The sequence below is a fragment of the Paraburkholderia fungorum genome (assembly GCF_046026025.1).
GTDB lineage: Bacteria > Pseudomonadota > Gammaproteobacteria > Burkholderiales > Burkholderiaceae > Paraburkholderia > Paraburkholderia fungorum_E.
On the sequence record NZ_JAQQFL010000009.1, the window covers coordinates 1 to 115,343 of the forward strand.

The following is a 115,343-nucleotide window of genomic DNA, read 5'->3' on the forward strand; positions in this document are numbered from 1 at the left end:
GGTCGAGGAAGATGGCAGCGTGCGCTGGCATCCGGTCGGCTGCGACAAGTGCGGACAGTCGGGTTATGCAGGGCGACGCGGTGTCTACGAACTCCTGTTGATCGACGACGAGATCCGCTCGCTGGTTCACCGCAATGCATCCGATGCGGAAATTCTGGCGTCGGGCCGTGCACAGGGCATGCGTACGCTGCGCGAGGACTCGGACCGCTGGCTGGCGTCGGGGCTGACGTCGCTCGAAGAAGTTGTACGAGTCACCGGAGGAAGCTGATCATGACCGCGTTCCGTTTCGAAGCGATCGACGCCGCAGGCAAGTCGAAGAAAGGCGTGCTGGACGGCGACAGCGCGCGCTCAGTGCGCAGCCAGTTGCGCGCCCAGGGTCTCGTGCCCATGACGGTGGCTACCGCCGCGAGCCATGCAGGCGGCGCCTCCGCGAAAGGCGCGACGGCTTCGGGCGGCTTCGGCCGCAAACTCTCGCAGCGCGAGCAGGCTTTGCTCACGCGGCAACTGGCGAGTCTGCTGGTCGCCGGCTTGCCGCTCGACGAGGCGCTTTCCGTACTGACCGATCAGGCCGAGCGCGATTACCTGCGCAGCCTGCTCGCGGCGATTCGCGGCGAGGTGCTCGGCGGCCACTCGTTTGCGAATGCGCTCGCGCAGCATCCCAAAGACTTTCCGGATATCTATCGCGCGCTGGTGTCGGCGGGTGAGCACACCGGCAAGCTCGGCCTCGTGCTGTCGCGCCTCGCCGATTACATCGAGCAGCGCAATGCGCTCAAGCAGAAGATCGTGCTGGCCTTCACGTATCCCGCGGTTGTCACCGTGGTGGCGTTCGGCATTGTCACGTTCCTGTTGAGCTACGTGGTGCCGCAAGTGGTGAACGTGTTCGCCAGCACCAAGCAGCAGTTGCCGTTTCTCACGGTGCTGATGATGGCGCTGTCCGGTTTCGTGCGGCAATGGTGGTGGGCGGCGTTGATCGCGATTGGCGTGGTGGTGTACCTGGTGCGCTCGATCCTGAAGCAACCGGGTCCGCGCCTCGCGTTCGATCAGTGGATTCTGACCGCGCCGCTCGCGGGCAAACTGGTGCGCGGCTACAACACGGTGCGTTTTGCGAGCACGCTCGGCATTCTGATCGCCGCGGGCGTGCCGATCCTGCGCGCATTGCAGGCAGCCGGTGAAACGCTCAGCAATCGCGCGATGCGCACGCTGGTGGACGACGCGATCGTGCGGGTCCGCGAAGGCACGGCGCTCTCCCGCGCGCTTGGCAATACAAAGACCTTCCCGCCGGTGCTGGTGCATCTGATCCGCTCGGGCGAAGCGACCGGCGACGTGACCACGATGCTCGATCGTGCCGCCGCGGGCGAAGCGTCGGAACTCGAACGCCGCACGATGTTCCTCACCAGCCTGATGGAGCCGTTGCTGATTCTGGCGATGGGCGGCACCGTGCTGGTGATCGTGCTGGCGGTGATGCTGCCGATCATCGAACTGAACAATCTGGTGCATTGATGCATGCCGCTGCTTTGACGCTGATGGGTTGCGATTGCGGGCATGCTTGCGATTGTCGTTGCGGTTGCGGTTGCCGCTACGAGCACAGCGACAACGGCCGTTGTGAACGCGACGACGGCTGCATCCGCAGTATGTGGGACCTAGCGGACAAATGCGCTAGGCGAGTCCACAGCCGGCAGTGCGATCTCACGTCGAACGCCGTTGTGTTCGACGACGATCGAACGGCCATGGACTTCTGCGAGCGTCGCCGACGTACCGATCGCGCCATTCACGCGCACCGCGTGGGCGGCCTCTCCACCCACGCTCACGATAGCCGCGGCGTGATGCGGATCGAACGCGAGAACGCCGAGCAGTTGCACGTCGTCGCGGCGTCCCTGGTCGGGTGCGGCGCCGAACAGCGCGGCGCCGCCGGTGGCGTCGATTGCCGCGCCGGGCTGCGCCTGGGGGGTGGCATGCGGCAGCGGCGTGAGCAGGACATGCGCGGACCATGCGCTGACAGCGGCGAGCAGCGCTGCGCTAGCAACCGTGGCAAGGAGCGTGGGACGGAACGGAAGGCGCATGGTGTCGGCAGCTTGGTGAGTTGGAAGTCCGCATTCCAGCGGGAGCGAACGGCGCGCCACATCGAGAGCACGCGCCTGAGAACCTCATTCTTGAACGCAAAGGTGAATCAATGATGACCGATTCGACAGTGGCGCATACGTACCGCAATATCGAACGCGTGGTGTGCGCAAGGAGCAGCCCCAGAACACGACGCACCCAACGCACCCAGCGCGGTTTCACACTCATCGAAATCATGGTGGTGATTGCGATCCTCGGCATTCTCGCCGCGCTGATCGTGCCGAAGATCATGAGCCGCCCGGACGAAGCACGGCGCGTAGCGGCGAAACAGGATATCGGCGCGGTCATGCAGGCACTCAATCTCTACAAGCTCGACAACGGCCGCTATCCGGCGAACGACCAGGGCCTGCGCGCATTGGTGGAAAAACCCACGACGGATCCGGTGCCGAACAACTGGAAAGCGGGCGGTTATCTCGAACGTCTGCCGAACGATCCGTGGGGCAACCCGTACCAGTACCTGAACCCCGGCGTGCATGGCGACATCGATATATTCAGCTACGGCGCCGACGGTAAAGCAGGAGGAGAGGGCAATGATGCGGATATCGGCTCCTGGCAATGACACGCTGGTCGCGCGGCGTGGCTCGCGGCAACGGGGCTTCACGCTGCTCGAAATGCTGGTGGTGTTGCTGATCGCGGGTCTGCTGCTCGCGGTGGTTGGTCTTGCGCCGACCCGTAATCGCAACACCGATCTGACCGAGGAAGCGCAACGTCTCGCCTCGATGTTCGAGTCGGCACTCGACGAAGCGCAGGTGCGTTCCTCGCCGATTGCGTGGCAACCGGTCGGTGGGGGTTATCGCTTCCTGCGCCGTGCCGCGAACGGCACGTGGCAACCACTCGCGGACAGCGTGCTCGGCGCGCACCGCTGGGAGACCGAGGTCACGGCGGTGACGATCCGCTATGCGGACGGCGCGGCGGTGCAACGCATTGTCTTCGGCGAGGAAAGCATCGACGCGCCGGTGACCGTCACGCTTTATTCAGGCGCGGTACACGTGCGGGTCATCAGTACGGGAATCGGCAGTTTCGGCGTGCGTCGTCCGTGATCCGCGAGCTAATTTTGCAAGGACATATGAAGGTGATGGCCCCAATCACACGAGCCGAATCGAAGAGGCCTGAATGTCGACCGTGATCGTTCTGCTGCCCGCGCGCGACGTGTTCGCCACGCGCGACTGGGACACTTACGCCTTTCCCTTTGCACTGGTGCCACGCAACGGCTATCGCGAGATCGAAACCGGCTTTGCGACGTTGAAGACACTGCCGGGCGCGACCTCGACGATCCTGATCGTTGCGGCGCGCGATACGCTGATGCTCGCTGCGGTGTTGCCGCCCGTGCAAGGTGTGCGCTTGCGGCGGATGTTGCCCAATGTGGTCGAAGAACATCTGATGCAGGATGCGCAGCAGTGCCATTTCGCGATTGCACCGGCGGCGCGTGGCGAAGCGATACGTTGCATCGCGGTGGTGGACCGCGAATGGTTCGGCCTGGTGCTCGACCGGTTCGCTGAAGCGGGGCATCGGCGAGTGCGTGCGGTGCCGCTTGCGCAGTGCCTGCCGGTCCAGCAAGTGGGCGACGGGACAGCACTGATCGACGCGGTGAGCGAACCAGAGGACGAACTGAGTGCCGAACCGGTGGCCGATGCGGAACCGAACGCGATTCCGGCGACGGAAACAGTGCGGGACAACGCGCAAGACGAAGCACTCAAACGCATCACAGCGTTAATCGTGCCGGTCGCGCAGGGCATTCCGGTCGCCGCGGGCGATATCGCGCTGCCGTATGCAGCGGCGCCCGAAACCGAAACCGAAGACAAACGGTTCGAACTCGCGTGGCGACGCGGTGCGTTGGGATTTGGCTTTAGCGTAGGCGCGACCCAACTGGACACAACGTTAAAACACCTCTCGCACGACGCGAAGCTGACCGTCTATCAGCTTCAGTACGACAACGCACCTGTCACGCCCGATGCCGATGCCTCAACGTTAAAAACGCTGTCATGGCAGACGCTGGCGCGCTCGGCAATCGCATGTCGTTTCGATCTGTGCCAGTTCGAATTCGGTTCTTCAGGACGAGGCGGGGCCGCGGCGCGGATACGCCGCTGGCGCATGCCGCTAGCGATCGTCGCCGCCTCAGTGGTCGTGGCGCTCGCGACCGTCAATGTGCAGTGGCTGCGCCTGCGCCACCAACGCGACGCGCTGACCGAAACCATGGCGCAACTGGCTCAAGAGGCGTTGCCGCCGACAACGGTGATGCTCGATCCGCACGCGCAAATGGCTTCGCAACTCGCACGAATGAGGGCTGCGGCAGGTGAATTGCGTGCGGACGATTTTCTGACGCTCAGCGCCGGCGTCGCCCATGCATTGGGGCCGATTCCGGCTGCCTCGATGGTTTCGCTGAATTACAGCGGCGGGGCGCTGGAGGTGTCGTTCAAAACCGGGACCGACGTGGACCGCGATGCCTTCGTGCGCCGTCTCGCGGCGCAAGGTATCGCCGCGCATCTCGAGGAGGGAAAATGGACGCTAAAGCCGTCGCCATCCGGCACGCGCTGACGCAGTGGTGGGAAGCACGCGCCACGCGCGAGAAACAGTTGCTCGGCGCGGGCGCATTGCTTGCCGGCGTTGCCGTGATCTATGGCGTGCTGTGGTCACCCGCATTCGACGGCAGCAAGCGGATGCTCGCGAGCCTGCCGGGTCTCGAAACCGAGGTGGCCGAGGTCGGCATTCAGGCTGACGAAGCGCGCCGTTTGCGGGCGGCCGCCTCTATCGCCGCGCCTTCGGGCGCCGCGCTGCGCGATGCGTTGTCGGCGTCGCTCGACACGGCGGCGTTCGGTCAGGTTCAGCTTGCGGTCCTCGACAAGGCGGTGCAGATCGACGCGAAAGATGTGCCGTTCGGCGCATGGATCGCATGGCTCGACGAAGCGCGAAAGCGTTTTCATGTCCGCGTGGCCAGCGCGCGTGTGACGGGCAACGACAAACCCGGACATGCCGCGGTGTCGGTCACACTCCAGCCGGCCGGTGAACAGTGAAAGATACCGATGCCGCCCACTTTGCGAATGCAATAACGTCGTTATTTCCGATAATAAAAAATGCACCCCTAAGACGATTATTCGTAGGCCGTCGAATATGAACATCCGGTGTTAAAAAGTACGTACTTTTTTAGAGACGATTTTGTTTAAGACCAATAAGGTACGTACCATTTGTCGCTCAACCATAATATTTCGGGGCGCGAAATAAATGTTTTGTTGAAATCGCAAGGATAGGTTGTTAAACATAATCGCCGTCGCTAGAATAGGTCAGACAAATAAATCAAAGGTCTTGACGTGCCGCTGTTCGCGGGCAGGTGCATCTGGCGGTCGCAGAGGGTGCCGGTCAGAAGACCCTCTATAAGGAACCACAGGTGGAGCAATTCTTCTGGCAACAGGCGGTTAGCATGGCCACGCGAGATTTCAGCAGAAATCCATCGCATGCATTGAGAGAGGCGCAAAGCCACCCGGTTATGGTGACCAAATACGGTCAACCGGTTGCCTGCCTCGTTCCGATCGACTACTGGAACGCATTGGTCGATACCCTGCGCGATCGGGATATGTCGGAACGCATTGAACGGCACGTCACCTGAATACTGCCTACTGTCGGGCGGCAAGAATGCGGCCTGCGTCAGCTCGTTAAACGGTGCACCCACACTACCGCGGTCCAACTGAAATCGCCAATGCCATAGCGAGCGATCAGCGTGTCCACGCGTGTGTCGATCCGGTCCGAAACGATCCGGCAATGAACGATGAAATAGCCGCTGTTCACACCCACTAGTGAGCCAGCCGGCAATTGGCCATTCGTGGTGCCCGCGGCCAGCACGGTGGCGATTTCGCCGGTGCTCACGAAATAGGCCGTATTGCGCCGCTCGATCAGCGTCTGCGCCTGGCCTGCCGAGAGGGTCGGAATCGCCGCGGTGAGAACCGGTGCAGTGGCGGTATTTGCATTGACCATGGTGAAGTCGGGCAGCACCGTTACGAGCGGCATTAGCGTTTGCACGGTCCGTGCGTCATAACCTGGAATACGGATCAGATCGTCCACTGTGACAAGCTGCAGCGGCCAGCCATTCGCGCCCGCGCCGTCACCTAACGATTGCAACATGTGCGCGGCGGTCAGTTGCGCGAGACCCGGATTCAAGCCGAGACTGCTGAGTAGGCGCCGGTAGCCTGCTAAACCATCCGCGTTGATCTGGAACGGTGCGCTCGGCCCCGCGCGCGACACCAGGTTCATCAGATTGAATTTCGCCTGTGCGTCTTCCATCTCGCCGGAGATTTTCGCGTGCGCGAGTTCGCCGTTCACAGACAGCACGTTGCGCGGCAGGAAGTCCGCGAGCGCGAGATCCCTCACCGGCAGCGACCAGCGCTGTCCCGCGTACACCACATTCGAAGCGGCAGCCTGTTCGCGCAAGACCTGCCTTGACCACTGCACGGCGGCGCGTTCCACCCACATGGTTTGCGCGGCTACGCGCTGGTTTTCCACGTCGCGCACGGCAACCAGTTCGCGCCATACGAGACCTGCCGCGAGTGTCGCCACCAGGGCCACGATGAGCAGCACGGTGATGATGGCCACGCCGCGTTGTCGCGCCGTGCCGAACCTGTCTGCGCCCCCCGCATTCTTCATGTCGTCCTCGCACGTCCGCGTAGTGCAGATGGTAGGGCGGCGAACGGCGTCTTCGCGTGACAGATGGTGAGTACATTTTTTTCGGCGCGGCCTTACGGAAGCGGGGTATCTGCGAGACGGTCTTCCGGACGCTGAGTGTCCAGTCGCCGGATTTCATCCGATTAGATTCGTTGTACGTATAACCGGTCATAACGTGGACTTTCGACCTTTGTATTGTTCGTGACTTGAAAAATGAGCCGGTCTAGCAAACCCGAATTCAGCCGGCATATCGAATCACGAAGGAGTGGCGCAATGACGCCAAAGATGTACGGGGAAGCACGCATTCGTCGGCGCAGCTGGGTCGGCGTTCTGATGATGGGGGGCATGACGCTGACGGGACCGGCTCACGCACAGTCGGGCGCCGCGTCGGGCGCGCCGCCGGCCGTTGCCGGTACGCAGGCGCCACAGAGCGGGCAGGCCGCGCAGGCCGTGCCATCTGCCGGCGCAGTGCCGAAAACGTTCGACGTGAACGAGTTCATTGTGCGCGGCAACACGACGCTACCGGGTCTGGAAATCGAGAAGGCGGTTTATCCGTTTGAAGGTCCGGGCCGTACGCTCGCTGATGTCAACGCGGCGCGCGATGCATTGCAGAAGGTGTATCAGGACAAGGGCTATCAATCGGTGGTGGTCGAATTGCCGCCGCAGCAGGTGAAGAACGGTGTGATCGTTTTGCAGGTAGTGGAAGCGAAGGTGGGCCGCTTGCGCGTAGACGGCGCGAAGTATTACTCGCCGCTCGAAATACGCGATGCGGTGCCCGCGCTAGCCGAAGGCAGCGTGCCCGATTTCAATCAGGCGCAGCAGCAGTTGACCGATCTGAATCGTTCCGCCGACCGGCAGGTGATCCCCGTTCTCAAACCGGGCGCGCTGCCGCAGACAGTGGACGTGGACCTGAAAGTGGACGATCACAGCCCGTGGCACGGCACGGTCGATCTGAACAACGACAACAGTCCGAACACCTCGTCGCTGCGTACAAGCGTTTCGCTTAGCTATTCGAATCTGTGGCAACTGGGTCATGTGCTGTCGGGCACGTACCTGATCGCGCCGCAGCATCCGCAGGATGCCCGGGTCTACTCGTTCTCCTACCTCGCGCCGATCAAGGATTCGCACTGGAGTTTCCTCGCCACGGTCATCCACTCCGACAGCAATGTCGCGGCGCTCGGCGGCACCAACGTGCTCGGCAAGGGCACCACCTTCGGTTTCACCGCGAGCTACGCACTGCCGTCCAGCGAGACGTACGCGCATACGGTGAGCATCGAGATCGACCGCAAGCATTACGACGAAAACGACACGATCGTCGGCCAGGGCACCAGCTCCGTGCCGCTCACTTACGTGCCGGTCACGTTCTCGTACAACGGCCAGATGAATCTGAAGAATTCACAGACCTCGTTCGCGGTGGCGCTGACAACCAATATCCGCGGTATCGGCAGCGACTGGAACTCATACGACAACAAACGCTACAACGCGACGCCCGACTTCGTGTACGGCAAGTTCGACCTCAACCATACGCAGAATTTCGATCACGACATTCAGGCCAACGCGCACGTGAGCGCGCAACTGGCGAATTCGCCGCTGGTGTCGAGCGAACAGTTCGCGGCAGGCGGCATGAATAGCGTGCGCGGCTACATGCAGGCGGAAGACACGGCTGACAGCGGGGTGATCGGTTCGCTCGAGTTGAGAAGCCCGTCGATCTCGAAGTACTTGGGCGGTGTGTTGTCGAGCAACGTGAATGAATGGCGCTTCCACATGTTCGTCGATGCCGCGCATCTGTGGCTGCTGAGTCCGCTGCCGGAGCAGACGGCGCGTTTCAACCTGCTGTCGGTCGGCGTCGGTACGCGCGTGCAGTTGCTCAAGTATGCGAGCGCCGATTTCGAAGCCGGTTGGCCGTTGAAGGCGGGCATCTACACGAAGCAGTACAGCCCGCGCTTCGATTTCTACGTGCGGGTGGGCTTCTGATGCATCACGCGCGCCACCTTGACCCAATTTCAAATCTCTTGTGCCGGCTGTTGCAGTCGGTTTTTCGGGGAGTATGACTGTGAAGCGAGCCTTGTTCCTTTTAATTTCGGCCATGACGGTGCTGCTCGGCTGCGTGCCGGGCGTCGCCAACGCGTGGTGGCAGAACGACTGGTCGTATCGCAAGGCGATCACGATCGACACCAGCCCGAAGGGCGCGAACCTGACGGAATCGGCCGGCCGCGTGCCGCTGCTGATTCGCCTGCATTCGGGTAACTTCCAGTTCGACGGCTTGCAGGATAACGGCGCGGATATCCGCTTCGTGGCCGCCGACGACAAGACCCCGCTCAACTACCAGATCGAGCAGTACGACGCCGTGCTCGGCGTCGCGCTGGTATGGATCGACATCACGCAGATGCCGGCCGGTGCTGCACAGAGCATCTGGATGTACTACGGCAACAAGAAAGCGCCCGACGGCAGCAAGCCGGCGGAGACCTTCGACGCCGACTACACGCTGGTGTATCACTTCAACGGCGCGGCAGGCACGCCGCCGAAGGATTCGACCGCGTACGGCAACAACGCGCAAAACGCACCGGCACGGATTGCCGAGGACGGCATCATCGGCCGTGCGGCGCAATTCAACGGGGCGAGTCCGCTGAACCTGCCGGCGAGCCCGTCGCTGAATCTGGGCGCGGGCGGCAGCTTTACTTTCAGTGCCTGGGTGAAACCTGCAGCGCTTGCGGCGAACACGCTGGTGTATAGCCGCCGCGACGGCGCCAATGCATTGCTGATCGGTCTGGACAACGGTGTGCCGTTCGTCGAAGTGGACGGTGGCGCAGCGCCGCTGCGTACGCCCGCCGTGCCCGCGGTCGCGGCGAATCAGTGGAGCGAACTCGCGGTCACTGCCGACGGCAAGAACGTCACGCTCTACGTTGGCGGCAAGCAGGTCGCGCAGATCGCCGCTGCGTTGCCCGCGCTTACCAGCGCCGCGGCGATTGGCGGCGAGGTGGTGAACGCGCCTGCCGGTTTTGCCGGCTTCAACGGCGAGATGGATGAACTGCGTCTGTCCAAGGTTGCGCGCCCGGCAAACCTGATCGCGCTCGACGTGCTCTCGCAAGGCGCCGAATCGAAACTCTTTACCTACGGTGCGGATGAAAAGCAGTCGGGCTTCGGCTTTGGCTACTTCGGCGTGATCGTCAAGTCCGTCACGGTGGACGCGTGGGTGGTGATCGGCATTCTGATGCTGATGGCCGTGACCTCGTGGGTAGTGATGTGGACCAAGGCGTCATACGTCGGCACGGTCGACAAAGCCAACGGATTTTTTGTGCAGCGCTTCCGCGAAGTGGCGGGGCGCCACCTGGTCGGTCTCGCGCATACCGACGAGCGCAGTGAGGAAGGTCAGCGCCTGCGCAACTCGTCGCTGTACCGGCTGTATCGCGCGGGCGTCGCCGAAATTCACAGCCGTGTGGACGGTCATGGCCGCACGCTGATTACGGCCGAGTCGATCGAGGCGATTCGCGCCTCGATGGATGCCACGCTCGTGCGCGAGAACCAACGGCTGTCGAAGTCGATGGTGCTGCTCACCATCGCCATTTCCGGTGGTCCTTTCCTCGGGCTGCTCGGCACGGTGGTCGGCGTGATGATTACGTTCGCCGCCATCGCGGCGGCCGGCGACGTCAACGTGAACGCAATCGCGCCGGGTATCGCGGCCGCGCTGCTGGCCACCGTCACCGGCCTGTTCGTCGCGATTCCCGCGCTGTTTGGCTACAACTACCTGCTGATCCGCAACAAGAACGTCACGGCCAACATGCAGGTGTTCGTCGACGAATTCGTGACCCGTCTCGCGGAAGCCCATCGCAGCGCCGACCATTCGCTGGCCGCCGAGTAACCCGCAGCGTAGCCCGCAAAACAGGAGAAACGCGCCATGCAGGTTCAGGACGACGACAAGCCCTACGACGACATCAACATCACGCCGATGCTCGATCTCGCGTACGTACTGCTGATCATTTTCATCATCATGACCACGGCGTCGGTGCAGGGCATCAAGGTGGATTTGCCGAAGGCGAGCTCCGCGGCGAGTCTCGCGAAACCGAAGACCAAGGCCATCACGGTATCGGACACGGGGCAGATTTATCTGGACGCGTATCCGGTCTCGATGAGCGAACTGGAAGACCGTTTGCGCACGCAGAAAGCGCTGACGCCGGAGTTTCCGATCGTCCTCAAGGGCGACTCGGCGGTCGCCTACCAGAAGGTGATGGATGTGCTCGACCTGTTGCGCCGTCTCGATCTCTCGCAGGTGGGACTGGTGACCGGCAAAGCTCACCAGGGCGGGTAGAGGCCGGCCATGGAAACAACCTATACCAACGGGCCCGGCGGCTCCGGCAACGGACCGGGGCGCTTCGTCAAGCCGGTGCTGCTCGTGCTGATCGCGGCGGGGCTGGTGGCGCTCATCTGGCATTTCGCGAGCGATACCGCGGGTGTCAAACGGGCGGAGGCGCCGCAGGTGACGACCGTGATTCCGTTGCCGCCGCCTCCGCCACCGCCGCCCAAGGAGAAACCGCCGCCTGAGAAGGTGCAGGAAGACGTCAAGACGCCGGTGGAGAAACCCACCGAAGCGCCGAAGCCGGCGGAAGCGCCCAAGCCTTCGGACAACCAGCCGAAGCAGATGACGATGGACGCACCGGCCCAGGCCGGCACGGACAACTTCGGCATCAGCGCCGGCGACGGCAGCGGCATGGCGGGCAGCGGCGGAGGCGGCAGCTTCGGTAACGCCACTTACCGGCAATACATCGGCTACCTGCTGCAAGGCGCGGTGGAACGGGACAAACAGGTGCAGGCGTCGGGCGGGGGCTCGCGCTTCAACGTGAACCTGAACATCTGGATGGACCCGGATGGACGCATTACGAAGGTAGCGATTGCCCAGTCGACCGGCGACAGCAAGCTCGACGACGCGGTGGTCGGCGCGGTCCAGACGCTCGGCAAGGTGGACCAGGCACCGCCGCCGCGAAGCGCTTATCCGGTCCTGGTGAAGTTGCACGGACGCTCGCCGGGTTGAAACGAATACGAAGGTAGACGACAACAGCAGGCAACGAACGCAACGAACGCAACACCTGACACGAGATCACAAAGCCGGTTCGCCCACGGGGGTGGGGCGGACTGTGCTGCAAAAACGCACGTTATGTGGAGAACGGGAATGTCTATTCAGACGGCACGAAGCGGCCGCGGTCGGCGCGCGAGCATGGATCAGTTGCGCCGCTCGCGCATGAGTTTGGCGGTATTGGCGTCATTGGGCCTTGGCCTTGCCATCAGCACGGGGGCCCACGCACAGTCGCTCGAAACGCAGGCAGCGACCGCCAAAGCCGCGCCGACAGAAAGCACGGTGATCAACCTGATCAATCTGCTGGTGAAGCGCGGCGTGCTCACGCAGGCCAACGCGAACGAGCTGATCAACCAGGCGCAGAGCGAAGCGTCCCAGGCGAGAGCCGCGAATGCAGCGAACGCGAGCGGGGCGCGCGGCGGCGTAGCAGTGGTGAACGCGCCGACCCAGCCAGGCGACGTTGCCGTACCCTACGTGCCGCAAGTGGTGCGAGATCAGATTCGCGATCAGGTCAAGCAGGAGGTCATCGCGCAGGCGAAGTCGGAGAACTGGGCGCAGCCCAACACGTTCCCCGACTGGGTGTCGCGAATCAAGATCGACGGCGACGTGCGGGTGCGCGACGAGTACCACTTCTACTCGCCGAACAACGCGACGGGGCAGACCAACTTCGCGCAGATCAACCAGAACGGCGGGTACGACATCAACCCGAACACCAATACCGCGCTGCCGCCATCGCTGAACACCACGCAGAACCGCAATAATCTCGAGCGCTACCGTGCACGCCTTGGCGTGACAGCGCTGCTGTCGGACCAGTTCACCGCCGGCATCCAGCTCGCAAGCGGCAACGACAGCGGGCCGGTGTCGACCACCGCGACCGCGGGCGGCGGCTTCGCGAAGAAGGACATCTGGCTGAACAAGGTCTACATCAACTATCAGCCGACCGCGTGGCTCAACGTCACCGCGGGCCGTTTCGACAATCCGTTCTTCACGTCCGACCTGCTGTTCTCGAACGACCTCGAGATGGACGGTCTGGCCGCGAGCTTCCGGCGTGCGTTGCCGGCCAACCAGGACGTGACGCTGTTTGGCACGTTGGGCGTGTTCCCGATCCAGTACACGAGCGAGAGCTTCCCGTCGAATAGTCTCTCCAAATCGGGCACGGACATGAAATGGATGTTCGGCGCGCAGGTGGGCGCCGAATGGAAGATCAATACGCAGAACCGCGTGAAGGGCGCACTGGCGTATTACGACTACCAGAACATGCGCGGCACGCTGTCCACGCCGTGCGCGCTGTATCTGGGCCAGACGAGCTGCAGCACGGACAACGAGGCACCGGCCTTCATTCAGGGCGGCAATACGCTGGTCGCGCTGCGTAACATCGCGCAGAACCCCAACGTTGCGCCGGGTTTCACGGCTGATCCGCAGTTGTTTGGCCTCGCGTTCAATTACCGCCTGTTCGACGTGAAAGCGCAGTGGGATACCGTGGTGGCGAACCGCGTGAAGCTGCGCCTGGATGGCGAATACGTACGCAACCTGGCGTACAACGAGAACAAGGCGTTCACTGCGGCGACCCTGCCGGTGAACAACTACAACTCGAATTCGGTGAATGTGTCGCAGTCGGATTTCAGAAGCGGTCCGAACGGCTTCCTGGCGAAGGCGACCGTCGGCGAGCCAGAGCCGAAGAACAAGGGCGACTGGAACTTCTCGATCGCCTACAAGTACCTGCAACCCGACGCGACGCTCGACGCCTTCACCGATCCGGATTTTCATCTGGGCGGCACCAATGCGAAGGGCTACATTCTTGCGACCTCCTATGCGGTGGCACGCGATACGTGGCTGTCGGCGCGTTATCTGAGCGCGCGTGAAGTGTACGGGCCGCCGGTGTCGATCGACGTGCTGCAAATCGAACTCAACGCGCGCTTCTGAGGCTGCATATGAAAAAGCCCAATGCTCTGAGCGCGCGCCGGCTGACGGTGCTGCGCGAACCGGTTATCGCTGTATCGGCGTTGCTGTGCGTGTTGTTGAGCGCGCCGGGTCCGGCCTGTGCGCAAAGTATCGAAGACAAGTTGCGCACCCAGTTGCGTTCGACCACGCAGGATCTGCGGCAGTTGCAGGACACACAGGCGCAGTTGCAAGCCGACAAGACCACTGCCGAGCAACAGCGCGACAAGGCCCTCGCCGATCTGAAACAGGCGCAGACCGAACTCGCCGCCGCGAAGGGCAAGTCGGGCGCCGATGTAGCGGCCGAGCGGGCCTTGTCGGCCGAGAAAACCAGTCATGCGCAGGACGCGCAGCAACTCCAGAAGTCGCGCACCGAGTATCAGAATCTGCTTGCCACCACACGCTCGCATGATGCAGACCGTACGCAGATGCAGGCCGAGCTCAAAGCCCGCGAGGCGCAGCTTCAGCGTTGCGAGGCGCAAAACGCGGAGTTGGATCAGGTCGGTCATGACATTCTCGATGCCTATGAGCATGTCGGTTTCGGCACGATCTTCAAATCGCGTGAGCCGTTCGCACAGAGCACACGCGTGAAATACGACGACATTGCGCAGCGTTACGGCGATGCACTGCATGCCGGCCGTTTCAATCCCGCCGCCATGCCGGCGAGGGCTTCGTCCGATCCTGCAGCGGCACCTCCCGCTGCCGCTGCGAAGCAAGCAAATTAAGAATCCTGAATAACCGATACGGATGACATGATGAGCACACTAGACAAATCCAGCGAAGTGAACGTCAATCAACACGCCGCACAGGGAGTCACGCCGGACCTGATCGATTCGATTGGCGTCGAGCAACTCGCCGACGTGCTCAAGTCGGCGGGCTATCGCGTCACGGCCGCCGAACAGAACGGTGTCATGCAACTGATGAGCGCGAGCCAGGGCGTGGGCTTTGTGGTGCGCTTCGGCAATGGTGTGCAGCCGGGTGTTGCGCTGGCGGCTGACGGCACGCCGGTGTACATCGACTACACACTGAGTTGCGCGATGCAGGTGCAAGGTGACCTGCCGGCGGATCTGGTCGCCAGTTGGAACCGCACCAAGCGCTTTGCGCGGCTCGCGGCACATGGACAATTTCTGCTGCTCGAAATGGACGTGGTGGTGGCGGGCGGCGTGAGCATGCGTCATCTGCTGTCGACTATCGAGTTGTGGGACCGGCTGATTCAGGAATTCTTGCTGCATCTGCGCAACCGGCCGGCAATGGCCGCCGCCGAAGATGCGGCGCGCGCCCAGGCAGCGGGCGAATCCAGCGGACGCGACGCGTCGGGTGGGCTCCAGGGCGTGCAATCCGAGCAATCGCCGAGCGTTTCGGCCGACGGCAAGGCGACGCTGCAGTGACGCGCGAACACCGCAAGCGCCACGGGTTGCGCGCGCTCGGTGCGGCGCTGCTCGCTCTGTTCGGTGCGGGGGCGCATGCCCAGTCGCAGCAGCCGGTGCCGGCCGCGCAGGCACCGCAGGCATGGGTCGCGTACGCTCACCAGGTGTCGCAACAGTTTCAGCACGCGCTTGAAGGGGAGAGCCCCGAGGCCCAGCGGTTTCATGCGTTCTTCGAACAACGCGCCGCGTCCGACGGCCACGTCGCCGATATGCCACCCGTGCTGAGCGTCAAGGCGTGGTTCGATGCAGGCGGGCACGTCGTACGGGTGGTGTTCACGCCGCTCGGCAACGAGCAGGCTGACGCCGACCTGCGCACCTTGCTGCTCGAACAAAGCGCCGGGATACCGCCGCGTGGAATGCGGCAACCGCTGGTGGTGTGTCTTCATCTCTCGGACACGTCGGCAGGAGAAGTGCTGAACGGACGCCCCGGACGCCCCGGACAGCAGGAACAACTGGAACAACCCGGTCACGGCGCGGTGGCGCTTGCCGCGCGCCGGCCCGATTCGCAGGAGTAGCACATGAAACGATTCCTGATGCTCGCGGGCGCGTGCGCGCTCAGCGCGCCTTTGCTTGTGTCCGCACAGAGCGCGGTCGTCGCGAGCGCCGGTCAGACTTCGGTCACGCAGGCGCAAATGACCACCTTGCTCAAGTCGCTCGATGCCGCGACCCGGGAGCGTCTCGCCGCCGATCCGGCGAGCCTCGATCAGCTCGTGCGCGCGCGGCTCGCGCAATCGGTGGTGGTTGCCGAAGTCAAGGCCAAGGGTTGGGACCAGCAGCCGGAAGTCAGGCAGATGGTCGAGCAGGCCGAGCGTGATACGTTGATGCGAAGCTATCTGGCTTCGGTTGCGACGCCGCCCGCCGATTATCCTTCGGATGCCGAAATTCAGACCGCGTACGATCAGAATCGCGCCGTTTTTGGCACACCGCGCGCGCTTCATTTTGCGCAGATCTATATTGCGGTTCCACCCGGTGCCGATGCCGCAACGCGTACCAAGGCACGTAAGCAGGCCGACATGCTCGCGCGCCAGGCTCATGCGAGCGGGGCCGATTTCGCCGCGCTGGCGGCGGCGAATTCGCAGGACAAGCCCAGCGCGAGTCAGGGAGGCGACATGGGTTTCGTACCGGAGAGTGTGCTCCTGCCGGAAATCCGCAAGGCGGCCGAGTCGATGAAACCGGGAGACGTCTCCGCACCGATCGAAACGACGGCCGGCTTTCACGTGGTGAAGCTCGTCGACACCCGGGCCGCCGGCGTGCGTCCGCTGGCCGATGTCAAGGATCAACTGCGCGCGATGCTGCGCCGGCAGCGCACTCAGCAGAACATCCAGGCGTATCTGGCGAAGCAGGTCGGTCCGGACACGGTCGCCATCAATGAAGATGCGTTGAAAAAAGCGCTCACCGCCGCGCAATAAGCGCGACCGGCATAGGACGGAGACCGTGGATAAAGGCTGGCATCCGCTCGATGAGCGCTACGTCGAAGCTTACGGCGCTCACGCGCGGACCACAGAGGCGGAGGCGGTGGCGGTGCAGCCGGCCGCGACGCCCAATCCGCGCTGCCCGCTGTGTCTTGCCGAGCTGGTGTTTACGCATCGGCGGCGTGGTGGATATCGGTACTACCGGCATCTCGAGAGCGCCGACGATGCGCGATGTCCGCTCTCCACGCCGAGTTACGATCCGGCCGGGCTGGCGGTGAACGCGAGCGTAGGCGTTGACGTGAACGCAAGCGCGAACCCAGGCGCGAACCCAAGCGGCTCAGCACAGGGAGCAGCCGGCGCGCTCCATCGCGAGCGCTTTCTGCAGCATTGGCAGCGTCATTACCGGATCGCACGGCACGCGGCGCCGTCCTTGACGCTGGAGCGCTTCGCCCGCCTGATCGAATACGCCGACGTGGTGGATCTGTGGCGCTATCCGGCATTCGATGAACGCGATGCGCCTTATGTGCTGCTGGCATTGGCGGGCTTCATCAGCGTCCACGACCGCGACGAGCGGGCGCGTATCCGCATCTGGTTCGACGGCAGCGTCCGCGATGTAGGCGATCTTTGGCATGAGGAACGGCGCGTGCCGCCGGGGCTGTTCAGAGTGACGTATCGGGAGCCGCTGCACACGCCGTTTCCGACCTCGGCGGATATTCTGTTCTGGGAGCCGGTGGAACGCATTGAACGACTCGCGGATTGCGTCGCGCCCCGCTTGCGGCAGACGCAGATCAGAATGTTCAACCGGTTTATCGACGGCTATGAGCGTGAGCGGAGCAGGCGCGGCGAACAGACCCCCGGAGCGGAGGAATGATGCGCGAGGCGAGCGGCATACACAGTGAAATGCGCAGTGAAATACACAGTGAAGCGTACGGTGAAATGCGCGCGAGGTTCGTGATGATGGCGGCGGCCTGTCTGCTGCCCTGCGGGCTCGCCTTCGCGCAGGTGTCGCCGGCTTCGCCGTCAGCGGGGTTGGCTTCGAAACGCGTGTGTGTCGATGTGGAGGTCGGGGGCGAGCGGACTCTCTCATACGATTGCCTGAGCCAGCAGCTTACGCCCACCACGCCGCCCGATGCACCCGCTTCGCAGAGCGCGGCGCAGGCGCTGGCTAATGGCCCCTCCAACCGGGTCGGCACGTTCAACCTGTCGGCCGAGCGCAACCGGTTTGGTGCGAACTGGGGCAAGTCGATCACGCCGCAACGGCCGCAACCGCTGCCGGCAGTGCCGGTCGGACGCTAGGGCGGGAGCGAATGTGAAGTGGTGCAGCAAGTCTTATCTGGAACTGCGGCTGTAGGCCGTGCCGGCAGCGCGCAGTAACTGACACAACGATCGACTATCGCCGGACTTCATATGACGGACAGCTTACGCAACGCGCGGCGGGTGATCCGATGGGCTTTACCTCTGTTCGGGTTGGCGCTGGCGGGTGCCGCGACGGTGAGCTTCGCCGGTTCGCAGGAGACATTCACGGCCGGCGAGCCGGGCGCGACGCAACTGGCGGTGCCGAATTTCGCCGTGCTCGTGCGGCGCTATGGACCGGCGGTGGTCAACATCAGCGTGACGCGCGAAGTGACGCAGATGGGCGTGCAACTTCCGCCAGGTATCGCGCCGGGCAATCCGCTCGCGCCATTCCTTGCGCGCCGCGTGATTGGCAATCGGGAAGAGGTGAGTCTGGGATCAGGATTCATTGTCAGCGCGGACGGCTATATCCTGACCAACCGCCATGTGATCGGCGATGCCAGTGTGGTCGACGTGAAGCTGACCGACAAGCGCGAATTCAAGGGCAAGGTGATCGGCAGCGATGCGCTATCGGACGTAGCACTCCTGAAGGTCGACGCCGACAACCTGCCGGTTGTGGTAACCGGCCATCCGGAGCGCACCAGCGTGGGCGACTGGGTGATGGCGATCGGCTCGCCGTACGGGTTCGCGAATACGGTTACCGCCGGCATCGTCAGCGCGAAATCCCGTTCACTGCCGGGCGAGGCATACATTCCGTTTATTCAGACCGATGTGCCGATCAACCCGGGCAACTCGGGCGGCCCGCTCTTCGACCTCGATGGACGGGTGATCGCAATCAATTCGCTGATCTACTCGAAGACGGGGAGCTACCAGGGGCTGTCGTTCGCGATTCCGATCGACGTCGCGCTGAACGTCAAGGAGCAATTGCTGAAGACCGGCCGCGTCAGCCGTGGCCGTCTAGGGGTGGCCGTGCAGGAAGTCAGCCAGTCGCTCGCGCAGTCATTTGGGCTCGCGAGGCCGGATGGCGCGCTGATCAGTATGGTCGAGGCGGGTGGTCCGGCCGAGTTGGCGGGGCTCCGTGCGGGCGATGTGGTGCAGGCTGTCAACGGCGTGGAGATCGGCGACTCGGCGGATCTGCTGACAACGGTGGCGAAGATCCGGCCTGGCCAGAAAGTGAACCTGCTGGTGTGGCGTTCGCGGGCCACGGTGCCGGTCGAGGTCACGGTGGGCGAACTCGACAGCAACGGTTCGCCCGTCATCGCACCCAGGCCCGCGCGGCTCGGGGTGACGGTGCGCCCGCTGACGCCGCAGGAGCAACAGAGTCTCGGCGTCGATCATGGCTTGCTGGTTCAGCAGGTGAGCAGCACGGGGACGCGTACCGGTTTAAAGGCCGGCGACATCGTGCTGTCAGTCAACGAGACACCGGTGACGACCATCGACGAAATGGCCGAGCAGATCCGTCAGGCGCGCGGCAGCGTTGCATTGCTGATCCAGCGCGGTGCGTCGCGGCTTTATCTGCCGGTCAGTTTGAGCTAGGCGGCCGCGACGCTGCGAGCAGGCCTGGTTTAGCCCTTGATGTGTTCCGTCGAGAGCCACCCACCGCTGACACCGATCTGCGCCACCTGTTTGGCCACGGCGTCGGCCAGACGCGTGGCGTCGGCTGAAACAGCGGTCTTCTTCGTTTCAGATACGCCGTGCAGGGCGCCGCTCACCGCCGCGGAGGTCGCGATGCTGCCAACCGCCGCGCCTACGCCCGCGGTTTCGGCCATGCCGGGTGCCTTACCGCTGTCACCCGTGGCAGTGAAGCTCTGCACCAGCCGCGCGGTGCCGCCGGCCGGTTTGTACAGAATCTGCACGGAACTGCTCACCTCGCTCTTGCCGGCGCCGAGGCCGATCAGCACGCGGCGGCGGCGATTGCCTGCGTCGATCGTCTCGAAGCTGCCTTGCACGAGCAGGACGTTCTGGTCGGCGGGCGCGGGAATGTCCGAGCGAATCGCGCGCAGCCCCATCGATTGCAATTGATGCACGATTTCGTTGGCGACCTGCTCACGCACGGCGATCGCGTCGGCGGATTGTTTTTGCGCGGTGGACGAGCCGTCGAATTGCGATTTCAATTTTTTCAGAATGCCGCCGTTGTCCAGTTTCACCTGATCCGGATTGCTGTCGAAGGTATAGACATAAATATTGTCCGGGCGCACTTGCGGCTCTGCGCTGTTCTGGGTGGCGTTGTTGATGCTGCCGCCGGCGCAGCCGGTCAGGAGCGCGCTGCCGCAGACCATGGCAACGCATGCAAAACGAGCGGCATTCTTTTTGAGGAAACTCACTGAAGTCAACATGTTCATCCTGTCGTCGGCACCCGGTGCCGTTGTGTTCGAACGCCTCTTTCGATGATCGGGCAACCGTGTGATCGTTGATCATCGGGAGCGCATTCGCACATAAAACACCCTTGATCTCATGCGTCTTTTTTCGTACGCACCGGCAGCGAAACGAAGTATGGGCGAGTCACTTCCCGAACTCCATTCAACAATTATTTCGCGCGATGTCACCGCGAAATACAGTGAATCACGGCGAAACATGCAGCCGTGATGCGGGTTCAGGAGGGGGTGAAAGCGACGGTGGCGAGGGCTTCAGTTCAAGGCGAGCTTGATGATGCAAAACAGGACGAAGACGAGCAGAGCGGCGGCGACGGCCATATTCAGCGGGTAGCGCATTGTTCACCAGACACGAGCGTTGCGGTGCTCTAATCCTAATCACCTGACGGAAGATGAGAAGTGGGCAGAGTGGCGGCTATGTGCGAAAGCCAACGCAGCGCATCGAACGGCTGCGCGGGTTTCTGGCGGAAGCGTTTCCAGCTGATTTTGTGTCAGGACGAATGGCACGGGACGCGCGGCATGCATGCTGTCCCGTGCGGCGTTCGAACGTGTGATGCTTCGGCGGCGTGGTGTGCCGCGCTTTATTGCACCGCCGGCGGGGTGCCCGCCGGTATGCCGCGCGGCGACTTGTTCGCCGCGACGAGGTCTTCCGACAGACTGGTGCGCAGCGTTGCAATGGCCTGGTCGGGATTGGCGGGTTTCAACTGCTCACGGGCCAGCGAGTCGTACACGTAGTGGCGCAGCATCGGATCCTGCGTCTTGGTCAACACCTCGTGATACACGGCTACGATCTCGCCTTCGTGCCCGCTCATTGCATAGAGGCGGCGCAACTGTTCCAGATCGTTGATCACCGCGAAACCGGGGTGCATGGGTCCGTGTTGCTGCCAGTGCGGTCCACCCGGTCCACCCCGGCCGCCCGGTCCGGGAGGGCCGTCGCCGCGCTGCGGTTCTCCCTGCGCGAGAGCCGGTGGCGGCAGCGCGCCCGCTTCCTGTGCCAGCGCGCCAGTCGCGGCCACGGTTAACACGGCGGCCAGTGCCGCGCTGATCCATTCTTTTGTCATGATCTCGCTCCCATCGAGACAGTGCCGGCACGGCAGTGCGCCAGCACATCGGCAACGATAGTCGAGATGGCGTTTCGTAGGGTTACCGAGGCCGCGTCGTAACTTACGGGGCCTTGCATGTCTTGTGACCTTGTTGTGACCGAACCGTGAAACGGTCCGCCCGTGGGACGTGTGACGCCAGGGTGTGCCCGCTGGCGCAATGCGGCCGGATAGCGCATGATTGACCCAATGTGCCGTCCGACCCCAGATGCAGCTAGCCTGAGCGGGAAGTGCGGCGCACACGACGCCACGGGTGCATAGCCGGAACAACCCATCGCGGTGATGCACCGCGGGCGAGTATTCAATCGTTAAGGAGGATTTCGCATGGACCGACCTGACGCCGCCAATCCGTTTGGCGATTTCACCAAAATGCTGGAGCAGTTCAAGCTTCCCGGCTTCGACGTACCCGCCATCATGGAAGCGCGACGCAAGGACGTGGAAGCGCTGGTTCAGGCGAATCAGACTGCTTTCCAGGGCATGCAGTCGCTCGCGCAAAAACAGACCGAGATGCTGCGCACCACGCTGGGCGAACTGCAGTCGCTCACGGGCCAGTTGTCGGCCGGCGGCGCCGCGCCTCCGGCGAAGGCGGCCGAGTTGATCCAGCAAAGCCTGCATAAGTCGCTCGCCGACATGCAGCAGTTGGCGCAAGCCGCGTATCAGACGCAAGCTGAGTCGTATGCGGTGATCGCAAAACGCGTGGAAGAAAACGTGCAGGAGCTCAAGTCGCTCTTGCAGCAGCAGAAAAAGTAACGGACGCGCTCGCGTCGAATCGCTCGATCCGGATTTAGCGCGACGCGTAGATGTCGACATGAAGCACCCGGTGCCGTGGATGACCTTCAGGTTATCCACGGCATTTTTTTTGCCGCCTTGAATCCTGCGGATGCCGATGCGCATATCCGCTCACGCAACGTGCTCGCCCCGCGTTTTTTTCGTCACACAAAAGCAGCCGGCACGCGCCTCAATGATCAGATGAAACAGGCCGCTCGACGCGAATTATTCAGCGTTCGCTTACATTGATCGCCTCATGCGACACGCATTGATATTTTTCTTCTGTGGCCCTGTTATTTTTTGCGTGTGTTCGCTTTAAACGGGCTGCCCCGGAAAAATAGGCGTCTGAGCGCCGTCCCTTGGCGATCCCGTCTTCACAGATCAAACAGATTCGACCGGAAGGTCGCCAGCAGAAGGTTTAAATCATCGCGCAAACGATTGCCGCGCCGCTTCGCGGTGCCTAAAGTTTCGCGCCGCCACTCCGTAGACGCATTCACGCAACCCAACCGGTGTGAATGCAATACCGGCACCGCCGGTCTGGAGTGCGCCCCTGAATTTCCGTTCGGGATCGGCTCACCTGCCGCTCGCGAGCGTTTCACCTCGAAGGAAATCTCTTGAAACCGATGCTCTCTACCAGCATTGCTCGCGCAATGCTCGGGGCCGGCTGCGTGCTGTCGTTTGCCGCGCACGCTACGCTCGGCCAGAACGTCAGCACTGTCGACAGCGATCAGATGCGCCTTCGCGCAGTGGCTCATACGGCGACTACACAAAGCGCGTATTCGGTACACCTGATTACGATGCCGTCCGGCACGCAGGTGCGCGAGTACGTTGCGCCCAACGGCATCGTCTTCGGTGTCGCGTGGGAAGGGCCGACGCTGCCGGATCTGAAGTCCATGCTGGGCGCGTCGTTCGACCAGTACGTCGCCGCCACCGCAACCCGCCGCGGCACGCCGCTCGCGGTGTCCAGCAACGACCTGGTCGTCTACTCCGGCGGTCATCTGCGCGCGTTCGCCGGCCATGCCTATCTGCCGCAAGCGGTGCCCGCGGGCGTCGATGTCGGCGTCATTCAATAACGGAGCGGATCATGCGTCATACGTCTTCGTTTGTGACCTTGTTGTGCGCGGCACTGCTCGCGTTGCTCGTCAGTGCCTGCGGCGGCGGAGGCGGCGGCTCCAGCGGTTCTGGCGCGTCCGCGAATTCGAGCGGCACGACGAGCCTTGCGGCCGGTCCCACCGTTACCAATACTTCGCCGGCGCCGCAAGTGATTGCCGCCAATGCCGTGCGCGTGACGGTCGACTCCGGCGTGAGCAACGTGCCGAACATGCCGTTCGTCAGCATCACGATTTGCGCGCCCGGCACCAGCCAGTGCCAGACCATCGATCACGTTCTGGTGGATACCGGGTCGTGGGGCGTGCGTGTGTTCGCCTCGCAATTGCCCGCTTCGATGGCGCTGCCGCAACAGAAGGACGGCTCGGGCAATCTGGTTGCCGAATGCATGCAGTTCTTCGACGGCTACACGTGGGGTTCGGTGAAGCTCGCCGACCTGCAGATCGCCGGCGAAAAAGCGGCCTCGTTGCCGATCCAGGTGATCGATCCGAACTACGCGTCCTTGCCCTCGGATTGCGCGACGTTCGGTGCGTCGCGCAACACGCCGGGCGCGTTGCAGGCCAACGGCATTCTGGGGATCGGCGTGTTCAAGCATGACTGCGGCGCGAACTGTGTGCAGCAGGCGGTGACCGGTACGTATTACGGTTGCAACAGCACGCCCTGCCAGGCGATTCCGCTCGCCGAAGCGCTGCAGGTCGCCAACCCGATTCCGTATTTCGCGACCGACAATAACGGCTCGATGTTGAGCCTGCCCATGGTGTCGGGCGGCGCGCAGACGGTGAGCGGGCAACTGGTGTTCGGCATCGGCACGCAGAGCAACAATTCGCTAGGCAGCGCACAGGTGATCGGCGTGAGTCCGTCGAACGGCACGTTCACGACGGCGCAGAACGGCACGACGTATTCGAGCAGTATTCTGGATAGCGGCTCGACGGGCCTGTTCTTCCAGACCAGTGCCATGCCGGCCTGCGCGAGCCCCAACAACGCGTACTACTGCCCGGTGTCGACCCAGGCGTTGAGCGCGATGATTCAGGGGGTGAACGGCACGACCAGCACGGTGAACTTCAGCGTCGGCAATGCCAACACGATTTCGCAGACGTACAGCGGCGATTCGGCGTTGCCGCTGCTGGCGGGTCCGGCCTTTGTGAAGTCGCCGGTTTTCGACTGGGGCCTGCCATTCTTCTACGGCCGTAATGTGTATGCCGCCGTCGAGCAACAGACGACGCCTGGCGGGGCGGGGCCTTATGTTGCTTATTGAGGTTGCCTGCTGAGGTTACGTACCGAGGTTGCCCACCGAGGTCACCCACTGAGGTTGCCTACGGAACTCGCGTATTGAGCGACGGGCGACAGCCAGGTTTGGCGCCGTTGGGAACAAGCCCGCTGCCGGTTTATTCGGCGGCGGGCTTTTTTGTGGCTTGCCGAAGCGGCGTTTTATCGCCGGCCGCGGCAATCACCCGATGGACGAAGCGCAGCTTGTCCACCACCGGCGAGGCCAGCGTGAACGGATAACCGTCGGGCATGCCGAGACTGCGGTTCAGACTGTTCAACGCATACGTGAGCGGGAACCAGCGCTTCATCAGATTCTCGAAGCTCGCGTCTTCCACGGGCGTGCGGTCGGTCAGCGTCGGCTCGCTCGGGTCGTCGGGCAACAGGGCGAGGCCGTACGAGGTCGACGTATCCAGCACGTCGACGATCAGCAGGTAGTGCGCCCACGTCTCGGCCCAATCTTCCCAGGGATGCATCGTTGCATAGGCGCTGATGTACGAGGCCTGCCATTCCGCCGGTGCGCCATCGCGGTAGTAGGCCGTCAGCGCCTCGCTGTAATCGGCGCGTTCGTCGCCGAACAGCTTGCGGTAGGGCGCGAGCCGGCGCGGATCGTTTTCCACCAGCTGGCTGAAGTAGTAGTGGCCTGTCTCGTGGCGGAAGTGGCCGAGCAGCGTACGATAGGGCTCGCCCATCGCGCTGCGCACCTTTTCGCGGTAGGCGTCGTCGGCTTCGGCGATGTTCAGGGTGATGAGACCGTTGTCGTGGCCGGTCATGACCGGCGAACCGTCGTCGCCGTCCTCGAGGAATTCGAACGCCAGGCCATGCTCCGGGTCGGTCTGATCGGACCGGACTTCGAGGCCGAGCGCGGCGAGTGTGTACAGCAGACGTCGCTTCGCCATCTCCAGCCGGTACCAGTAGAGCCGGTTGTCCGGCACGCTCAGATTCGGAATCGTGCGCGTGAGCTGGCAGGCACGGCACAGCGTGTCGGGCGAGTCGGCGGGGATCATCCAGTTGCAGACGTTTTCGACCGCGTAGTTGTGGCACTGCCGGAACAGCGCGCCCTCGGCACGGGGATGCAGACTACGCCAGAGCCCTTCACCGGCTTCTTCGAAGCTGCTGATTTCAGCCAGTTCAGGCACATATCCGAGCAAGGACTCGCACCGTTCGCATCGGACGTTCTCGTAGAACACGAGGTGCGTGCAGCGATTGCAGTGGAAGGTTCTCATCGATCGGGCCAGGTGGTGGGTGACGGTGAAGGCGTGAGGTCCATTCGCAATCTTCATGCCGCAATTGCCAGACGTCACCGGTTTAACGCACATTACGTACATGATCGTGCATCGGCGCTGCGCCGCTTTGGTGCGCGGCAGCCGAAAAGGCGGTGGAAAGGCGCGCTGATCGATCGACCGGACGATCGAGCGACGCGGCAAACTTCGTAGCAGGCGGTAGTCCGGGCGGTACGGGCAGTTCACGCGGTTTTTCGCGCTTGTTCTATAAACGGCATGAAGCTTGCTTTTTGGCGGGCTGCCATCCTTTGTCCAGGAGTCTCGTGTGTCCATACGCGTCGCGTTGAATCATGTCACACATTACCGCTACGACCGGCTGGTCGCGCTGTCGCCCCAGGTCGTGCGTCTGCGGCCTGCGCCGCATTGCCGGACGCCGATTCTGTCTTATTCGATGCGGGTCGAACCGGCCGAGCACTTCATCAACTGGCAGCAGGACGCGTTCGCCAACTATCAGGCGCGTCTGGTGTTTCCCGAGAAGACGCGCGAATTCAAGGTGACCGTGGATCTGGTCGCCGAGATGGCCGTCTATAACCCGTTCGACTTCTTTCTCGAGCCGTCGGCGGAACAGTTTCCGTTCGAGTATGCGCCCGGCCTCGCGCTGGAACTCGCGCCGTACCTGATCAAGCGGCCCATGACGCCGCGCTTTGCCGAGTTCGTCGCGAGTATCGACCGCACGCCGATGGTCACCGCGGACTTCCTCGTTGCGCTGAATCAGCGGCTGCAACGCGAGATTCGCTACCTGATCCGTATGGAGCCCGGCGTGCAGACGCCCGAGGAAACGCTCGTGAGCGCCGCGGGCTCGTGCCGCGATTCGGGTTGGCTGCTGGTCGAGACGCTGCGGCAACTGGGGCTGGCGGCGCGCTTTGTCTCCGGCTATCTGCTGCAACTCGCACCGGACGTCAAATCCATCGACGGCCCGAGCGGCACCGAAGTCGACTTCACCGACCTGCACGCATGGTGCGAGGTGTACCTGCCGGGCGCGGGCTGGGTCGGCCTCGATCCGACCTCCGGCCTGCTTGCCGGGGAGGGCCATATTCCGGTCGCCTGCACACCTGAACCCGGCAGCGCGGCGCCGATTTCCGGCGCGGTGGACGAATCCGAAGTCGAGTTCGAACACACCATGTCGATTGAACGGGTGCTGGAGACGCCGCGCGTCACCCGGCCGTTCAGCGAAGAAGTGTGGAACGACGTGCTGAACATGGGCGCGCAGGTCGACCGGCGGCTGACCGACATGGACGTGCGCCTGACGATGGGTGGCGAGCCGACCTTCGTGTCGGTGCGCGATCGCGACGCCGCCGAATGGAACACCGACGCGCTCGGCCCGACCAAACGCGGCTACGCGGTCGCGCTGATGGACAAACTGCGCTCGCGCTACGGCGCAAACGGCTTTCTGCACATCGGCCAGGGTAAGTGGTATCCGGGCGAACAGTTGCCGCGCTGGGCAATGTCGCTTTACTGGCGCGCCGACGATGAGCCGTGCTGGCACGACCCCGATCTGTTCGCCGACGAACGGGAGCCCGGCACCTACACGGCCGCCGACGCCCAACGTTTCCTCTCCCATCTGGCAACCAGGCTGGCGCTCGACCACGACAACATCCAGCCCGGTTTCGAAGACGTCTGGTACTACCTGTGGCGCGAGCGCCGTCTGCCGGTCAACGTCGATCCGCTCGACGCGCGCCTCGACGACGAACTGGAGCGCGTGCGCTTGCGGCGCGTGTTCGATTCGGGGCTGGGCGGCGCAACCGGCTATGTCCTGCCGCTCGCGCGCGAACGCGACGTGCCGAACGAGGCGCCGAAGTGGGTCAGCGGCCGCTGGTTCTTCCGCGACGAACGCATGTTCCTGATTCCTGGCGATTCGCCGATGGGTTATCGCCTGCCGCTCGATTCGCTGCCGTGGGTGTCGAAGACCGACTATCCGTATCAGCACGCGCACGATCCGTTTGCGCCGCCGGTGCCGTTGCGCCCGGCGGCACAACTGCGCATGCAATACGAGGGCGACGGTGAGGGTGAATCTCTCCGCGGCCTGAGCGCCGCCGATGCGCGGCGTGCGGCGGCGTTGTCGTCGTCAGCGGCGGATTTGCTGAGCGGCATGCCGGGCAGCGGCGTGCTGGCGTTTGCCCCGCAACCGGGCGACGGCCAGGCGCCGGCGCGCGGGCAGTCGTCGAAGGAAACCTTGCGCACGGCGATCTGCGTCGAAGCGCGTGACCCGAAACGCGCCGCCGGTCCGAAGGCGGAAACCGCGGCGTTCGGCAGTGGCCGCTCGCTGCTGCATGTGTTCATGCCGCCGCTCACCGAACTCGACGACTATCTCGACCTGCTCGCGGCGATTGAAGCGACGGCGGCCGAATTGCGGATGAAGGTGGTGCTCGAAGGCTATCCGCCGCCGCGCGATGCGCGCCTGAACGTCCTGCAGGTGACGCCCGACCCGGGTGTGATCGAGGTGAACATTCATCCGGCTTCGAGCTGGGCGCAACTGGTGGACAACACGGAGTATCTGTATCAGTCCGCGGCCGAGAGCTATCTGAGCAGCGAGAAGTTCATGACCGACGGCCGGCATACCGGAACCGGCGGCGGCAATCACTTCGTGCTCGGCGGAGCGACGCCCGCCGATAGTCCGTTCCTGCGCCGTCCCGATCTGCTGGCCAGCCTGATCGCGTATTGGCACAACCATCCCTCGCTGTCGTATCTGTTTTCCGGACTGTTCATTGGGCCGACGAGCCAGGCGCCGCGTGTCGACGAAGCGCGCAACGATCAGGTGTACGAGCTCGAAGTGGCGTTCCGCGAGTTGCAGCGGCAGATCGATCTGCTCGGCGGCCGCGACAGCGCGAATCTGCCCGCATGGATGATCGACCGCTCGTTGCGCAACATCCTGATCGACGTGACGGGCAATACGCACCGCGCCGAGTTCTGCATCGACAAACTCTATTCGCCCGATGGTCCGACTGGCCGCCTCGGCCTGCTCGAATTGCGCGGTTTCGAAATGCCGCCGCATGCGCGGATGAGCCTCGTGCAGCAGTTGCTGCTGCGCGCGCTGGTGGCGCGCTTCTGGGACACGCCGTACACGCAGCGGCTTACGCGCTGGGGCACGGAACTGCACGACCGTTTCCTGCTCGGCACCTTCGCGAAGATGGATTTCGACGACGTGCTCGGCGAACTCAACCAGGCGGGCTTCGCCTTCGAGAGCAGCTGGTTCGCGCCGCACTTCGAATTCCGCTTCCCGCTGGTCGGCGAGACCACGGTGAACGGCGTCTCGCTGACCATCCGCAATGCGCTCGAACCCTGGCACGTGATGGGCGAGGAGGGCTCGCCGGGCGGCACGGTGCGCTTCGTGGATTCGTCGGTGGAAAGGCTCGAGGTGCACGCGCTCGGTTTGAACGACAACCGTCACGTGCTGACTGTGAACGGTGTGCCGGTGCCCTTGCAGCCGACCGGCCGCGTCAGCGAATATGTGGCCGGCGTGCGCTTTCGCGCCTGGTCGCAACCCTCGGCCCTGCATCCGACCATCGGCGTGGATGCGCCGCTCACCTTCGATCTGGTCGATACATGGACCGGCCGCTCGGTGGGCGGATGCCAGTATCATGTCGCTCATCCGGGCGGGCGCAGCTATGAGACCTTCCCGGTCAACGCTTACGAGGCGGAAAGCCGGCGGCGCTCGCGCTTCTTCGCATCTGGTCATACGCCGGGGCCGCTCACGGTCGGCACACCGCAGCGCAGCCTCGAGTTTCCGTTTACGTTGGACCTGCGCTACTGGTAACCTGGTAGACTGAAAAGCGACGGCACACTTTTAAGAACGACACGACCTTGGCCTTTCAATCGACTTTTCCCTTCGAAGCGTCCGCGGCGCGTGCGGACGCTTCGTCCTTATTGCGGCTGTTGCCGGGCTACGAAGGACACTGGGACGAGTTGCGCGATGCCTCAGGCGCGTTGCGCGAACCGTGGCGGCAATTCTTCGAGCGGCTCGGCGAAGACGGCATTACGCGACTGGAGGATCACCGCGCGTCGATCGCGCAGCAGATCCGCGACAACGACATCAGCTACAACGTCTACGCGGATAACGGCGAGCCGCGGCCGTGGGCGCTCGACCTGCTGCCGTTCCTGATCAGCGAGGCCGAGTGGGCGCATATCGAGCGTGGCGTGACGCAGCGCGCGCATCTGCTCAATGCGATCGTCGGCGATATTTATGGGCCGCAGAGCTTGCTCGAGCGGGGGCAGTTGCCGCCCGCGCTGGTGTTCGGACATCCCGGTTATCTGCGCTCCGTGAAGGGCTTCACGCCGCCAGGCGGCCAGTATCTGCAGGTGGTCGCCGTCGATCTGGCGCGTACGCCCGGCGGTCAGTGGACCGTCATGGCGCATCGCACCGAGGCGCCATCGGGTCTCGGTTATGCGCTGGAAAACCGGCTGATCGTCTCGACGCTGTTCGCCGATCCGTTCCGCGCGATGCATGTGAGCCGCCTTGCGCCGACCTATTCGCAACTGATCGCAACGCTCGTGCAAGCCGCGCAGGCCACCATGCAGCCCGACAGTTCGGGGGCCGACGGTTCGCCGCATATCGCGTTGCTCACGCCCGGGCCGTTTAGCGAGACTTACTTCGAGCACGTGTTTCTCGCGCGTTATCTCGGCGTTACGCTGGTGGAAGGCAAGGACCTGACCGTGCGCGACGACATGCTGTATCTGAAGACGCTTGCCGGTCTCGAACGCGTGCACGTCGTGCTGCGCCGTCTGGACGATGCGTTCTGCGACCCGGTCGAATTGCGGGCGGATTCGAGCATCGGCGTGCCGGGCCTGTTGCAGGTAATGCGCGCGGGCAATGTGATCGTCTCGAACGTGCCGGGGTCGGGCTTTGTCGAATCGCCGGCCTTGCATGGTTTTTTGCCGGGCATCGCCGAGGTCCTGCTCGACGAGGACCTGGTGCTGCCGAGCGTGGCGACCTGGTGGTGCGGCGAAAAGGCGGCGCGCGAGCATGCGTTCACGCGTCTGGACGAAGCGTTCATTGTGCCGACCTGGCCGGTCGCGCCACGCGATGCGCCGCCCGGGATCGAACAGGGCCGCCAGCGGCTCTCGACGTGGCGTGAGCGCATCGAGGCGATGCCCGACACCTATACGATCCAGCAGCCGCAGCGCTTTTCCTGCACCCCGCGTTACGAGGACGGCACGATTGGCCGCCGTCCGTCGGTGCTGCGCGTCTATGCGATTGCCGACGTGAACGGAGGCTGGCACGTGATGCCCGGCGGCTTCACGCGCATGGCCGCCGAGCGTCAGGCCACGGTGTCGATGCAGTACGGCGGCAGCAGCGTCGATACGTGGGTGTTGTCGAGTCAGCCAACCTCGACCTTCACGCTGCTGCCTTCGCCGATGCAACCCGCCGACCTCGCGCGCAAGCATCGCACCGTGTCGAGCCGCGCGGCGGAAAATCTGTTCTGGGCCGGACGTTACGGCGAACGCGCCGAAAACAATGTGCGACTGTTGCGCCTGATTCTCGGCTCGCTGGAAGGCAACGACGCCGACGCGATGTTCCCCACGCTGGTCGAGCTCGCCACGCATTGCGGTCTCGTGCAATCCGGCGACCTGTCCTCGCCGCATTCGCCGCAAGCGTTCGAGCGCGCGCTGGTTGCGAATCTGAGCGAGAGCACGGGCGCGGCGAGCATTGGTCAGAACCTCAACTATCAGGCGCGTGCGAACGGTGAAGTGCGGGGGCGTTTGTCGAACGATCATTGGCGCACGATTCTTGCGGCGCGCAATGACTTTCGCGATGCGTTGCAGACCTTGATGCCGGCTGCGGGTTCTAACGGCAACGGTAGCGGCAACGGAAATGGTAGCGGTAGTAGTAGTGGTTCATCGCAGGGCGGCGCGAGTGGCAACGGCCGTGCTGAGCGCACTGAGCGCTACGACCGTTATGACCGCGTGACGCTGATGAACGCGCTCGAACGCTTGTCGGTGCAATTGTCGGCGATCAGCGGTGCCCAGGGCGACCGCATGACACGCGACGAAGCGTGGCGTCTGCTATTCGCCGGCCGTCACATCGAACGCGTGTCCGCGATGACGTCGTTCCTGCGCGTGGTTGCCGACAAAGGCCAGCTCGCGACGCCGGCCGGGTTCGATCTGCTGCTGCAATTGTTCGACAGCACGCTGACGTATCGCTCGCTCTATCCGGGCCGCTTCGAGGTGCCGGCCTTGCTCGACCTGCTGGTGATCGAACCCACCAATCCGCGCGGCGTCTACGGTGTCTATGAACGTCTGCGCAAAAAGCTCGACGAGATCGCCGTGGCCGCAGGCAGCATGCGGCATCGTCCGTTTGCGGAATTGATGCCGCCGGCCGCTTCGTTGCCGACGCTCGAATCGCTGTGCGCAATCGACGAAGATGATGCATACGCCGACCTGATTGCGCTGTGCGATCAGATCGGGGGCTATGCCGGCGCGGCGGCGCATGAGATCAGCGCGCGCTATTTCAGTCATGCCAGTACCGTGGCATCGCAGGTCTGGTCATGAAGAACACGCCAACCGTGTTGTCCGTGTCGCATCGCACGACCTACCACTACTCCACGTATGTGGAGACCGCGCAGCATCTCGCGACAATCCGGCCGATTGCCTGTGAATGGCAGCGTGTGGTCTCGCACAGCGAAAAGATCGAACCGGAACCGTCGTATCAGACCAGCCGTATCGATGCATTCGGTAACGACGTGCTGTACTTCGCGCTGGACGCCCCGCACGAGCGCTTGCAACTCGTTAGCGAAACCACGGTGGCGCTCCTGCCGCGCTGGACCGACCTCGACCCCGAAGAAACACCGGAATGGGACGAGGTGGCGAGCGCGCTGCGTTTTTGTGTGGGCGGTGAGTTCCGGCCCGAGGTGGAGTTCTGCTTTGCGTCGCCGAACATTGTGCCGCGGCCGTCGCTGCGCGCGTATGCGCTGCCGAGCTTTCCTGCTGGCATGCCGATCGTGGCGGGGGCGATCGATCTGATGCACCGGATTCACGAAGATTTCGCCTACAAGCCTTCGGCGACGATGTTCGACACGCCTGCCGAGCGTGCCTTCGAATTGAAGAGCGGGGTGTGCCAGGACTTTGCACAGGTGATGATCGGCTGTTTGCGCTCGCTGGGTTTGCCGGCGCGCTACGTGAGCGGTTATCTGCGCAACGATCCGCCGCCTGGGCAACCCCGTCTGATCGGCGCGGATGCCTCGCATGCGTGGGTGTCGGTGTATTGCCCGGAGAGTGGCTGGATCGATCTCGACCCAACCAATGACGTGCTCGCCGATATGGACCACGTGACGCTTGCAATCGGGCGCGACTACAGCGACGTGTCGTTGCTGCGCGGGATGATCCTGGGGGGCGGGGCGCATCGGGTTGAGGTGGGGGTGACGGTGTTGGCGCTTTAACCCTTCCAGCAAGCCGCTTTCTGATCACACGAATTCGTTCGACACGCCGCGCGCGTGCTTCGGCACACTCTTTTATCCCACTTTCGGGGAAAACCCTCTCCCGTCATTCCCATCCAGCGGGAATCCATTTTTTGAAATCCGAGAATGTTCTGGCATTCTGATCCCATTATTCATTGTGGGTAGTTTTCATCGTGAACGCGGAACAGGGTGTGACAGGGGCCGAACGCGTGCTGCTAGTGCTGGCGGCACTCGCCAGTCATGGCAAGGCCATGTCCGTCAAGGATCTGCTCGCCGTCACCGGTCTCGCGCAAAGCACGCTGTACCGGCAGATCGCCTTGCTCAAACGCTGGGGTTTCGTCGCGGAAAACGCGGGTCACTATGCACCGGGTCCGATCAGCCTGCAGCTTGCACTCGGCTTCGATGTGAATTCCCTGCTCGTCGAAGCGAGCCGCAGCGAAATGCAACAACTGGCGCGCGCGTCGCAAGAAAGCATCGGCCTTGTGGTCGCGGTCAAGCATCAGGTGATGTGCCTGGAGATGGTCGACAGTCAGCACTCGTTGCGCTGCTCGTTCGAAAAAGGCCGAGCCGTGCCGCTGAAAGCCGGCGCTTCGGCGAAATCGCTGCTGGCGTTCATGGCCGACAAGGCACGCACTGAAGTGCTCGATAGCGAGTTCCACAACGACCCGGCCGGCCGTGCCGCGATCGAAGCCGAACTCGAACAGATTCGCGCTCAAGGCTACGCCGTTAGCGACAGCGAGGTCGATCCGGGCGTGTGGGGCGTGAGCGCCCCGATCTTTCATCGCAGCGGACGCGGCGCGGGCAGCAGCGCGTCGATCACGCTGATGGCGCCGTCCACGCGCGCCGTCGGCCGCGAAAGCCAATTCATCGACGGGACGCTACGCACGGCCCGCGCTATTTCCGGGCATATGCAAACCGATTGATCGGGCAAGACCGCTACGGCCAGAATTCGATCTGGATACCGAACGAACTGAACGAAGCGAAAGAAACAAACGAAGCGAACGAAACGAACGAGTTGAACGAACCACCAGGAGCCCTCCCATGAAACTGAATCGACTGTTGTCCCTCGCATGCGTCACCATTGCGGTGACTTTTGCCGGCTTTTCCGGTGCGGCGTCCGCCCAAACGGCGGACGTGCTGAATGTCGCCACCGACGCGACCTTCCCGCCGATGGAATACACCGAAAACGGCGCACGCACCGGCTTCGACGTCGACGTGATGAATGCACTCGCGAAAGCCATGGGCAAACGCGTGCAATGGATCGATATCGACTTCAAAGGTCTGGTTCCGGGTCTGATCGCGCATCGTTTCGACGCGGCGATTTCCGGCATCTATATCACCGACGAACGGGCGAAGGTGATCGACTTCACTGATTCGTACTATGCGGGCGGCCTCGTCGTGCTGGTGAAAGACGGTTCGCCGATAAAATCTGTGGCCGATCTGAACGGCAAGAAAGTGTCGGTCCAGGTGGGTACGAAATCGGTCAATTTCCTGCGCGACAACTTCCCGCAAATCAACCGCGTCGAAGTCGAGAAGAATCAGGAAATGTTCGACCTGGTCGGCATTGGCCGCGCCGATGCGGCCGTGACCGGCAAACCCGCTGCCTATCAGTTCGCGAAGACGCGCGGTGGTTTCCACGTGCTCGACAAGCAGCTGACGACTGAAGCCTATGGCATCGCCGTGCGCAAGGACGAACCGCAACTGAAGACCGCATTCAACACGGCGCTGGCGAAGATCAAGGCCGACGGCACGTATGCGGCGATCGTCAAGAAGTGGTTCGGCGCCAGCGCGCAATAACCGGCTGAGCAGAGAAAATGGAACTCGATTTTTCGCCGGTGATTGCCGGCTGGCCGGACATCATGCATGGCGCACTGGTGACGGTCGAGGTGACGGCCGCCGCGCTCGCGTTGAGCTGCGTGCTGGGTCTGCTGATCGGTATCGGCCGGCTCACGCCGCAGCGGCGCGTCGTGTACGGCTTGTGCACCGCGTACCTCACGTTTTTCCGCGGCACGCCGCTGCTCGTGCAGCTTTTCCTGCTGTTCTTCGGTTTGCCGCAATTCGGCATTCTGTTGCCGGCTTTCGTGTGCGGGATGCTTGGGCTCGGTTTGTATTCTGCAGCCTATGTATCGGAGATCGTGCGCGGTGCGATTCAGTCGGTGGATCGCGGGCAGATGGAGGCGGCACGCTCGATCGGCATGTCGTCAGGGCAGGCCATGCGCGCGATCATTCTGCCGCAGGCGATCGTGCGGATGATCCCGCCGCTTGGCAACGAGTTCATCGCTCTGATCAAGAATTCGGCGCTGGTGTCGCTGCTGACAATCGACGATCTGATGCACGAAGGCCAGAAGATCATCAGCGTGTCGTACCGTTCACTCGAGGTGTATCTGGCTATCGCGCTGGTGTATCTGGTGTTGACGCAGGCGACCAATTACGCGCTGCATCGTGTGGAGCGCCGTTTGCGTGCAGGAGGAATGGTGCAATGAATACCGTGGCCAAAGTGGATGAACCTATCGTCAGCATTCGTGGGCTGACCAAATCGTTCGGCTCGCACACCGTGCTTAACGGCATCGATTTCGACATTCAGCCGCAGCAGGTGGTGGTGGTGATCGGACCGAGCGGCTCGGGCAAGAGTACCTTCCTGCGTTGCTGCAACGGGCTTGAAGAGGCGGAAGGCGGCACGATCGATATCTGCGGGCATCGTCTGGTGGATCATGGCGCCATGCTCAAGGAGCGTTCGCTGAATGCGCTGCGCACCGAAGTGGGTATGGTGTTTCAGTCGTTCAATCTGTTTCCGCATCTGTCGGTGCTGCATAACATCACGGTCGGTCCGCGGATGTTGCGTGGCGCGAGCAAGGCCGAAGCCGAAGCAACTGCCACGGCGTTGCTGGAAAAAGTCGGACTCGCCCATAAGGCACATGTGATGCCGGCGAGTCTGTCGGGCGGTCAGAAGCAACGCGTTGCCATTGCTCGCGCATTGGCGATGCAACCGCGCGTCATGTTGTTCGACGAGCCGACTTCCGCGCTCGATCCCGAGCTGGTCGGCGAAGTGCTGCAAGTGATGAAGCTGCTCGCGAGCGAAGGTATGACGATGGTGGTCGTCACGCACGAAATGGGTTTCGCGAAGGAAGTGGCCGACGTGGTGGTGGTCATGGACGGTGGCGTGATCGTCGAAGCCGGACCGCCGGCTGAGATTTTTTCGGCGCCTTCGCAGCCGCGCACGCGGGCTTTCCTGCAGGCAGTGTTATCACGCGCATGAGAGTTCCATTCGACGACAAGGTGTGGACCGGCCGTTCCGACGATGGCGAACCCGGCGACACCCGGCGCATTTTCAATCAGGTCGTGCCGTTCGGCGGCGCGCCAGCGCATAAAGAGGGTTCTCATGGCGCGCCGCACAGTGCAAGCGGCGTGCCGGTGATTATCGGCTTCGGTTCCGACGAAGGCGTGCGGCGCAATCAGGGACGTACTGGCGCGGCACATGCGCCGAAGGAACTGCGTCGGGCGCTGGCGGGCCTGCCGGCGAAGATGTCTATGGCGACGCTTGCCGATGCGGGCGACGTGGTGTGCGACGACAGTGACCTCGAAGGCGCGCAGACGGAGCTCGCGAGTGTGGTGAGCGACGTGCTCGCGAGCGGTGGCCGCCCTTTGGTGTTCGGCGGCGGTCATGAGGTTGCGTGGGGCACGTATAGCGGTTTGCGCTTGCATCAAGATCGCGCGGCTTCGGCAGCGGCCACTTCAGTGGCGGCCCGCAAGCTGCTCATCATCAATTTCGACGCGCACTTCGATCTGCGCCAGAAGCGGCCCGCTAATTCGGGCACGCCGTTCGATCAGATCGCGAACGACTGCGCCGAGCGGGGCGTATCGTTCAACTATGCGTGCTTCGGCATTAGCGATCTGGGCAACACCGCTTCGCTGTTCGCGCATGCAGAGGCGCTCGGTGTGCGCTACGTGCTCGACATCGACATGCAGGAGCCGCAATTGCCGCGGCGTCTGGACGATTTCCAGCAGTTGCTGGATTCGGCGGACGATGTCTACCTGACTATCGATCTCGACGTGCTGCCCGCCGCCACCGCGCCGGGTGTATCGGCACCTGCTGCGTTGGGCGTGCCCTTGTCGGTAGTCGAAGCGATGGTGCAGCGCGTGCGGGCATCGGGCAAGCTGCGCGCGGCGGATATTGCGGAGTACAACCCCTCGCTCGATCAGGACAAGCGCACGGCGAGGGCGGCGGCGCGCCTGGCGTATCGGTTGCTATAACGCATACAAAACGCATCGCGCGGTCGTTGACCGGGTTCGCGTCGGAAAGGCTAGTTGACCAGATTTCGCAACAGAGTGATCAACGCAAGACAACTTGACTCTGTGCGTATGCACATATAGACTGCCCTTCATGAACCGTCCTCTCTCGTACGACGAATGCAATTGTTTCGCGCTGCGCCAGGCGGCGCGGCACGTCACACAGATCTACGAACGCCATCTCGGCGAGGTTGGGCTCACCGCTGCGCAGTTCACGATTCTCGCCAAGCTCGCACGCACGCCGAATCTCGCGATGCTGGATCTCGCCGACACCATGGTCATGGAGCGCACTACGCTGGTGCGCGCCATGAAGCCGTTGCAGCGCGACGGGCTGGTGGTCGCCGAAGCGGCGGAGCATGACGGCCGCACGTTTCTGTTCAGTCTCACGAAGCAGGGCGAAACGACCTTCGATCAGGCGGCTATCGCATGGCGTGCCGCGCAGGACGAGTTCGAGCAAAAGTTCGGCCACGCGCGGGCCAAGGCGCTGCGCGCCGAACTCTTCAGCATCACCGGATAGACACAATGGATCAGCTCGTTTCGGCGAGCTTCTTTTTGTTTGATTATGTGCATACGCACTTTCGAAAGGGAAGCGCAGCAATGGACGGGCTTTTCGACGACGACTGCTTTGCGATCCGCCAGGCCGCACGCTATGTGTCGCAAATATACGACCGGCACCTGGCGAATGTCGGCTTGACCATCACGCAGTTTTCGCTGCTGGGGCGGCTCAAACGCACCGGCCCCATGACGATGAAACAAATGGCGGAAGCCATGCGCATGGAACGCACCACGCTGGTCCGTACGATCCAGCCGCTGCGCCGCAATGGTCTGGTGTCGAGCGAGGCGTCGGGTGCCGACGCGCGGGCGCTGACGATTGCGCTGACTGCCGCGGGTGAGCAGCGTCTTACGGCAGGACGTGAGCATTGGTATGCCGCCCAGGCCGAATTCGAACACCGTTTCGGCGAGCGGCGCGCGGCGGCATTGCGAGGCGAATTGTTCGCCATCACACGGGATTCAATCTAACGGTCGCGAGTAGGGCGACTCACGGGCGGTGCCATCTCACGTGCCGTTTTCTCAACGCAACGAGTGCATACACACATACGAACATCATGTCCACTACACCTTCGACTATTGCGCCGCCCAGCGTGGCAAACGCCGCCAGACCGGCTCGGCGCATTCCGTGGATGCTGCTTTCGATCATCACGGTGCTCGCCGTGCTGGCGCTTGCCGCGTCGTACTGGTTCTTCGTCGGCCGCTTTGTTGAAACCACGGACGACGCTTACGTCGGCGGCGACGTGACCGTGATGTCGCCGAAGGTCAATGGCTTCGTGACGGACGTGCTGGTGCGCGACAACCAGTTCGTCCACGCGAATCAGGTCTTGATCCGGCTCGATGCGCGCGATTACGACGCCCGCCTCGCGCAAGCCAGCGCGGAAGTCGAGAGCGCGCAGGCCGCTGTCACCGAGTTGCAGGCGAAGAAATCCTTGCAGCTTGCCACCATCAATGAGCAAGCCGCCGAGGTTCGCGCGTCCGGCGCCGAGTTGACGCGCAGCGCCGCCGATCAGACGCGTTATCGCGAACTGGTGAAGGACGATGCGGTATCGAATCAGGTCGTGGAACGCGCGGATGCCGATCTGTCCAAGGCGCATGCCGCCGTCGACCGCAGCGGTGCGGCATTGATCGCCGCGCAACGGCAGATCGCCGTGCTCGACGCGCAGATCGGCGACGCCCTGGCGCGCATTGCCACCGCGCAGGCGGCGCAACGGGTCGCAGCCTTGAATGTGGAGTACACCACGATCCGCTCACCGATCGACGGTTACGTCGGCAACCGCACCGCGCGCGTCGGCCTGCTGGCGAACACGGGCGTGTCGCTGCTGACCGTGGTGCCGTCGAGCGGACTGTGGATCGACGCCAACTTCAAGGAAGACCAGTTGAAGAAAATGCACGTGGGCGACGGTGTGGATGTCGATCTGGATGCATCGAGCAACCGGATTCACGGCGTGGTCGAGAGTCTCGCGCCCGCGACCGGCGCGACCTTCAGCGTGTTGCCCGCGGAGAACGCCACCGGCAACTTTACGAAGATCGTGCAGCGCATACCCGTGCGTGTGCGTCTCGACGTGCCGAAAGACATGCAAGGCGTGCTGCGGCCCGGTCTTTCGGCGACGGTGAAGGTGCATGTCGACGCCGGCAACGCTAACAACGCGCCGGCGCGTGGCTGAGCCGATCATGACTCAAGTTCTCGCCAACCCCGCCGAGCTGCCGACGCGAACCAAAGTCCTGGCGTTCACGTTGATGTGCATCGGGTTTTTCATGGCGACGCTCGATATTCAGATCGTTGCGTCGTCACTCAAGGATATCGGCGGCGGTTTGTCCGCGAGCCAGGACGAACTCTCGTGGGTGCAGACCGCGTATCTGATCGCTGAAATTCTGGTGATTCCGATGTCCGGCTGGCTCACCCGCGTATTTTCGACGCGTTGGGTGTTCGCGTTTTCCGCGCTCGGTTTCACAATCACCAGCATGTTGTGCGGTCTCGCGTGGGACATCAATTCCATGATCCTGTTCCGCGGTTTGCAGGGCGCGCTCGGCGCCGCGATGATCCCGACGGTATTCACCACGGCGTTCGTGCTGTTTCCCGGCAAGCAGCGCCTGATTGCGTCCACCACCATCAGCGCGCTTGCCACGCTCGCGCCGACCATCGGTCCGGTGATCGGCGGCTGGATCACGTCGCAATGGTCATGGCACTGGCTGTTCTATCTGAACCTGGTGCCGGGCGTGGCCGTCACGCTGATGGTGCCGAAGTACGTGCACTTCGACAACGTCGATCTGTCTCTGCTGAAGAAGGGCGATTACCTGGGCATCCTTCTGATGTCCGGCTTTCTCGGCTGCCTTGAATACGTGCTGGAGGAAGGGCCGCGCAAGAACTGGTTCGGCGACGATGTGATCGTGACATGCACCTGGATCGCGGCGATCTGCGGGTTCCTGTTCCTCGTGCATGCGTTCACCGCGAAAGAGCCAATTGTCGATTTGCGCGCGTTGGCGATCCGCAACTTTGGCATTGGCAGCCTGCTGTCGTTCATCACCGGGATCGGGATTTTCTGCGCGGTGTTCCTGACGCCCGTGTTTTTGTCGCGTGTGCGCGGGTTCGATTCGTTGCAGATCGGCGTGGCGTTGCTGTCGGTCGGCTGTTTTCAACTGGTCGCGATGGTTGTTTATTCGATGGTCGCGCGTTTTGTCGACATGCGAATCCTGCTGGTGTTCGGCCTCGTACTGTTCGGCGCCGGTTGTTATCTGTATGTGCCGCTGACCAATCAATGGGGCTGGCAGGAGTTGCTGATTCCGCAGGCGTTGCGCGGCATCGGCCAGCAGTTCTGCATACCGCCCATCGTCACGATGGCGCTGGGTTCGTTGCCGATGTCGAGGCTTCGTTCCGCCAGTGGGCTATTCAACCTGATGCGCAATCTGGGCGGCGCCATTGGCATTGCCGTAAGCAGCACGATGCTCAACGATCGCCTGAATCTCCATTACGAACGGCTCGATGAACATCTGAGCGCGGGCCGTCCGGTGGTCGAGTCGATTTTGCAGCAGCAAAGCGCGCACTTCGCGCAAGTCGGCGGCGATGCGCTGAATGCGGCCAATGCGGGGCTCGGCCAGTTGCATGCGCTGCTGATGCGCGAAGCACTCGTGCTCACGTTCTCCGACACGTTCTTTGTACTGTCGCTCTGTTTTGTCGCCGGTTTGCTGAGCGTGCTGTTCTCGCGGCCGTTTGGCAATACCGCGCCGCCACCCGACGCTCATTGAGGAATTCGGCATGAAACCCATCGTTATCAAAGTACTCGCGAGCGCGGCGCTGCTCACTCTCGCGGCATGCGCGGTGCAACCGGAAACGCATGCTGACCTGAAGCAGTCGGTTCAAACCGTTGCACCGGCCGCGTGGAATGTCGATGCGCCTCAAGACAGCATCAGTGCCGACACATGGTGGGGGCAATTCGGCGACCCCGTCATGCATCAACTGGTGGAATCGGTACTGACGGGCAATCTCGACGTGCAGGCTGCAGTGGAGCGCGTCAAGCAGGCTCAGGATATCGCGACGCAAAATCGCGCGGCATTGCTGCCCGAACTGGACGCGAGTGCGAGCGCAGCGGACTCCCGCCAGAACACGCCACCACCGCTCGGCTATGTGCGTCAGGCAGGCATCGGCGTGACGGCGAGCTGGACGCCAGACGTGTTCGGCGGCGAACGTCTCGCCGTTCTTGCGGCGCAAGCGCAAGTGTCCGGTCGGCAGGCAGCGTTGAATCAGCTGCGTCTGGCACTCGCGGCGAATACGGCAGCCGCGTATATCGATCTGCGCTGGGCGCAAGCGCAACTGCAGATTCTCAGCGACAACGAACAGATTCGCGCCCGCGCGTTGACCCTCACGCAACGGCGTTTGCATTACGGACTGTCGACGCAACTCGACGTCGCGCGTGCGCAGAATCAGTTACAGGATTTGCAGGCGCAGATTCCGCGCGTGCAGTCGGCCGTGCAGCATCAACTGAGTCTGATCGCGGTGTATTCGGGGCGCACGCCGGAGAGCGTCGACAGTTTGCTGCTGGCCGATCCGCATCAGGTTCGCGACATTCCAGTGCCCGCGCAAAGCGTGCCGCAGACCTTGCCGTCCGAGGCGCTGTTGCAGCGGCCCGACGTGCGCAATGCCTACGCCACGGTAGAACAGCGCGCGGCGGAAGTGGGCGTATCAAGAGCGCAGCGCTATCCGCAGTTCAGGCTCAATCTCGCGGACGGCCTGCTGGCCTCGTCCTACCTCGGCTTGCCGACGCTGACCGACAACCTCTTCAGCGCCGCGTTGAACGCGACGAGTCCGATTTTCAATGCCGGACGCATCACCGCAAACATCGACGCGAGCGAGAGCCGGATGCGCGAGTCGCAACTCGGCCTGCAGCAGACCATGCTGCAAGCGCTCAAGGAGATCGAGGACAACCGCAGCGACCTGGTAAACGGCGCGGTGCAGGTGCAACGCCTGGGCGGCGCGCTCGACGCGTCGAACCAGGCGCTGCACTTGTCGAGTGAGCTTTACAAGGGCGGTGCGTCGAGTTTCCTCGATGTGCTCGCGGCGCAGGAGGCGTATCTGCGCGATGCGGAGTCTTTGAATCAGGCCAAACGCGAGCATGCGCTCGCAGCCGTCGGGCTGTACCGCTCGCTCGGTGGCGGCTGGGATGTGCCTGAAACGGTCACAGCCGCATCGGCGAATTGATGTGAGCGGACGGAGCGATGCAACGAGTGAAATGGGTAGTCCAACTGGAGATGAACGATGAGTACGCGAGAAGTAGTGATCTGCAATCCGGTGAGAACGCCGATTGGCGCATTCGGCGGATCGCTGAAAGAGGTGCCTGCAACCGGACTTGGCGCGATCGCGGTGCGTGAGACGCTGCGGCGCAGCGGGCTGGATCCGGCCGCGTTGGCCTCGGTGGTGATGGGCAACGTGATTCAGGCCGGCAACAGGATGAATCCGGCGCGTCAGGCATCGATTGGCGGCGGCGTACCGGTGGCCGTGCCTGCATTAACGGTCAATCGTGTATGCGGTTCGGGCGCGCAGGCGATTGCGTCCGCGGCGCAGGAAGTCTGGCTGGGCCTCGGCGATGCAGCAGTGGCCGGCGGCATGGAAAACATGGACCGCGCGCCGTATCTGCTCGATGGCAGCCGCTGGGGCTACCGGATGGGCAATGCCCAAGTCCACGACAGCCTCCTGCGCGACGGTCTGAACGACGCGTTTTCCGGCGAGCATTCCGGCTGGCATACCGAAGACCTCGTCACGCAGTTCGACCTCACGCGCGAAACGCAGGACCGTTGGGCCGCGCGGTCTCAACAGCGCTTTGCCGAAGCGCAGGCGCGCGGCGATTTCGACGCTGAACTGGTTGCCGTCGAGATCCCTGGGCGCAAAGGTCCGCAGCTTTTTACGAGCGATGAACAGCCGCGCCCGGATACCACCGTCGAAACGCTCGCCAGACTGCGTCCGGCATTCCGCCCGGACGGCACGATTACGGCGGGCAACGCGCCAGGCTTGAATAGCGGCGCAGCAGCGATGCTGGTCGCTGAGCGTGGCTTTGCCGAGGCGCGCGGCATCGAGCCATTCGCGCGTCTGGTGGCGTATGGCGTCGCGGCCGTCGAGCCGGGCCTGTTCGGCCTCGGTCCGGTGCCGGCCGTGCAAATGGCTCTCGCCCGCGCTGGTTGGCAACTCGAGGACGTCGAGCGCTTCGAGATCAATGAAGCCTTTGCGGCCGTGCCGATCGCGGTGGCGCGCAGACTCGGCATCGCGGATGAACTGATCAACGTGCAGGGCGGCGCGATTGCCCATGGCCATCCGATCGGCGCGACGGGGGCGGTATTGACGACGCGTCTGCTGCATTCGATGCGCCGTGACGGCTTGAAACGCGGCATCGTCACGTTATGCATCGGCGGCGGCCAGGGGATCGCGCTGGCATTGGAAGTGATCTGAGGTCGGCGGCGGCGCGTTGCCGTGTCGCGGACCGCAACGTGCCGCCGCAACCTCCGCTCCTGTTAAGCCGTGGTGAGCGATTCATCGATATTTAGAGTTCTTTCCGGCATCAGTTTCGTTTAGCATCATTGCCACTTTCACAAGAACATCATGAGACATGGCACTGATCGCACGAAACGTTCTCGGAATTGCCGTACTGCTACTTATCGCGTTCATCTTTTCGACCAACCGGCGCGCCATCCGCTTGCGGACTGTCGTCCCGGCGCTGCTGGCGCAGGTTGGTATCGGCGCCTTCATTCTGTTCGTGCCGGTGGGCAAGACGGTCCTCTCCGCCGCTGCCTCAGGCGTCAATCACGTACTCGGCTATGGCAATGCGGGCATCGAGTTCCTGTTCGGCGGCCTCGTGCAAGCGAAAATGTTCCAGATCTTCGGTGACGGCGGCTTTGTGTTCGCCGTGCGGGTGTTGCCGGCCATCATCTTCGTTACCGCGCTCATTTCGGTGCTGTACTACATCGGCGTGATGCGCTGGATCGTGATCGTACTCGGCACGATCTTCCAGAAGTTGCTCGGCGTATCGAAGCTCGAATCTTTCTCGGCCGTGACCACGATCTTCCTCGGGCAGAGCGAAATGCCTGCCGTGGTCAAACCGTTCACGCGTGACATGACTGGCGCCGAACTGTTCGCGGTGATGTCGAGCGGCATGGCGGCGATTGCCGGATCGGTGCTGGCGGGTTATGCGGGCCTCGGCGTGCGGGTCGACTATCTGCTGGCCGCGTCGTTCATGGCGGTGCCCGGCGGCTTGCTGTTCGCCAAGATCATTCACCCGACCACCGAACCGAGCCGCGTGCATCTCGAGAACCTCAGCTTCGACGAAAAACGTCCGGCGAATGTGATTGAAGCCGCGAGTTCCGGCGCGACCGTGGGCCTCAAAATCGCGGTGATGGTCGGCGCCATGCTGATTGCGTTCGTCAGCCTGATTGCATTGCTCAACGGCATTGTGGGCGGGATCGGCGGCTGGTTCGGCCATCCGCAACTGTCGATGCAGTCGGTGCTCGGCACGGTGTTCGCGCCGCTTGCGTATCTGATCGGTGTGCCGTGGAGCGAGGCCGGCATCGCCGGCAATTTCCTTGGCCAGAAGATTATTCTGAACGAATTCGTCGCGTATGCATCGTTGTCGCCCTATCTGAAAGACGCCGCGAGCGTGAGCGCGGCCGGCCTGCAGGCACTCGATCCGCGGACCCTTGCTATTCTGTCGTTTGCGCTGTGCGGCTTCGCAAACTTTGCGTCGATCGCGGTGCTGACGGGGGGCTTTAGTGCCGTCGCACCGGAACGCCGCGCCGAAGTCGCGCGCTATGGCTTGCGTGTGGTGCTCGCCGCGACGCTCTCGAACCTGATGAGCGCCACGATTGCGGGTATCTTCCTGACGCTGAATTGAATCGAGGATGGTTGCATGAACATGGAACAACTGCTGGAACGCGCGGGTGCCGCGCGAGAAAAGGCCTATGCGCCTTATTCGAAGTTCAAGGTTGGTGCGGCGCTGCTGACCCGGGACGGCGTCGTATTCGACGGTTGCAACGTCGAGAACGCCTCGTACGGCCTGTGCAATTGCGCTGAACGTACGGCGTTTTTCAGCGCGATTGCCGCGGGCTATCAGCGCGATCAGTTCGCCGCGCTTGCCGTGATCGGCGATACGGATGGACCGATCGCACCGTGCGGCGCATGCCGCCAGGTGATCATCGAACTGGGCGGCCCCGACTTGCCGATCCGCCTCGGCAATCTGCATGGCGCGACCCGCGATACCACCGCGCGTGAACAATTGCCGGACGCGTTCTATCTATGAGCCAGCACAAGGTTATCTACGACACCGATCCCGGTGTGGACGATGCAATGGCGCTCGTTTTCCAGGCGCTGCATCCGGACATCGAATTGCTTGGTCTGACGAGCGTATTCGGCAATACCACGATCGAGACCACCACGCGTAATGCGCGTTTCCTGGCCGGACGGTTCGCGCCGGGCGTGCCGGTTGCGCAAGGCGCCGCTGCGCCGCTCAGGCGCGCGGCGCCCGAGCCGGTCGCATGGATTCATGGCGATAACGGGTTGGGCAACATTGTCCTCGAAAGCGGCCCTGAAGCCGCGCTCGACCCACGCCCCGCACATCGCTTCATTATCGACACCGTGCGTGCGCATCCGGGCGAAGTCACGCTGATCGCCGTGGGCCCGCTCACGAACCTGGCATTGGCGCTGGCCGACGATCCGCTGATCGCATCGCTCGTCAAGCAGGTGGTCATCATGGGCGGCGCGTTCGGCACGCACGGCGTGCTCGGCAACGTGTCGCCGGCTGCCGAAGCCAACATTGCGGGCGACCCCGATGCCGCCGACGCGGTGTTCGGCGCGCCGTGGCCGGTTGCGATCGTCGGGCTCGACGTCACCCAACGCACTATCATGAGCGAGGAGTATCTGGCGTCGCTGCGCGATCGCGGCGGCGCGGCGGGGCAGTTCGTGTGGGACGTGTCGCGGCACTATCAGGCCTTTCACGAGCAGAGCGCGCAACTCAAGGGTATCTACGTACATGACTCGTCGGCGGTCGCCTATGTGCTGGCGCCGCATCTTTATACGACTCGCAGTGGACCGGTGCGAGTGCTGACGGAAGGTATCGCGGTGGGCCAAACCATCCAGAAACCTTCCACCATGCCGGTGCCCGCGCCGGACTGGGACAGCCGGCCCGAGAGCGTGGTCTGCGTGGACGTGGATGTTCCGGGCATGCTCGCGCTGTACGAGCGCACCGTATGCGGCACACGGTAGAACGATCTTGCAAGGCCGCGACCGCTTGTTCAGAGACGTCGCTTGCCACGGCGCCTCCTTTATGCCCGCCGGGGCAGGGTGAGCGGCCGGCGGCGCGGCGATTGATCTGACGTAAGAAGCCGCCTCGGCACCGTGCGGCCGCAGTGCATTGCAGCAAACCGGCCGGGCAGGCTGGCCGATGCGCATCGTCAATCTTTGCTACATTTCTGCAGGCATGCTGCGTGCGCGGTTCTCAAGGCCCTGGCTGATCGATCCGATGCGCGTGACCCAAATCTATCAAGAGGCAAAAGATGCGAATTCTAGTAGTAGGGGCGGGCGCCTTGGGTGGCTATTTCGGCGGACGTCTCGCAGAGGCGGGCCAGGACGTGACCTTCCTCGTGCGCCCCGGCCGGGCGGAAAAACTCGCGCGTGACGGTCTCGTCGTCAACAGCCCGCGCGGCAATCTCACGCTGCATGACGTCAAGACGATTCTCGCCGGCGTCGGCGCGGAGCCGTTCGATCTGGTGCTGCTCAGTTGCAAAGCCTACAGTCTCGACGACGCGATCGATTCGTTCGCCCCGCTGGTCGGCGAATCGACGCTGATTCTGCCGATGCTCAACGGCATGCGCCATATCGAGGTGCTCAAGGAAAAGTTCGGCGCGTCGCGCGTACTGGGCGGTCAATGCGTGATCGCGGCGACGCTCAGCCCGGAGCAGCACATCCTGCATCTGAACGACATGCACGCGATCACCTTCGGTGAACTGGAAGGCGGCACGTCCGAGCGCGTTCAGGCGATTGCGGACGCAATGGCCGGCGCCAATTTCGACACGGTGGTCAGCGACAACATCCTGCTGCGCATGTGGGAAAAGTGGGTGTTCCTGGCCACACTGGCGGCCAGTACGTGCTTGATGCGCGGGTCGGTCGGCGATATTCTGGCTGCGCCGGACGGCAAGCGCATTGTCGAGAATCTGCTTGGCGAGTGTCGTGGCGTGGCGGAGCACAACGGTTTTACGATGGGCACGGACTTCGACGCCCGGGCCACGCAGACGCTCTTTACGCCTTCACCGCTGACGGCTTCGATGTTGCGCGACGTCGAGAACCACTCGCACACCGAGGCGGATCACATTCTCGGTGATCTGATTTCGCGCGGCGGCGACGCGCAGAAGGGCGAGCACGGCCTGTCGCTGCTGCGAATCGCCTATAGTCATCTGAAGACGTATGAAGCGAGGCAGACCCGTACGTCCTGAGTGACGCAGACGCAGACGCAGACGCAGACGCAGACGCAGACGCAGACGCAGACGCAGACGCAGACGCAGACGCAGACGCGAGCGATGCGGATGGCCACAGCAGCCTAACGTTTCGGAGGTGAAGCAATGCCGAGTCCAACCGGATCCGTACCCGCGCTCAGTTCAGCCGCGGCGACGATCTTCTCGATCGGCATTGTCTTTCTCGGCTACTGGGGCGTGCACGAGTCGGCGAAATGGCGTTTCTCCGACGTGACCGTAGTGGTGTTTGCGCTGGTCGGCTTTGCCTGCCTCGGGCTCGTGCCGTGGATGGCGACGCGCCCCGTCCCAACCGAATCTGGCGACGCCGGCATCCGCGTCGCACGGCGTCTGTTTCTCGCCGGCGTGGTGGCGACATGGCTCGCGGTGGTGCTATCGGTCGTCGGATAACACACGGCGCATCCATTGGAACGCGCGCGCCTTGCAACAAACAAGGCGCGCACATCACCGCAGCAAGTCGGCCTCAACGCTCGATCTGCCTGTTCCAGCGCGTATCCCACTGCGCGCGGTGTGCGTTGATCGTGTCCCAGTCCACCACGGTCACCTTCTTCACCAGATCGTCCACGTTGCCGAGGCTTTGCTGCATCGGCGGGGTCATTTTCGCGAGACGGTTGGTGGGAATCTGCTTGCCGGCCTCGGCGGCTCTGGTCTGAGCCGGCGCGGACAGCAGGAACTGCGCGAGCTTCTGCGCCAGTTGCGGATCGGGGTTGTTGTTGATCACGCACAGATCGACCAGCAGCAGCACCGGACCTTCTTTCGGATTCACATAGCCGACCGGAATGCCCTTGTCCTGCAGATCGCTCACGGCAGTCGGCGTCAACGGAAACAGGCCCGCTTCACCGGTCTGGACCATTTCGGAAATCTTCGCCGAGTTCGGCACGTACTCCACCACGTTCGGGCCGACCGTGCTCGCCCATTTCGTGAAACCGGGTTCGACGTTCTGCTCGCTGCCGCCCATCAGCCGGTTGATGGCCAGAAAGCCGTGCAGGCCGAAGGTACTGCTCGAAGCCGACTGGAACACCACTTTGCCCTTGTACTTCGGATCGGCAAAGTCCATCCACGAAGTCGGCGGTGCCCAGCCTTTTTCAGCGAACAGCTTCTTGTTGTACGCGATGCCGGTCATGCCGAGCTGCACGCCCGCGCCCATGTCGTCCTTCATGCGCGCGAATGGGTAGAGTTCCTTGAGCACGGGCGAGTCGTCGAGTTTCTTGCACACGCCCATGCTGACCGCGCGCGCCATCACGCCGTCGTCGAGAAACACCACGTGGATTTGCGGATTGGCCTTGTTGGCGAGCAGCTTGGCAAGAATATCCGACGAAGTGCCCGGCACCACGACGACTTTGACGTTATTGGCTTTCTCGAAGTCGGGCAGCACCTGGCTCGTATAAGCCTTTTCCATCGGACCGCCGTTCATGCCGATATAGATCGTTTTGGTTTCCGACCATGCCGGCGCGGCCGCGGCGAATGCGCACAATGCGGCGAGCGCCGCGATCGTCTTGAACAGTTTCATTGAGAAGCTCCTGAGTTTCACTAAACGATGACGAGGCGATAACAAGGCAATAAGTAGTAGCCGGGCGCTAACCCGGCAATCACAAGGCGGCCGATGGCGCGGCAACAGCAGTGAATCGATCGATCGAAAATGCGTCGAGCGGCGTGGCGGTGGCGCCATCGATCACAAGATCCGCGAGTATTTCCCCGACGCCCGGCGCCAGTAAAAACCCGCCGCCCGAAAAACCGAACGCATGCAACAGGCGCGGTACGGTACGGCTCGCACCGATGATCGGATTGCTGTCGGGCGTTTCACCTTCCACGCCGCTCCATGTGCGGATCAGCAGCGCCTCGCGCAGCCCGGGCAGCAGGTTGCACGCATCGCGCATCACGGCGCGGGTGGTTGCCGTCGACGGTTGACCGTATTCGCCGTCGCCCTGTCCGCGCCCGCCGCCGATCACGCAATTGCCGCGCGCCACCTGCCGTGCGTAGATGCCGCCGCCGACTACGCCGAGGTTGTGCGTGATGAAAAGCGGCAGCGGCTCGGTGACCCACATGTTCGGATAGATCGGTTTCATGGGCGCGGTTTCGCCGAAGTACCCGGCCACCGTATTCGCCCATGCACCGGCGGAATTGATCAGCCAGTCGGCACTGATGTGTAGTTCGCCTGCGCGCAACTGGAAGCGCGTGCCGTCGTGACGGATGTCGCTCAGTTCGGTTTGCTCGTGCACCTCCGCGCCTGCGGCTCGCGCGGCGCGTGCGAAGGCGGGTGACACCAGACGCGGGTTGGCCTGACCGTCGCTCGCGCACAGCGAGCCGCCGATCGCAGCGTTGCCCAGCCATGGATAGCGTTGCCGGAACGTGGCGCCGCTGATCACCTGCGCCTGCAGTCCGTGGCCGCGAGCCATCGCCGCCCAGGCTTCGAGCGCGGCAAGATCGGCTTCGCTGCGCGCAAGCCGCAAATGTCCCGACACGGTGAATTCGCCGTCGATCCCGATCAGTTCCGGCAAGCGGTCCCAGATGCGCCGCGCACGCATGGCGAGCGGCATCTGTTCGACCGGCCGTCCCTGGACGCGCACGCCGCCGTAGTTCACGCCGCTGGCCTGCGCGCCGCAATAACGCCGCTCGAACAGGCCGACGCGCAAGCCGCGCCGCGCCAGCGCGAGAGCCGCCGACGAGCCGACCAGGCCGCCGCCCGCAATCGCGACGTCGTAGTGCAAGGTGTTACTCATCGCGCGCCTCCTCGGGAATCTCGGCGACGCCGTCGGCATACAGGGCAGGCGAGAGCGGAATCGGTTTGACGGGCGGCTGGCTGCGCAAGCGGCCTACGGCTTCGAGCGGCTTGCCGGTTTCCCGCGCCAGCAGCGTCAGGGCCGCTTCGCCGCACATGCGGCCCTGGCACCGGCCCATGCCGACGCGCGTGAGCGCCTTCAGACGATTGATCTCGTTCGCTTCGCCACCGCGGATGCAGCGCCGCAACGTGCCCGCATCGACTTCTTCGCAGCGGCATACGGTCATGTCATCGGGCCATTGCGCCGCGCATTCCGCGGGTGGGGCAAAGGCTGCTTCGATACCCTGGCGGAACACGGCGATACGTTGCAGGCTGCGCTCGAGGGACGCCGCCGAGGGCGCGCCCGGGCCACGTGGATGCGCGATGCCGAGATCGTCGAGCAGCGCCAACGCCGTGCGACGGCCGGCGAGTTCGGCGGCATCGGCACCCGCGATGCCCGCACCGTCGCCGGCCAGATAGATGCCGCGCACGGTGCTGCGCCCAGCGGGATCGAGCTTGGGCAGCCAGCAACGATTGTGCGCATCGAAACGGAAGCGGCACCCGGCGAGATCGGCGAGTTGGGTTTCAGGCTTCAGGCCGAAGCTGATGCCAACGGCGTCGCACGGAAGGGTTTCGGTTTTCTGCGAGTCACCGGTTGACGAACGCCATTCAATGGCGCTCACGCCGTGCTCACCGTGAATGCCGATCAGGCTCACATCGCGTTCGATCCGCACGCCACGCATCTTGAGCCAGCCAACGTAGTAAAGCCCTTTGGCGAAGGTAGCCGGTTGCCGCGCGAGTTTCGGCGCCGCGGCAATCTGCTGCGATAGCGGACTCGTGTCGAGCACGGCTATCACCTGCGCGCCGGCTTTGACGTACTGATAAGCCACGAGATAAAGCAGCGGCCCGGTGCCGGCGAGCACCACGCGCTGCCCGATCGCACAGCCCTGTGCTTTCAACGCGACCTGCGCCGCGCCCAGTGTGTAGACGCCGGGCAGCGTCCAGCCCGGCACGGGCAGTACGCGATCCGTCGCGCCGCTGGCGATGATCAGATGCGAAAACGGCACACTGATTTCCCGTCCCGCATGCAGCGTGTCGAGCCGGCCCGGTTCGCAAGCCCAGGCCAGCGTGTCGGGACGATAGTCGAGTCGCGGAAGAAGCGCGGCCATCGTTCTATGCAATGCCTCGGCTTTGTGCGCTTCAAAACCGTAGAGCGTCTTCTTCGAGCGCTGGAACGCGCCGTTCGCCGGTGGTTGACGATAAATCTGACCGCCCCAGCGGGCATTCTCATCGAGCACGATGGGCCTGATGTCGGCCGCCACCAGGGTTTCGGCGGCGCGCACGCCCGCCGGTCCCGCGCCGACGATAACCACGCGATGTTCGTCGCTCATTGCGTGTCTCCGATGGCCGTCGCGGCAGAAGCAGGAGCACTCGCGGCAGGGATTGCGGCGGTAACGACAGAAGCCGCTTCGGCGAGCCGCGTGATCACGCGCATGCCCTGCGTTACCAGGGTCGAGCACGCGCGCAAACGCATCCCTTCCTCGGTACGCATCCAGCAGTCCTGGCAAGCGCCGATCAGGCAGAAGCCGGCGCGTGGTGCGCCGCTGAATTCGCTTTCGCGCACGCGGCGTTGCTGCATCAGCACGGCAGTGAGCAAGGTGTCGCCTTGCAATGCGGCGACCTCGTGACCGTCGATAAAAAAGCTGAGCGGTTCACGCTGCGTCTCGGCGACGCGAACGAATTGCGCGTCGCGCTTAAGCGCGGCAGGTTCGGAAGACGGCAAATTCGACGGCATGTGAGAGAGGGCGGTAGAAGACATCAGTGCTGGCCGATCAGAATCCGGTTGAGCCCATAGACGCGATCGAGCAGCAGCATCGCGCCGGCGGTGATGAAGATCACCAGCGCGGAGACGGAGGCCATCATCGGATCGATCGATTCGGTCGCGTACATGTACATGCGCACCGGCAGCGTGACGGTTTGCGGCGAGGTGATGAAGATCGACATCGTCAGTTCATCGAAACTGTTGATGAACGCGAGCAGCCAGCCGCCCGTTATGCCCGGCAGAATCATCGGGAAGGTGATGCGTCGAAACGTGGTCCACGCGTCCGCGCCGAGCGAGTGCGCGGCATGTTCGACGCTGCGGTCGAGACCGCTGACCGAGGCCAGCACGAGCCGCATCACGAACGGTGTGATGATGATCATGTGCGCGAGCACGAGCCAGGCGAACGAACCGGTCGCGCCAATCAGCGCGAAGAAGCGCAGCAGTGCGATGCCGAGCACGAGGCCGGGAATCACCAGCGGCGACAACAGTAAGCCGTTGAGGAAGCCGCGGCCCGGAAAGCGGGCGCGGCCGATCGCGAGCGCCGCGGGCAACGCGACGATCAACGAAAGCGTCGCCGAGGCAAACGCCAGCTTCAGGCTGTTGAAGAACGCCGAGATGAAGTCCGGGTAGTCGAGGATGGCGCGGAACCAGCGCAGCGATACGCCGTGGGTGGGCAGCGTGAGCGTTTCGTCGGGCGTGAAGGCGACCAGCACGACGATCACGAGCGGCGCGAGCACGAACGCAATCACCAGCGTGTGGAAAATCAGCGCAATGGGGCCGTTTTTTCTCATGATGATCTCGCGAGGGTCAGCCGAGGCTTCTGGCGTACCTGCGCTCCAGAACCCGGTAGTAAGTGAGCATCATGATCAGATTCGCGACCAGCAGCAGGAGCGCGATGGTCGCGCCGAGCGGCCAGTTCAGCGAGCCGAGGAATTCGTCATAGACGGCGGTGGCGGCGACTTTCAGGCGCCGTCCGCCGAGCAGGCCGGGAATCGCGAAGGCGCTCGCCGACAGGCCGAACACCATCAGGCTGCCCGACAGAATGCCCGGTGTGAGTTGCGGCAACACGATGCGCCGCAGGGTCGTGGCGGGCGACGCCATCAGCGAAAGCGCGGCGTTTTCCGTTTGCGGGTCGAGCTTCTGCAACGCGGTCCACACGGGAATCACCATGAATGGCAGCATCACGTGCACGAGCGCAATGACAATCGCGAAGGTGGTGTATTCGAGCTTGTACGGTCCCAGCCCGATCAGCCCGAACGCCTGATTCACGAGGCCGTTGCTGTTGAGCAGCATGCTCCAGCCGAACGCGCGGACCACGACCGAGACCAGCAGCGGCGCGAGAATGATCAGCAGGAACATCGAGCGATACGGATCGCGCATGCGCGACAGCACATAGGCCTCAGGCGTGCCGATCACGATGCACAACAAGGTGGTCAGAAAGGCGATGCCGAAAGTGCGCAGGAAGATCGTGTGGAAATACGACGACTTCAATACTTCCGCGTAGTTGCCGAACTGGAATGCGGCAATCGGGCCGCTCGCCGGATCGAAGCGGTAGAAGGTCAGCACCAGCGTCATCAGGAGCGGCACCAGCACGAGCGCCGCGAACAGCAGGAAAGCCGGCGCGCACATCAGCCACAAGGGCAGGAACGCGTGCCATGGCGCGCGGCGCGCATGGCCGGTCTTCATGCCGTCGTCGTTCGAAGCGGGCAGCGTACTAGCCATGATGCGCATCCCGTTGAATGAAGCGGATCGCCTCGCTGTTCCAGTCGACGCCGACCGCCGCGCCTTCCGGCAACGGCTCGGTGCCTTCGTTCTGGCAGCACACCAGCACTTCGCCCAGGCGGCTGTCTACGCGATACAGCCATTGGCTGCCGAGGAAGAAACGGCTCGTCACGGTGGCGGACAAGCGTCCCGCGTTCGGCGCGCACAGGCGCAGCTTCTCCGGACGGATGCACAGCGTGATCGCGTCGCCGACGCCGATCGTTCGTTCGCGCACGGGCAGTTGCGCGGTGCGGCCGGTTTCGGCGAGATCGTGCCCGAGATCGATGCGGATCGCGTCGCCGTCGCACGCGATCACCTTGCCTGTCAGCATGTTCGCCTTGCCGATGAACTGCGAGACGAATCTGTTTTCAGGCCGTTCGTAGGCTTCGTACGGCGTGTCGATCTGCGTAATGCGGCCGGCTTCCATCACCACCACGCGGTCGCTGATCGACAGCGCTTCCGACTGGTCATGCGTGACCATGATGGTGGTCGTGCCGATCTTGCGCTGGATGGCGCGCAGTTCGAACTGCATGTCTTCGCGCAGCTTGGCGTCGAGGTTCGACATCGGTTCGTCGAGCAGCAGCACGGGCGGCGCGATCACGATCGCGCGGGCGATGGCCACACGCTGCCGCTGTCCACCGGACAGCTCGCGCGGAAAGCGGTGTGCGAGCGTATCGAGGCGCACCAGTGCCAACGCTTCGCGTACGCGTTCCTTGCGCTCGGCCTTGTCCACGTTGCGCATCTCGAGTCCGAAACCGACGTTGTCCGCCACGCTCATATGCGGAAACAGCGCGTAGCTCTGGAATACGATGCCGAGGCCGCGTTTGTTCGGCTTCATGTGCGTGATGTCGCGGCCGTCGAGCGTGATGCGCCCGCGGGTGGTTTCGACAAAGCCCGCGATCATCTGCAAGGTGGTGGTCTTGCCGCAGCCGGACGGCCCGAGCAGCGAAACGAACTCGCCTTTTTCAACCGACAGGTTCACGTCGGCGACGGCCTGCAGATCGCCGAACGATTTCGCTACGTCCGTGAGTGTGAGGAACGACATGATCTGGCCTTTGGATGGATCGACACCGGTTCAATCGGTTACTGCCTCGATGGAACCGACTCTATCCAGCCAAATTCCATGGCGTCAATTTCAAATTCCGTTTGGCGGTATAAGATTTGAAAAAATTCCGATAGATGGAATGTATTGGCTGAAAGCAGCTTTAACTGTTCCGCTGCACGGTCTCCGGAAAATCCCTATGAATCAGGACCAGGTGCGAATGGAGCGGATGGATCGGGAATATTCCATTCAAGGATAAAACACTCTATAGTATTCCGATCAATGAAATAATTCGGAGCGATGGAGATGAATGCTGCCGCCAAACGAGATACCGATTCCGCACGGGCCGAAACGGACAGTGCGCCCGGGCCTGGCATGTTGGAGCGCGCCTTTGCGGTGATTCGCGCGCTATCCGAAGCGCAATCGGAAGGGGGCCGCGTCACGCGTCTCGCGAAAGCGGTGGGGCTGACGCAAGGCACCGTGCACCGCATTCTTCATGCGCTGATCGCAGAGGGCATCGTCGAACAGGACGAAAATTCGAAGCTGTATCGGCTGAGCGTCGATTTCTTTGCGCTCGCCGCGCAGGCCGGCAATCCGAGCGGCATGCGCACGCTATGCCGTCCGGCATTGCTGCGCTTGTGCGCGAGTCTCGGCGACACGATTTTTCTGCTGGTCAAAAGCAGTTTCGACGCGGTGTGTCTCGACATCTGCGAAGGCCCGTTTCCGATTCGCTCGTTCACCGGCGATATCGGCGGGCGGGTGGCCTTGGGGGTCGGTCAGGGGAGTCTCGCGATTCTCGCGTTCCTGCCGGAAGCGGAGCGTGAGGAGATCATCCGTTTCAATGTGCCGCGCATTCGCGGCTACGGGGTGCTCGACGAGGTGTATTTGCGCACTGAGATCGAACGCGTGCGCCAACTGGGCTACGCGGGCCGCAATAGCGGCGTGCTCGACGGCATGGCGGGTGTGGCGGTGCCGATTCTGGACCGCACCGGGGTGGCGGTGGCGGCGCTGAGCGTTGGCACTCTGGCGGCGCGTCTCGGCGACGATCGCCTGCCGATGGTGGTCGAATTGCTGCGCCGTCAGGCGGATGCAATCGGCCCGCAGACCAATCCCTTCGATGTCGCGCTGCGTCGGCCCATGCATGGCTTGTCGCGCGCCATGACCACGGAGCGCATCACGGGATAGGCGGCAGCCGTTTCAACGGCGCAGAGGGAGTGGCCTGTCGCGGAGACACATTCCAATCGCGCCTGTACTACTGAGCGTGGACACCCTCATGAACATACTGTGGCGCCAACCCGCTGCCGCTCACGCGATAGCGCAAGGTGTAGAAGACCCATATTCCGTGAACTCTGTGGCCGAACGTCGTCGAGCGTATCCGGTCAGCGCCGGTTGTCGGTGTTCCTCCAGCATCGACCATGTACGAGGAGGGATCGACCACGCTATCCAGGGCGTGCCCTTGCGTGCCGAAGGTCGATTCCAGCAAGCGCGCCTGCATCTTGACCTGTTGCTCCCGCCCTCCGCCTGAACCTCCTGAGGTCCCGGCATTGGCGTGAACGACCATGGCCGTTCCATCGCCAGGTTGCGACCCGACGCCGAACGAGCAGCCATCCATGGTTGCGGTGAACACCCATTGCGCCTTCCTGCTCAGGATCGTGCCGCATAGCGAGTTCTGAGCGTAAGGGACGAAATAGATTTTGCGCTTTTCGTCATCCGGGACTGAAGCATCGGCTTTCCGGAGTGAGAAGGCCTCGCCTGTGCAACCGGTCACCGTTGCGTTGGGTAATGGCCGAACCGTTGCCTCAATGAGAAAGTCGCTCCCTGGGCGTACAACCGACTTGGTGGAAGGCTCGTAACTGAAGTTTTTCACGTCGCCTGAGTTGAGGTTGACGATCACAACGTTCTGCTGCATGAATCCATGCGGATCAATCCGGAAATCTTTCGCGTCCATAACGGGTTGGCCTTTCTCGTCGTGTGATAGGGAACCTCTGCTGCCCGTTCGTGAGTTCAGACCGTCGCGCCCGCGTGGCGTGCTGGCCTGCTCTCCCTACTCGCCGGGCTATCCGGCACGCTAAACGGCGAACGTTTCCGAAGCGTTCCCCTGCGCGCCAACGGGGCAGGCGGATACGCCCATGCCAGGCGTCGACGGTATCGACCAAGCGTCGCTGATTCGGAAGCGAGATGACACCGAGGTTGTAATCCTTGTAATGCTTCTCCCTGCCGGATTTCGTGTCGCCTACTGCTCGCGGCAGAAGACATGAGGGAAATTGATCAAACCAAGCAAAAAACATCAATTCCCATCAGATATTGTTCGACTGAGAATGCGTCACCCATCTGCAACGCGAGAGACGCGATGCTGGATGAGGAGCGGTCAAGAAACGTTCAATAAACGGTCCCCCATTCATTCCTGCTGCTATCCAGATCGTAAGAATAGTTAGGAATGGAAATTAAATAAAAAACCTCTTCCACATTCCTGCCTGCTTTCACACCAATCTCTTATCTTCAAGGGAAACAACCATGCGCTTTTGTCATCTTCATCATAGGGCCGCGGGTGCGGCTTGTGTTGCGATCACCGGACTTGTTCTGTCCTGCTCGTCACCGGTGATGGCGGCCGATAGCGAACTCAACGTCTATAACTGGTCGGACTACATCGCCAAGGACACGATCCCGAACTTCGAGAAGGAGTCAGGCATTCACGTCAGGTACGACAACTACGATAGCGACGACACGCTGCAGGCCAAGCTTCTGGCGGGGAGTTCGGGTTTCGACGTCGTCGTGCCGTCATCGCTCTACATGGCGCGGCAAATTCAGGCGGGCATGCTTCTGAAGCTCGACAAGTCGCAAATCCCGAATCTGAAGAACCTCGATCCGGGACTCATGAAAATGGTCGCGGATGTCGATCCAGGGGCGCAGTACGGCGTGCCCTGGGCGTACGGCACCGATGGGATCGGCTACAACGTGCGGGAAGTGAAGAAGGCGTTGGGCGACAACGCGCCCGTCGACAGTTGGGCGCTGGTGTTCGATCCGGCCAACGTGTCGAAGCTGAAGAGTTGCGGCGTCTCGTTTCTCGACCAGGCCGCTGACGGATTCGCTACGGCGCTGCAGTACCTGCACAAGGACCCGAACAGCTCGAACCCCGCCGATTATCAGGCCGCCTTCGATCTGCTGAAGAAGGTGCGCCCTTACATCACCCAGTTCAACTCGTCGGGCTATATCAACGATCTCGCCAACAACGACGTTTGCGTGGCGATCGGCTGGTCCGGCGACGTGGGCATTGCGCGGCGGCGTGCGGCAGATGCGAAACGCTCCTACGAGATCCGCTTCTCGAACGTCAAGGAAGGTGGCTTGCTCTGGTTCGACATGATGGTGATCCCGAAGGACGCGCCGCATCCCGAAGCGGCCATGAAGTGGATCAACTATATCGAGGACCCGAAGGTCAATGCGGCGATCACCAACGAGGTGTTCTATCCGACCGCGAACCGCGCCGCGCGACCGTTCGTCAGCCCGGTCGTGTCGCAGGACCCGAGCGTTTATCCGGCCGATGACGTGCTCGGCAAAATGACCTTGATGAGGCCGTTGCCCATCGACATTGTCCGGCTGGAAAACCGCCTTTGGGCGCAACTCAAGGCGGGGCGCTGATAGCGTCGAATAGCGCGGTTCGCGCGACCAACGTTCGCCGGTCGCCGATTGCCGCGCTGCCTGAAGCCGCCGCGACGCTAGCCCGCTTGCGGCGCTAACGCCGCTAACGCGCGGCCAGGCTTTCCCTGAGCGCTGCATGTCTTGTGAGGCCCCTTGCGAGCCTCGCATGGGAACGCTCGTGCGTGCATCCCGTGAGCGGTGGGTTCGCGACCGCCAGGCATAGACACATTGATCGCAATACAACAAACGAGGAGACTTCGTGTGAGAAAGAAACTGATTGGTCTGCTGGTGGCGGGCTGTCTGCCCGGCATCGCGCTGGCGGACACCACCACCGAGCAAATCCGGGCGCTGCAGGCACGGCTCGACGCGCTGCAAAAAGAGGTAAAGCGATTGCAGACGCAGCCGCCGGCTAAAACGGCTGCTGAGCCGGCAATCAGGCCGGCAGCCGCCGGGCCCGCGGCCGCACCTGTCGATGTTTCGTCATCCGCATACGGCAAAGCACAGGCGACGCTGACCAACGACGACGTCACGGCCATGAAGCAGCAGCTTGCCATTCAGCAGTTGAAAGTGAACTCGCTCGAAGACGCCGCGAATACCGGGCCGATGGCCGGTCTCTCGGTGACGGGTTATCTCGATCCGACCTACGTGTATAACCGCGCGCAAGGCAGTTCTTCGTTCCTGTTCGCGAACCACGAAAGCACCGGTGGCTACTTCAACAGCACGTTCGGCGACCTCTACCTCGACATCAAGAAGACCTTCGGCGTCGGGCCGATGGCGCCGTCGGCCGAAATCACATTGATGCCCAATCGTGGCAACGGCATCACACTGTTGCAGAACGAGCATGGCCAGATCGGCAACAACATTCTGAACACGGCGGTCGTCAGTGTGCCGCTGTCGGGCACGACGACTTTCGTCGCGGGGCTGATGTCGAGTTTCGGTGGCTATGAAGTGCAGCAGTCGAACCAGATGCTCACGCTGACTCACAACCTGCTGTATGACTTCTCCGATCCGGGTAGTTATATCGGCCTCGGGGCGAACTACACGAAGGGAGATTGGGCGTGGAAATTCCTGCTGGGCAATGAACAGTACCGGACCAATGGCGCCATCACGCAGACAGGCACGAATGCGCTGGGCGATCCGGTCACGACCAGCAACAAGGTGCCGACCTTCACGGCGCGTGCGGACTACACGTGGTCAAGCGCGCTCGATATCGGTGCGTCGTTCAACATCGGCCGGCAGACTTTGCCGAGCGCCATCAATCCGACTACGGGCGCGGTGAGCTACGGCGTGAGCGGTCAGGCGCCCAGCGGTTTCGGCACGTTCTTTTTCTCGGAAGCCGACCTGACGTATCTGCTCGCCGACGTGCAGTACAACGTCGAGATCGATTATGGCCAGCAGCAGAACGCCGCATTCAACGGCGGCCAGGCGCAATGGTATGGCGTCTCGCTGCTCGCGCACCGCAAGTTCAGCTTGCCGGGCATTGGCCGGATGGGCGCGACGTTGCGCTATGACTTCCTCGCTGACAGCAAGAACGGCGGCGGTGGCGGTGGTGTTGCGTTGAACGGCCAGGGCCGCGACCCATACAACGGGTTCGGCATCAGCGCGGACTGCGTCGCCAATGCGCAGGCAAGCGGTGGTTTGGGCCTGCAATGCAAGGGTTCGAATCGTCAGGACGTTGCGCTCGACCTGCTGTTTTTCCCGACCGCGCAGATTACGGTGAAGCTCGAATACCGGCACGACTGGGCCAACAACAAGGTGTTCCTGCGTAACGACGGCTCTTATAGCAGTTCTAACGACCTGCTCGCCACGCAGTTTATCTATTCGTTCTAACCAGCCATACCGCCACGCCATCCATGCTCTCGCGTGGATGGGCCTGCCGTGTTTCTGCTGCTACAGACTAGGCAGCGGGACCACGGCCGGCATCAGCTTCTTTGCCCTGAGCCAGCAGCCATTCGAACATCTGCTCGACGACGGGTGAACGCGACGGTCCGGCCACACGCGACAGCCACCACGTCAAGCCCGGCAAACGCGGGTAATCCGCCAGGATGGTCAACGCGCCCTGATCGATACTGCCTTGCGCCACCAGCCGGGACAGGCAGGCAATGCCCCGCCCACGCAACACCGCATCCAGCACCAGACGCTGATCGTCGTAGATCGCGTTCATGCGATAGGCCGACAACTGATCGCGGAAAATCGGCCCGGTGCTCTCGCTCGTCAGGTTCTCCTCCAGGCAGATGAGGCCCGTGTGCAAATGATGTTTGGCGCGCGGCACGCGGGCCAGTTTCGACGCGAGTTCCGTCGCGCACACGGTCACCCACTCGTCCTGCAGAAACGGTATTTCCGATAGACCGGCCTGTTGCATCGGCCGCGCGCCGATCGTCATATCGACGTCGATCTCATCGACATAACGTGCGCTCTCGTCGGTGGAGAGCAGGGGGCATAGATCGGGAAGAACCTGTTGCAATTGATCGAGACGCGGCTGCAACCAGCCGTGCAGCAAGGGCGCGGGACACACCAGCACGACCAGCCCGGGGTCGAGATAGGTGGCAATCCGTCCAAGCCCGCTGCGCAGCGTTTCCATCGAGCGCTGCACGCTACGCTGCAACACCTCGCCGGCGACCGTCAATTCCACGCCACGCCCGATTCTGCGAAACAGCGGTTGCCCCAGTTGCTCCTCGAGTTGCTGGATCTGGTGGCTGATCGCGGATTGCGACAGGTGCAGTTCGTCGGCCGCGCGGGAGAAGTTACCCAGTCTGGCGGCGGCTTCGAAGCCCATCAGCAGCTTCAGGGAGGGGACACGTTGCATTGAGGTATGAGAAAAGTTGATTGATTTAGCCAATAAACATCATTTTTCATCAAGTGTAACCCGTATCACAATGGCTCACCACCTAACGATGGAGACAGAGGAATGAGTCGCTTTGACGCTCGCCAAGATGGCTACCGGATGCCCGCGGAATGGGAAACGATGCACACCACCTGGCTGGGATGGCCGATTCTGGAAGGCCGCGAAGACCTGTGGGGAGACCACTATCTGCGAGTCTGCCGGGAGTTCGCGCTGGTCGCGCAGACGGTTGCCCGCTACCAGCGTTGTGTGGTGACCGCTCACCATAGCCAGGCCGAGGCGGCGCGCGAACTGGTCGGCAACAGCGTCGAGGTGCTCGCGGTCGCGGCGGAAGACAACTGGCTGCGCGACTGCGGGCCGATTTTCCTCGCGGGCGAACAGGGCCGCCTGGGCGCCGCCGCGTTTCGCTTCAATTGCTGGGGTGAGAAATACCAGCCTTACGACGGCTGCCAGCAAGTGGGGCAGGACATCGCCCGCGCGGCCGGCGCGCAGATTTTCAACTCGCACATGGTGCTGGAGGGCGGTGCCTTTTACGTGGATGGGCAAGGCACGCTGATCACCACGGAAAGCTGTCTGCTGCATCCGAATCGCAATCCGCACATGAACCGCGCTGAAATCGAGGCCGAACTCAGGCGCATGCTGGGGGTGGAGAAGATTATCTGGTTGCCTGGCAATCCGGACGAAGTGGAAACCAATGGACATGTGGACGGCATTGCATCGTTCATCGCGCCGGGCAAGATGCTGTTTCAGAGCGCGAGTCCGGTGCAGGGCGACTACTTCCATGTAATGCGTGAGAATCGCCGCGCGCTGGAGTTGGCCACCGACGCTGCCGGGCGCCGTTTCGAACTGATCGATCTGCCCTCGCCGATTGTCAGCGAACGCTTTGGCTCCGAGCGCTACTGCGATTGTTACGCGAACTACATTCTGGTCAATGGCGCGGTGATCTCGACCGCGTTCGGTGTGGAACAGGATCAGGCCGCACGTGAGGTTTTCGCCCGGGCGTTCCCGGAACGGCGCGTGGAATTGCTGCCGATTCCCACGTTGTCGATTGGCGGCGGCAGCATTCATTGTTCGACGCAGCAGCAGCCGGCTATTACCGCTAACGCCACCGCTCACGCCTGAGCTCACTTCTGAGTTCACTGAGCCTGACCGAATCAGATCGAAGGGAAACTTCACATGTCGTCGCGAAACATCACCGTAGCGTCGGTGCAAATGGCATCCGGCAGCTGGACCTTTGAAGACAATATGGCTACCGCGGAACGATTGATCCGTGAAGCCGCGGCGAAGGGCGCCAACCTCGTGTTGTGCCCCGAGCTTTTCATGATGCCGTATTTCTGTCTGGATCAGAACGTGCGGCATCTGGAGCTGGCCGAACCGTTCGCGGACAATCCGCGGATTGCCCGCTTCGCGAGACTCGCCGGCGAACTGGGCATCGTGTTGCCCATCGGTTTTTTCGAGCGGGCCGGCAATGCCGCCTACAACTCGGTTGCCGTAGCCGATGCCGACGGCAAAGTACTCGGCGTGTATCGCAAGACTCACATTCCGGACGGTCCGGGTTATACGGAGAAATTCTATTTCACGCCGGGCGACACCGGCTTCAAGGTGTGGGACACGCGCTTCGGCAAGATCGGCATCGGCATCTGCTGGGATCAATGGTATCCGGAGACAGCCCGCAGCCTTGCGTTGATGGGCGCGGAAATCCTGTGCTTTCCGACCATCATCGGGTCCGAGCCGTTCAGCAGCGATTTCGATTCGGCGGGTCACTGGCAACGCACGATGCAAGGCCATGCGGCGGCCAATATGGTGCCTGTGGTGGCGGCCAACCGGATTGGCCGTGAGGTCGGCTTCGGCAACGGCAATCCGCAACAGCAGGGACTGGCCGGCGTGTTCTACGGGTCCAGTTTCATTGCGGATCACACGGGCGAAAAATTGGCCGAGGCCAATCGCACGGACGAAGCCGTTCTTCTGCACACGTTCGACCTGAACGCGATTCGGCAAGACCGGCAGTCCTGGGGCTTTTTCCGCGATCGCCGTCCGGAAATGTATCGTACGTTGCTGACCAGCGACGGCGCCTCGTCATGCTATCGCTAAGGAATACGTGATGAAAAAGCACTGGCTCCCGTCACTCGCCGGTCTCGGACTTTGTCTGTGCATGCTGGCCGGACAATCCCACGCCGAGGAAGAGAAGATACTGAACCTGTACAACTGGAGCGATTATTTCGCGCCTGACACGTTGTCCGAGTTCCAGAAGGAAACCGGTATCAAGGTCCGTTACGACGCGTACGATAGCGACGAGACTCTACAGTCCAAGCTGATGACAGGCGACAGCGGATACGACCTGGTGTGGCCGACCAATGATTTCATGGCGAAGCAGATTCAGGCAGGGGCGTTTCGCAAGCTCGACAAGAGCAAGCTGCCGAATCTCAAGTATCTGGACCCCATGCTGCTGAAACTGATGGCGCAGTCCGATCCCGGCAACCAGTACGGCGTTCCCTACATGTGGGGGACGGTGGGCGTGGGATACGATCGCGCCAAGGTCAGTGCCATCCTCGGCAACGATATGCCCACCAACAGCATGGATCTGCTATTCAACCCGGCGATTGCCTCGCGTATTGCCGCGCACTGCGGACTGGGGTTGCAGGACTCCGCCAGTACGGTGCTGCCGTTGGCGTTGCGCTACGTCGGCCGCGATCCGGTAAACCCGAGCGCGCAAGACTATGCCGCCGCGCAGACCATGCTGTTGAAAGCGCGGCCCTACATCCGTCTGTTCGTCAATTCGGCTAACGCCAACGAGTTGATCGACGGCGAACTGTGCGTGATGATCGGCTACTCCGGGGCGATCAACCTGGCCGCGCAGAAGGCGAGGGAACTGGACCGCAAGCGTGACATTGTCTATGACATCCCGAGCATAGGCAGTCTGATGTGGTTCGACGGCATGGTCATTCCCAAGACCGCCAAGCATCCGGACAATGCGCATGCGTTCATCAACTACATCCTGAGGCCGGACGTCGTGGCGAAGATCTCGAATGCCACGCGCTACGCGAATGCCAATCTGGGCGCACTGAAGCTGATGGACCCCGCGCTGGTCAATAACCCGAACATCTATCCGGATGAGCAAAAGAAGCGGACGCTGTTTACGCCGGTGGTCGAGGCACCCGCCACGGCTCGCCTGGAGGGCCGGATCTGGCTTGGCCTCAAGGCGAGCAAGCCCTGAATCGCGGGCTCTGCAGCCGGCCTTACCGATAACCATGAGGTGTTTTTCATGACGACAAGACGTCATTTCCTGAAACGGGGACTTCTGGCCTCCAGCGGCGCGCTGTTATCAGGCGCGCTGGGCAGCGGCTTCAGCACGATGGCGCTCGCGCAGAGCGCCGACTGGCGGATGCCGGACGAAGGCGGCGCTCACGCCGCAACCTGGATGGCATTCGGCCCCAGCGAGGACATCTGGGGCGGCAAACTGCTGCCCGTTGCCAGAGAGAATCTGGCCGGCATTGCGAAGGCCATTGCGGCGCACGAGCCGGTGAAAATGCTGGTGCGGGAAGAGGACCACGACATCGCCGCCCGCCTGTGCGGCGCGGCTGTCGAACTCGTGACCCAGCCCATCGACGACCTGTGGATGCGCGATACCGGCCCTGTGTTCGTCAAAGGAAATGCGGGCCAGCTCGGCGCCGTCGGCTTTAACTTCAACGGTTGGGGTAACAAGCAGGAGCACGAACAGGACGCGGAAGTCGCGGCCTTCGTCGCGGGTCGAGCCGGGGCGAGCCTGCTCGAAACGCGTCTGGTGCTGGAAGGCGGCGGCATTGAAGTGGACGGCGAAGGCACGGCCATTATTACGCAGAGCTGCGTGCTGAACGCCAATCGCAATCCGGGTGTCAGCAAGGCACAGTGCGAAGCGGAACTGTCCCGCCTACTCGGGGTGCGGAAAATCATCTGGTTGCCAGGCATTGCAGGCAAGGACATTACCGACGGCCATACCGACTTCTACGCGCGTTTTACGAGCCCGGGCGTCGTGGTTGCCGGACTCGATGCGGATCCGTCTTCCTACGATCACGCGGTGACCAGGCGCCACCTGGAGATCTTGCGCAAATCCACCGACGCGAAAGGCCGCCCATTGAAGGTGGTGGTGCTGCAAGGCCCGACGACCGTGCGCCGGAAGTATGAGAACGACCAGTTCGCGGCCGGCTATATCAACTTCTATGTGTGCAACCACGCGGTGATTGCCCCGGAGTTCGGCGACAGCAAAGCAGATCGCAATACGCACGATGTTCTCGTGGATCTATTTCCTGGCCGGGACGTGATTCAACTGAATATCGACGGCATCGCCGCGGGCGGCGGTGGCATTCACTGCACGACACAACAGCAACCCGGCTAATTCCCCAATCGCGAGCCGTATCCATGATGCGGGCTCGCGATTTCCCTCACGGTCGAGATTTCTGATCTTGGCGTAATTCGGTTGTCCGGCGCGTTGAATCGACTGCGGAGTAACGCCGCGGCGTGGGACGTCGTCGGCCGGCGTTTTGTGCGCTCACAAGAATACCGCCGGATTCCGGGTCGCAAACCCGGGCCGGAAAACAGATGCAGTGACAGGTAAATGGATATGACGCATAGCAAACACAGCAAACATGGCAAATGCAGCAAGGCATTGCAATCACTGGCTGATCGCGCGTTAGTGACGCGTCGCGGCTTTATCAAAAATTCTACGGCCTTGCTGGGAATCTCCTTGATGGGAACCCTGGCCGCATGCGGCGGCGGTGAATCATCGAGTCCGTCTGCGCCGCCGTCATCTTCGCCGCCATCGTCTTCACGCAATCCGTTACCCGCCAATCGCATGTCGTACCTGTTGGCGGCCGAAGATTTGCCGCATACGGCGACGTACATGGCGTTCGCCTCCGGGTCGGAAGGGATCTGGACACCGGTCACGCCGCAGAGCACGGATGCGGGCATCGACCGGGTCCGTGCCGACCTGATGGACGTGGCCAAGGCGATCGGCACGTATGAACCGGTGAACATGCTGGTGCTGCCGGTCGACCTGAGCGCGGCACAGACCGTGCTGGCGACGCCAAGCGGCGCGAATCCCGCGATTCACGCGAACTATCTGGCCCGTGGCACAGGCGTGGGCGGCGTCAATCTGATCCCCCTCGCCAATGGGTTCGACGATCTCTGGACGCGCGACACGGGTTGTCTGTTCGTCAAGGACACGACTAACGACAACGCTTTGTGCGCCGTGAGCTTCAACTTCAACGGCTGGGGCAACGCGAATACGGATGGCGTGAATCTGAACGCGGGGATGACGGTGCCGTCCCCAGTTGCCGCGAGCAGCAACAAATCGAAGGCGGGCAAATTCTTCCAGCCGTTTGCCAACGATCACACGCTGGCGGGGTGGATGGCGCAGGCGAACAACGCGAAGCTGATTCAGAGCACGTTGACGCTGGAGGGCGGGGCGATCGAATTCGACGGCGAGGCGACGGCGATTCTGACGGAATCCGCCGTGCTGCACGTGAATCGCAATCCGCAACTGTTCAACATTCCAAATGGCGTGATCGCCAACGCGACGCTTTTGCCGACCGCCAAAGACACGGTGCTGGCTGAGTTGCAACGAACGCTCGGCGTGCAGAAGATCATCTGGATTCCGGGCACGGCGATCTATCCGCGAGGCTGCGGAGCCGGTGGGCAGGGCGGCGCGGCCACACCGGCCAATGAGACGGACATCACGAACGGGCACGTCGACTTCTACGCGAAGTTCCTTGCGCCGGGTGTCGTCGCCTACGCAGCGGATCCAACCAACGCGACCTATGAGCAGGCGCTGATGGCCGCCAACTACAGGAACCTGGTGGGTCAAACGGATGCAAAAGGGCGCTCGCTCACGTTGATTGCGTTGAATGCGCCGGGTAACTACGGCACATCCAACGGCGTGACGCTGAGCGACAAGCAGATGACGAACTTTGCCGCGGGCTATATCAACTTCTACAAATGCAACGGGGCGATCATCGTGCCGAAATTCAACGACCTTGCAGCCGATGCCGCCGCCGTGGCAACTATCCGGCCGTATGCCGGTAGTCGAGCGATTGTCCAGGTGGATATCCTGGGCATTGCGTCGGGCGGCGGCGGTGTGCATTGCGCGACGCGTGAACTCCCCGCATAGGCAAACGCGCCCGCTTCAGAACACCCGCTTTAAAAGCCCCGCTTTTAGAACACCTTCACCGGCACGTTCACGACCAGCCGGTACTCCATGTTGTTACCGTCGGAGTAGTAGCGCGACGCGTTGTGCCACATCGCGATGAACGTGACTTTGGTGTCCTTGAAGCGGCCGCTTTGCAGCGTATAGCTCGGAATGAAACCGAACTCGTGATGGTGGCCATGCACGGGTTCGCCGTTCTTCCAGTACAGGCCGTGCAGCGGCGCCGACGCCGACGCATTGTCCGCGGCGCCGGCGGAGGCGTCGGCGCCCCAGCCGTACTCGCCCCAGAACATTGCCTTGAGGCCCGGCACGCCGGCATATTTGCCGTCGAACGTATAGCGCAATTGCAGCGACTGTTCGTGCGGCGCGTTGTAGTCGACGTCCATCGAGTTGGTCAGGTAAATACCGTTGGTCTCGTTGACGTAGTCGAAGAACTGGTCGCCGAGCACCTGCTGGTAACCGAGCAGCAGCGCGTGCGGGCCGTGCTGCGCGGAGACCGACAGGCTGTACGCGTTGCTGTTGATATGCCCCTGGCGGGACGCGCCGGTGTCGTGCGTCGAATAGATATTCGCGAGGCCGCTCCACTTGATGGTGGTGGGGTCGCCGAACGACTGCGCCACCGAGCCGTAGTACTGACGCCAGACGTCGTCCGCCTGATCGACGTACAGCGCCATTTCGCCGTTCTTCGCGTAGTGCCAGGTGCCGCCCACGTAGGTCAGGCGATCGATACGCGTGCCGCCGTACGAGGTGGTCAGGTTAGTCAGGTTGGTGTGGCCGCGTGCGTCGACTTTGGTGAAACTGCCGGCCTCCAGCGTCGTATGAACCAGATCGTTGCTGACCATCGAGACACCGAGAAAGGTCGGCGGCAACGCACGATTGTCGTGCGGCTCGAGGAACGGATTGGTAACGGTTTGCAGACCGTACTTCACGACCGTTTCCGAAATACGTCCCTTGATGTCGTACATGCCGGGGTAAGCCCAGGCGAGCTGTTGCGAGCCGCCGCCGTCTTTGCCCACATGCACCATGTTGCCGGCGCCGTTGCCGCCGTCGAGCTTGAGCGCGGCGAACAGCGACGCGTCGACACCGAAGCCAACCAGGCCTTGGGTGAAGCCCGATTCATAGTTGGCCTGCGCGCCCTGAATCCACGCGTGACGATAGATGGCGGTGGGTGCCTGGAAGTAGTCCGAGTAGTTGCGGAACTGCAGGTTCAGATGGCTATCGGCGATAAAGCCCTTGCTTGCCGCCTGGCTCGACGGTGGGGTGGGCGGCGTGATTGTCTGATTCGCTTCCGCGTTGACGACGGCATTGGTGGTGTCGGGTTGATCGTTGCGCACCTGGCCACCCTGGTCCGCGCGGCGCTTGCCGGATGAGGTGGCTTGGGAAATTGACGACGCTGGCGAAGCTTCCGAGCGTTGAGTCGGCGACGGCAATGTTTGCGCGAGTGTTTGCGTTTTGGTCGTATCGGAGGTGGGCTCCAGTACGGCGTCATCGGCGTAGGCACTCGCGCCCAGGGTCAGCGCGGGCAGCGTGAACGCGCAGTAAAAGAAGGTGGCTGCACTGGTTTTTTTTGACCGCTTTTTTGTTCGGCTATCTTTCATTGAGTACGTCTCTGTTATTTTGGTGAGTCTTTGGCTGGCGGTTAGCCAGTCCACGCTTATCGTTCGCCCCGCTGATGGCAGGACGAACGAATCCAGCGGCGCGACGGCCCGTCGCGCCGGGGAATACGGTTTTAAACTGCCAGGGGGATGTCTTTAGCGGTTTGCTAATGCCCCACGGGGACTTGCCTCGCGACATCGGCGACGCGAATGCACGCGACACGTGTCGCGCTCGCACCGTGGGTGACAGGTTGCGGAATCTCGCTCGCGCAGGCCTCGATCGCATCCGGGCAACGCGTGCGAAACGCGCAGCCGGAAGGTGGGGTGAGCGGCGACGCAATCTCGCCGCGTAACAGCAGATGGCGGCGTGCGCGTTCAACCACCGGATCGGGCACCGGCACCGCCGACAGCAACGCACGCGTGTACGGATGACGCGGCGTGGCGTACACGTCGCGCTTGTCGCCGAATTCCATCACACGTCCCAGATACATCACCAGCACGCGATGGCTGATCGCCTTGACGACCGCGAGATCGTGCGCGACGAACAGCAGCGACAGCGATAACTCGCGCTGCAGATCGCGCAACAGGTTGACGATTTGCGCCTGGATCGAGACGTCGAGCGCCGACACCGGCTCATCGCAGATCACCAGTTGCGGCTCGCCGATCAACGCGCGTGCAATGCCCACGCGCTGACACTGGCCGCCGGAGAACTCGTGCGGATAGCGGCGCAGATGCTGCGCATTGAGGCCGACGCGTTCGAGCATGGTCAGAACGCGCCGTTGCACGTCGGCGCGGGCGATGTCCTGGCCATGCGTAAGCAAGGGTTCGGCGACGATCTGTTCGATCGTCATGCGCGGATCGAGCGAGGCAAGCGGGTCCTGGAAAATCATCTGCACGTCGCGGCGCAAGCGCGAGGTATCGCGGCGTGTGTCCGGCAGCACGGTTTCCTTGTCGAGCCAGCGCACGCTGCCGCTCGCCACCGGCGCGAGGCCGATGATCGCGCGCGCGAGCGTGGACTTGCCACAACCCGATTCGCCGACGAGGCCCACGGTTTCGCCGCGCCGCACGCTGAACGAGACGCCGTCGACCGCACGCAACGTTGCCTTGCCGGACCACGGAAAGCCGCCGCGCGGCACGCCGAATTGCACCTTGAGATTCTCGACCGACAACAGGGTTGCCTGACCCTGGCTTTGGCCGTGACTCTGATCTGAAATGGAAGTGGCGTTCATACGTGTTGTGCCTCCATGATTTCCCGCACCGGCCGATGGCATGCACGCAATGCATCGGCGGCGGCAGGCGACGCCGTAAGCGCGGGCCGCGCGTCGCGGCATCGATCGCTGCAATACGCGCAGCGCGGCGCGAATGCGCAACCTTCGCCGACTTCGCCTGGCAACGGCGGGTTGCCCGGAATGGTCTGCAGCGGACGCTCATCGTCGTCGGTCAGGCGCGGCAGCGCATTCAGCAGGCCGATCGTGTACGGATGCGTAGGCGCGGCGAACAGCGTGGCGGCGTTCGCCTGTTCGACGGTCTGACCGGCATACATCACCATCACGTCGTCGCACAAACCGGCTACGACGCCCATGTCGTGCGTGATGAGAATGATCGCGGTGCCGCGTTCGTGGTTCAGTTCGCGCAGCAATTCGATAATCTGCGCCTGCACGGTCACGTCGAGCGCGGTGGTCGGCTCGTCGGCGATCAGGATTTCCGGCTCGGAGAGCAGCGCCATCGCGATCATCACGCGTTGCCGCATGCCGCCTGAGAACTCGTGCGGGTACATGTTGATGCGCCGTGCGGCGTCGGGAATACGCACCGTTTCCAGTGTTTCGATGGCGCGGCGGCGCGCTTCGCGGCGCGACATCTTGCGATGCAGTTGCAGTGTCTCGGTCATCTGCCGTTCGATCGTCAGGAACGGATTGAGCGAGGTCATCGGATCCTGAAAGATCATGCCGATGCGGTCGCCGCGAATCCTGTTCAGCTCGGCTTCGTTCATCGTCAGCAGGTTTTCGCCGCGATACTTTGCTTCACCAGACACCTTGCCGTTGCCGGCCAGAAGGCCGAGTAGCGCCATCACGGTCTGACTTTTCCCCGAGCCCGATTCGCCGACGATGCCGAGTGTGCGGCCCGCTTCGAGCGAAAACGACACGCGCTGCACCGCGTCGACGGGGGTGCCTTCGCGGCGCGTAAAGCGCACGCTCAGGTCTTTGACTTCGAGTAGCGGCATGTCAGCGGTCCTTCGGATCGAATGCGTCGCGCAGGCCGTCGCCGACGAAATTCACGCAATACAAGGTGACGCACAGCATCACCGCGGGGCACAGCAGCAGCCACGGCGTCGATTCGAGCTTTTGCGCGCCGTCCTGAATCAGCACGCCCCAGCTGGTCATGGGTTCCTGCACGCCGAGGCCCAGGAACGACAGAACCGATTCGGTCAGCACGATATTGGGCACCGTCACGCTCGCGTACACCACCACCACGCCGAGCAGATTCGGCACGATGTGGCGCGCGATGATCGAAGGCGAACTCACGCCGATTGCGCGGGCGGCGTCGATGAATTCACGCGAGCGCAGCGACAGCGTCTGGCCGCGCACCACGCGCGCCATGTCGAGCCACGAGAACGCGCTGATCGTCAGCACAACGAGATAGAACGCACGGCCGAACATCGTCATCATCAGGATCGCGATCAGCATGTAGGGGATCGCGTACATCATGTCGACGATGCGCATCATCACCGCATCGACACGCCCGCCCAGATAGCCGGCGGTGGCGCCATACGCCACGCCGATCAGGCCCGACACCAGCGTGCCGAGCAGCCCGACTTCCAGTGACACGCGTCCGCCTTGCAGCGTGCGTGCGAGCAGGTCGCGGCCGAGCTCGTCGGTGCCGAACCAGTGCATGTTTTGCAGCGTTGGCGCGAGGCTGATCGCGCTCCAGTCACTGTCGATCGGGTTGTTCGGCAGAAACCACGGACCAGCCACGCAGACAATCACGATCAGCAGCAGGACGACGAAGCCGGAAAACGCCGCGCGATTGCGCATGAAGCGCAGCGCGGCGGTGGCGAGCGGTCCGCGCGAACGCGGCGCGCTTGCGATGGCCGCGAGCGGATCGAGCGCCGCTACAGTCGATTGAATTGAGCGGGGCATGGATCAGTACCGGATGCGCGGATCGAGCCAGGCGTACGCCAGATCGACCAGCAGATTGAACAGGACGGCGACCGCGGTGGTCAGCACGACGAGGCCGAGCACGAGGGTGTAGTCGCGGTTGATCGCACCGTTGACGACCAGTTGGCCGAGGCCGGGCAGGGCGAACACCGACTCCGTGACGACCGCCGCGGTGATCGACGAGATGCAGATCGAGCCGAGCAGCGACACCACCGGCATCAGCGCGGGCTTCAGGGCATGACGCAACACGATCGTGCGTCCCGGCAGGCCCTTGGCGCGCGCGGTGCGGATGAAGTTGCCCGACAGCACTTCGATCATGCTGCCGCGCATCACGCGAGCGATCGCGGCGACGTTGATGATGGTGAGCAGTACGATCGGCAGCACGCGGTAGCGCCACTCGCCCTCGCCCCAGCCGCCGGCCGGCAACCAGCCATGGCCTTCGGAGGTCTTCAGCAGGATCGCGAAGATCCACACCAGCACCGGACCCAGCACGAACGGCGGCACCACGTTGCCGATATTGCCGAGCACCATCACCAGGTGATCGATGAACCGGTCGCGCCGCACGGCGGCCAGCGTGCCGAGCGTGACGCCGATGACGACCGCGATCGGCACCGAGACGCCACCTACGCCGAGACTCACTGGCAAGGCCTTCCACACCAGATCGTTGACCGACCAGTCAGCGTAGCGGAACGACGGACCGAGGTCGCCATGCAGCAGCGAGCCGAGGTAGTGGAGGTACTGCAGCCACAGCGGTTCGTCGAGGTGATACTTGGCGTTGAGGTTCGCGAGCACGGCCGCCGACAGGTGCTTCTCGGTGTCGAACGGCCCGCCGGGGGTGAGGTGCAGCAGCAGATAGCACGCGGTGATCACGGCGAGAATCGTCGGGATCGCCCAGAGCGTGCGGCGCAGCGTGTAGGCCAGCATGACGGTGCTCCCGCGCTTAGTGCTTGATCAGATACATGTCTTGCGTGGCGCGCTGGTCAAGGTAGTTGGTCGGCGTGTAGCCGCCCACATACGATTTGACCAGCCGGTCCGCCGAATACTGGAAGAGCGATACCACGGGGTAGTCGTTCATCGCCAGATTGTGCGCCTGCGTGAGCAGCGCGGTGCGTTTTGCGTCGTCGAGTTGCTGGTTGCCTTCATCGATCAGTTTGTCGACTTGCGGATTGCAGTAGCGTTGATCGTTCTGCACGCTGTTGCAGCGGATCAGATCGAAGAACGAATTGGCGTCGTTGTAGTCGACGAACCAGCCGTCGCGCGAGGCTTGCACCTTGCCGTCGTGGCGTTGCTTGAGCAGCACCTTGTATTCGACGTTTTCGAGCTTCGCGGTGACGCCGAGCTTGGTGCGCCATTCCGAGGTGGCGAACAGCGCGACCTTCTTGTGCAGGTCGTTGGTGTTGTAGGTGAGCGTGAAGGTCAGCGGCTTTGCATCGGAATAGCCTGCGTCCTTCAGCAGGTTGCGCGCGTAGTCGACACGTTTGGCCATCGGCCAGCCCGCCCAGTCAGGCGTAAATACGGCCGAGCCTTCGGTGCCTTTGGAGATCAGGCCGTACATCGGCACTTCGCCGTCGGCCGTCAGACGTTTGGTCAGCAGGTCGCGGTCCAGCACCATCGCCAGCGCCTGACGCACGCGTTTGTCCTTGAAAGCCGGGTCGTCGTTGTTCAGGCTGTAGTAGTAAGTGGCGATCTGCAGGCCGGTTTTCAGCTCCGGGCCGAACTGTTTGCTCACCTGCGCATAAATGCCCGACGGAATCGAATAGGTGTAGTCGAACTGGCCGGCCTGATACATGCGCATCGCCGTTTCGTCGTTTTCGATCGGCAGGTAGGTCACTTTCGTAATCACGACCTTGCCGGCGTTCCAGTACGTGGGGCTCTTGCTCGCCACCAGGCGGTTGCTCGGCTGCCAGTCGGTCAGCGCATACGGGCCGTTGCCCACGAAGTTGCCAGGACGGGTCCAGTCGCCGCCGAACTTCGTCACGACTGTGCGATTGACCGGGACCATGGTCGACATGGCCGTCAGTTGCGGAAAGAAAGCGGCGGGCACCTCGGTCGTGACTTCGAGCGTGTACGGATCGATCGCGCGCGCGCCGAGGCTCGTCAACGGCGCCTTGCCCGCGAGAATCGCCTTCGCGTTCTTCACGAATTCGACCAGCACGGTGTATTTCGAGCCCGTCTTCGGATCGAGCACGCGTTGCCACGAGTAGACGAAGTCCGCCGCCGTGACCGGCTGGCCGTTGCTCCAGCGCGCGTCGTGGCGCAGCTTGAACACCCACGTCGTCGGGCCGGTGCGTGCCCACGACTGGGCGACGCCCGGCACGATCGCGCCGCTCGCGTCCATGCGCGTCAGGCCTTCGAACAGGTCGAGCCCGATTGTGTTGCCGGTCCAGGATTCGATATGCGCGGGATCGAGCGACTCGGTCTCGCCCGGCACCTGGCGGGTCATCTCCTGGCTGGCGGCGAGCGTGACGCCCGCGGGCACCGTGACGGCGAAGGCGGAGGGCTGAAACGTAAGGACGAGCGCGGCCAGCGCCGTCGCGTAGACGAACGGGGTTTTCATCGGTTGAGATCGCAGGAAAGGTCGAGAGAAGAACGCGCTGGCGCCGGGGCGCCGGGTTATCTGCGGTGCTCGGACCGGGGCGGCCCTTGTTGCCCGTGCTGGTTGCGCGACATGCAGGATTCCTTACATTTAGTAATGCAGGCAAACCCTGGCCGGATCAACCGGAAAAGGTGCCTGCTTCTTAAAACAGTCTTGGTGTGCCCACCCAGACGACTACCGACTCTTTGCGTGCGGTATTCACCCAGCTGTGCGGCACCGTCGATTCGTAATGCGCGCTGTCTCCCGCATGCAACACGAACGTCTTGCCTTCCAGCGTCAACGACACTTCGCCGTCGATCACATACACAAACTCTTCTCCGGCATGCGTGGTGACTTCGGAGCGTTTCTGCCCGGGCGGCATCCTCACGAGGATCGCTTCGAGCTGACGGCCCCCCGTCAGATTGGTCAGCCGTGCAAACAGATTGGCCGAGTCCGCAAAACCGAAAAACTTCAACTGATCGCCGCGGCACACCGAGCGTTCTTCGCTTGGTGTGTCGACGAAATACTGCACCGTCACCCCGAGTGCGTGAGCAATGCCGGCCAGCGATGTGATGGACGGCGAAGCCAGACCGCGTTCGACTTGCGACAGGAACGGTTTGGAAATGCCCGCCGCTGTTGCCGTTTCATCCAGCGTGCGCTTCAGCCGTTGCCGCAGCGCGCGGATCTTGCTCCCAAGTTCGAGTGCCGGGTTGTTCTTTTGAATTGTCGTGACCATAGCAGGAGGAAATTAGCCCGTCAAAATTTGTTTGATATAAGTAAATATGGTTTGATGGCGGTCCAGGCCGGGTCGGCGGGCTGTTCAGCACCCGGTCTTGCAAGCGGCCGCATTTCGAGACAGCGCTCTATGTTGCCAGAACCGAAATCCGCGTCAGCCGTTTTGACTGGAATTCGGCGAGAAACTGGCGGCGGATGCGGTAAAGATTGCAATATGCACAAGAGTATCCGTATAGGTTCGCATTGATGCAGATTGAGTATCCAGAGGCTTAAAGGTATGAGATCAAAGCCTATTTTCAGGCAAATGGGACGTCGCAACGGTGGGATCTGGCGTGTAAGAACCGGTAATTGGCGTGGCACTAGTGAATTCCCTGAGTGACGAATCATATTTCTGTTTGCAGAATCTGCCCCGCCTGGCGGTTGGGCGCGCGTATTCGTATCAGACGCAACGCCGGCCGCTGTTTTTCATTCCGCGCGCAGCGATCCTGCGCGGCGGAGCGTTGTCCGGCCCGTTCCATCCGAACGCTGGCCGGCATGAGGACTTGACTATCACTGCCGATTTTTCCTGCCGCGGGCACAACGCCCGCCGCCCGGTGTGGCCGCCATCCGCCGCTCTTCTGGTTGCCGGCGCCTGGATCGCCGGCCCCCGGCCCCCCGTTTCCCGTGATGCTTTATCATTGCGCCCGTTCCGCCTGCCGGAGCCCGAGCCCGATGTAGCGCAGCGCCCCCCAATCCCCCACGGGGACTCCCTTCGGAGCCGAGGAGTTTGCTCGGGGCGCATCGCGTGGCGGGTCTCTATCCCATCCCCTGGTTTTTCTGCTGGTTTGGCGTCGCCGTTTGCGGTTCAGTCCGCGAATGCGCGTCCCGCTCAGTTTCCAGATGAACGTGTAGGTGAACGCGCCACTGACGGCGCGCAGGCATAGGCCAACGCGCGTCGTATGGCGCCGGGCCGGCTGAGCTTTTTTCCAGTTTCCGTTTTTCGCGCCGCATGGCTAGCCCATGCGCCGCCGCAACCGTAAGTACAAGAGGTACATGATGAATTCGTCCAATCCCGCCACCCACGCACCGGTCTCGCAGACCCGTTCGTTTTCGACGGTCTTTCTGATCGAGATGTGGGAGCGCTTTGGTTACTACGGGATGGCCGCGCTGCTGGTCCTGTTCATGATCGACAAGCTGGGCTTCACCGACAGTCACGCCACGCTCACGTGGGGCGCGTTCACGGCGCTGGTGTACGCGTCGCCCTCGATCGGCGGCTGGATCGGCGACAAGATTCTCGGCGCGCGCCGCACGATGATCTTCGGCGCCGCCGTACTGGCGGCCGGTTATTTCATGCTGGCGCTGCCCAACGATCAACTGAGCTACATGTATGCGTCGCTCGGCGTGATCGTGGTGGGTAACGGGCTCTTCAAGGCGAACGCCGCGAACCTCGTGCGCCGCATCTACGAAGGCGACGACGCGCGCATCGACAGCGCATTCACGATCTACTACATGGCGGTCAATATCGGCTCGACGGTGTCGATGCTCGCGACGCCGTGGATCAAGGACCATTGGGGCTGGCACACGGCATTCGCGGTTTGCTGCGCGGGCATGCTGCTGTCGGTGTTGAACTACTTCATCATGTTCCGCACGCTCGCGCATATCGGCTCCGCGCCGGATGCCGAACCGATCCGCTGGAAACGCGTCGGCGCGGTGGCGCTGGGTAGCATCGTACTCGGCACGGCAACGATGTTCGTGCTGCAGCATAAGGCGATTGCGGTGGCTTGCGTGTACGCGGCGGCCGTCGCGATTCTGGCGATCTTCGGCTACATGCTGATGAAGTGCGAACGCTCGGAGCGTTCGGGTCTGATCGCCGCGCTGGTCCTGACCTCGCAGGTGATCCTGTTTTTCGTGTTCTACGTGCAGATGTCGACGTCGCTCACGCTGTTCGCGCTGCGCAACGTCGATCCGCGCTTCATGCTGTTCGGCGAGACGTTGTTCACGTGGAGCGCCGCGCAGTTTCAGGCGCTCAATCCGATCTGGATCATGTTGCTGAGCCCGGTGCTCGCGCTGCTCTATACGAAGCTCGCGAAGAACGGCAAGGACGTGCCGGTGGCGGTCAAGTACGCCTGCGGCTTCGCGGTGGTGGCGGCCGGCTTCTTCGTGTATGCGGCGAGCGGAAGCTATGCGGTGAACGGGCGCGTGTCCTCGTGGTTCATGGTGGGCGGCTACGGTTTGTATTCTCTCGGCGAATTGCTGGTGAGCGGGCTGGGTCTGGCGATGATCGCGCGCTACGTACCGGCGCGGATGAGCGGTTTCATGATGGGCGCTTACTTCGTGGCAACCGGCGTGTCGCAGTATCTGGGCAGCGTGGTGGCGAATTTCGCGCAGATGCCGAAGGGCGATATGGATCCGCTCGAATCGCTGCCGTTGTACATCAAGCTGTTCACGGGGCTTGGCTGGCTCGCGGCAGCGGGCGCGCTGATTGCCGTGCTGCTGTTGCCGTTGATGCGCAAGCTGTCGCGTGAACATCAACGTTGCGGCGACGAAGCGCGTGAAAACGCGCGGCAAACCGCTGCGCTGAGCGGCGCGGTGGCGGAGTAACCTGCCACACTGCCGGAAAGCGTCGCCAGGGTTTCGGGCCTCGGCTGCAAGGAAGCAAGCGCCGGCCGCTCGACAGCTTGCGTCCAGCACGCTCAGCAGCAAAAAAATGGCGCGCCCTGTATAACAGGGGCGCGCCATTTTGCGTTTCATGCGCAACGCTGCGCTTGCGCGTAGTCGTACCTGCTTCGCGCATTGACTTCGCGCTTTAACCTCTCGCGTTAACTTCACGCACTAACTTCGACATTTACTCCGGCATTTTCCGGAACGAAACCGCAATCCGGTTCCAGCCGTTGATCGCAATGATCAGCAAGGTCAGGTCGCTGATCTCCTGCTCGGTGAAATGCGGCTTCACGGCTTCCCACACGTCATCCGGCACACGCGTTTGTGCGATCAGCGTGACCGATTCGGTCCATTCGAGCGCCGCGCGCTCGCGCTCGGTGAAAAACGGCGCTTCGCGCCACGCCGCCACCGTTGCCAGGCGCCGCTCGGTTTCGCCGTGCTTGCGTGCGTCCGCCACGTGCATATCGAGGCAGAACGCACAGCCGTTCAACTGCGACGCGCGAATCCGCACCAGTTCCGCGAGCGACGTATCGATCGAGCTTTTGCCGACGGCTTCCTCGAGCGCGATCATCGCGCGAGTGCCGCTCGGGCTGGCCTTGTAGAAGTCGAGACGGGATTGCATGAGCTATTCCTTGTCGTAAGTAGCCGGTGAATGTCCGGTGAATGTCCGGTCAATGGCCGATAAGTGTCCGCTCGGATGGCGGCGACGGAGGTAAGCTTACGGTCGGCATTGGTCTTTCAGAATAACCATTTCTCGGATATTTAAGGTAGCCACTCGGATGGACATCCATATCGCGGTAGAAGGGCGTCACGACCTGTCCGGACAGATCTACCGGCAGTTGCGTGCCGGCATACTCGAAGGGCGTCTCGCGGGCGGCACGCGGTTGCCTTCCACGCGCGATCTCGCCACGCAACTGGGCGTGTCGCGCAAGACCACGCTCGAGGTGTTCGAGCGGCTCCTGTCGGAGGGCTACCTGAGCGCCCGTGCCGGTTCGGGCACCTTCGTCGCGGAGGGGCTGGAACGTCTGCCGTCGCAGCGCTCGCCGCATGCGCTGGCGGCCGACTCGGCGCGCGAGCGGGCGAAGGCGAAACAGAAAGCCGCGGCGCGCGCCCAGCCGCTGTGGGAAGAGATGCCCGAGTCGTTCTCGTTGCCGAGACCCACGGTGGCCTCGCCGCACGATTTCGTCGGCGGCGCGACCGACAAATCGCTGTTCCCCTTCGACGTCTGGCGCCGCTGCGTGAACCACGCGTTGCGTGTGCAGGCGCGCAGCCCAGGCACGTATCGCGAAGTGGCCGGCGAGCAGGAATTGCGCCTGGCGATTTCGCGTTATCTGGCGTTCAACCGTGCGGTCACCAGTAACTGGGACGACGTCATCGTCACGCAGGGCGCCCAGCACGCGCTCGATCTGATCGCGCGCATCACGTTGCGGCCCGGCGAAATCGCGGCGCTCGAAGACCCCGGTTATCCACCGGTGCGGGCGTGCTTCACAGCCACGGGTGCACGTGTGGTGCCGGTGCCGGTGGACAGCGAAGGCCTGATCGTGAGCAAGCTGCCGGACAAGGCACGGCTCGTCTACGTGACGCCCTCGCATCAGTTTCCGCTCGGTATGCCGATGAGTCTGGAACGGCGCGTCGAGTTACTCGAATGGGCGCAAAAGCGCGGCGCGGTGATCATCGAGGACGACTACGACTGTGAATATCGCTTCGAGGGCCGGGCAATGGAGCCGTTGAAAAGCCTCGACCGCGCCGGTCTCGTCGCGTATGTCGGCACATTCTCGAAAACGATTTTCCCGGAACTGCGGGTCGGCTACGTGGTGCCGCCCGCATCGCTTTACGGGCCGCTCCTCAAGGCCCGGCAAATCGCCGACTGTCACGGCTGCACGCTCACGCAAACCGCGCTCGCGACCTTCATGCTCAACGGCGATTTCGCCAAGCACCTGCGGCGCATGCACAAGACCTATGCGGCCCGCCGCGCGATGCTGCTCAAGCATCTGCAGGGCGATCTCGCGCCGTGGTTCGAGCCGATCGTGCCGAGCGCCGGCATCCACATGGCAACGCGGCTGAAGGCGCCGTTGACCGAGGAGGTGCTGGTGAGCGCCGCGCGTGAAGCGTCGATCGGCTTGTATGGGCTCGCGCCGTTCCATCTGCGCGTGAAGCCGCCGCCCAGCTTGATGTTTGGCTACGGCAATATCGCCGTCGAACATATCGATGCGGCGTTGGCCAAGCTCGCGGGCATTCTGCCGCGCCTTGCGCGCTGACGACCCGAAGCGCGCACGAACATTACTTAAACCTATCTGAATCCATACAAATCAGTGTCATAAAGCGCCCGTAACCTTGCGCCTCTGTAATTGTTTGTAATGCAACGCCGCTCCCGAATGGCGCGGCGCGATAAGACGACAACCGGAGGATAGTAGGGATGCGACTGACGTTTATGGAAGCAAAGAGGATGCGTGCGTTTCGCACGGCCGGCGCCCTGGGCGCATTGGGTGCGGTGAGCGCGATCGGCATCACGGCATGCAGCAGTGGCGACCTCGAGACGGCGCAGTCACAGCCGCAGGCACAGCCACAGCAGCAGGTGGCGAGCGGCACGAAGGCGACGCTCGCGTTGCTGGAAACCACCGACATTCACACCAATATCCTCAGCTACGACTACTACAAGCTGGCCGAAGACAAGTCGCTCGGTCTGGAGCGCACGGCGACGCTGATCGCGGCGGCGCGCAAGGAATTCCCGAACACGCTGTTGCTCGACGACGGCGACACGATTCAGGGCACGGCGCTCGCCGACTACCAGGCGCAGGTCGCCCCGATCGATTGCAAGACGACGCTCGGCGTCTACAAGGTGATGAACCTGCTGAAGTACGACGCGGGCAACATCGGCAATCACGAATTCAACTACGGCCTGCCGTTCCTCGCGCAGGCGACCGGCAGCACATTCGACGTGCCGAACATGAGCCCGGTCGCATCGCAACCGACGTGCGCGGGGCCGAATTTTCCGCTGGTGCTCTCTAACGTGCTCGGCGCGAAATCGCAACAGCCGATCTTCAAGCCGTACGCGATCCTCGAGCGTACGCTGACGGCCACGACGCCGGACGGCAAGACCATCAGCGCACCGGTGAAAATCGGCGTGATCGGCTTTACGCCGCCCGCGATCATGGCGTGGGACAAACGCTGGCTCGACGGCAACGTTTATACGCAAGGGCTGGTGGAAAGCGCCTCGAAGTACGTGCCGGAAATGAAGGCGAAGGGCGCGCAGATCATCGTCGCGATGTCGCATGGCGGGCTCGACAATTCGACCTATTCGCCGTCGATGGAAAACGGCAGCTACTATCTTTCGAAGGTGGCCGGCATCGACGCGATGCTGATCGGCCACTCGCATCAGGTGTTCCCCGACAAGAACAGCACGGTCTCGCAGTTCAACCTGCCGGGCGTCGACAAGGTCAAGGGCACCGTCAACGGCGTGCCGACCGTGATGGCGAATTTCTGGGGCAAGCATCTCGGCGTGATCAAGCTCGCGCTGAACTATACGAATGGCACGTGGACGGTGGACCGCAATTCGAGCACGTCGGAAGCGCGCTCGATCCAGAACGCGGATAACAGCTACGTGGCCGTCGACCCGACGATCTCGCAAGCCATCGCGGCCGAACACGCCGCGACCATCAACTATGTGAAAACGCCGATCGGCACGACCGATTTCCGCATGACCAGCTATTTCGCCGACGTGGGCGATGTCTCGGCCATCGAGATCGTCAATCAGGCGCAGGCGGCTTACGTGCAGGACTACGTCAACGCGAATCTGCCGCAGTATGCGGGTATTCCGGTGCTGTCGGTCAGCGCGCCGTTCAAGAGCGGCTTTGGCGGCGGCAACGATTTCACCGACGTCGCGCAGGGCAATGTCGCGATCAACAACGCCGCCGACCTCTACCTCTACCCGAACACGATTTACGCGGTGAAGGTGACGGGCGCCGATCTGAAAGCGTGGCTCGAAACCGCGGCGAAGCGCTTCAACAAGATCGATCCGGCCAACACGGCGGCGCAGGCGCTGGTCAGCACCTACCCTGGCTATAACTTCGACATGATCACGTCGAAGGATTTCAGCTACGAAATCGACGTGACGCAGGCCGTGGGCAGCCGGATCCGCAACCTCAAATATCAGGGCGCGGCGATCTCGGATACGCAGCAGTTCATCGTCGCGACCAACAACTATCGCGCGAGCGGCGGCGGCAGTTTTCCGGGGCTGGATGGCAGCAAGACGATTTACGCCTCGCCGGATGCGAACCGCGATGTCCTGATTGCCTACATCAAGAAGCTGCAGGCGATCAAGGTGGCGAACAACGGCAGCGATCGTAGCTGGCGCTTCACCAAGGTGGCGACCGCCGGGCAGGTGACTTTCAAGGCGCCGCCGAATCTGACGGCGCTCGCGCAGACCTATGGCGTCACCAACGTCACCCAGCTTCAGGCCGACGACGGCACCGGCAAGGGTCTCGGCGTCTACGCGGTGAACCTGAACCAATGACGGCGCGCTTCTCCTTGAGGCCGGCGGCCGTGGCGGTGAGCGTCGCCGCGGCTGCCGCGATCGCTGCCGGCGCGCTCGCCATGGTCGCCGGCACGGGTGTGGCGACGCCCGTGTCCAGTGTGCAGATCGACGACTGGCGGATGCAGGGCACGGCCACGCACGCGGCGTGGCCGGTGTGGCGGCTGCGCGTTGCGGCGGCGTTCGGCAACGCGGCGGCGCGCGAGGCGTTGGCCGACGTGCTGGTGAGTTCCGCACAACTTGACGAGCGGCGCGAAGGCGTCGAGTCGTATCGTCAACTTGCGCTCGACGGTGTGCCGGGCGCGCAAGGCACGCTTGGACATCTGCTGTTGCGCGGACTGCCCGGCATCGCGCCGGATTATGCGCAGAGCCGCCGCTGGCTGACCGTGGCCGCGTCGCATGATCCGCAGTCGGCTTACGATCTGTCGGCGCTTTATCGCAACGGCTATGGCGTGGCGCGAGACCCTCGACTGGCGATTCACTGGCTGGAGCAGGCCGCGCAAGCCGGCTTGCCGCTCGCGCAATTCCAGCTCGCCAACGAGTATCGCTTCGGCACGACGCTGCCGCACGACGATGCTCTCGCGCTGCAATGGCTGACCCGCGCAGCCAATGCGGAGTTACCCGAGGCCAATCTGGCGCTGGCGATCGCCTATCGCAACGGCGAACTCGGCATGGCGCGCGACGAGGACGCGTACTGGGCCCACGTGAAGGAGACCGAGCACGATCTGAAGCACGTCAGCCGGCCGTGATCGTGCGTTGAAACGGCGCGCGATTTTCTGTCGCGCAGTCAGCTTAGCCGCCCCCTGCAGAGATTTTCGCTGCAGGGGGCGTGTTTTTTCCGCCGCGTGAAACGGTAGCGCGAGCGCGTCGGCGCGCCACGATCGGGCCATCGAGTCGCGAATCGCGGGTTCCCGGCAGGCGGCGGCGATTTTTGACGAGCATCGGCGACGACCGGCGAGTATCCGCGATGCATCGGCGACCATCGCCCAGCGTCGAAAGTGCCTCTATTCAGGCATTGAAATGACTTGTAACGCACGTTACGTGTCCGTGTTGCGGCGCGGATCGTTGTGCGCGGACGCATGTTTACCCGCTAAAACAAGGATCAAAATGTGTTGCGCAGTCTGCGCCGCGCAACAAACCTTCGCTGTTATACACAAAAGAGTCGCGCAAATCGTATTAGCGCTTGTAGAATCCGGCGTTGAAGCGTGCACATACCGTATGCGCTTCGTGCAATTCACTGACCACTACAGGTAGGAGAAACATGCCGACTTCCGCAAAAAAGGTGGCCAAGAAGGCTGCTGCCCCGGTACCGACCAAGAAGGTTGCTGCAAAGAAAGTTGTTCCTGCGAAGAAGGCCGTCGCAGCTAAGAAGGTCGCCGTGAAGGCTTCCAGCGCTCCGTCGCCGATCAAGGACACCTTCACGAAGGCCTCGCTGGCTGCTCACGTCGCTGAACGCGCTGCTGTTGAACCGAAGGCTGCCAAGGCTGTGCTGGCCGCGCTCGAAGACACGATCCTCGGCGCAGTGCACAAGAAGGGCGCTGGCGAATTCACGCTGTCGGGTCTTCTGAAGATCGTCGTGCAAGCTGTGCCGGCGAAGAAGAAGCGCTTCGGCAAAGACCCGTTCTCGGGCGAAGAGCGTTGGTTCCCGGCCAAGCCGGCTAGCGTGCGCATCAAGGCACGTCCGCTGAAGAAGCTGAAAGACGCAGCAGCAGGCTGATCGCGCTTCATGCGTTGCCGCGGTTGTTGAGCGTGGTTTTTAACGGTGTGCTTTTGGCCGTGCGCTTTTGACCTTGGTTAACGTTTAAGCCGACCCGCAGTGCAAGTTGTCTGAATCCCCGTGGATGCAAATCCACGGGGATTTTTTTATGCGCCCGCTGTGCTGGCGAGCATGCCGCCGCCCGCCACGGTGCCCCTGTGCACCGTACTAGCGCATCATGAGCCGTCGCAGTACGATGGCAGCGAGGCATGCCGGTCGGGATGCGCTTTTAGCGTGCATGCACCGCGTTTTGCGCGCGAAAAGCTCAATGGCATAGCGCTTGCTTGAACGATTGTCGAACACCGAATGCGCAGCGCATTCGCCTTCTATCCGACAACAAGAGCGGGGCGTGACATGCGATGCTATGACGAGATGCGTCATCATGACGATGCCGTGCGGCCACACTACGCGCGCTTTGAGCGGTGGCTGGTGAAGCAGGGCAATGAGGCGATCGCACGCAAGCGTGCGGAAGCCGACCTGCTATTTCGCCGGGTCGGCATCACCTTCGCGGTGAACGGCGATTTGTCCGGTACCGAGCGGCTGATTCCTTTCGACCTGATTCCGCGCATCATTCCGCGCGGCGAATGGCAGACGCTGGAGGCCGGTTTGCGCCAGCGGGTGCAGGCGCTCAATCTGTTTATCCACGACGTCTATCACGATCGCAACATCGTGCGCGCCGGGATCGTGCCGGCCGAACAGGTCTATACCAACGCGCAATACCGGCCTGAAATGCAGGGCGTCAACGTGCCACTCGGTGTTTACGCGCATATTGCCGGGGTCGACGTGGTGCGCGCGGGCGACGAGGGCGAGTTCTACGTGCTCGAAGACAACCTGCGGGTGCCGTCGGGCGTCTCTTATATGCTCGAAAACCGCAAGATGATGATGCGGCTTTTTCCCGAGCTGTTCGTGCAAAACCGCATTGCGCCGGTCGCGCACTATCCCGATCTGCTGCTCGACACACTGCGCTCGGTTGCGCCCGAAGGCGTCGACGATCCGGTCGTGGTGGTGCTTACGCCGGGCATGTACAACTCCGCGTATTTCGAGCACACCTTCCTTGCGCAGCAGATGGGCGTCGAACTGGTGGAAGGCAAGGATCTGTTCGTCGACGACAACTATGTGTTCATGCGCACCACGCAGGGGCCGAAGCGCGTCGACGTGATCTACCGCCGCGTCGACGACGATTTTCTCGATCCGCTGGCCTTCCGCAACGATTCGGCGCTGGGCGTGCCGGGTCTGTTGACCGCGTATCGCGCCGGACGTGTGGCGCTGGCGAACGCCATGGGCACCGGTATCGCCGACGACAAATCGATCTACCCGTACGTGCCGGAAATGATCGAGTTTTACCTGGGCGAGAAGCCGATCCTCAACAACGTACCCACGTTCCAGTGCCGCAAGCCCGACGATCTCGCCTACACGCTCGCGCATCTGCCCGAGCTGGTGGTGAAGGAAGTGCACGGTGCGGGCGGCTACGGGATGCTGGTGGGACCGGCGTCGACCAAAGCCGAAATCGAGTCGTTCCGCGAGCGTCTGATCGCGCGGCCCGCGGGTTATATCGCGCAGCCCACGCTGGCGCTTTCCGCGTGTCCGACTTTTGTCGAAGCGGGCATCGCGCCACGCCATATCGACTTACGCCCCTTCGTGCTGTCCGGCAAGGGCGTGACGATGTGCGCGGGTGGTCTCACACGGGTGGCGTTGCAGGAAGGCTCGCTGGTCGTCAATTCGTCGCAGGGAGGCGGGACCAAAGATACGTGGATGGTCGACTGACGCGGTTGCCAATGCGGTTGCCCATGCCGTTGCTCATGTAACCGCGCGTGTGACAACGCATGCAGCAACGCCTGCTGCAACGCGTGTCGCGCAGGCAACCGAGCCCGCAACCTGACAAGCCGGCAGATGAGTCGAACCGCTGCCGGCGAACACGGATAACCCGCGCGGACCTTTTACTTCTGCCAAGGTCTTGCGTCATCAGATACGGAACGCCGTCATGCTAAGCCGAACCGCCGATCACCTCTTCTGGATGGCCCGCTACATGGAGCGCGCGGAGAACACCGCCCGCATGCTCGACATCAACCTGAAGGCTTTGCTATTGCCGCAAACGCCTGAACAGGAAGCGCGCGCGCAACGCTCGGTGCTGCGCATTTCGGAACTCGAAAGCGCCTTCGCACAGCGCTACGATGAACCGACCCGCGAACATGTGCTCGATTTCATGGTGGCCGACGCGACCAATCCGTCGAGCATTCACTCGTGTTTGCAGGCCGCGCGCGAAAACGCCCGCGCCGTGCGCGGCACCTTGACGACCGAATGGTGGGAAACCATCAACGACACCTGGCTCGAGTTCAACGAACGGAGCCAGTCCGGTCAGGCCGTGAGCAATCCAGGTGCGCTATTCGAGTGGGTGAAGTTCCGCTCGCATCTGTCGCGCGGTGTGACGATCGGCACTGCGTTGCAGGACGACGCGTTCTTCTTCACGCAGCTTGGCACCTTCCTCGAACGCGCCGACAACACCGCGCGGATTCTCGACGTGCGCTTTGCCGACGTCGAGCCGAATTCACGCGATGCCGCGCGCCAGCTCGAAGACTTTTACTACTGGACCTCGATTCTCAGTTCGGTGTCGGCACTGGAGATTTATCGCAAGGTGTATCGCGATGTCGTCACGCCGGCGCGGGTGGTCGAATTGATGATTCTGAACCAGCAAATGCCGCGCTCGCTGCTCGCTTCGCTCGAAGGCGTCTGCACGAATCTGGCGATGCTGCGCACACCGGGCTCGAACCAGTGCGAGCGGTTTGCCGGCAAACTGCGCGCCGAACTGGTGTATTCCGACATCCGGCAGATTTTCGAAGCCGGCCTGCACGCCTATCTGACGCAGTTCCTTGCTCGCGTATTCGAGCTCGGCAATCTGGTTGCGCGTACCTATCTGATGTTGCCAGTCGCCTGACGGAGTTCTTTTTATGTACCTGACGATCCGCCACGACACGTCCTATCGCTACGAAGCGACTGTCCACTATTCGATCCAGCAACTGCGTCTGACACCTTCGAGCGGCGCCTCGCAGGTGGTGCGGCGCTGGAATATCGACGCACCCGGCAAGCTCGACGCGACCCTGGATGCGTATGGCAATGTGCTGCATACGCTCGTCATCAACAAGCCGCATGGCGAGATTCGTCTGCATGTAGCGGGCGAGGTGGACACGATTCCGCTGATCGATGGCCAGTTGCGCGACGCGGTTGGCCCGATTCCGCTCGAACATTTCACCTGCTCGACGCGTCTCACCGAGGCCGACGCGGCGATTCGCGAACTGGCCGGATCGGTGCCGAGCCTCGCGACCTCAGGCAATCTGATCGAGTTGTCCGAACAGATCGTGCAGCGCGTGAAGTACAACCCCGGCATCACCGAAGTCACCAGCACGGCCGCCGAGGCGCTCGCGCTCGGCAACGGCGTGTGCCAGGACCATGCGCACCTGATGCTGGCCTGTTGCCGCGTGCGTGGCGTCCCGGCGCGTTACGTGAGCGGCTACATCGAACCCGGCGACGTTCAGCACGGCGCGAGCCACGCATGGGTCGATGTCTGGCTCGACGGCCGTGGCTGGATCTCCGTCGATGTCACGCATGCCGCATTTGCCAGCGAGATCTACTGCCGGCTCGCCGTGGCGCGCGACTACGAAGCCGCCGCGCCGGTGCGCGGCCGGCGTATCGGCGGCCTGGAAGAGCACCTGAAGGTGTCCGTCACGGTCAGTGGGCAGATGCCGCAATAGCGGCGGTGGAAGGGCGCATGCGCGTCGCATTACAATAGCGGCGTTCTGTCGTTTTTTGCGGGTACCTTTCCTTATGACCTACTGTGTGGCCATGTCCGTCGACGACGGGCTCGTGTTCCTGTCGGACACGCGCACCAATGCGGGCGTCGATCACATCAGCACCGCGCGCAAGATGTCGGTGTTCGAGCAGCCGGGCGAGCGCATGCTCGTGCTGCTGGGCGCCGGCAACCTGTCGCTCACGCAAGCGGTGCTGCATGAGTTGTCCGAGCCCGCCGATCCCTCGCTACCCACGCTCTGGAATGCGCCGACCATGGCCGACGCGGCCCGCGTGATCGGCCACGCGGTGCGCTGCGTGCACCAGCGCGAAGCGCAGGCGTTGCAGGAATTCGGTGTCGAGTTCAATTGCAGCTTCATTCTCGGCGGCCAGATTGCGGGCAACCGGCCGCGTCTGTTCATGATCTACGCGGCGGGGAATTTCATCGAAGCCTCGGCCGTGAACCCGTATTTCCAGATCGGCGAGGCCAAGTACGGCAAGCCGATCATCGATCGCGTGCTGACACCGTCCACGCCACTCGACGAGGCGGCCAAGTGCGCGCTGATTTCGATGGATTCGACGCTGCGTTCGAATCTTTCAGTAGGTCTGCCGCTCGATCTGCTGGTCTACGAAAAAGATTCGCTGCACGTCACGCGTTTCGTTTCGGTCGATCACGACAATGCCTACTTCGAGATGATTCATCGCACGTGGGGCGAGCGGCTGCGTCAGGTATTCGGCGAGATTCCCGATCCCGACTGGCAGGACTCGCCCAATGTGCCCTTGCTGCAGCGTGAGCGTGCACTGGTGCTGCATCGTGCACCGGTTGGGGCGGACGGCGTGGAGCATGAACTCGACGCGAAGCCGGCGCAGACCCTGGCACAGGCGGAGAAGGGGAAGGCTCAGCGGCGCTAGGCAGTTCAGTGTGGCCCGATGGCCGGGCGCAACGCACCAAGGCCGCCGCGAGCCTCTAAAGGGCTGGCAGGCGGTCTTTTTCTTTGGCCCTCCCGGTCGAGTCGATCCCGATGGAGGCGCGATACGCCAAGAAATCTTCATCGCCTGGCAGGGTGATTTGCACGTGCCAGGGTTCGCGGCGTGCGCCAGAACCCCACCGACGAAAAAAAACCAGCCACGGGCTTGCGCCCGTGGCTGGTCTTCAACTGCGTGTTGCTTCAGCAGTCCGTCAAGTTCGATTAGAACTTGTGGCGGATGCCCAGGCTAAGCATCTCTTGCGAGTTGGAAGCCGAGTTGTAGCCGTACGAACCGATCGACGCACCGGCCGAAACCACGTTGCCGGACGAATTGCGTTGTTGGCCGCTTGCGTGTTGCCATGCGCCAACCAGGTAGATGTCCGTGCGCTTCGACAGGTTGTAGTCGCCGCCGAGAGAAACCTGGTTATACGTTGCGCTCGTGTCGCCCGTGCCCTTCGTGTAGACGTAGCCCACGCCCACCAGCATTGCCGGCGTTGCCTGGTAGCCAAGGTACACGCCGCCGACGTTGAACTTCTCGGACGAAGTGAAGCCCGAATTTGCATCCGGCTTGTATTGCGCGTTGCTGTAGCGCAGGTTGACCGTGAACGGGCCCGCGACGTATTGCGCCGCGACCTGAGCGATGCCGATCGACTTAGCCGTCTGGTAGACCGAGTTGACCTGACCGTCGAACGTGCCGTCCGACGTGCTGGCCCACGTCGTGCGCAGACCCGTCGTGTTGGAGTTGTCGGCGAGGAAGTAGCCTGCAGCGACGCTGAACGGACCCGTTGCGAACGTTGCGGCGCCCGACCACGTTTGACCCGAACCCGTCGTGCCAGCCACGCCGCCCAGAGCGTACATGCCTTCGAACTGGACACCGCCCCACACCGGCGAGGTGTACTTGACAGCGCTGTTCGTGCGCGAGGAGTTGTCGTTGTTGTCGACGTCGCCCGGCGTTGCGAAGGTGGAACCGAAGAAGTTGTCACCCGTCAGCGGCTGAACCAGGTCGACCACCGGATCGTACTGACGACCCAGCGTGACCGTACCCCATTGGTCGCCCGTCAGGCCGACGTACGCTTGACGACCGAACATGCGGCCGCCTTGACCCAGCTTGCCGGTGTTGACGTCAAAGCCGTTTTCCAACTGGAAGATCGCCTTCAGGCCACCGCCGAGGTCTTCCGTGCCCTTCAGGCCGAAACGATCGCCCTGCAGGTTGCCACCGTACATTGCGACCAGGTTCTTGTTCGGGCCGCCGGCAGTGTTCGTCGTGTTGTGAACGTACTGGATCGACTCATCGATCAGGCCGTAAAGGGTAACGCTGCTTTGAGCATGCGCCACGCCGGTGACGCCCAGAAGCGCCAGCGAGAGGGTAGACAGGGCGATTCGTTTCATCCATTTCTCCACGCAGATGATTAGTTTGTTGTTGCGGAAAGGAGAATAGCTCACTGCCTCAAACGTTAAGAACTGGAAAAAAAAGACTGTCGCCAAAAACCGACAGACAACGCAAAGCCTTGTATTTAAAGCCCGTTAACGATTATTGCTGTTTACGCAATATTGAATCGTTGACTGCGCATTATTGTTGTTTTGTTGATAGTGAAGGCTTCGGTACCTGCAATTTAGACACTTGTTTGAATGGACTTTGTAATCTACTCGTCTAGCTGGACTGCCCGTTTGCAGCGTCTATATAAAAGTCGAGCGGCGTTGCGCTTGACGTGTGTGCTAGACAGGATTTGCACGTTGTGAGCAGAAGTGGCCGTTGCGGCTGTAGCTTGTGGCCGGGCCGCTACGGTCATCCCAGGCGAGCGCTACGATTATTGTCCGCCGTTGCGGCGCGCCACGGCGACGGCCGCGAGTCCGGCCGCGGCCGCAAACAGCACCGAGGTCCACGGATGCCGTCTCACGTAGCGATCGGCCGCGACGGCCGTGCGGCCCGCTCCGACCAGCGTGGCGGCGGCGACGCGTGTCGCCTGGGCTTCGGTCTGGACGACCGTACGGCCGAGCTTCACCGCGGTGGCCCGCGCGGAAGTCCGGTTGCGCGTTCGCACTCGCGGCGGGGCCGATGCGGGCACAGCGGCGGAAGGCGTCGAAGCCGATGCTGCTGTGCTTGCGGAAGCCGGCCCGGCGGCATGAGCTTCGCGGTTTTCCCCATGCGGCACGGCATGCGCCGATACCGTCGATGCCGCCAGCACCGAGGCGAGCTTGGCGCGGCTGCCGGGTGGCGACGCGTCCTGCATGCCCCATCCGCCGCGCGGATCGTGCATGCGCCCGCGCGCCGCTGAAAACTCCGCGCCGAGCAGGAGCACGGCGGCCGAGAAGTACAGCCACATCAGCAGCACGGCCAGCGAGCCGGCCGCGCCGAACGTGCTTGCCATCCCGGCGTGCGCGATATAGAGGGCGAACAGCTTCTTGCCCGCCGAGAAGAGCACCGCGGCGACGACTCCGCCCACGAACGCGTCGAGCCAGCGCACCTTGGCGTCCGGCAGAAACTTCAGCAGCCCGGCAAAGGCGAAAGCCAGCACCAGCAAGCCGACGCCCAGTTGCAGCAGATTGCCGATCACCACGTACGGCGAGTCGCCCCACAGCCATTTGCCGATGAAGGTGATGACCGTGTCGAGCACCAGCGAAACGATCAGCAGGAACGCGACGCCGAGTACCAGGCCGAACGAGATCAGGCGCACGCGCACCATCGCGATCACGCTCGACGAGCGCGGCCCGGTGTACGGCCACACCAGATTGAGCGCGCTATTGAGCGATGAGAAGGTGGCCGATGCGCCGATCGCCAGCATCGTGAACGAAATGATCGCCGCGACGCCACCGGCGCTGCCGCTGTGATGGGCGTTTTCGACGATGGTTTGCACGCCCGCCGCAGCCTGGTCGCCGAGCAGGCCGTGAATGTGGTTGAACAATTCACCGCGCGCGGCCGCGGCGCCGAAGAACCAGCCTGCCACCGCGATCACCATGACCAGCGTGGGCGCGAGCGAGAATGCCGCATAGAAGGCGATGCTGGCGGCCATGGCCGCGCAGCGGTCGTCGGCAAACTGTTTGAACGCGCCGATTGCCCAATTGGCCTGCTTGCGGGCCACCAACTGGAGGTTCTCGGCCGATAGCGTGTCGATGTCCATGGTCGTTCTTCTCAATGGGATGCTGGCGGCGGATACGTGACGAGGGCGCCGCGTGCTTATCGCTGAGCGGCCTCGGCGACGACGCTGCCGCCGTCGCCGCATCGGCGCCTGCCGCAAAGCGTGTGCCTGTGACTAACTATAACAAGCGCTGCAAGCACCTGGGCGCGAGACGCCGCAAGCACGCCTGCCGTTAGAATGCCGATGGACCCTCACACTTTTATCGCTATGCACTCGCACGAACTCGTCAAACAGCTGGACGTCATTCCCGCAGAACAATTGAGCGCGCATTTGCCCGCGCATGTGGTCGAGAATCTGCCGCCGCAAGGCGTGACTGTATTTGCCGTGAGCGACGACGCTTCGGACACCGCCGAATTCAGCGCGCGTTACGGCTTTGGCCTCGCGGACTGCGCGAACACGATCGTGATCCGCTACAGGAAGGAGGGCGCCGAGCATTACGCGGCGCTGGTCTCGCTGGGTTCGTTGCGGCTGGACGTCAATGGCGCAGTGAAGGCGGCACTGGGCGCGCAACGCCTTTCGTTTGCCAAACGGGAAGCCGCCGTGGAGCATAGCGGCATGGAATTCGGCGGAATTACCGCGTTCGGCTTGCCGGAAGACTGGCGCATTCTCGTCGACGCCGCCGTCATGGAGCGTGCTCAGATCGTGATGGGGGCAGGGGTGCGGGCGGCCAAGTTGCTATTGGCCCCCGACGTGCTGCGGCAATGGCCGCGCTGTGAGGTCGCCCCGCTTACGCTGCCCGCGGAGTGAACAAACGCTGAAGTTTTCCCCCGTTGCGCCGTTATTCCAGAGATTGACATGATTGTGGCGCCTGCTCTCGCGGCGCGTCGAATACAAATACAAAGGAATACGGAGATGGAACGCTTTCGCCTGAAGGTGCGGCTGTGGCTTGCGCTTGCGGTAATGTGCACGGGAATTCTGGCGATCGGCTTGTGGGGCGCTTTCAAAACGCACGATACGATGATCGCCGACCGCCAGGCCGAGCTGAAAAGTGTCGTGAGCGTCGCTCACAGCGTGCTGGATCGTTATAACGGCCTCGCCGCGGCCGGCACGATGTCGCTTGCCGACGCGCAACGCACGGCCATGGCCGACCTGCGCGCAATGCGCTACGACGGCGCCGGCGGCTACCTGGTGATCGAGGACGCGCATGCCAGAGTGCTGATGCACGGCGTGCGGGCCGATCTCGAAGGCAAGGATATGAGCGGCTTCACGGACCCGAAAGGCCGCCACGTCTTCAAGGACGGCTCCGATCTTGCCGAGCGCGAGGGCGAAGGCTTCATTCATCTGGAGTTTCTGAAGCCCGGTTCCAATCAGATGGCGCCGAAAATCAATTACGTGCGGCTCTACAAGCCGTGGGACTGGACGATCGTGACCGGCGTGTTCACCGACGATATCGACGCCGCGTTTTACACGGCGCTCGCACAGTATCTCGGCGCCTCGCTGATTTTATGCCTGCTGGTATCGCTGGTGATCGGCGTGATTCTGCGCAGCATGTTGCGGCAACTCGGCGGTGAACCAGCCTACGCAGCGCAGATTGCTTCGCGTATCGCCGATGGCGATCTCGACGTGGTCGTCGAGACGAAACCCGGCGACGACGTCAGCCTGCTGGCCGCGATGCAGCGCATGCAGCATCGTCTCGCACAAGCGATCACGCAGATTCGCAGCGGCGCGACGTTGATCTCGACTGTATCCAACGAGATTGCGGCCGGCAACGCGGACCTGTCGCGCCGCACGGAGCAGCAGGCAACCGCCCTGGGCGAGACCGCTTCGAGCATGGAACAGATCACGGCGACCGTGAAGCAGAACGCCGACAACGCGAAGCAAGCCAGTCAGCTTGCGCACAATGCATCCGAGACGGCGGCGCGCGGTGGCGAAGTGGTCGGCCAGGTGGTCGAGACGATGCGGGGAATCTCGCAGTCGTCGCACCGCATTGGCGACATCATCGGCGTGATCGAGGGGATCGCTTTTCAGACCAACATTCTCGCTTTGAACGCGGCCGTCGAAGCGGCGCGCGCCGGTGAAGAGGGACGTGGCTTCGCCGTGGTGGCGGGCGAAGTGCGCAGCCTCGCGCAGCGTAGTGCGGCGGCGGCCAAGGAGATCAAGACGCTGATCGAGGAGTCGGCGGCGCAGATTGAAGGCGGCTCGCAGTACGTGGGCCGCGCCGGCGACACCATGCAGGAAGTGGTGCACGCCGTGCGCCGCGTGACCGACATCATGGGCGAGATCAGCGCGGCGTCGGTCGAACAAAGCTCGGGCATCGAGCAGGTCAATATCGCGGTGGCGAGCATGGACCAGACGACTCAGCAGAACGCGGCGCTAGTGGAAGAGGCGAGCGCCTCGGCCGACGTGCTGAAGGCGCAGACGGGTCAACTGACGGCAGCGATTGCCGTGTTCACCCTGCCGCAGGCGCACTGATCGAGGTGTCACGCGGCCGGTTGCCCGGCCGCGCGACTGTCCCTGCTTGTGTCTGGTTGTGTCTGGCGAGCGCGCCCGGCTCAGATGATCAGACGCGAGACCTTGGTGCCTTCGAGCGACACACCGGCCATCAGGCCGCCGTTCGTCAGCACAAAAGCTTCGACCGGGCTGGTGGCGGTCGAGGTATCGACCGCTCCGTTCGCGCCGACCTTCAGCACGGCGACCGTTGCATCGGCGCCTGCCGCCCACCCCTGGCTGGCGAGGAATTTGTCGAGCGCGTCTTGCGTCATGAACAGGAAAATCAGCGCCTTGGATTGCGCGCCGATCTGCAAACCAAACGAGCCCGCGACCGTGCTGTAGTAGCCGGTTGTGCGTCCGGCCACCCGCAACGCGCCTTCGCCGTATTGCGCGCCGACCCAGAAGCCTGCTGAAATGACCGAGGGGAACACGAGCACGCCGCGCGCTTTGTCGACCAGTTCGCGCGACCCGGTGGCGTTCGCGTAGAGACGCGTCAAGGTGGAATCGACGCCGGCGTTGATCGTGTCGCGCTTGCCGGCGTTCGCCGAGGGCGAGGCGCTCGAGGATGGCGACGTGGTTGTGCAGCCGGCGAGGCCAAGACCCGCCGTTGCCAGGGCGGCGCTCGTGGTCATGATGAATTGTCGTCTGCGCATGATCGTTCTCCTTGTGCGTGATGAAGGGTGCTGTTTCTAATCTGACAAAGTGTGCCGGCGACGCCGGGAGCCCGGATGCCGGCAGCCCGTACGCCTGCTATTGAGCATTTAGCGTGCCTGACGCCACGATTGGGGTATCAGACAGCCATGATGCGCGGACGTTCACACGCGGACTCACTTCGTTCAGCACCGCTTCGCCTCGATCCGTACTCGATCCCTGCTCGATCCGTACTCGATTCCTAAGCCGCCGGACGGATATTCTGATTGTGGCGGAACAGGTTGTGCGGGTCGTAGCGGTGCTTCACGGCGACGAGACGCGCATAGTTCGGCCCGTACGCGGCCGCCACCCGTTCGCCTTCCTCCTGCGTCATGAAGTTGACGTACACGCTGCCCAGTGCGAACGGTGCGGCTGCGTCGAAGAAAGCGCGTGCCCAGGCAATGCAGCGCTCATCGTCGCTCGCCTCGTCCCAGCGTCCGTGCACATTCATCGCGTACTGCGTATCGCGGCTCGAATAGGCTGTGGCTTCGACCGGTACCCGGCTCGTCTGCGCGCCGATCTGCCCAAAGAAGATTTCGCATTGTGGCGACGGCAACGTGCCGATCGCGTCGAGCAGCGCATCGATGAGCCCATCCGGTATGGCGTCGAGGTTGTGCGACTTCCAGTAGTTGCGGGCGCCGGGCGTGAGCAGCGGATCGAACGCCTGCTGCCACATGGCATACGGCATCGGCCCAAGATGTTCGCCGACCGGCGTGCCGAAGCCGCGCACGCTCTCCACCACGGACGGTCCGTTTTCGATGGGACCTGTGTAGCACATCGCGAATACGATGACCGGCTTGCCGTGTGCCTCGGGCGGCAGGAACGGCAGCGGTGGCGCGAGCCGCAAAACGGCCCAGACGCTCAATTCCTCCGGCATGTTTTCTGTCGCCGCGCGGTACTGGAGCAGGGCATTTCTCGCCTGATCGAGTGGCAGCACGACGAGGCCGCCGTAGACGATCGGCCCTACCGGATGAAGCGCGAATTCGAAACGCGTCACGACGCCGAAATTGCCGCCGCCGCCGCGAATCGCCCAGAACAGATCTTCATGCGAGTCGGCGCTTGCGTGCAGCAGCTCGCCGTCGGCAGTAACTACATCCGCCGAAATCAGATTGTCGACGGTCATGCCGTACCTGCGGCTCAGCCATCCGAAACCGCCGCCGAGCGTCAGACCCGCTACACCCGTCGTCGAGTTGATACCGAGTGGCGTGGCGAGCCCGAACGCCTGTGCTTCGTGGTCGAAATCGCGAAGCGTCGCGCCGGGTTCGACATACGCGCGCTTCGCTACCGGATCGATATGGACGGATTTCATCGGCGACAGGTCGATGACGAGACCGTCGTCGCACAGCGCGGTTCCGGCGATGTTGTGGCCGCCGCTGTGCACCGCCAGCGGCAGGCCGTTGTCGCGCGCGAATGCCACGCCGCGGCGCACGTCGGCCACGCCGGCGCAGCGCAGGATCATCCCCGGATGCCGGTCGATCATTGCATTCCAGATGCTGCGGGCCGCGTCGAAACCCGCGTCGCCGGGCAGTAACAGTTCGCCTCGGATTGCCGCTTTGAGTTCTTCAGCGGCGCTGCTGGACACGCTAACCATGACATACCTCCAGACGTAGTAAGTGACGCTCCCGGAACACAATTCAGCTGAACAAAGTAAATCGAAAGCGTCTGGACCGGTTCAAGTTACGTCCAGTAAACGGCCCTGTTTCCGTAAGTCAAACAAAGGTAAACCCGAGTCTGCGACCGGTGCCGTGCGAAAGCATGCGTAGCAAGTGTTCGCGCGTTGCGGCGCGAATCATGACCCGTGATGATGCAGGGGATGGTGGAAGCGCTTCGGGAAAAGACGGCGGAAAAGAAGGTAGGCTGTACGTCGCGGGGGGCGTTGCGTGGCGATGCATGGGTGGCCGAAGGGCGCTGCTGCGAAGTCGCAGCGCACCGGCCGGTGCGCTGCATGCATTCCTCAGCGATCAACCCTTCACGAGGCCGCCGTCCACGATCAGATTCTGGCCGGTGACCGCGCGCGCCCACGGCGACAGGAAGAACAGCACGGCGTCGGCGAATTCTTCAGGCGTTGTCACGCGCCGCACCGGCGTTGAACTGGCGATCAGGTCGAAGACGAAGTCTGGCGTCGCCGCGCTCGCATCCGTCGTGCGTAGCAGACCTCCCGACACCATATTTACCGTGATGCCGTCCGGGCCGAGATCGTGAGAGGCAGTGCGCGTGAGCGACAACAGGGCTGCTTTGGCCGCCGTGTAATCGTGGTAGGGAACGACCGGGTTCTGGAACAGATTGGTTCCGACGTTGACGATACGGCCGAATCCTTGCGAACGCATGCCCGGGGTTGCCGCCTGGATCGTATTGAGCGCGCCCTTGAGTGAGCCGTCCAGTTGCTGCTGGAAACGCGTCCAGTCGATGGAGTCGATTTTTGGGCGGGCGTCGCCGTCGAACTGAAAGTCGGCCAGTGCGTTGTTGACCACCGACAGGACGGGCTTGCCCGTTTGAGTCCGCGCCGTTTCGAACAGGCGCGCGACGGCGGCCGGATCGGTCACGTCCGCCTGAATCGGCAGGACGCGGTTGCCGAGTTCGTCGCGGAGCGCGTGAGCCAGTGCTTCGCTCTTATGGTAATTCACCACGACGCCCGCGCCTTCGCGGACCAGTGCGCGTGTGATCGCGGCGCCGAGTCCGCGGGCGCCGCCCGTTACCAGCACCCATTGTTCGGATAAAAGCATCTCTTTTCCTGTAGTCGATGAGGTTGCGATTTTCCTATTGTCGCCGATTCGGTTTTGTTGCCCGCATGGTGGAGCGGCCAATGGATAGGAATGAAACTTACGTAAAGGCGGCGCTCGGTGTGTCCCGGAACATGCCTCGTGTCTGATTTTTGCTGTCTGTGGGATTGCCCTCATTTTTGTCTTTGCAAATTCTTCTTTGTGTCCGGATAAACACTGATTTGTTCGCGTCACGGTTCACTTTGCTGCCCGCAAACTTCTGTTTGATTCATCTGATGAAGAGAGCCGTTCGGAAAATTGAGAATAATAGTTTGGACTGCATATTTTAAAAAATTACAGCGCCATGGAAGGGAATTAACGATCTTTGACAGTGGCGAGATGCAAATAATCGGAAACGGGTCATCGATATCGCATTGCGTGGTCTAGCGCACGGTCACCACGAGGCGCTGCGCATAACTTCAACGTCCATCAGGCCCTGCTGTGCCCTTACCAAGGATTTGTTCGCGCACAGCGTGTCGTTTATTCCAGACCGGCGCAAATCCGGCTGGGATTTTCCGTTGGAGAGATGCCGGGCGTCAGGTGATTTTCAGGCGTCGCGCGGCAATGTCGACCGGGCTTTGAAGTTTCATTTTTTAACAGCGAACAGAGATTCAATCGTTATCTGGATCTGTCTTTCCAAATAGATGTTTAGGAGACTGAAATGAAAAAGCAAAACGGGGACACGCGGACGTTGGGGACAAGCAAAGCGGTATTGGCGGTTGCGGTGAGTCTTTATGCGGCGATGGCGGGTGCTCAAACGAGTCCGGCGACGCCTGCGGTGCAGTCGGCAGATTCGACGAAGCTGATGGTTGCACAGGCGTTGCCAATCACCTGCCCTCTATTCGACGCGCTTGGCTGCAGACCGGACGACGGTGGCTCGAGGGGAGGCGGCGGAATTGGAGCGGCAGCGGCTGGGGGTTTGGGGGCGACGTCGACCTCGGGTTCGCAGGGCAGCAATGGTAGCGGAACGTCGTCGACTGGGGTGGGCGCTGGGGGTTCTGCGAACGGATCGACGTCCGACTCTGCGGGATTGGGTGCCGGGAATGCGGGGAGCGGCAGTGGGGGGAAGGGCGGAACAGGTAGTGGTGGAGCGGGTGGTGGTGGGACGGGTGGTGGAGGGACGGGTGGTGGAGGGACGGGAGGTGGAGGGACGGGAGGTGGAGGGACGGGAGGTGGAGGGACGGGAGGTGGAGGGACGGGAGGTGGTGGGACGGGAGGTGGTGGGACGGGCGGTGGTGGGACGGGCGGTGGTGGAGCGGGTGGTGGTGGGACAGGTGGTGGTGGAACGGGCGGTGGTGGGACGGGCGGTGGTGGGACGGGTGGTGGTGGAACGGGCGGTGGTGGGACGGGTGGTGGTGGGACGGGTGGTGGTGGGACGGGTGGTGGTGGAACGGGCGGTGGTGGGACAGGCGGCGGTGGAACGGGTGGTGGCGGAACGGGCGGCAATGGTGACGGCGGTGGCAGCGGTGGACACCATGGTGGTGATGGTGGTCACGGCGATGGCGGCCACGGTGATGGTGGTCACGGCGATGGTGGTCACGGCGATGGCGGCCACGGTGATGGTGGTCACGGCGATGGTGGTCACGGCGATGGCGGCCACGGTGATGGCGGTCACGGCGATGGTGGTCACGGCGATGGCGGCCACGGCGATGGCGGCCACGGTGATGGTGGTCACGGCGATGGCGGCCACGGTGATGGCGGCCACGGTGATGGCGGCCACGGTGATGGTGGTCACGGCGATGGCGGCCACGGTGATGGTGGTCACGGCGATGGCGGCCACGGCGATGGCGGCCACGGCGATGGCGGCCACGGCGATGGCGGCCACGGTGACGGTGGTCACGGTGACGGCGGCCATGGTGACGGCGGTCACGGCGATGGCGGCCACGGTGACGGCGGCCATGGTGATGGTGGTCACGGCAATGGTGGTCATGGTGACGGCGGCCACGGTGATGGCGGTCATGGCGATGGTGGCCACGGTGATGGCGGTCACGGCGACGGCGGTCGCGGCGATGGTGGCCATGGCGATGGTGGCCATGGTGCTGGCGGCCATGGTGCTGGCGGCCACGGCGACGGCGGCCATGGCGATGGCGGTCATGGTGACGGCGGCCATGGCGATGGTGGCCACGGCGATGGTGGCCACGGCGACGGCGGCCACGGCGACGGTGGCCACGGCGATGGCGGCCATGGCGACGGCGGTCACGGTGACGGTGGCCATGGTGACGGTGGTCACGGCGATGGCGGTCACGGCGACGGTGGCCATGGTGCTGGTGGTCGCGGCGATGGCGGCCATGGCGACGGTGGTCACGGCGATGGCGGTCACGGCGACGGCGGCAAAGGCGACGGCGGCCACGGCGACGGCGGCCACGGCAAAGGCGACGGCGGCAAAGGCAACAGCGGCCAAGGTCATGGCGGCGGCTTCGGCGGCAACGGCAACAGCGGCGGCCATGGCGGCGGTTACGGCGGCGGCCACGGCCATTGACGCGGCGGGCGTTCCTCAGCGTGCGGCAGCCGGCAAACGGCTTCCCACGCTGATGTCCGGGCTGGGATTGGGATCACATGAGCGGACAGCCGAACATCCGCTCGCCCTGACACCCACCAACAACAGGCCTCGCTGCCGCAAGCGCGATTGCGAATTACGTCAGCGCAAGCGCAAGCTCAACCGGTTCCCAGCGCCCCCTCAAATACACGCATGACCCCCACGAGGCACACCTGCTTATTTCACCGCGGCTGACCGCACCGTGCGCACCGTATCGCGATGCGGCGCGGGCACGGCCCGCAGCAGAGCAATCATGCCTGCAATCAGAAGCACCGCGATGACGGCAAAGCCAGCGTAGACACTGCCGGTTTCTGCCTTCAGCATGCCGACCAACGAAGGGCTCACCGCACCGCCAATCGCGCCAATTGCGGTAATCGTCGCGATACCGGCGGCCGCTGCGCCGCCATCCAGATAAGCGGTGGGGATCGTCCAGAAAATGCTCAGGGTCGCGTAGATGCAGGTCGACGCCACCACCAGCAGCGCGACAGTGAAGGGCACGCTATGCGCGGCGAGCGGCAGCAGCAGAAAACTGCCGGCCACCGCGAAGCCGCAGCCCGCCACGTGCCAGCGCCGTTCGGCGTGACGGTCCGAGCTGCGCCCGATCACCACGATACCCACTGCCGTGCAAACCGAAATCGCGCCGCTCAACCAGCCGATATCGCCGATCTGTTGCACGCCGACGTGCCGTAGCAGCGTCGGAATCCAGAAGCCGACCGCGTTGAGTCCCATGAACACGCAGAAATAGATCGCCGAGAGCAGATAGATCCGCGGGTTGCGCAACACGTCGGAGAGTCGCGCGGGCGGCGCGTGGTGCGCGCCGCGCAGTTGCCGATCCGCCTCGAGCGCGGCGCTGACGTGGGCCTTTTCCGCGTCGCTCAGCCATTTTGCGTGTTGGGGACGATCATCCAGGTAGAGCATCGCCATGACGCCGAGCACGATAGCCGGTACGCCTTCGATCAGGAACAGCCACTGCCAGCCGTGCAAGCCGAGCATGTCGTGGAAATGCACCATGATCCAGCCCGACATTGGGCCGCCGATGATGCCCGCCAGCGGCACGGCCATGATGAACAGACTCGTGATGCGTCCGCGTTGCCGATCCGGAAACCAGTACGTCAGATAGAGAATGATGCCAGGGAAAAAGCCCGCTTCGGCGGCGCCGAGTAGAAAACGCAGCAGATACAGCATGCTTGCGCTCCTGACGAACATCAGCAGCACCGTCAGCGCACCCCACAGCACCATGATCCGCAAGAGCGTCTTGCGCACGCCGATACGATCCAGCAGCAGATTGCTCGGCAATTCGAACACCAGATAGCCGACGAAGAACATCCCTGCCGCGAAACCGAACACGGCGTCATCGAGTTTCAGGTCCTGCAGGAACTGCAGTTTTGCAAAACCAATGTTGACGCGGTCGATGAAATTGACCACGTAGCAGATGAATAGAAACGGCACGATGCGCCGCGCGATCTTGCGATAGATCGCGTCGTCGGGGGTCAGTGCTGGCGAGCGCTGCATGGTGTCTCCTTGCGGCCCGGCATGGTGTGACGGGCGCATATGATTTATTTGTGTGGCGCTGAGTCAGGCACCGCTCGAGACTCTATTCGAACCTCTCCCTGAGGCCGCCTGCGCGCTGTTCGTGCCAATTGCCTGCACTACCACTCGCCGAAAAAGACACCCCAGTCCTTGTGCGTGTCGGTCTTGCTTTCGACAGTCGGATTATCGATCGTGACGCGTTGTTTCAGCGAGCCGTACCAGTCGGCGAGCTTTGCATGCATTTGCGCGTGGATGATGGCGTAACCCGCGTCGGCGCCGAGATCGACGTATTCGTCCGGATCATTCGCCAGATCGAACAGTTGCGGGCGATATCCTTGCCAGTGTATGTATTTCCAGCGCGTATCGCGCACCATCCAGCCACGGCATTCGTCGGGCGTGCGACCCAGTGCGAGACGCGCGCCGCGGAAGCTATAGTCGAGTTCCGAGACCACGTAATCGCGCCAGCCTTCGGTGCGTTCCGTTTCGCCACGCGTAAGCGCCAGAACCGAGCTTCCTTCAACACGCTCTTCATAGGCCGGCAGGCCGAGCGCGTCGAGCACGGTCGGCACCACGTCGATGCCCGACACGAAGCGCGTTTCGGCACTGCCGCGGGTGGCGTCGGCACGCGGCGACGGATCGTAGACGATCATCGGTACACGCTGCACGGTGTCGTAGAACAGTTCCTTTTCGCCGAGCCAATGATCGCCGAGGAAGTCCCCGTGGTCCGCGGTAAAGACGATCAAGGTATCTTGCCAGCGGTCGAGCCGTTCGAGCGTCTCCCACAGTCTGCCGAGATGGTCGTCGATCTGCTGGATCAGACCTTGATAAACCGGCCGCACGGTGTTCGACACTTCTTCACGTGCGAAATTGGCGCTCTCTTCATGAGCGCGATAAGCGGCAACCACCGGGTGGGCATTGTCGAGTTCGGCGGGCTTGCGCGCGATCGGCATGCATTGGTCGAGGGAATACAGGTTGTGATAGGGCCGCGGCGCGACATAGGGCCAGTGCGGTTTTACGTACGACAAATGCAATGCCCACGGCGTGTCGCCTTGCTGCTCGATGTAGCGGATCGCCTGATCCGTCATGTAGGCCGTTTCGGAATGTGGTTCTGCCACTCGCGCGGGCCAGCGCACGTTGCGCATTTTCCAGCCGGAATGCACCGTGCCGCCGTCATCTTCCACACTGATGGCGAAGTCGCTCCACGGTTTGTCGCTGACGTAGCCGTGTTGGCGCAAAAAGGCCGGATAGCCGCTCTCCTTGCCAGGTTCGTGATGACCGTCGTAGCGGTCGAGTTCGTCGAACGAACCGGTCGAGAGACGCAGCCCGAGCGGACTTTGGCGCGCGATGTCGAGCCGCTGCATGCCGTTGCCGTCGGCCATGACGTGCGTCTTGCCCGCCAGCGCGAGCGAGCGGCCATTCAGGCGCAGGTATTCGCCAAGCGTCATTTCGCCGATCGAGAGCGGCACACGGTTCCAGTTGGCGCCGTGACTGCTCATCGTGCGGCCGGTGTAATACGACATGCGCGACGGACCGCACACGCCCGAGCTGACGAAGGCATTGTCGAAACGCACACCGCGTGCGGCCAGCGCGTCGATATGACGGGTTCGAAGGTAGGGATGTCCGTAGCAGCCGAGATGATCGCGGCGAAGCTGGTCGCACATGATGAAGAGAACGTTGCGGGTGTCCGCCATCTATAAGCACCGTCTGCGGCCTTGCGGCCTGAAGTAGGAGAAACCGGGGAAGGCTTCGATGCTAGAAACTAACCTGACGATTGACCTAATCAAATATATGTGCGGATGCACAATCCGCCGGAGCCGTTGCCGCCAAAGCGCGTCATAATGGCCGTCAACCCTTTGTTAGAAGTACGCTCCCGTGCCCGCGACCGACCCTCAATCGACACCCGTGCTGAAGCATCCCGAGCACATCGACGAATTTCTGCTCTACAGGCTTCACAACCTGGCGCGCCTTGCGACCCAGGGCGTCGGGTTGATGTTCAGACGGGAACTCGGCATTAGCCGGCGGGATTGGCGCATTCTTGCGTTCGTCGGCAAGTACCCGGACACGAATCTGTCCCGGCTCGCCGAATTGGCCGCGCTCGACATGGTGGTGGCGAGCCGCTGCGTCGCCAATATGGTGAAGAAGGGTTTGATTGCGAAAACGCGCCTGCCGGAGAACAAGCGTGTGACCGTGCTCGCGCTCACCGAAGCCGGCCGTCTTGTCTACGAACAGGCCCGCTTGAGCGGGCAACGCTACAACGCCGAGTTCGCGGACTGTCTGAGCGATGACGACGCGCGTTTACTCGACGGCCTGCTCAAGCGGATGGAGCAGCAAGCCGCGCAGTTGACGCAGCGCGAAATCGCCAGAAGCGGGCGAATACCCGGGGCAGTCTCGTTGCTCGGCGAGGACGTCGAATAAACCGGCACGCGCAATCACGTGGGGAGCAATAGCTCATCCGCTACAATGACGCGCACTACCCACCTGGAGACTTGCTTTGAAATCTATCGTTGCTTTGGTCGCCGCGGCTATTCTTTCTTCCACGGCGATGGCCGCCTCCACCACTGAAAAATTGCCCTCCGGCGTAATCGTTGAACATCTCACGCAGGGCACGGGTGCCCAGCCGGCCGCTGACGATGTCGTGAAGGTCAACTATCGCGGCACGCTCGCCAACGGCACCGAATTCGATAGCTCGGCGAAGCATGGCGGCCCGGCAACCTTCCCGCTCAATCGGGTGATTCCGTGCTGGACGCAAGGCGTGCAAAAAATGAAAGTCGGCGGTAAGGCGAAGCTGACTTGCCCGGCGGCCACGGCCTATGGCGAACGCGGCGTCGGCGTGATTCCGCCGAATAGCGACCTGACGTTCGAAGTCGAGCTCGTCGGTATCGTCAAGTAATACGGTACGAAATGCGTCACAGAAAACCCCGCTCCGGAGATCGAAGCGGGGTTTTTCTTTTGGGGCACGGCATCCGGACCTACACATCACTCCGTGATGCAGCCTGACGACCACTCGATCGACGGGTTTTCTAAAGCAGAAGAAGTTTTGGTCTTGCCCGATCACCACGCAGTGCAGTGCACTGCAGCGCGGTACACACAGTCACATCACGTACGGCGTCGGCATGGCTGACGCGTTTCGTCGAATACCTGGTGGCGTCGTTTCTTTTAAAGTTCTATTGCGTTCGGTCGTTTACGTTCTATTCGTGCGCGCGCTGCAACTGTCGCCTTGCGCATTCCGGAATCTCTGGTCATCATTCCTTGCGTGTCGGGAGCGCCTTTTATGAACATCGATTTTCATTACGGTGTGGTCTATATCGTTGCCCGCATCGGCGGAATGGCGGCCAACGAGGCAATCACGGTGGCGCATGCGTGTCAGTACGTCGACGACGCGACCACGTCAGGAATACTGCGTTTTTCGGGCGGCGAAACGTTCGAGCGCTTTGCTACGGCGCACAAGCTATTCGACTATACCAACACGGAAAATGACCAGAACCGACTGGTATGGGCGCCATTTCATTTTCTGCCTGCGGGTGTCGGGGAGACGCTCGAAGACAAGGCGGTGTGCCGGCCGGATAGCGCCGTGGCCCGGGACGTGGTGCGCCGGGCGATCCGGCAGCGGGGTGCCGACACGGCGTTGCACCGTCTCGGTGTGACGCTTCACACCTACGTCGATACCTGGGCTCACCAGGGCTTCGCCGGTATCGAAAGCCCGACGAATCGCGTGCATTTTCTGGAAGCGGAAGACTGCACGGCGGAAGGCTGGCTCGCCCACCTGAAGCGCGCCACACGGCATCTGGTCGAGCGCATCGAGGAGGATGTACTGACGCTTGCGCTGCCCGTCGGTCACGGCGCTGCCTTGCACTATCCCGACCTGCCGTGGGCGAAATGGCATTACATCGACGGCAGGAATGTGCCGGTCAAACGGCACAATTTGCCTGAGTTCATGCAGGCGGCCGAGATGACCTGCCGCGCGGTGCGTGCCTACGTCGCCGGGCGGGAAGATTTTGAAAACCAGTCCGGTCTGCCGGAAGATGCAAAAGCCGCGCTTACCACGCTTCTCGACACGAACCGGAATCTGGACGACAACAAGCGATTGCGGACCCTTTGCGAAGCAGTGAAAGCGGGCGCGATTCCCGGTCTGTCGGAGTCGATTCCCGAGTATGTGCCCAAGGGGATCGGCTCCTGGAAATACAAAGCGACCGGTTTGCAGTCCGACGACGACAGCGGGGACCGTCCCCAGTGGAGCGACGTCTTTGAGAAGAGCGATTACCGGCGCTTTCACGACGCCGTCAAGGAGCACCGTTTCGTGACCACGCAGGAGATCTTGCCGGCGTGCGGACTGCGAATCGCCTGAACGCTCCGGGCTATTCCGCTCTCACTTGCTGACGTTGCTCAGCCCGTTCTTCCGCCTGTTTCTTCGCCAGGTGTCTTCCTACCAGGCAGCCGCCCACCGCGCCCACTACCGCGTGGTGTCCGGCATAGTGGCCGGCGACCCCGCCCACCACCGCGCCTTTCATGCAACCGGCCGCGTTCGCCGTGCCGACTGTGAGTGAAGTCAATGCGACCGCCGCGAGGGCGGCCTTGATAGAACCTGCTTTCATCTGAAAAGTGCCTTGCTATTGAGTTTTTCGAAAGTGGCGCCGGTGCGCGCTATTTCAATAGCCGCCCCAGCGGCCGCGTTCATGCCATTCGTGCTCGCGCCATTGCTCGCGGCGCCATTCATGTTCACGCCATTCGCGGCGTTCACGCCACTCGCGAGCGCGCCAGTCGTCGTAGCCGCCATAAGCAACCGTCACTGGAGCAGGACCGTAGGCGACTGGAGGGGCGACATAAACGGGAGGCGGCGCATAGACGCCGACGGGAATGCCGATTCCGACAGCGACGTCCACGTGTGCCGACGCCACGGTCGATGCCGCGAGAAATGCCAGGCCAAGTGCCGCGCCAACGATCTTCTTGTTCATTTTCCTTCTCCTTGCACGTCCAGGTGCGATGCATCCGATTACTGCCGAATTGCCATTGCGTTGCTTCTGAGTACGGTTCGGAGTGTAGAAGGGCGATCCGGACACAGGTGAAACAGCACTGCGAGATTGGTAACGCGGGGTTACCGGCTAAAAAATGAATGATCAGCCTTTGAATCTCCAATTGCTTGCCTATAGTAGAAGCAGTTATTGCCGCATTGCACGGCGGCCGGCTTCTCTTTATGCGGGTGACTGGGAAACAGAAATGACGCCATCGAATGCTGCGATCTATCAGGCCCAGGCCTCTACACCGGCTTCATTGCGAACGCTTGCCGGCTATCTCGAGCTGGCGCTCGACGAAGGGGCGAGTGTAGTTCTGATGCGGATCGGTACGCAGGTTCGCAGTGTTTATATCGGTGATCCGTCCGGCACGCTGGAGGCGTTGACGGATCACGGCGTGGTGGCCGCCTTTCAGGCCGACGAGATGCTGGCGCTGACGCAATTGGGACTCAACCGGATAACCGCGGACGATCAACAGTACCGGTTCATGCGCAGTGTGAGGTACATCGCTGATCGCCAGGTTGTTGTTTTTACTCCGACTTAAGTTGCCGGGCAACAATCGGAAAGACTAAAGAATGCGGCGATCCGGTAGTGAACTCGAAAGTTTCGTACTCCACGGTAAGCGTTCTCGTGTGAGTCAGTTGCCTTAATAGCGGCACTGGTCTGCCTTTCTGACGCTATTCATGGCATAGTTCGATCGATTACCACATAAGGAGCGATCAAATGCCCACGTTAGAGCAAATCCAGGCGAAGCTGAAGAAGCTGCAGGCGCAAGCCGACGTGCTTATCGCCAGGAAGGCACAAGCCGCGGTCGATCAGATTCGCGAATTGATGCTCAAGCACGGCCTGACTACTGCGGATATCGAAGCAAAGGCAAAAGCGAGACGCGCCGCGCACGCCTTGAATGGACGTGCTGCAAGTGGTAAGGCAAAAGCCGCCGCAGGCAAGTCGATTCCAAAGTACCGCGATCATAAAAGCGGCGCGACATGGACGGGTCACGGGCGTGCCCCGGCCTGGATTGCCGCGGTGAAAGACCGGACTCAATTTCTTATTGACGGTGCCAGCGAACTGAAGTCCGCGGCAAAGGCAGCGGTCACTTCCGCCAAAGCGGGAAAAAAAGGCCAGCCTAAAGGTGCTCAGCCGCCCAAGTATCTCAATCCGAAAACGGGCGCCACCTGGAGCGGTCGCGGTCCGGCACCGGCATGGCTTGCAACGGTCAAGGATCGAACCCAGTTTCTGATCGACGGTGCTACAGCCACCAGCAATGTCGCCGCGCGTAAAGGCGTGACGGCGAAAAAGGCAGTGACGTCCAAAGCGGCTGCGAAAAAGAGCACCGCGGCGACTAAAAAGGCTGCGGCAAAGAAAAGCGTTGCGAAGCCTGCTGCGAAAAAAGCCGCGGTGAAGAAAACCGCTGCGGCAAAGAAGACGCCGGGTCGCAAGGCGGGGAGCAAAGGCCGAGCCGGTGCGAAGCGCGTTGTCGCCGCGGCGCCGCAAACCGCGACGGTGCAAACCGCCGCATGAGCGCAACGGAGTCCTGAAGTAGATGACTAGCTCGCTCGATGTACCCCAGCAGGAAGACCAGGTCGTCCTGCTGGACTCTGTTCCTCAGCCCGCAGCCGACGCCGCCGAACCATTCATTGTTTCCAGCGACCGCCGGGTGATTCTGGCTTATCCGATTGCCGAATCCGACTTCGAGCGGTTCGGGCCATTCGATGCCGATGACGATCCATTCTGCACGGTGCTATTTCCTGATGCCGCGTTTCATCGACTGGGGCCGCCGGGTGATGTCGATCTCGAGATCCATCCACTCGCTTCGCTTGGGCTCAGTGGGTATTCGGTTCACGAAGTGATGAATTCGTCGCTGGCCGCGGAGATCTCGGCGGTCACTTCGTCGGGTCCTGCGCAGCGCCACTTTGTCATCACGTTTCAGAACGCAACGTTCGAATGCGTGGCGTCCGACTACACGGTGGTCGGCGTGTACGGAGCGGGTGAGATTGCCAGCCGGGAAGCGTTCTCGCTGGTCCGGTAGCGTGGTTAGCGGTGAGTGCCGTTCGGTGTAGCCGTCTGTTCCCAGCCCTGACCTAATGCCTGAGCAACGCCTGCACAACGCCTGAAACGCTCGCGCGCTCGCGCAGCGTTTCGGGCTATCCCGATGCAGGACTCGTCGTTCAATATGCAGCTTTGGCGCAATGGCCGCGCAACGCGATGCCATTTCCTTTCAATAACATTTTCGTTGCCATTTCGAACATATGCTCAATGATTTTTTTAGCTTTTATTTTTGAAACATGTTAAAAAGCTTTCCGTCATCGTATATTGACATCAAGTCTTCACGCAGTGAGTGCAGACTGGCGTCAACGGATGGCGTGCGGCAAAGATTGAAGCAACGTTTTCCAAATTACATATAAATATATTACGAGGCATCGAACGCTCGATTGAAGCACGCAGCAGTCCACGTGTGCGTCAGGTAGAGTCGGCAGGCATCGCGTCGAGTGATGCAGGTTGTCGGTGCAGCAGCGGTCGTCGCGGATCGGATTTGCCGGCGTTAAAGGCAAATCGCATGGGCCTGATCCCCGGTAGTACGGCCGCAAGGCGTCCGCAAGCGCGGGCGCGGTATCGGTACGCATTTGCTTTGAGCAAGTGCATGCGAATACGCCATGCCCATCGAAAAACTCCTTGTTCCGCTACCGGCGGGCCTGAAAGTCTACGTTGAACGTCACGTATTCGATCCGGCCTTCGAGAGTGTCATTCTGATCAACGGCGCGTTGGCCACCACAGCGTCGTTCGGGCAGACAATCAAATACCTCGGCGAACGCTATAACCCAATTTGTTTCGATTTACCCTATGCGGGTCAATCGAAAGCGCATAACGTGTGCGACTTCGTTCTTACAAAAGACGATGAAGTCGACATTCTGCTGCATCTAATAGGCTTATTCGAGCCGAGCTTCCTGTTGTCGGTGTCGTGGGGCGGGGTGGCGTCGCTGCTTGCGCTCTCGCGGGCGCGCACCAGCGTGAGGCGCGCGGTGATTGCGTCGTTCTCGCCGCGGCTCAACGAGGCCATGACCGCCTACGTGACCTCGGCACGCGACCATATTGCCGCCGGCGAAAATCTGAAGGCCGCGCAACTGCTCAACGATACGGTTGGCCAGCATCTGCCGCGCATCATGAAGCTCTACAACTACCGCTATCTTTCCACGCTGCCACGCGATGAGCAGGACCAGGTGGCGTTTCACGTCGACCAGATTCTGGCCATCCGTCCGGAAGACTATCTGCACGAGTTTCGCAACATCGAGTGCGGACTGAAGTTCCTCAACGGTGAGCTCGACGACTACACCACGCCTCAAGATGCCCGCTCACTCAGCGCGCATCTGAAACGCGCCGAGTTTCTCACGATCGAGCAGGCCGGGCATTTTCTCGATCTGGAAGGCCGCTCCGCGCTGCGCCAGGTTCGGACGGCGATTTTCGACTACTTCGGCGCATCGCCGGTGCAGGCGACAGGCCGCGCGCTCGACTGCTTCGACGCGTTTGCCGCCCGTTCGCCCATCATGCCGGCGCCGCAGCCCGCGATCGCAAACGTCGCATTGCAGGTCACCGCCGATCACTCGTTCCAACAGGTCGAACTACCGTGAATATCGTTCAGAGCATTGCCATTGTCGTACCGTGGGCACTGTGGCTGCTGTATTGGGTCGCAACGTCGAACCGCGTCAAAGAGACGGCGCGCAAGGAGGCCTCGCTATCGCGCACGTTACAGTCGATTCCGCTGATTGGCGGCGGCGCGCTGATCGTGCTGCCGGACTTCAATACAGCGGCATTGTCTGTCGATCTGCATGCAATCGGGCCGCTCCAGTTGGCCGGCTTCGCGGTGCTCCTGGCGGGTCTGGCTTTTTCCGTGTGGGCGCGGCTGCATCTCGGCACCAACTGGAGCGTGTCGGTCACGCTGAAGGAAGGGCATGAACTGGTGCGTAGCGGGCCTTATGGCGTGGTTCGTCATCCGATCTATACGGGCTGCCTGCTGGCGCTTCTGGGGGCTGTGCTGATCGGCGCGCAATGGCGTGGCGCGGTTGGGCTATTGCTGATTTTCGCGTCGCTGGCGTACAAGGTGCGGGTCGAAGAGAGCTGGCTGACCGGTCACTTCGGCCGTGCGTACTCGCAGTATCGCCGCGACGTCGCCGCGTTGATTCCTGGTCTCTTCTGAGCGGTCCGAATGACGAAAGTCATCATCACCGCGATCGGCTCGGCGGGCGACGTGCACCCGTTGCTCGGCATCGGCGCGGCGTTGGCCGCGCGCGGCCATGAGATCGTCTTTTGCACGCATCCGCCGTTCGCGCAGGCTGTCTCGCGGCTGGGTTTTAGCTTCGTGCCGATCGGCACCGCTGCTGAATATGAGGCAGCGATGGCGAACCCCGCGCTGTGGCATCCACGTACGTCGTTCCGTACGCTATGGGCGGTGATCGCACCGACGCTGCGTCCGCATTTCGACACGTTGGCCGCGCTGACCGATAGCGACACCGTGCTGGTCGGCACGTTGTGGGCCTTTTCCGCCCGGCTGATGCAGGAGTTGTATCGCGTGCCCTTCGTGTCGGTGCAGGTGTCGCCGTCGACCTTGCTCTCCGCGCATGCGCCGCCGACACACCCGCGGCTGACGATTCCGCGAGGCTTGCCGCTGGCTGTGAAGGCGGCGCTGCTGCGGCTGATCGACCGGCAGGTGCTCGACAAGGTCTGCGGCCCCGCATTGAATGGGTTGCGCACGGAACTGTCGCTCGCACCCGTGCGGCGCATTTTTGGCGAGTGGCTGCATTCGACCGATGGTGTGCTGTGCCTGTTTCCGGACTGGTTCGCGCAAGCTCAGCCGGATTGGCCGGCGCCGCGCTGTCTCGGCGGTTTTCCGCTGTTCAACGATACGAGCGCACCCGCGCCCGATCCGCAACTCGACGCTTTTCTCGCTGCGGGAGAGCGACCCGTGGTTTTCACAGCGGGCTCGACTCTGATCGATCAGGATCGCTATGCAAATGCGGTGAAAGCGGCGCTGAGGGAAGGCGGGCTGCGCGGTATTCTTTTGACACCGGATGCGCCCGGCCCCGAGGCGGCCGATGCCCGGGTGGATGCGCATGCAGGCGCGCCGGGCGCGCTGCTCAAACGGCGTTATGTGCCGCTGCAGACGCTGTTGCCGCGTTGCCGGGCGCTGGTGCATCACGGCGGCATCGGCACGGCAGCGCTGGCGTATGCCGCCGGGATTCCGCAAGTGGTCACGCCATTCGCGCACGATCAGTTCGACAACGCGCAGCGTGTCGTCGTGACGGGTTGCGGCGTTCGGCTCGACAAGCCGCTGCAACCGCAGGCGCTCGCGCGTGCCTTGAAGCACGTGCTTGGCAGCCCGTCAATCGCGACGCAGTGCGGACGCGTGCAGGACCGGATCGCGGCGTCGCAGGACGGCTGCGAGGCCGCCGCACGCTATATCGAAGCGTTCATGCCGGCCGGCGTACGCACGCAGACTGCCAGCCGCACGTCTTTGCCGGCGTTGGCCGCCGTCGGGCAGAGCCTATGAGCGCCGCTACGCCGTTGCCGAAGCGCCCCGCATCGGCCGACGCGGGGCATGGCGCCGGTGCCGGTCCCGACTCCGCTGGTGCGGGTGGCATACCCCGCATGCGTGGCGCGCAGCTTGCCTTGCTGACGTTCGCGTTATCGCTGGCCACCTTCATCGAAGTTCTGGATTCGACGGTAACGAACGTCGCGGTGCCGGCCATTTCCGGCGGCCTCGGTGTGTCCAACAGCCAGGGCACGTGGGTGATCAGTTCGTACTCCGTGGCTGCGGCCATCGCCGTGCCGTTGACGGGCTGGCTGTCACGCCGGCTCGGCGAAACACGGCTGTTTCTCGGCGCGGTGGTGCTCTTCACGTTGACCTCGCTGTTGTGCGGCGTAGCCGGCGACTTTCACCTCCTGGTGGTGTGCCGGGCATTGCAGGGCCTTTTTTCCGGGCCGATGGTGCCGCTTTCCCAAACTATCCTGCTGCGCACGTTTCCGCCGGACAAGCGCGTCGTGGCACTCGCGTTATGGGCGATGACCGTGCTGCTCGCGCCGATTTTCGGTCCGGTGGTCGGCGGATGGATGATCGACAATTTTTCGTGGCCGTGGATTTTCCTGATCAATCTGCCGATCGGCATCTTCTCGTTCGTGGTGTGCCTGACGCTGCTGCGCGCCGACGCCCCCACCGCCAAGGCGGCGCCGATCGATCTGCCTGGCATTCTCCTGCTGGTTGTCGGTGTCGGCTCGCTGCAGATGGTGCTGGATCTTGGGCACGATCGTGGCTGGTTCGATTCGCCGCTGATCTTGACGCTCGCGATCGTCGCCGGGTTGGCGATCGTGTCGCTGTTGATCTGGGAGGCGGGCGAACGGCATCCGGTGATCGATCTGAGCCTGTTCCGCGATCGCACGTTTTCGTTTTGCGTGCTGATCATTTCCCTCGGCATGATGAGCTTCTCGGTAGTGGGCGTGATTTTTCCGCTCTGGCTGCAGGCCGTGATGGGCTACACCGCGTATCAGGCCGGCCTTGCCACCGCGCCGCTCGGCGTGCTCGCGCTGGTGTTCTCGATTGTGGTCGGCATTTATGCGGCCCGTTTCGACGCGCGCGTGCTGGCGACTTTCGGCTTTCTCGTGTTTGCGGGCGTGCTGTGGTGGGATGCGCATTTCACGCTGACCATGACCTTCACGCAGATCATCACGCCGGGTCTGATCCAGGGCATCGGCTTGCCGTGCTTCTTCATTCCGCTCACCGCGGCGACGCTCTCGCGTGTGTCCGACGACAAGCTCGCGGCGGCCTCCAGCCTGTCGAATTTCTTGCGCACGCTATCGGCCGCGTTCGGCACGGCAATGAGCGTCACGCTGTGGGATAACCGCGCGCTGTATCACTACGACGTCGTCGCCCAGTCGGTGACGAAATCGTCCGGCAATACACAGCGCTTCGTTCAAAGTCTGCACGGCATGGGTATCGACGGCGCGCGCGAAGTCGCCACCTTGCACCACGTCGTGCAACAACAGGCTTACATGATGGCAACCGGCGACATGTTCTACATGGCAAGCGTCACCTGCCTCGTGCTCGCCGCGATGATGTGGCTCACGCGTCCGAAGCGCGGTGCGGCGATGGCTTTAGGTCACTAAGGGGCTTCCAATGACGATCCTGGGCGCATTGATTATCCTGTTTCATCCGAGTGAGGCGCAACTCGCGCGCGCGGTGGCGATGCGCGAGATGTGTGATCGTTTGCTGGTGGTCGACAATTCGCCCGTGCCGGACGCGCGCGCCGCGACCATGCTGGGGGAGGCTGGCGTCGCGTTGCTGCATCACGGTAACCGCAACGGTATTGCCGGCGCTTTCAATTGCGGTTTGAGCGCGCTGTTCGACTCAGGTGTGGACGCCGTCGCGCTGTTCGACCAGGATTCCGAGGCGCCCGCGGATTAT

The 115,343-nt window shown here is 62.7% G+C and carries 105 protein-coding genes (1 of these 105 running past the window's edge); 74 read left to right on the top strand and 31 right to left on the bottom strand.

All coding sequences use genetic code 11. The annotated features are described in order from the left end of the window. A partial coding sequence (locus PQR67_RS12110) for an ATPase, T2SS/T4P/T4SS family (RefSeq protein WP_459251982.1) occupies positions 1-268 on the top strand: 268 nt, incomplete at its 5' end. 2 nt (positions 269-270) lie between these two features. Then, complete coding sequence (gene gspF / locus PQR67_RS12115; RefSeq protein WP_408458797.1) at positions 271-1,500, top strand: type II secretion system inner membrane protein GspF; 1,230 nt, start codon at positions 271-273, stop codon at positions 1,498-1,500. Positions 1,501-1,640: 140 nt separating this feature from the next. On the opposite strand, the gene PQR67_RS12120 is transcribed toward gspF, so the two are convergent. Then, a complete protein-coding gene (locus PQR67_RS12120) occupies positions 1,641-2,060 on the bottom strand; it encodes a hypothetical protein (protein ID WP_408458800.1) in 420 nt (139 codons plus the stop codon). A 113-nt stretch (positions 2,061-2,173) separates the two neighbouring features. Between PQR67_RS12120 and gspG the strand changes: the two genes are divergently transcribed. The 5 genes from gspG to PQR67_RS12145 all read left to right on the top strand — a co-directional run bounded on the left by gspG (position 2,174) and on the right by PQR67_RS12145 (position 5,719). Beyond that, positions 2,174-2,677 (top strand): type II secretion system major pseudopilin GspG, encoded by a 504-nt coding sequence (gspG, locus tag PQR67_RS12125; RefSeq protein WP_408459308.1) that lies wholly within the window; start codon positions 2,174-2,176, stop codon positions 2,675-2,677. Beyond that, positions 2,649-3,158, top strand: coding sequence for a GspH/FimT family pseudopilin (locus tag PQR67_RS12130; protein WP_408458803.1), 510 nt, complete (start codon positions 2,649-2,651; stop codon positions 3,156-3,158). Before gspG ends, PQR67_RS12130 begins: the two co-directional genes overlap by 29 nt. Positions 3,159-3,231: 73 nt before the next feature. Further along, complete coding sequence (gspL, locus tag PQR67_RS12135) at positions 3,232-4,653, top strand: type II secretion system protein GspL (RefSeq protein WP_408458806.1); 1,422 nt, start codon at positions 3,232-3,234, stop codon at positions 4,651-4,653. Next, entirely contained in the window at positions 4,617-5,129 is a 513-nt protein-coding gene (locus PQR67_RS12140) for a type II secretion system protein M (RefSeq protein WP_408458809.1), read from the top strand. The genes gspL and PQR67_RS12140 overlap by 37 nt, the downstream gene beginning before the upstream one ends. Before the next feature lie 371 nt (positions 5,130-5,500). Next, positions 5,501-5,719 (top strand): type II toxin-antitoxin system prevent-host-death family antitoxin, encoded by a 219-nt coding sequence (locus tag PQR67_RS12145; RefSeq protein ID WP_408458812.1) that lies wholly within the window; start codon positions 5,501-5,503, stop codon positions 5,717-5,719. Positions 5,720-5,757: 38 nt separating this feature from the next. Here PQR67_RS12145 and gspK read toward each other — a convergent pair whose 3' ends face one another. Beyond that, positions 5,758-6,750 (bottom strand): type II secretion system minor pseudopilin GspK, encoded by a 993-nt coding sequence (gspK, locus tag PQR67_RS12150; RefSeq protein ID WP_408458815.1) that lies wholly within the window; start codon positions 6,748-6,750, stop codon positions 5,758-5,760. 291 nt (positions 6,751-7,041) lie between these two features. Between gspK and PQR67_RS12155 the strand changes: the two genes are divergently transcribed. The 12 genes from PQR67_RS12155 (at position 7,042) to PQR67_RS12210 (ending at position 19,442) form a co-directional block, all read left to right on the top strand. Next, positions 7,042-8,742: a ShlB/FhaC/HecB family hemolysin secretion/activation protein gene (locus PQR67_RS12155; protein ID WP_408458818.1), complete on the top strand. Its 1,701-nt coding sequence runs from the start codon at positions 7,042-7,044 to the stop codon at positions 8,740-8,742. 73 nt (positions 8,743-8,815) lie between these two features. Beyond that, on the top strand, positions 8,816-10,627 hold the full coding sequence (locus PQR67_RS12160) for a DUF2341 domain-containing protein (RefSeq protein WP_408458821.1): 1,812 nt from the start codon (positions 8,816-8,818) through the stop codon (positions 10,625-10,627). A 36-nt stretch (positions 10,628-10,663) separates the two neighbouring features. After that, positions 10,664-11,074: an ExbD/TolR family protein gene (locus PQR67_RS12165; protein WP_120344611.1), complete on the top strand. Its 411-nt coding sequence runs from the start codon at positions 10,664-10,666 to the stop codon at positions 11,072-11,074. 9 nt (positions 11,075-11,083) lie between these two features. Further along, on the top strand, positions 11,084-11,794 hold the full coding sequence (locus PQR67_RS12170) for an energy transducer TonB family protein (protein WP_408458823.1): 711 nt from the start codon (positions 11,084-11,086) through the stop codon (positions 11,792-11,794). 138 nt (positions 11,795-11,932) lie between these two features. Next, positions 11,933-13,759 carry a putative porin gene (locus PQR67_RS12175; protein ID WP_408458826.1) on the top strand — a complete coding sequence of 609 codons (1,827 nt, stop codon included), beginning with the start codon at positions 11,933-11,935 and terminating at the stop codon, positions 13,757-13,759. 8 nt (positions 13,760-13,767) lie between these two features. Beyond that, complete coding sequence (locus PQR67_RS12180) at positions 13,768-14,499, top strand: hypothetical protein (RefSeq protein WP_408458829.1); 732 nt, start codon at positions 13,768-13,770, stop codon at positions 14,497-14,499. A gap of 30 nt (positions 14,500-14,529) precedes the next feature. Beyond that, on the top strand, positions 14,530-15,162 hold the full coding sequence (locus PQR67_RS12185; protein ID WP_408459311.1) for a YbjN domain-containing protein: 633 nt from the start codon (positions 14,530-14,532) through the stop codon (positions 15,160-15,162). Then, on the top strand, positions 15,159-15,716 hold the full coding sequence (locus PQR67_RS12190; protein ID WP_408458831.1) for a hypothetical protein: 558 nt from the start codon (positions 15,159-15,161) through the stop codon (positions 15,714-15,716). The genes PQR67_RS12185 and PQR67_RS12190 overlap by 4 nt, the downstream gene beginning before the upstream one ends. A gap of 3 nt (positions 15,717-15,719) precedes the next feature. Next, positions 15,720-16,610: a peptidylprolyl isomerase gene (locus PQR67_RS12195; RefSeq protein ID WP_408458834.1), complete on the top strand. Its 891-nt coding sequence runs from the start codon at positions 15,720-15,722 to the stop codon at positions 16,608-16,610. A 25-nt stretch (positions 16,611-16,635) separates the two neighbouring features. Beyond that, complete coding sequence (locus PQR67_RS12200) at positions 16,636-17,484, top strand: hypothetical protein (RefSeq protein WP_408458837.1); 849 nt, start codon at positions 16,636-16,638, stop codon at positions 17,482-17,484. Further along, positions 17,481-17,909, top strand: coding sequence for a hypothetical protein (locus PQR67_RS12205; RefSeq protein ID WP_408458840.1), 429 nt, complete (start codon positions 17,481-17,483; stop codon positions 17,907-17,909). The genes PQR67_RS12200 and PQR67_RS12205 overlap by 4 nt, the downstream gene beginning before the upstream one ends. Positions 17,910-18,020: 111 nt before the next feature. Further along, positions 18,021-19,442, top strand: a complete 1,422-nt coding sequence (locus tag PQR67_RS12210; protein WP_408458843.1) for a Do family serine endopeptidase — start codon at positions 18,021-18,023, stop codon at positions 19,440-19,442. Positions 19,443-19,471: 29 nt separating this feature from the next. Here PQR67_RS12210 and PQR67_RS12215 read toward each other — a convergent pair whose 3' ends face one another. Then, positions 19,472-20,242, bottom strand: a complete 771-nt coding sequence (locus tag PQR67_RS12215; RefSeq protein ID WP_408458846.1) for a DUF4410 domain-containing protein — start codon at positions 20,240-20,242, stop codon at positions 19,472-19,474. A 617-nt stretch (positions 20,243-20,859) separates the two neighbouring features. Beyond that, complete coding sequence (locus PQR67_RS12220) at positions 20,860-21,339, bottom strand: hypothetical protein (RefSeq protein WP_408458848.1); 480 nt, start codon at positions 21,337-21,339, stop codon at positions 20,860-20,862. 363 nt (positions 21,340-21,702) lie between these two features. Between PQR67_RS12220 and phaP the strand changes: the two genes are divergently transcribed. The 4 genes from phaP to PQR67_RS12240 all read left to right on the top strand — a co-directional run bounded on the left by phaP (position 21,703) and on the right by PQR67_RS12240 (position 24,508). After that, positions 21,703-22,128, top strand: coding sequence for a TIGR01841 family phasin (phaP, locus tag PQR67_RS12225; RefSeq protein ID WP_408294036.1), 426 nt, complete (start codon positions 21,703-21,705; stop codon positions 22,126-22,128). Positions 22,129-22,203: 75 nt separating this feature from the next. Further along, entirely contained in the window at positions 22,204-22,395 is a 192-nt protein-coding gene (locus tag PQR67_RS12230; RefSeq protein WP_408458851.1) for a hypothetical protein, read from the top strand. A 374-nt stretch (positions 22,396-22,769) separates the two neighbouring features. Beyond that, a complete protein-coding gene (locus PQR67_RS12235; protein ID WP_408459314.1) occupies positions 22,770-23,219 on the top strand; it encodes a DUF2844 domain-containing protein in 450 nt (149 codons plus the stop codon). A gap of 11 nt (positions 23,220-23,230) precedes the next feature. Next, positions 23,231-24,508, top strand: coding sequence for a DUF3443 domain-containing protein (locus tag PQR67_RS12240; protein WP_408458853.1), 1,278 nt, complete (start codon positions 23,231-23,233; stop codon positions 24,506-24,508). Between the two features lie 130 nt (positions 24,509-24,638). Here the strand turns inward: PQR67_RS12240 and PQR67_RS12245 are convergent, their stop codons facing one another. Beyond that, positions 24,639-25,742 (bottom strand): zinc-binding metallopeptidase family protein, encoded by a 1,104-nt coding sequence (locus tag PQR67_RS12245; RefSeq protein WP_408459317.1) that lies wholly within the window; start codon positions 25,740-25,742, stop codon positions 24,639-24,641. 322 nt (positions 25,743-26,064) lie between these two features. Between PQR67_RS12245 and PQR67_RS12250 the strand changes: the two genes are divergently transcribed. The 19 genes from PQR67_RS12250 (at position 26,065) to PQR67_RS12340 (ending at position 48,418) form a co-directional block, all read left to right on the top strand. Then, complete coding sequence (locus PQR67_RS12250) at positions 26,065-29,553, top strand: transglutaminase family protein (protein ID WP_408458856.1); 3,489 nt, start codon at positions 26,065-26,067, stop codon at positions 29,551-29,553. A gap of 47 nt (positions 29,554-29,600) precedes the next feature. Further along, complete coding sequence (locus tag PQR67_RS12255) at positions 29,601-32,285, top strand: circularly permuted type 2 ATP-grasp protein (RefSeq protein ID WP_408458859.1); 2,685 nt, start codon at positions 29,601-29,603, stop codon at positions 32,283-32,285. Then, complete coding sequence (locus PQR67_RS12260) at positions 32,282-33,172, top strand: transglutaminase family protein (RefSeq protein WP_408458861.1); 891 nt, start codon at positions 32,282-32,284, stop codon at positions 33,170-33,172. The genes PQR67_RS12255 and PQR67_RS12260 overlap by 4 nt, the downstream gene beginning before the upstream one ends. A 191-nt stretch (positions 33,173-33,363) precedes the next feature. Further along, positions 33,364-34,113, top strand: coding sequence for an IclR family transcriptional regulator (locus tag PQR67_RS12265; RefSeq protein WP_408458864.1), 750 nt, complete (start codon positions 33,364-33,366; stop codon positions 34,111-34,113). 118 nt (positions 34,114-34,231) lie between these two features. Beyond that, positions 34,232-34,987 carry a transporter substrate-binding domain-containing protein gene (locus tag PQR67_RS12270; RefSeq protein WP_408458867.1) on the top strand — a complete coding sequence of 252 codons (756 nt, stop codon included), beginning with the start codon at positions 34,232-34,234 and terminating at the stop codon, positions 34,985-34,987. A gap of 17 nt (positions 34,988-35,004) precedes the next feature. Next, positions 35,005-35,673, top strand: a complete 669-nt coding sequence (locus tag PQR67_RS12275; RefSeq protein WP_408458870.1) for an amino acid ABC transporter permease — start codon at positions 35,005-35,007, stop codon at positions 35,671-35,673. Beyond that, positions 35,670-36,446, top strand: a complete 777-nt coding sequence (locus PQR67_RS12280) for an amino acid ABC transporter ATP-binding protein (RefSeq protein ID WP_408458873.1) — start codon at positions 35,670-35,672, stop codon at positions 36,444-36,446. The genes PQR67_RS12275 and PQR67_RS12280 overlap by 4 nt, the downstream gene beginning before the upstream one ends. After that, positions 36,443-37,441: a formimidoylglutamase gene (hutG, locus tag PQR67_RS12285; RefSeq protein ID WP_408458876.1), complete on the top strand. Its 999-nt coding sequence runs from the start codon at positions 36,443-36,445 to the stop codon at positions 37,439-37,441. The genes PQR67_RS12280 and hutG overlap by 4 nt, the downstream gene beginning before the upstream one ends. 130 nt (positions 37,442-37,571) lie before the next feature. Further along, positions 37,572-37,994 carry a MarR family winged helix-turn-helix transcriptional regulator gene (locus PQR67_RS12290; protein ID WP_408458879.1) on the top strand — a complete coding sequence of 141 codons (423 nt, stop codon included), beginning with the start codon at positions 37,572-37,574 and terminating at the stop codon, positions 37,992-37,994. An 80-nt stretch (positions 37,995-38,074) separates the two neighbouring features. Continuing rightward, positions 38,075-38,497: a MarR family winged helix-turn-helix transcriptional regulator gene (locus tag PQR67_RS12295; protein WP_408458881.1), complete on the top strand. Its 423-nt coding sequence runs from the start codon at positions 38,075-38,077 to the stop codon at positions 38,495-38,497. A gap of 86 nt (positions 38,498-38,583) precedes the next feature. Further along, on the top strand, positions 38,584-39,693 hold the full coding sequence (locus PQR67_RS12300) for an HlyD family secretion protein (RefSeq protein ID WP_408458884.1): 1,110 nt from the start codon (positions 38,584-38,586) through the stop codon (positions 39,691-39,693). A gap of 7 nt (positions 39,694-39,700) precedes the next feature. Further along, positions 39,701-41,272: a DHA2 family efflux MFS transporter permease subunit gene (locus PQR67_RS12305; protein WP_408458887.1), complete on the top strand. Its 1,572-nt coding sequence runs from the start codon at positions 39,701-39,703 to the stop codon at positions 41,270-41,272. Positions 41,273-41,282: 10 nt separating this feature from the next. After that, positions 41,283-42,722: an efflux transporter outer membrane subunit gene (locus PQR67_RS12310; RefSeq protein ID WP_408458889.1), complete on the top strand. Its 1,440-nt coding sequence runs from the start codon at positions 41,283-41,285 to the stop codon at positions 42,720-42,722. 57 nt (positions 42,723-42,779) lie between these two features. Further along, the gene (locus PQR67_RS12315; RefSeq protein ID WP_408458892.1) at positions 42,780-43,964 is read left to right on the top strand and encodes a thiolase family protein; all 1,185 of its coding nucleotides are present in this window, start codon (positions 42,780-42,782) and stop codon (positions 43,962-43,964) included. Positions 43,965-44,121: 157 nt separating this feature from the next. Beyond that, positions 44,122-45,399 (top strand): NupC/NupG family nucleoside CNT transporter, encoded by a 1,278-nt coding sequence (locus PQR67_RS12320; protein WP_408458895.1) that lies wholly within the window; start codon positions 44,122-44,124, stop codon positions 45,397-45,399. A gap of 15 nt (positions 45,400-45,414) precedes the next feature. Continuing rightward, positions 45,415-45,804, top strand: a complete 390-nt coding sequence (locus PQR67_RS12325; RefSeq protein ID WP_408458898.1) for a cytidine deaminase — start codon at positions 45,415-45,417, stop codon at positions 45,802-45,804. Beyond that, positions 45,801-46,766 carry a nucleoside hydrolase gene (locus PQR67_RS12330; RefSeq protein WP_408458901.1) on the top strand — a complete coding sequence of 322 codons (966 nt, stop codon included), beginning with the start codon at positions 45,801-45,803 and terminating at the stop codon, positions 46,764-46,766. The genes PQR67_RS12325 and PQR67_RS12330 overlap by 4 nt, the downstream gene beginning before the upstream one ends. 290 nt (positions 46,767-47,056) lie before the next feature. After that, positions 47,057-47,992 carry a 2-dehydropantoate 2-reductase gene (panE, locus tag PQR67_RS12335; RefSeq protein WP_408458904.1) on the top strand — a complete coding sequence of 312 codons (936 nt, stop codon included), beginning with the start codon at positions 47,057-47,059 and terminating at the stop codon, positions 47,990-47,992. Positions 47,993-48,118: 126 nt separating this feature from the next. Then, positions 48,119-48,418: a hypothetical protein gene (locus PQR67_RS12340; protein ID WP_408458907.1), complete on the top strand. Its 300-nt coding sequence runs from the start codon at positions 48,119-48,121 to the stop codon at positions 48,416-48,418. A 73-nt stretch (positions 48,419-48,491) separates the two neighbouring features. Here the strand turns inward: PQR67_RS12340 and PQR67_RS12345 are convergent, their stop codons facing one another. The 7 genes from PQR67_RS12345 to PQR67_RS12375 all read right to left on the bottom strand — a co-directional run bounded on the left by PQR67_RS12345 (position 48,492) and on the right by PQR67_RS12375 (position 55,414). Beyond that, entirely contained in the window at positions 48,492-49,538 is a 1,047-nt protein-coding gene (locus tag PQR67_RS12345) for an ABC transporter substrate-binding protein (RefSeq protein WP_408458910.1), read from the bottom strand. A 79-nt stretch (positions 49,539-49,617) separates the two neighbouring features. After that, positions 49,618-50,748: an NAD(P)/FAD-dependent oxidoreductase gene (locus PQR67_RS12350; RefSeq protein ID WP_408458913.1), complete on the bottom strand. Its 1,131-nt coding sequence runs from the start codon at positions 50,746-50,748 to the stop codon at positions 49,618-49,620. Then, entirely contained in the window at positions 50,741-52,177 is a 1,437-nt protein-coding gene (locus tag PQR67_RS12355) for an FAD-dependent oxidoreductase (RefSeq protein WP_408458916.1), read from the bottom strand. The genes PQR67_RS12350 and PQR67_RS12355 overlap by 8 nt, the downstream gene beginning before the upstream one ends. Continuing rightward, positions 52,174-52,581 carry a (2Fe-2S)-binding protein gene (locus PQR67_RS12360; RefSeq protein WP_408459320.1) on the bottom strand — a complete coding sequence of 136 codons (408 nt, stop codon included), beginning with the start codon at positions 52,579-52,581 and terminating at the stop codon, positions 52,174-52,176. The genes PQR67_RS12355 and PQR67_RS12360 overlap by 4 nt, the downstream gene beginning before the upstream one ends. Positions 52,582-52,604: 23 nt before the next feature. Further along, positions 52,605-53,399: an ABC transporter permease gene (locus tag PQR67_RS12365; protein WP_408458919.1), complete on the bottom strand. Its 795-nt coding sequence runs from the start codon at positions 53,397-53,399 to the stop codon at positions 52,605-52,607. Between the two features lie 16 nt (positions 53,400-53,415). Beyond that, on the bottom strand, positions 53,416-54,330 hold the full coding sequence (locus PQR67_RS12370) for an ABC transporter permease (protein WP_408458922.1): 915 nt from the start codon (positions 54,328-54,330) through the stop codon (positions 53,416-53,418). Next, positions 54,323-55,414: an ABC transporter ATP-binding protein gene (locus PQR67_RS12375; protein ID WP_408458924.1), complete on the bottom strand. Its 1,092-nt coding sequence runs from the start codon at positions 55,412-55,414 to the stop codon at positions 54,323-54,325. The genes PQR67_RS12370 and PQR67_RS12375 overlap by 8 nt, the downstream gene beginning before the upstream one ends. Between PQR67_RS12375 and PQR67_RS12380 the strand changes: the two genes are divergently transcribed. Beyond that, complete coding sequence (locus PQR67_RS12380; protein ID WP_408458927.1) at positions 55,413-55,670, top strand: hypothetical protein; 258 nt, start codon at positions 55,413-55,415, stop codon at positions 55,668-55,670. The two genes, PQR67_RS12375 and PQR67_RS12380, sit on opposite strands and share 2 nt — an antisense overlap. A 47-nt stretch (positions 55,671-55,717) precedes the next feature. Further along, complete coding sequence (locus PQR67_RS12385) at positions 55,718-56,596, top strand: IclR family transcriptional regulator (RefSeq protein WP_408458930.1); 879 nt, start codon at positions 55,718-55,720, stop codon at positions 56,594-56,596. A gap of 67 nt (positions 56,597-56,663) precedes the next feature. On the opposite strand, the gene PQR67_RS12390 is transcribed toward PQR67_RS12385, so the two are convergent. After that, positions 56,664-57,359: a hypothetical protein gene (locus PQR67_RS12390; RefSeq protein WP_408458933.1), complete on the bottom strand. Its 696-nt coding sequence runs from the start codon at positions 57,357-57,359 to the stop codon at positions 56,664-56,666. Positions 57,360-57,925: 566 nt separating this feature from the next. Here PQR67_RS12390 and PQR67_RS12395 point away from each other — a divergent pair. Next, entirely contained in the window at positions 57,926-59,047 is a 1,122-nt protein-coding gene (locus PQR67_RS12395) for a polyamine ABC transporter substrate-binding protein (RefSeq protein WP_408458936.1), read from the top strand. 261 nt (positions 59,048-59,308) lie between these two features. Further along, a complete protein-coding gene (locus PQR67_RS12400) occupies positions 59,309-60,877 on the top strand; it encodes a DUF3138 family protein (protein ID WP_408458939.1) in 1,569 nt (522 codons plus the stop codon). A gap of 67 nt (positions 60,878-60,944) precedes the next feature. Here PQR67_RS12400 and PQR67_RS12405 read toward each other — a convergent pair whose 3' ends face one another. After that, positions 60,945-61,853 (bottom strand): LysR family transcriptional regulator, encoded by a 909-nt coding sequence (locus PQR67_RS12405; RefSeq protein WP_408458941.1) that lies wholly within the window; start codon positions 61,851-61,853, stop codon positions 60,945-60,947. A 102-nt stretch (positions 61,854-61,955) separates the two neighbouring features. Between PQR67_RS12405 and PQR67_RS12410 the strand changes: the two genes are divergently transcribed. The 5 genes from PQR67_RS12410 (at position 61,956) to PQR67_RS12430 (ending at position 68,031) form a co-directional block, all read left to right on the top strand. Beyond that, entirely contained in the window at positions 61,956-63,011 is a 1,056-nt protein-coding gene (locus PQR67_RS12410) for an agmatine deiminase family protein (protein ID WP_408458944.1), read from the top strand. Positions 63,012-63,065: 54 nt separating this feature from the next. After that, entirely contained in the window at positions 63,066-63,980 is a 915-nt protein-coding gene (aguB, locus tag PQR67_RS12415; protein WP_408458946.1) for an N-carbamoylputrescine amidase, read from the top strand. 10 nt (positions 63,981-63,990) lie between these two features. Further along, a complete protein-coding gene (locus PQR67_RS12420) occupies positions 63,991-65,103 on the top strand; it encodes a polyamine ABC transporter substrate-binding protein (RefSeq protein WP_408458949.1) in 1,113 nt (370 codons plus the stop codon). Between the two features lie 48 nt (positions 65,104-65,151). Further along, complete coding sequence (locus tag PQR67_RS12425; protein WP_408458952.1) at positions 65,152-66,261, top strand: agmatine deiminase family protein; 1,110 nt, start codon at positions 65,152-65,154, stop codon at positions 66,259-66,261. 456 nt (positions 66,262-66,717) lie between these two features. Then, complete coding sequence (locus PQR67_RS12430; protein WP_408458954.1) at positions 66,718-68,031, top strand: agmatine deiminase family protein; 1,314 nt, start codon at positions 66,718-66,720, stop codon at positions 68,029-68,031. A gap of 44 nt (positions 68,032-68,075) precedes the next feature. Here the strand turns inward: PQR67_RS12430 and PQR67_RS12435 are convergent, their stop codons facing one another. From PQR67_RS12435 to PQR67_RS12465, 7 genes are all read right to left on the bottom strand, one after another. Next, positions 68,076-69,665 carry an OprD family outer membrane porin gene (locus PQR67_RS12435; RefSeq protein WP_408458957.1) on the bottom strand — a complete coding sequence of 530 codons (1,590 nt, stop codon included), beginning with the start codon at positions 69,663-69,665 and terminating at the stop codon, positions 68,076-68,078. Between the two features lie 164 nt (positions 69,666-69,829). After that, entirely contained in the window at positions 69,830-70,891 is a 1,062-nt protein-coding gene (locus PQR67_RS12440; RefSeq protein ID WP_408458960.1) for an ABC transporter ATP-binding protein, read from the bottom strand. Continuing rightward, the gene (locus PQR67_RS12445; RefSeq protein WP_408458963.1) at positions 70,888-71,883 is read right to left on the bottom strand and encodes an ABC transporter ATP-binding protein; all 996 of its coding nucleotides are present in this window, start codon (positions 71,881-71,883) and stop codon (positions 70,888-70,890) included. Before PQR67_RS12445 ends, PQR67_RS12440 begins: the two co-directional genes overlap by 4 nt. 1 nt (position 71,884) lies before the next feature. Beyond that, positions 71,885-72,799 carry an ABC transporter permease gene (locus PQR67_RS12450; protein ID WP_408458966.1) on the bottom strand — a complete coding sequence of 305 codons (915 nt, stop codon included), beginning with the start codon at positions 72,797-72,799 and terminating at the stop codon, positions 71,885-71,887. A gap of 3 nt (positions 72,800-72,802) precedes the next feature. Beyond that, complete coding sequence (locus PQR67_RS12455; protein WP_063499935.1) at positions 72,803-73,741, bottom strand: ABC transporter permease subunit; 939 nt, start codon at positions 73,739-73,741, stop codon at positions 72,803-72,805. A gap of 16 nt (positions 73,742-73,757) precedes the next feature. Next, positions 73,758-75,374, bottom strand: a complete 1,617-nt coding sequence (locus PQR67_RS12460; RefSeq protein WP_408458969.1) for a peptide ABC transporter substrate-binding protein — start codon at positions 75,372-75,374, stop codon at positions 73,758-73,760. A 181-nt stretch (positions 75,375-75,555) separates the two neighbouring features. Next, positions 75,556-76,128, bottom strand: coding sequence for a cupin domain-containing protein (locus tag PQR67_RS12465; RefSeq protein ID WP_408458972.1), 573 nt, complete (start codon positions 76,126-76,128; stop codon positions 75,556-75,558). A 1,034-nt stretch (positions 76,129-77,162) separates the two neighbouring features. Between PQR67_RS12465 and PQR67_RS12470 the strand changes: the two genes are divergently transcribed. Continuing rightward, complete coding sequence (locus PQR67_RS12470) at positions 77,163-78,707, top strand: peptide MFS transporter (protein ID WP_408459323.1); 1,545 nt, start codon at positions 77,163-77,165, stop codon at positions 78,705-78,707. A gap of 244 nt (positions 78,708-78,951) precedes the next feature. Here the strand turns inward: PQR67_RS12470 and PQR67_RS12475 are convergent, their stop codons facing one another. After that, a complete protein-coding gene (locus PQR67_RS12475; RefSeq protein WP_408458975.1) occupies positions 78,952-79,389 on the bottom strand; it encodes a carboxymuconolactone decarboxylase family protein in 438 nt (145 codons plus the stop codon). Positions 79,390-79,546: 157 nt separating this feature from the next. Here PQR67_RS12475 and pdxR point away from each other — a divergent pair, with 157 nt between their 5' ends. The 8 genes from pdxR to PQR67_RS12515 all read left to right on the top strand — a co-directional run bounded on the left by pdxR (position 79,547) and on the right by PQR67_RS12515 (position 89,746). Beyond that, a complete protein-coding gene (gene pdxR, locus PQR67_RS12480) occupies positions 79,547-81,025 on the top strand; it encodes a MocR-like pyridoxine biosynthesis transcription factor PdxR (protein ID WP_408458977.1) in 1,479 nt (492 codons plus the stop codon). A 158-nt stretch (positions 81,026-81,183) separates the two neighbouring features. Continuing rightward, complete coding sequence (locus PQR67_RS12485; RefSeq protein WP_408458980.1) at positions 81,184-83,280, top strand: bifunctional 2',3'-cyclic-nucleotide 2'-phosphodiesterase/3'-nucleotidase; 2,097 nt, start codon at positions 81,184-81,186, stop codon at positions 83,278-83,280. After that, positions 83,277-84,047, top strand: a complete 771-nt coding sequence (locus PQR67_RS12490) for a tetratricopeptide repeat protein (protein ID WP_408458983.1) — start codon at positions 83,277-83,279, stop codon at positions 84,045-84,047. Before PQR67_RS12485 ends, PQR67_RS12490 begins: the two co-directional genes overlap by 4 nt. Positions 84,048-84,559: 512 nt before the next feature. After that, a complete protein-coding gene (locus PQR67_RS12495) occupies positions 84,560-85,015 on the top strand; it encodes an HU family DNA-binding protein (RefSeq protein WP_120344663.1) in 456 nt (151 codons plus the stop codon). Positions 85,016-85,408: 393 nt separating this feature from the next. Next, positions 85,409-86,818 carry a circularly permuted type 2 ATP-grasp protein gene (locus PQR67_RS12500; RefSeq protein ID WP_408458986.1) on the top strand — a complete coding sequence of 470 codons (1,410 nt, stop codon included), beginning with the start codon at positions 85,409-85,411 and terminating at the stop codon, positions 86,816-86,818. A gap of 217 nt (positions 86,819-87,035) precedes the next feature. Then, a complete protein-coding gene (locus PQR67_RS12505) occupies positions 87,036-87,986 on the top strand; it encodes an alpha-E domain-containing protein (RefSeq protein ID WP_154562912.1) in 951 nt (316 codons plus the stop codon). A 13-nt stretch (positions 87,987-87,999) separates the two neighbouring features. Next, a complete protein-coding gene (locus PQR67_RS12510) occupies positions 88,000-88,800 on the top strand; it encodes a transglutaminase family protein (protein ID WP_408458989.1) in 801 nt (266 codons plus the stop codon). A 73-nt stretch (positions 88,801-88,873) separates the two neighbouring features. Continuing rightward, entirely contained in the window at positions 88,874-89,746 is an 873-nt protein-coding gene (locus PQR67_RS12515; RefSeq protein WP_408458992.1) for a proteasome-type protease, read from the top strand. Positions 89,747-90,024: 278 nt separating this feature from the next. Here PQR67_RS12515 and PQR67_RS12520 read toward each other — a convergent pair whose 3' ends face one another. Both PQR67_RS12520 and PQR67_RS12525 read right to left on the bottom strand, forming a co-directional pair. Beyond that, positions 90,025-91,191: a porin gene (locus tag PQR67_RS12520; RefSeq protein WP_408458995.1), complete on the bottom strand. Its 1,167-nt coding sequence runs from the start codon at positions 91,189-91,191 to the stop codon at positions 90,025-90,027. Positions 91,192-91,610: 419 nt separating this feature from the next. Further along, positions 91,611-92,921 carry a YihY/virulence factor BrkB family protein gene (locus PQR67_RS12525; RefSeq protein ID WP_408458997.1) on the bottom strand — a complete coding sequence of 437 codons (1,311 nt, stop codon included), beginning with the start codon at positions 92,919-92,921 and terminating at the stop codon, positions 91,611-91,613. 225 nt (positions 92,922-93,146) lie between these two features. Between PQR67_RS12525 and PQR67_RS12530 the strand changes: the two genes are divergently transcribed. Then, positions 93,147-93,686, top strand: a complete 540-nt coding sequence (locus tag PQR67_RS12530) for a YbaK/EbsC family protein (protein ID WP_408459326.1) — start codon at positions 93,147-93,149, stop codon at positions 93,684-93,686. A gap of 105 nt (positions 93,687-93,791) precedes the next feature. Next, entirely contained in the window at positions 93,792-95,351 is a 1,560-nt protein-coding gene (locus PQR67_RS12535) for a methyl-accepting chemotaxis protein (protein ID WP_408459000.1), read from the top strand. Positions 95,352-95,431: 80 nt separating this feature from the next. On the opposite strand, the gene PQR67_RS12540 is transcribed toward PQR67_RS12535, so the two are convergent. The 3 genes from PQR67_RS12540 to PQR67_RS12550 all read right to left on the bottom strand — a co-directional run bounded on the left by PQR67_RS12540 (position 95,432) and on the right by PQR67_RS12550 (position 98,782). Beyond that, positions 95,432-96,022: a BPSL1445 family SYLF domain-containing lipoprotein gene (locus PQR67_RS12540; RefSeq protein ID WP_408459003.1), complete on the bottom strand. Its 591-nt coding sequence runs from the start codon at positions 96,020-96,022 to the stop codon at positions 95,432-95,434. A 239-nt stretch (positions 96,023-96,261) separates the two neighbouring features. Further along, a complete protein-coding gene (locus PQR67_RS12545; protein WP_408459005.1) occupies positions 96,262-97,650 on the bottom strand; it encodes an FAD-binding oxidoreductase in 1,389 nt (462 codons plus the stop codon). A gap of 370 nt (positions 97,651-98,020) precedes the next feature. Beyond that, complete coding sequence (locus PQR67_RS12550) at positions 98,021-98,782, bottom strand: 3-oxoacyl-ACP reductase (protein WP_408459008.1); 762 nt, start codon at positions 98,780-98,782, stop codon at positions 98,021-98,023. Between the two features lie 1,298 nt (positions 98,783-100,080). Between PQR67_RS12550 and PQR67_RS12555 the strand changes: the two genes are divergently transcribed. After that, positions 100,081-101,511 (top strand): hypothetical protein, encoded by a 1,431-nt coding sequence (locus PQR67_RS12555; protein WP_408459011.1) that lies wholly within the window; start codon positions 100,081-100,083, stop codon positions 101,509-101,511. A 20-nt stretch (positions 101,512-101,531) separates the two neighbouring features. Here the strand turns inward: PQR67_RS12555 and PQR67_RS12560 are convergent, their stop codons facing one another. Together PQR67_RS12560 and PQR67_RS12565 are read right to left on the bottom strand one after the other, a co-directional pair. After that, entirely contained in the window at positions 101,532-102,866 is a 1,335-nt protein-coding gene (locus PQR67_RS12560) for an MFS transporter (RefSeq protein WP_408459013.1), read from the bottom strand. 137 nt (positions 102,867-103,003) lie between these two features. After that, positions 103,004-104,575, bottom strand: coding sequence for a sulfatase-like hydrolase/transferase (locus tag PQR67_RS12565; RefSeq protein WP_408459016.1), 1,572 nt, complete (start codon positions 104,573-104,575; stop codon positions 103,004-103,006). Between the two features lie 181 nt (positions 104,576-104,756). Between PQR67_RS12565 and PQR67_RS12570 the strand changes: the two genes are divergently transcribed. The 3 genes from PQR67_RS12570 (at position 104,757) to PQR67_RS12580 (ending at position 107,229) form a co-directional block, all read left to right on the top strand. Further along, on the top strand, positions 104,757-105,299 hold the full coding sequence (locus tag PQR67_RS12570) for a MarR family winged helix-turn-helix transcriptional regulator (RefSeq protein ID WP_408459019.1): 543 nt from the start codon (positions 104,757-104,759) through the stop codon (positions 105,297-105,299). Positions 105,300-105,426: 127 nt separating this feature from the next. Further along, on the top strand, positions 105,427-105,774 hold the full coding sequence (locus tag PQR67_RS12575; protein ID WP_408459329.1) for an FKBP-type peptidyl-prolyl cis-trans isomerase: 348 nt from the start codon (positions 105,427-105,429) through the stop codon (positions 105,772-105,774). Positions 105,775-106,155: 381 nt separating this feature from the next. Next, positions 106,156-107,229: a DUF6765 family protein gene (locus PQR67_RS12580; protein WP_408459022.1), complete on the top strand. Its 1,074-nt coding sequence runs from the start codon at positions 106,156-106,158 to the stop codon at positions 107,227-107,229. 10 nt (positions 107,230-107,239) lie between these two features. Here the strand turns inward: PQR67_RS12580 and PQR67_RS12585 are convergent, their stop codons facing one another. Both PQR67_RS12585 and PQR67_RS12590 read right to left on the bottom strand, forming a co-directional pair. Next, entirely contained in the window at positions 107,240-107,476 is a 237-nt protein-coding gene (locus PQR67_RS12585; protein ID WP_408459025.1) for a hypothetical protein, read from the bottom strand. Between the two features lie 54 nt (positions 107,477-107,530). Continuing rightward, on the bottom strand, positions 107,531-107,836 hold the full coding sequence (locus PQR67_RS12590) for a hypothetical protein (RefSeq protein ID WP_408459027.1): 306 nt from the start codon (positions 107,834-107,836) through the stop codon (positions 107,531-107,533). Positions 107,837-107,990: 154 nt separating this feature from the next. On the opposite strand from PQR67_RS12590, the gene PQR67_RS12595 reads away from it, so the two are divergent. The 8 genes from PQR67_RS12595 to PQR67_RS12630 all read left to right on the top strand — a co-directional run. Beyond that, positions 107,991-108,437 (top strand): hypothetical protein, encoded by a 447-nt coding sequence (locus PQR67_RS12595; RefSeq protein ID WP_408459030.1) that lies wholly within the window; start codon positions 107,991-107,993, stop codon positions 108,435-108,437. 179 nt (positions 108,438-108,616) lie between these two features. Then, a complete protein-coding gene (locus tag PQR67_RS12600; RefSeq protein ID WP_408459033.1) occupies positions 108,617-109,414 on the top strand; it encodes an H-NS family nucleoid-associated regulatory protein in 798 nt (265 codons plus the stop codon). 22 nt (positions 109,415-109,436) lie between these two features. Then, positions 109,437-109,922 carry a hypothetical protein gene (locus PQR67_RS12605; protein WP_408459035.1) on the top strand — a complete coding sequence of 162 codons (486 nt, stop codon included), beginning with the start codon at positions 109,437-109,439 and terminating at the stop codon, positions 109,920-109,922. Positions 109,923-110,547: 625 nt separating this feature from the next. Further along, positions 110,548-111,519, top strand: a complete 972-nt coding sequence (locus PQR67_RS12610; protein WP_408459038.1) for an alpha/beta fold hydrolase — start codon at positions 110,548-110,550, stop codon at positions 111,517-111,519. Next, on the top strand, positions 111,516-112,085 hold the full coding sequence (locus tag PQR67_RS12615) for a methyltransferase family protein (protein ID WP_408459041.1): 570 nt from the start codon (positions 111,516-111,518) through the stop codon (positions 112,083-112,085). Before PQR67_RS12610 ends, PQR67_RS12615 begins: the two co-directional genes overlap by 4 nt. Before the next feature lie 9 nt (positions 112,086-112,094). Continuing rightward, positions 112,095-113,435, top strand: a complete 1,341-nt coding sequence (locus PQR67_RS12620) for a glycosyltransferase (protein ID WP_408459044.1) — start codon at positions 112,095-112,097, stop codon at positions 113,433-113,435. Beyond that, positions 113,432-115,045 carry a DHA2 family efflux MFS transporter permease subunit gene (locus PQR67_RS12625; RefSeq protein ID WP_408459046.1) on the top strand — a complete coding sequence of 538 codons (1,614 nt, stop codon included), beginning with the start codon at positions 113,432-113,434 and terminating at the stop codon, positions 115,043-115,045. Before PQR67_RS12620 ends, PQR67_RS12625 begins: the two co-directional genes overlap by 4 nt. A gap of 10 nt (positions 115,046-115,055) precedes the next feature. Beyond that, positions 115,056-115,343, top strand: partial view of a glycosyltransferase family 2 protein gene (locus PQR67_RS12630; RefSeq protein WP_408459049.1) — the start only. Its footprint extends 753 nt past the window's final position; only the first 288 of its 1,041 coding nucleotides appear in the window; it begins with the start codon at positions 115,056-115,058; the stop codon falls past the right edge of the window.

Excerpts from the sequence above, each read along its gene's own strand:
- PQR67_RS12395 (WP_408458936.1), top strand. The coding sequence starts at position 57,926 with ATGCGCTTTTGTCATCTTCATCATAGGGCCGCGGGTGCGGCTTGTGTT.
- PQR67_RS12170 (WP_408458823.1), top strand. The coding sequence starts at position 11,084 with ATGGAAACAACCTATACCAACGGGCCCGGCGGCTCCGGCAACGGACCG.
- PQR67_RS12440 (WP_408458960.1), bottom strand. The coding sequence starts at position 70,891 with ATGAACGCCACTTCCATTTCAGATCAGAGTCACGGCCAAAGCCAGGGT.
- PQR67_RS12470 (WP_408459323.1), top strand. The coding sequence starts at position 77,163 with ATGAATTCGTCCAATCCCGCCACCCACGCACCGGTCTCGCAGACCCGT.
- PQR67_RS12360 (WP_408459320.1), bottom strand. The coding sequence starts at position 52,581 with ATGCCGTCGAATTTGCCGTCTTCCGAACCTGCCGCGCTTAAGCGCGAC.
- PQR67_RS12155 (WP_408458818.1), top strand. The coding sequence starts at position 7,042 with ATGACGCCAAAGATGTACGGGGAAGCACGCATTCGTCGGCGCAGCTGG.
- PQR67_RS12205 (WP_408458840.1), top strand. The coding sequence starts at position 17,481 with ATGATGCGCGAGGCGAGCGGCATACACAGTGAAATGCGCAGTGAAATA.
- PQR67_RS12505 (WP_154562912.1), top strand. The coding sequence starts at position 87,036 with ATGCTAAGCCGAACCGCCGATCACCTCTTCTGGATGGCCCGCTACATG.
- PQR67_RS12460 (WP_408458969.1), bottom strand. The coding sequence starts at position 75,374 with ATGAAAACCCCGTTCGTCTACGCGACGGCGCTGGCCGCGCTCGTCCTT.
- PQR67_RS12270 (WP_408458867.1), top strand. The coding sequence starts at position 34,232 with ATGAAACTGAATCGACTGTTGTCCCTCGCATGCGTCACCATTGCGGTG.
- PQR67_RS12495 (WP_120344663.1), top strand. The coding sequence starts at position 84,560 with ATGCCGACTTCCGCAAAAAAGGTGGCCAAGAAGGCTGCTGCCCCGGTA.
- PQR67_RS12525 (WP_408458997.1), bottom strand. The coding sequence starts at position 92,921 with ATGGACATCGACACGCTATCGGCCGAGAACCTCCAGTTGGTGGCCCGC.
- PQR67_RS12540 (WP_408459003.1), bottom strand. The coding sequence starts at position 96,022 with ATGCGCAGACGACAATTCATCATGACCACGAGCGCCGCCCTGGCAACG.
- PQR67_RS12550 (WP_408459008.1), bottom strand. The coding sequence starts at position 98,782 with ATGCTTTTATCCGAACAATGGGTGCTGGTAACGGGCGGCGCCCGCGGA.
- PQR67_RS12465 (WP_408458972.1), bottom strand. The coding sequence starts at position 76,128 with ATGGTCACGACAATTCAAAAGAACAACCCGGCACTCGAACTTGGGAGC.
- gspK (WP_408458815.1), bottom strand. The coding sequence starts at position 6,750 with ATGAAGAATGCGGGGGGCGCAGACAGGTTCGGCACGGCGCGACAACGC.
- PQR67_RS12475 (WP_408458975.1), bottom strand. The coding sequence starts at position 79,389 with ATGCAATCCCGTCTCGACTTCTACAAGGCCAGCCCGAGCGGCACTCGC.
- gspF (WP_408458797.1), top strand. The coding sequence starts at position 271 with ATGACCGCGTTCCGTTTCGAAGCGATCGACGCCGCAGGCAAGTCGAAG.
- panE (WP_408458904.1), top strand. The coding sequence starts at position 47,057 with ATGCGAATTCTAGTAGTAGGGGCGGGCGCCTTGGGTGGCTATTTCGGC.
- PQR67_RS12530 (WP_408459326.1), top strand. The coding sequence starts at position 93,147 with ATGCACTCGCACGAACTCGTCAAACAGCTGGACGTCATTCCCGCAGAA.
- PQR67_RS12430 (WP_408458954.1), top strand. The coding sequence starts at position 66,718 with ATGTCGTACCTGTTGGCGGCCGAAGATTTGCCGCATACGGCGACGTAC.
- PQR67_RS12325 (WP_408458898.1), top strand. The coding sequence starts at position 45,415 with ATGAACATGGAACAACTGCTGGAACGCGCGGGTGCCGCGCGAGAAAAG.
- PQR67_RS12320 (WP_408458895.1), top strand. The coding sequence starts at position 44,122 with ATGGCACTGATCGCACGAAACGTTCTCGGAATTGCCGTACTGCTACTT.
- PQR67_RS12490 (WP_408458983.1), top strand. The coding sequence starts at position 83,277 with ATGACGGCGCGCTTCTCCTTGAGGCCGGCGGCCGTGGCGGTGAGCGTC.
- PQR67_RS12455 (WP_063499935.1), bottom strand. The coding sequence starts at position 73,741 with ATGCTGGCCTACACGCTGCGCCGCACGCTCTGGGCGATCCCGACGATT.
- PQR67_RS12275 (WP_408458870.1), top strand. The coding sequence starts at position 35,005 with ATGGAACTCGATTTTTCGCCGGTGATTGCCGGCTGGCCGGACATCATG.
- PQR67_RS12350 (WP_408458913.1), bottom strand. The coding sequence starts at position 50,748 with ATGAGTAACACCTTGCACTACGACGTCGCGATTGCGGGCGGCGGCCTG.
- PQR67_RS12215 (WP_408458846.1), bottom strand. The coding sequence starts at position 20,242 with ATGTTGACTTCAGTGAGTTTCCTCAAAAAGAATGCCGCTCGTTTTGCA.
- PQR67_RS12425 (WP_408458952.1), top strand. The coding sequence starts at position 65,152 with ATGACGACAAGACGTCATTTCCTGAAACGGGGACTTCTGGCCTCCAGC.
- PQR67_RS12260 (WP_408458861.1), top strand. The coding sequence starts at position 32,282 with ATGAAGAACACGCCAACCGTGTTGTCCGTGTCGCATCGCACGACCTAC.
- PQR67_RS12130 (WP_408458803.1), top strand. The coding sequence starts at position 2,649 with ATGATGCGGATATCGGCTCCTGGCAATGACACGCTGGTCGCGCGGCGT.
- PQR67_RS12620 (WP_408459044.1), top strand. The coding sequence starts at position 112,095 with ATGACGAAAGTCATCATCACCGCGATCGGCTCGGCGGGCGACGTGCAC.
- PQR67_RS12160 (WP_408458821.1), top strand. The coding sequence starts at position 8,816 with ATGACTGTGAAGCGAGCCTTGTTCCTTTTAATTTCGGCCATGACGGTG.
- PQR67_RS12290 (WP_408458879.1), top strand. The coding sequence starts at position 37,572 with ATGAACCGTCCTCTCTCGTACGACGAATGCAATTGTTTCGCGCTGCGC.
- gspL (WP_408458806.1), top strand. The coding sequence starts at position 3,232 with ATGTCGACCGTGATCGTTCTGCTGCCCGCGCGCGACGTGTTCGCCACG.
- PQR67_RS12485 (WP_408458980.1), top strand. The coding sequence starts at position 81,184 with ATGCGACTGACGTTTATGGAAGCAAAGAGGATGCGTGCGTTTCGCACG.
- PQR67_RS12405 (WP_408458941.1), bottom strand. The coding sequence starts at position 61,853 with ATGCAACGTGTCCCCTCCCTGAAGCTGCTGATGGGCTTCGAAGCCGCC.
- PQR67_RS12185 (WP_408459311.1), top strand. The coding sequence starts at position 14,530 with ATGAGCACACTAGACAAATCCAGCGAAGTGAACGTCAATCAACACGCC.
- PQR67_RS12500 (WP_408458986.1), top strand. The coding sequence starts at position 85,409 with ATGCGATGCTATGACGAGATGCGTCATCATGACGATGCCGTGCGGCCA.
- PQR67_RS12355 (WP_408458916.1), bottom strand. The coding sequence starts at position 52,177 with ATGAGCGACGAACATCGCGTGGTTATCGTCGGCGCGGGACCGGCGGGC.
- PQR67_RS12310 (WP_408458889.1), top strand. The coding sequence starts at position 41,283 with ATGAAACCCATCGTTATCAAAGTACTCGCGAGCGCGGCGCTGCTCACT.
- gspG (WP_408459308.1), top strand. The coding sequence starts at position 2,174 with ATGACCGATTCGACAGTGGCGCATACGTACCGCAATATCGAACGCGTG.
- PQR67_RS12195 (WP_408458834.1), top strand. The coding sequence starts at position 15,720 with ATGAAACGATTCCTGATGCTCGCGGGCGCGTGCGCGCTCAGCGCGCCT.
- PQR67_RS12535 (WP_408459000.1), top strand. The coding sequence starts at position 93,792 with ATGGAACGCTTTCGCCTGAAGGTGCGGCTGTGGCTTGCGCTTGCGGTA.
- PQR67_RS12165 (WP_120344611.1), top strand. The coding sequence starts at position 10,664 with ATGCAGGTTCAGGACGACGACAAGCCCTACGACGACATCAACATCACG.
- PQR67_RS12315 (WP_408458892.1), top strand. The coding sequence starts at position 42,780 with ATGAGTACGCGAGAAGTAGTGATCTGCAATCCGGTGAGAACGCCGATT.
- PQR67_RS12345 (WP_408458910.1), bottom strand. The coding sequence starts at position 49,538 with ATGAAACTGTTCAAGACGATCGCGGCGCTCGCCGCATTGTGCGCATTC.
- PQR67_RS12295 (WP_408458881.1), top strand. The coding sequence starts at position 38,075 with ATGGACGGGCTTTTCGACGACGACTGCTTTGCGATCCGCCAGGCCGCA.
- PQR67_RS12515 (WP_408458992.1), top strand. The coding sequence starts at position 88,874 with ATGACCTACTGTGTGGCCATGTCCGTCGACGACGGGCTCGTGTTCCTG.
- PQR67_RS12410 (WP_408458944.1), top strand. The coding sequence starts at position 61,956 with ATGAGTCGCTTTGACGCTCGCCAAGATGGCTACCGGATGCCCGCGGAA.
- PQR67_RS12305 (WP_408458887.1), top strand. The coding sequence starts at position 39,701 with ATGACTCAAGTTCTCGCCAACCCCGCCGAGCTGCCGACGCGAACCAAA.
- PQR67_RS12595 (WP_408459030.1), top strand. The coding sequence starts at position 107,991 with ATGAATGATCAGCCTTTGAATCTCCAATTGCTTGCCTATAGTAGAAGC.
- PQR67_RS12220 (WP_408458848.1), bottom strand. The coding sequence starts at position 21,339 with ATGACAAAAGAATGGATCAGCGCGGCACTGGCCGCCGTGTTAACCGTG.
- PQR67_RS12450 (WP_408458966.1), bottom strand. The coding sequence starts at position 72,799 with ATGCCCCGCTCAATTCAATCGACTGTAGCGGCGCTCGATCCGCTCGCG.
- PQR67_RS12140 (WP_408458809.1), top strand. The coding sequence starts at position 4,617 with ATGGACGCTAAAGCCGTCGCCATCCGGCACGCGCTGACGCAGTGGTGG.
- PQR67_RS12600 (WP_408459033.1), top strand. The coding sequence starts at position 108,617 with ATGCCCACGTTAGAGCAAATCCAGGCGAAGCTGAAGAAGCTGCAGGCG.
- PQR67_RS12560 (WP_408459013.1), bottom strand. The coding sequence starts at position 102,866 with ATGCAGCGCTCGCCAGCACTGACCCCCGACGACGCGATCTATCGCAAG.
- aguB (WP_408458946.1), top strand. The coding sequence starts at position 63,066 with ATGTCGTCGCGAAACATCACCGTAGCGTCGGTGCAAATGGCATCCGGC.
- PQR67_RS12180 (WP_408458829.1), top strand. The coding sequence starts at position 13,768 with ATGAAAAAGCCCAATGCTCTGAGCGCGCGCCGGCTGACGGTGCTGCGC.
- PQR67_RS12370 (WP_408458922.1), bottom strand. The coding sequence starts at position 54,330 with ATGGCTAGTACGCTGCCCGCTTCGAACGACGACGGCATGAAGACCGGC.
- hutG (WP_408458876.1), top strand. The coding sequence starts at position 36,443 with ATGAGAGTTCCATTCGACGACAAGGTGTGGACCGGCCGTTCCGACGAT.
- PQR67_RS12625 (WP_408459046.1), top strand. The coding sequence starts at position 113,432 with ATGAGCGCCGCTACGCCGTTGCCGAAGCGCCCCGCATCGGCCGACGCG.
- PQR67_RS12210 (WP_408458843.1), top strand. The coding sequence starts at position 18,021 with ATGACGGACAGCTTACGCAACGCGCGGCGGGTGATCCGATGGGCTTTA.
- PQR67_RS12175 (WP_408458826.1), top strand. The coding sequence starts at position 11,933 with ATGTCTATTCAGACGGCACGAAGCGGCCGCGGTCGGCGCGCGAGCATG.
- phaP (WP_408294036.1), top strand. The coding sequence starts at position 21,703 with ATGGACCGACCTGACGCCGCCAATCCGTTTGGCGATTTCACCAAAATG.
- PQR67_RS12610 (WP_408459038.1), top strand. The coding sequence starts at position 110,548 with ATGCCCATCGAAAAACTCCTTGTTCCGCTACCGGCGGGCCTGAAAGTC.
- PQR67_RS12245 (WP_408459317.1), bottom strand. The coding sequence starts at position 25,742 with ATGAGAACCTTCCACTGCAATCGCTGCACGCACCTCGTGTTCTACGAG.
- PQR67_RS12565 (WP_408459016.1), bottom strand. The coding sequence starts at position 104,575 with ATGGCGGACACCCGCAACGTTCTCTTCATCATGTGCGACCAGCTTCGC.
- PQR67_RS12340 (WP_408458907.1), top strand. The coding sequence starts at position 48,119 with ATGCCGAGTCCAACCGGATCCGTACCCGCGCTCAGTTCAGCCGCGGCG.
- pdxR (WP_408458977.1), top strand. The coding sequence starts at position 79,547 with ATGGACATCCATATCGCGGTAGAAGGGCGTCACGACCTGTCCGGACAG.
- PQR67_RS12300 (WP_408458884.1), top strand. The coding sequence starts at position 38,584 with ATGTCCACTACACCTTCGACTATTGCGCCGCCCAGCGTGGCAAACGCC.
- PQR67_RS12240 (WP_408458853.1), top strand. The coding sequence starts at position 23,231 with ATGCGTCATACGTCTTCGTTTGTGACCTTGTTGTGCGCGGCACTGCTC.
- PQR67_RS12385 (WP_408458930.1), top strand. The coding sequence starts at position 55,718 with ATGAATGCTGCCGCCAAACGAGATACCGATTCCGCACGGGCCGAAACG.
- PQR67_RS12365 (WP_408458919.1), bottom strand. The coding sequence starts at position 53,399 with ATGAGAAAAAACGGCCCCATTGCGCTGATTTTCCACACGCTGGTGATT.
- PQR67_RS12375 (WP_408458924.1), bottom strand. The coding sequence starts at position 55,414 with ATGTCGTTCCTCACACTCACGGACGTAGCGAAATCGTTCGGCGATCTG.
- PQR67_RS12520 (WP_408458995.1), bottom strand. The coding sequence starts at position 91,191 with ATGAAACGAATCGCCCTGTCTACCCTCTCGCTGGCGCTTCTGGGCGTC.
- PQR67_RS12605 (WP_408459035.1), top strand. The coding sequence starts at position 109,437 with ATGACTAGCTCGCTCGATGTACCCCAGCAGGAAGACCAGGTCGTCCTG.
- PQR67_RS12510 (WP_408458989.1), top strand. The coding sequence starts at position 88,000 with ATGTACCTGACGATCCGCCACGACACGTCCTATCGCTACGAAGCGACT.
- PQR67_RS12580 (WP_408459022.1), top strand. The coding sequence starts at position 106,156 with ATGAACATCGATTTTCATTACGGTGTGGTCTATATCGTTGCCCGCATC.
- PQR67_RS12330 (WP_408458901.1), top strand. The coding sequence starts at position 45,801 with ATGAGCCAGCACAAGGTTATCTACGACACCGATCCCGGTGTGGACGAT.
- PQR67_RS12445 (WP_408458963.1), bottom strand. The coding sequence starts at position 71,883 with ATGCCGCTACTCGAAGTCAAAGACCTGAGCGTGCGCTTTACGCGCCGC.
- PQR67_RS12585 (WP_408459025.1), bottom strand. The coding sequence starts at position 107,476 with ATGAAAGCAGGTTCTATCAAGGCCGCCCTCGCGGCGGTCGCATTGACT.
- PQR67_RS12545 (WP_408459005.1), bottom strand. The coding sequence starts at position 97,650 with ATGGTTAGCGTGTCCAGCAGCGCCGCTGAAGAACTCAAAGCGGCAATC.
- PQR67_RS12280 (WP_408458873.1), top strand. The coding sequence starts at position 35,670 with ATGAATACCGTGGCCAAAGTGGATGAACCTATCGTCAGCATTCGTGGG.
- PQR67_RS12575 (WP_408459329.1), top strand. The coding sequence starts at position 105,427 with ATGGCCGCCTCCACCACTGAAAAATTGCCCTCCGGCGTAATCGTTGAA.
- PQR67_RS12420 (WP_408458949.1), top strand. The coding sequence starts at position 63,991 with ATGAAAAAGCACTGGCTCCCGTCACTCGCCGGTCTCGGACTTTGTCTG.
- PQR67_RS12235 (WP_408459314.1), top strand. The coding sequence starts at position 22,770 with ATGCTCTCTACCAGCATTGCTCGCGCAATGCTCGGGGCCGGCTGCGTG.
- PQR67_RS12120 (WP_408458800.1), bottom strand. The coding sequence starts at position 2,060 with ATGCGCCTTCCGTTCCGTCCCACGCTCCTTGCCACGGTTGCTAGCGCA.
- PQR67_RS12590 (WP_408459027.1), bottom strand. The coding sequence starts at position 107,836 with ATGAACAAGAAGATCGTTGGCGCGGCACTTGGCCTGGCATTTCTCGCG.
- PQR67_RS12380 (WP_408458927.1), top strand. The coding sequence starts at position 55,413 with ATGATCTGGCCTTTGGATGGATCGACACCGGTTCAATCGGTTACTGCC.
- PQR67_RS12435 (WP_408458957.1), bottom strand. The coding sequence starts at position 69,665 with ATGAAAGATAGCCGAACAAAAAAGCGGTCAAAAAAAACCAGTGCAGCC.
- PQR67_RS12390 (WP_408458933.1), bottom strand. The coding sequence starts at position 57,359 with ATGGACGCGAAAGATTTCCGGATTGATCCGCATGGATTCATGCAGCAG.